The organism is Nocardia sp. NPDC056564 (assembly GCF_042793755.1).
Lineage (GTDB): Bacteria > Actinomycetota > Actinomycetes > Mycobacteriales > Mycobacteriaceae > Nocardia.
The window spans coordinates 201,257-316,599 of sequence record NZ_JBHTUR010000002.1 but is presented as its reverse complement, the minus strand read 5'-3'; the positions used below and the strand labels follow the sequence as shown (position 1 = coordinate 316,599).

Genomic DNA, 115,343 nt, shown 5'->3' with positions numbered 1-115,343 from the left:
CCACCGCCTTCTGCGCCCGCAACGCCTGCGCGAAACCCTCCGGCCCGAGCTGCAACAGCCGCTGGCGCGACCCGTCCGGCGGCGGCACCGTCAGGTCGATGGCAGGCAGCTTGTCATGCGGATATACCGTCGTCGGCCGCTCGCCGTGCGGCTTGTTCACCGTGACGTCGGCCAGATACGTCAGGATCTTGGTCCCGCGGTCCGCCGAGCCACGCTGGTTGAGCAGCTCCGGCCGCTCGTCGATGAACGAGGTGGTGACCCGCCCGGCCCGGAAGTCCGGATCGTCGAGCACGGCGAGCAGGAACGGAATGTTGGTGGTAACTCCGCGAATTCGGAACTCCGCCAGCGCGCGCTGGGCCCGCGACACCGCGGCGGGGAAATCACGCCCGCGGCAGGTGAGCTTCACCAGCATCGAGTCGAAGTAGGCGCCGATCTCCGCGCCGAGGTTGGCCCCGCCGTCCAGGCGGATGCCCGCGCCACCCGGGGTGCGGTAGGCGGTGATCCGGCCGGTATCCGGGCGGAAGCCGTTGTTCGGGTCCTCGGTGGTGATCCGGCACTGCATCGCGGCGCCGCGGATGCTGACCGTGTCCTGGCTGAGGCCGAGCTGTTCGAGGGTCTCCCCCGCCGCGATGCGCAGCTGCGACTGCACCAGGTCGACGTCGGTGATCTCCTCGGTCACCGTGTGCTCGACCTGGATGCGCGGGTTCATCTCGATGAAGACGTGGTTGCCGCGCTCGTCCAGCAGGAACTCGACGGTGCCGGCGCAGCTGTAGCCGATCTCCTTGGCGAAGGCCACCGCGTCGGCGCAGATGCGTTCGCGCAGTTCGGGATCCAGGTTCGGCGCGGGCGCGAGCTCGATCACCTTCTGGTGCCGGCGCTGCACCGAGCAGTCGCGCTCGAACAGGTGCATCACGTTGCCGTGCTGATCGGCCAGGATCTGCACCTCGATGTGGCGCGGGTTCACCACGGCCTGCTCGAGGAAGACGGTCGGATCGCCGAATGCCGACTCGGCCTCGCGCGACGCGGCCTCGATGGACTCGCGCAGGTGCTCGGCGTCGGCGACCCGGCGCATGCCGCGCCCGCCGCCGCCGGCCACCGCCTTGACGAAGATCGGGTAGTCCAGCTCGTGCGACGCGGCGAGCAGTTCGTCCACGTCCGCGGACGGCGCGCTGGAGCGCAGCACCGGCAGCCCGGCGGCCCTGGCCGCCGCGATCGCACGCGCCTTGTTCCCGGCGAGCTCGAGCACCTCGGCGGACGGGCCGATGAACGTGATGCCCTCGCGGGCGCAGGCCGCCGCCAGATCCGGATTCTCGGACAGGAAGCCATATCCCGGGTAGACGGCGTCGGCGCCCGCCGACTTGGCCGCGTCGATGATCGCGTCGATCGACAGGTACGCCCGGACCGGGTGCCCCTCCTCACCGATCTGGTAGGACTCGGCCGCCTTCGTCCGATGGACCGAGTTGCGGTCCTCGTACGGGAAGACGGCCACCGTCCCCACGCCGAGTTCGTAGGCCGCGCGGAAGGCCCGGATGGCGATCTCGCCGCGGTTGGCTACCAAGACTTTCGTGAACATTGGCCTAAGGTACCCGGACCCGGCGCCCGCACAGGCACGGAAGGGGACTTCGCAAGCATCTTCACAACGAGGTCTAGCAGCGTTGCGAAGATCCGTTCATCCGGCCGTCACATCCTCAGAGCCAGTGCATCGTGCGGTGCCGCAGCCCGCCGCGGAACTGGCCGACCGCGAGGCCGATCATCAATCCGCGCTCTTCGGGAGCTAATCCGCGGGCAAAAGGAAGCCGAATCATCCGTAACATCACTTCCGGCAGATGAATCTCGGGTAAACCATTATCGGGAAATTCGGCGTTCAGCCGCGCCAGGCCGATTCCTCTGCTACGGCCCTGCCGATAGCCGGGCCGGAAACCTCGGCGATACCGATAGGCGACGAGCGCCTCGGCGAGATAGCCGAGCCGGTACCCCTCCCGGTGCGCGCGCCAGCCGAATTCCAGATCCTCGTTCGCGGCGTAGCTGACATCTTGTCCGCCGAGCTTGCGATAGACCTCGGCGCGGCACGCCATGCTCGTCCCGACGATCACAGGTGCATAAACGCCGGGTGGCTGGAATTGGTCGGGTGCCGGGATGTTGGCGACGTGCCGCGGGTGCTCCGCGTTGAGCGAATCGCCCTCGATCGCAGAACAGGTGAGGTCGTAGCCCTCGTCCAGGAACTCGAGCATGCGGCTGATCCAATTCGGATGCGCGCGGTCGTCGTGATCACAGAACAGCAACGTCTCGCCGGTGGCGTGCGCGGCTCCGACATTCCGTGCAAATGCGGCACCCGGGGTCCCCGAGGCGTCGACATAGGCGAGCCCGAGCCGATCCCTCGCCGCGTGGCTTTCAATATGAGCCTTTACATTGACAGGCGAGCCGTTGTCGGCTATCAAAACATCGAATTCCCCCATGTAATCTTGACGTGTCAAGGCGTCTAGTTGTACATCCAGCAGATCACGGCCCTCGGCCGTCCCGATGTACGTTGGAATGACGATCGATACCGACCGTTCAGTCACCACAAGCACTCCTGCTATCGATTCCCCACGCTGGAGCCCTCCCCCAAGGGTGACAACTTTAGACACAATTCGGAAATTCGGGCTACACCGGACTTCCGTGGGCTTCCTCACAGACTTGGACAATCGACCAAATCTCGGCGGCCGGGCGATCGGCCTTCGCCGGCTTCTCCGCCCGGCCGCCCCACGCACCCCGGACGCCCCCTATGCTGGTTGGCGCAGCTGGTTCACCGCGCGCGTACGAGATGGAGCCCCGTCGTCGTGTCGCGGAGCCGAGTTCGCCCGCCCCGAAAGGGCGGACGGGCGAGAGGGAACCCGGTGGGAATCCGGGACTGTCCCGCAGCGGTAAGCAGGAACGACCGCCGTCACACGCACTGGGTGTCAGACCCGGGAAGCGACGGCCAGTAGGTCGGCCGAGAGGCCGGTGCCTGTGAGTCCGAAGACCTGCCAGCCGTGTCGGATACGCCGTATCCGACGGCCACCGCCTCGTGGATCTGGGCGCGCGGTTCTACCAGTACGTGATGTGTCGGGGCGCTGTTGTCGGAATCTCCTGGCATATCTCCGGTAGCCCGCGTGCGCCCGTATGGCGAGGGCCTACGACACCAGCACTGGAGAGACAACGTGACTGTTGTAAATCAGACACCGTTCACCGCAACGGTTCTCGGGCTACCTAGGGTCGGACCGCGGCGTGAGCTCAAGCGGGCCACCGAGGCCTACTGGGCGGGCAAGATCGACGCCGAGCAGCTGCATGCGGTCGCGCGCGACCTGCGCCACGCCCAGCTCACCGAATTACTGGCCGCGGGCCTGGATTCGGTCCCGGTCGGCACCTTCTCGTACTACGACCAGGTGCTCGACACCGCCCTGCTGCTCGGCGCGCTGCCGCCGCGGGTGGCCGGGATCGCCGATCCGCTGGACCGGTACTTCGCCGCCGCGCGCGGCAACGAGACGGTCGAACCGCTGGAGATGACCAAGTGGTTCGACACCAACTATCACTACCTGGTCCCGGAAATCGACCAGGACACCGTGTTCGCGCTGAACCCGGAGAAGCTGCTCGGCGAGGTGCGCGAGGCACTGGCGCTCGGCGCACCGGCCCGTCCGGTGGTGATCGGCCCGATCACCTTCCTGAAGCTGGCCAAGGCCACCGGCGGCGCGCCGCTGGACCGGCTCGCCGAGCTGGTTCCGCTCTATCGCGACCTGCTCCGGCAGCTGGCCGAGGCCGGCATCGGCTGGGTGCAGATCGATGAGCCGGTGCTGGTCACCGACCTCACCGACGACGAACTCGCCCTGGTGCGAAGCACTTACACCGAGCTGTCCGCGGCGTCCGAGCGTCCCGCGATCGTGGTGGCGACCTACTTCGGCCACACCGACGCGGCGCTGACCGCATTGGCGGGCACCGACATCGAGGGCATCGCGCTCGATTTCACCGCGGGCACAACCGTTTCCGATGTGGCCGGGGTGCCCGCACTGGCGAGCAAGCTGCTGGTGGCGGGCGTGGTCGACGGGCGCAACGTCTGGCGCGCCGACCTGGACGCCGTGCTGTCCACCCTGGGCACGCTGCTGGGTTCGGCTGCGTCGGTGGCGGTTTCGACCTCCTGCTCGCTGCTGCACGTGCCGTATACGCTGGCCGCGGAGACCAAACTGGACGAGCGGCTGCGCTCGTGGCTGGCGTTCGGCACCGAGAAGGTGACCGAGGTCCGGCTGCTGGCCACCGCGCTGGCCGCGGGCACCGACGCGATCGGCGCCGAATTGGCCGACACCCGTGCGGCATTGGCGACCCGGCACAGCGACCCACGCCTGAACGACGCGCAGGTGCGGGCCAAGCTGGCGGCGCTCGGCCCGGACGCGATCCGGCGCGCGCCCGCCGAGGAGCGCCGGGTGGTGCAGCAGGAGCGGCTCCAGCTGCCGCCGCTGCCGACCACCACCATCGGCTCCTACCCGCAGACCTCGGCCATCCGGCTGGCCAGGGCCGCGTTCACCAAGGGCGAGATCGACGAGGCGGAGTACGTCCGCCGGATGCGCGCCGAGGTCGCCGATGTGATTGCGCTGCAAGAAAAGCTGGGCCTGGACGTGCTGGTGCACGGCGAGCCCGAGCGCAACGACATGGTGCAGTACTTCGCCGAACAGCTCGACGGCTTCGCCGCCACCGAGCTGGGCTGGGTGCAGTCCTACGGTTCGCGCTGCGTGCGGCCGCCGATCCTGTTCGGCGACGTCAAGCGGCCGACGCCGATGACCGTCGACTGGAGCAGCTACGCCCAGTCGCTCACCGACAAGCCGGTCAAGGGCATGCTCACCGGGCCGGTCACCATCCTGGCCTGGTCGTTCGTCCGCGACGATCAGCCGCTCGGCGACTCGGCGCGGCAGGTCGCGCTGGCCATCCGGGACGAGACGGTGGACCTGCAGGCCGCGGGCATCCGGATCATCCAGGTCGACGAACCGGCGCTGCGCGAGCTGCTCCCGTTGCGCAAGGCCGATCAGCAGGCCTACCTCGACTGGTCTGTGCAGTCGTTCCGGCTCGCCACCTCCGGCGTCTCGGATGCCACCCAGGTGCACACCCACCTGTGCTACTCGGAGTTCGGCGAGGTGATCGACGCGATCGCCGGGCTGGACGCCGACGTGACCTCGATCGAGGCCGCGCGTTCACGCATGGAGGTGCTCGACGACCTCAACGCGGCGGGCTTCGATCTCGGCGTCGGGCCAGGTGTCTACGACATCCACTCGCCGCGGGTGCCCAGCGTGGAGGAGATCACCACCTCGCTGCGCGCGGCGCTGAAGGCCGTTCCCGCCGAACGGCTCTGGGTCAACCCGGACTGCGGCCTGAAGACCCGCGGCCAGGCCGAGGTGGAGGCGTCACTGCGCAACATGGTTGCCGCCGCGGCGTCGGTGCGCTGATCGCCCCGACAGTTCGCTGACGTTCGGCCCCCTGCGTCGTCCGCAGGGGGCCGAACCGCACCTCACTCGGCGTCGGGCTCCGGTCGCAAACTCGGTTGCCGCCTGCGCGAGGTGTACCGCGCACACGGCTCGGCGGCCCGTTCGACCGGTGGCCGCCGCGACCTGGAACTCATCCCCCGCCGCCACGCCGTATGACACCCGGGACACCCATCCATCCCAACCCCTCCTCGCACCTGGTGAAACCCGCTCCATGAATCGCCCCTATGCACCTTCGACGCGTGCCGCGGCGGTTCGGTTCCGACCAGTTGCCATGAATTTCCCAGCCGGGAACCGATCAGCCTGCCGGGTTGAAGGCGCTGTTGATGGCGCCCATGTCGAAGTAGTCCCGCCAGGCGACGATGGCGCCGTCGGCCACCTCGAAGACGCCGGTGACCGGCAGCGGAACGGCCCTGCCCGCGGTGCGGAGCGTGTCGGTGCGTTCGTTCATCACCAGGTTGCCGGAGGTGATCTGGTGATGGATGTCGAAGTCGACGCCCTCGAACGTGGTGAGGAACCCCGCGAGAAACTCCCGGATGGCGGCGCGGCCGACCACCGGTTCCATCGGAATGTTGTGGTAGACGGCGTCTTCGGCGAAGAAGGACGCGATGCGGTCCGGGTCCGGGTCGGACCAGCTGCGGCACATATCGCGGACGAGTTCGTCGGGAGTCGGCATGGGCGGGCTCACTTTCTGCTGCCGGGCGGGCGAACCGCGTTGTGCGCAACGCCCTCTCGATTGAACCAAGCAATTGCTCGGTACGGAACCCTTCGGCGGTCGCCGACCCTCCGACCTAGGCTGGCGGCATGAGCGATCGTCCCCTGCGTTACCGCTTGATCACCGGCGTCGACGACGCCTCGTTCTGCGAGCGGATCAGTGGCCTGCTCGACCAGGGCTATCGACTGCACGGCTCGCCCGCGGTGACGTTCAACGGCACCGACGTGATCGCCGCGCAGGCCGTGATCTGGGACGGCGAGTAGCGGCAGGCCCCCTTCGCACGCTACGCAGCCGGGTTCTCCCGCAAAATACCTTGCCGCAGCATATTTCCAGGCAAAAGAAGTGCCGATATTGCGATGATTGCGAATGTCCAGGTCTAGGATCTTTCCGTGCGGAAGATGTATGCGGGCGCGCGCCTTCGGCGGTTGCGCGAGGAACGCAGACTCACCCAGGCGGCGCTGGCCAAGTCGCTTGATCTGTCACCCAGCTATCTCAACCAGCTGGAACGCGATCAGCGCCCGCTCACCATTCCGGTGCTGTTGAAACTCAACTCCACCTTCGACCTCGACGTGCAGTTCTTCGCCGCGGACTCCGACGCCCGCCTCGTGTCCGACCTGCACGAGGTGCTGATCGACGCCGCGGGCGGGCACACCGCGCCGCTGACCGAGGTGGAAGAGCTGGCGACCAGGCAGCCCGACGTGGCCAGGATCGTCGTCGCGATGCATCGCCGGCTGCGCGCCGCCACCGACCAGCTCGACCTGCTCTCCGCCCGGGTGTCCGCGCCGACCGGCGCGCCCGGCATGCCGATGCCGTACGAGGACGTGCGGGACTTCTTCTACGACCATCACAATCACATCCCGCAGCTGGATCTCGCCGCCGAGCAGCTGTTCGAGCAGTCCGGGCTGACCATCGGCTCGCTGGATCGCCAGCTGGCCCGGGTCGCCGAGGAGCGCGCCGGGGTCACCGTGCTGGTCCGCGGCGACGGCGCGGACCCGTCCATCCCGAAACGGCAATACGATCCGGACAGCCGCACGCTGACCCTGGCCCGGCGACTTCGACCGGGGCAGCGCGCCTTTCAGATCGCCACCACGCTGGCCTTCCTGCTGTACGGGACCGAGCTGGACGGGGTGCTCGCCGAAACCCCCTCGCTCACCGGCGAATCCCGCACGCTGGCCAGGGTCGGGCTGGCCAACTACTTCGCCGGCGCGCTGGTGCTGCCGTACGGACGGTTCCTGCGCTCGGCCGAGGAACTGCGCTACGACATCGACCTGCTCGCCCTGCGCTTCGAGGTCGGCTTCGAAACCATCTGCCACCGGCTGAGCACCCTGCAACGGCAGGGGCAGCGCGGGGTGCCGTTCTTCTTCGTCCGCACCGATCGCGCGGGCAACATCTCGAAACGGCAGTCCGCCACCGCCTTTCACTTCTCCAGGGTCGGCGGCAGCTGCCCGCTGTGGGTGGTGCACGAGGCGTTCGCGCATCCGGGCCGGATCCTGCCGCAGATCGCGGAGATGCCGGACGGGCGGCGGTACCTGTGGATCGCGCGCACCGCGATGTCCGCGCCGCACGGATTCGGCACCGCGACGAAGAACTTCGCGATCGGGCTGGGCTGCGACATCGAATACGCGGACCGGCTGGTGTATTCGTCCGGACTCCAGCTCGACGATCCGGCGACGGCGGTGCAGATCGGCGCCGGGTGCAAGGTATGCGAGCGGACCGCCTGCCCGCAGCGCGCGTTTCCGCACATCGGCAGCCCGCTCGCCGTCACCGAGAACACCAGCACCGACCTGCCCTATCCGCGCGTCGGACACTGATCGCCACGCGGGCAACCGCGGCGGGGTGACTCATGCGGACCGTCCGCTCTCGCGGCGAGACCGCAGCGGCTGCGGTCGCCGAATCGGTTGCCGGACAGCCGGTTACGACTTGGCCAAGTACTCCAGGCGTTCGGAGTCGACCGCGGCGTGCATCATGCTCGCCAGGCCGGGATGCTTCCGCAAACCGGGGTCGGCCTCGACCACCTCGCGGGCGAGTTCCTGTGCGGCGGTGATGACTTCGAGGTCGTCGAGCAGCGACAGCAGCTTCAGCGAGCGGGCGGTGCCGGACTGGGCCGCGCCGAGCACATCGCCCTCGCGGCGGGTGCGCAGGTCGAGTACGGCGAGTTCGAAGCCGTCGGTGGTGGCCGCGACCGCGTCCAGCCGGGCCATCGCCGAGCCGCTGGGCGCGGAATCGGTGATGAGCAGGCACAATCCGGGGTGCTTGCCGCGGCCGATGCGGCCGCGCAGCTGGTGCAGCTGGCTGACGCCGAAGCGGTCCGCGTCGACGATCACCATGACGGTCGCGTTCGGCACGTCGACGCCGACCTCGACGACGGTCGTGCAGACCAGCACGTCGACGGAGCCGTCGTTGAAAGCCCGCATCACCTGGTCTTTTTCGTCCGCGGGCAGGCGCCCGTGCAGCAGGCCGACCCGGAGCTCGGACAGCGGACCGGTGCTCAGCATCTCGAAGACGTCGATGGCGGCCTGCGTGGTCGGGCCCTCCTTCTCCGGCTCCGCCGCCTTCGCCTTGCCGGTGCGCGTCTTGCCGGCGCCTTCCTCGTCGTCACCGATCCGGGAGCACACCACGTAGGCCTGCCGACCGGCCTTGACCTCCTCGACGATGCGCTCCCACGCGCGGTCGACCCAGTTCGGATGCTGCTTGCGTGGAACGACTTTGGAGGTGATGGGCGAACGTCCGCGGGGCAGTTCGGTGAGCGTCGAGGTCTCCAGGTCGCCCAGGGTGGTCATGGCGATGGTGCGCGGGATCGGCGTCGCGGTCATCACCAGCAGGTGCGGGCTGGTGCCCGCCTTCGCCTTGGCGCGCAACGCGTCCCGCTGCTCCACGCCGAAGCGGTGCTGCTCGTCCACGACCACCATGCCGAGGTCGAAGAACTCGACATTGTCCTGGATCAGCGCGTGCGTGCCGATGACGATGCCCGCCTCGCCGGTCATCGCCTCCAGCAGCGCCGCCTTCTTGGTCGCCGTCGACATCGAGCCGGTGACCAGCACGACCTTGGTCGCGTGCTCCCCCGCGCCGAGTTCACCGGCGTTGCCGAGATCGCCGAGCATCCCGCGCAGCGACCGATAGTGCTGGGCGGCAAGCACTTCGGTCGGCGCGAGCAGCGCGCACTGCAGGCCGGCGTCGACGATCTGCAACATCGCCTCCAGCGCGACGATCGTCTTGCCCGAGCCGACCTCACCCTGCAGCAACCGGTGCATCGGATGGGTACGGGACATGTCCGCGGAGATCTCCGAAACCACCTGCTTCTGCCCCGCGGTCAGCTCGAAGGGCAGGCGCTTCTCGAACTCGGCCGCGATCCCGTCCGGTCGCGGCGGACACGGGCGCGCGGCCCAGCCGGACACCTCGTGCCGACGCTCGGCGAGCACGAGCTGCAACGCCAGCGCCTCGTCGAAGCGCAACCGCTCCTGCGCCTGTTCGATGTCGGTCTTGCGCTCCGGCAGGTGGATCAGGCGCAGCGCGTCGGAGATCTTCATCAGCGAACGGTCCGCCCGGAGGTCGTCCGGCAGCGGGTCGTCGATCGGATCGAGCTGATCGAGCACCTGGCGCACACACGCGAGCACGTCCCAGCTCTGCACCTTCGCGGTGGCCGGATACACCGGGATGAACTCGCGCTCCATGAACGAGGTGTCCACGCCCTCGGCGCCTTTCGCGCTCTGCGCGAGCCCGCGCAGGTCACCGCCGCCGCGCACGGTCTTCACCGCGCCGACCGACTCGTCGTCGTTCTCCGGCAGGATCAGATAGCCCGGATGGTTCAGGTTCCATTGACCCGGCCGCCAGTAGCTGACCGTGCCCGACATCATCGCCCGAAGACCTTCCCGGACAACATATTTCACCTTGTCCCCGTTGAAGAAGGTGACGTCGACGCCGCGGCCGGTGCCGGATCCGGTGTCCAGCACCACCTTCAGCAGCGAGCCGCGCCGGTTGCGCATCGGCCGCAGCTCGGCCTTGGTGATCCGGCCGATCACGGTGATGTGCGTGCCGTCCTCCGGCTCGTCCTCGGTGAGCGGCTGCCCCTGCGTCGCGTAGCGCAGCGGGTAGTGCCGCAGCAGGTCCTCCACCGTGTGCATGTCGAACGCGTCGACCAGCGAGCCCGCCGCCTTCACGCCGAGAATATGGTCGAGCCGATCACTCAGGGTCGCCATCTACTCCACTCCGATCTGCACCAGATCCCCGTGCTGCCCACCGGAATACACGGTGACCTCCACGCCGGGAAAGCTTTCGCCGATGTGTGCCGCGAGTTCGCCGGCCAGGCCGTCCGGCGCCGCCGCACCCATCAGCAGGGTGACCAGTTCGCCGCCGAAGGCGAGCATCCGGTCCAGCAGGGTCAGGCCGGCCGCGCGCACATCGTGATCGATCACCACCACATCGTGGCCGACCAAGCCGAGGCCGTCGCCCGCCGCGCAGGTTCCGACCATGGTGAGCGCGCGTTCCGGTGCGACGCGCAGCGACCCCCAGCGGGTGGTCGCGGCCGCCTCGGACATGGCGAAGGCGTCGTCGACGGCGATCCGGCCGCGGTCGTGCACGGCCAGCGCGGCCAATCCCTGGACCATGGACGCGCTCGGCAGCAGCAGGACGTCGCGGTGCGCGTCACGGGCGGCGACACCGACCGCGACCAGGTCGTGCGCGGGCAGCGCGCCGTTGGGCAGCACGAGGACCTCGCGGTTCGGCAGCGCACGGATCGCGGCGAGCAGGGCGGCGGCGCTCACCACGCCGTCACCGGCCAGCACCACGGCACCGGCGTCCTCGAACAGCTCGGCGGCGCCGTCGCCGGCGGCCACGGCCAGGACGCCGCGGTCGGCCGGTCCGTCGGTTTCCTGCTCCGAGTCCATCGTGGTGTGCGTGACGAGGTGGCCGGGGGTCATGTCGTGCGGTGCGCCGTGCTCGGCCGGCGCGAAGCTCTCGATGCGGATTCCGCTGAGTTTTCCGGCGGCGAGACCCGCCTCCACCGCCGCGCCCGCGTCCGCGCAGTGCACGTGGGCGGACCAGGAACGGTCGCCGTCGCCGACGACCACCACCGAGTCACCGAGTTCGGCGAGCCGGGTGCGTAGTCGCGCGATCCGTTCCGCATCGGTGTCGGCGAGCAGATACATCACCTCGTAGCGCGGTTCCGCCGAACCGGTTTCGGGATCGCCCTCGGCGGAGCGCACGGCCACCGGCTCCGGCGGGTGGTACTCCGGCCGGACCGGGATCTCGCCGAGCGTGAGCTCGACCAGGCTGTCCAGCAGCACCACGAGGCCGCGCGCGCCCGCGTCCACCACTCCGGCCGCGCGCAGCACACCGAGTTGCGACGGTGTGTCACCGAGCGCCTTGGCGGCGCCGTCGGCCGCGGCCAGGGCCACGTCGGCGAGCGAGGTGTCCGGGCACGCGGCCGCGCTGGCCGCCGCGCAGTCGAGCACCGTGAGGATGGTGCCCTCGATGGGCTCGCTCAACGCCGCACGGACCAGGACCGAGGCCCGGTTCAAGGCATCGCGCAGGGTCGTGGCCGTCAAGGGCTCGTTCCGCACGGCTTCGGCGATGCCGCGTAAGACCTGCGAGAGGATGATCCCGGAGTTGCCGCGCGCGCCGACGGTCGCGCCGCCTGCCATCGCGGCCGCCACATCATGGGTGGTCAGCACGTCCACCGGACCGCGCGCCGCGGCGGCATCCATCGCCGCCCGCATGGTCGCCAGCAGATTCGTGCCGGTATCCGCGTCCGGGATCGGGAAGACATTGAGTGCGTTGATCTCCTCGCGCCGGTTCGCCAGGCCGTCGAGGCAGGCCCGGCCCCAGCGCAGCAACGCCGTGCCGTCCATCACATCCCGCACACCGGGCACCGTCACCCCTCTACTCGTCGCGCCACCAGCACCGCCCGCAAGGTTAGCGGGCGAGACTGACATACTGCCGGTACCCGCCTGGTGTTCCGGCTACGTCCGGAGCGCACCCGGTTTGGTGGATCGGGGGCGGTCCCGCTACCCTTGCAGGGTTGCCTCGCGTGGCCGTTGCCGGTCCGCGCTGGCCGATGTCCATCGGCAGGGGTACGTCAAACATTGTTTCCGGACATGTTGCCCGCGGGCGACGGTCCTCCACATGACATGAAGGAGTTCGCGACTATGGCTGCCGTCTGCGACGTCTGCGCCAAGGGCCCCGGCTTCGGGAAGTCGGTCTCGCACTCGCACCGGCGCACCAACCGTCGCTGGAACCCGAACATCCAGACCGTTCGCGCCCAGGTTGCGCCGGGTAACACCCGTCGCATGAACGTGTGCACCTCCTGCCTCAAGGCGGGCAAGGTCGTCCGCGGCTGATCGCCCCGGCCGACCCGAGTACGAGAATTGACGCACGCCCCGGCACCCATCACGGGTGGTCCGGGGCGTAGTCATTGACGGGGGACCATGACCGGGCCCGACTGGCGCATCGCCCCGCTTGCCGCCGAGCACACCCGCAGTCTCGCCGAGTGCCACATCGCCTGCTGGCGAGAGGCCTACCGCGAGCTCGTGCCCACCCACGTCCTCGACGCCTTCGACGTCGATCGGCGCGCCGAGCAATGGGAGCGCAATCGGGTCAGGTACCCCGGACGCACCTGGGTGGCGCTGGTCGGTACTCGGGTGATCGGCTTCGCCGGCGCGGGCCCGACCCTGGACGACCCACCGGAACCCGCGCGGCAACTGAACGCGCTCTACGTCCGTTCGGACTGGTACGGCACGGGCGTCGCCCGCGACCTGCTGTACGCCGCGGTCGACCCGGCCGCCGAGCACTCGCTGTGGGTCTTCGAGCAGAACCCGCGCGCCCAATCCTTCTATCGCAAGCACGGATTCGCGCTGGACGGCACCAGCCGCGTCGAGGCGTTCTCGCCGTCGATCGAGGTCAGGATGCTGCGCCCGGCCGGCCCCTGGAGCTGACCGCCGGGCATCCCCGCACCCGTCCGGGGCGAGCATTTCCACGCGATAGGGTGCTGATCATGACCTCCACCGAGCAAGCCGGGTACGTCAGCACCGTCGACGGCGTTCTGCAGATCACCATCGCGACCGCCGCCAACGGCACGTCCATGGACTTCGGCGGGATCGTCGCCGGCACCGCCGCGCTGCGCTCGCTCGGTCCCGAGGTCGGCGCGGTCCTGCTCACCGGCACCGGCGCGAACTTCTGCGCGGGCGGCAATGTGCGCGGCTTCGCGGCCGCCACCGATCGGGCCGCCCACATCTACGGTCTGGCCACCGATCTGCACCACTTCGTGCGCGCGCTCGACGCGACCGCGGTCCCGGTGGTCGTCGGCGTGCAGGGCTGGGCGGCGGGCGCGGGCATGAGCCTGGTCTGCGCGGCCGACATCGCGCTCGGCGGGCCGAGCACCAAGCTGCGCCCGGCCTACCCAGGCATCGGCCTCAGCCCCGACGGCGGCATGTCCTGGACGCTGCCGCGCATCGTCGGACTCGGCCGGGCCCGCGAGATCCTGCTCACCGACGCGATTCTGGACGCCGACGCGGCGGTGCGGCTCGGCATCCTCAGCCGGCTGGTCGCCGACGACGAGGTGCAGGCCGAGGCGCTGAGCCTGGCCCGAAGCCTCGCCGCCGGACCGCGTTCCACCTACTCGAGCATCAAAACGCTGTTGGCACTGTCGGCTTCGTCGGCGCTCGGCGATCAGCTCGATCGCGAACGCGACGCGATCGCCGCCGCGGCCAACGGCGCGACCGGCCGTGAGGGTGTCGACGCGTTCGTGGAGAAGCGCAAGCCGAACTACGCGTGATCGTTATGGTGCGGTCTGGACAACGAATTTCGCGACCGCGTCGGTGAAGGCGTCGTTGTCGTCGCTGGCGGCGGTGTGCGCCGCGCCGCCGATCTCGACCAGCTGGGCGTGCGGCACCAACTGCTGAAAGGCCGCTGCCCCTGCGGAACTCACCACATCCGATTGCATGCCGCGGACCAGCAGCACCGGAATCGTCAGCTTGCGCGCGGCCGATTCCATCTGTTCGGTCATGTCCGACGGGTCCTCGACGCGCTGGGCCAGCATGTCCGGATCCCAGTGCCAGTACCAGCGGCCGTCGCGCTGACGCAGATTGCGCAGCAGGCCATCGGTGTTCTTCGGCCGCGGCCGGTGCGGCAGGTATTCGGCGACCGCGTCGGCGACCTGCTCGAGCGAGTCGAAGCCGTCGCGGTGCTTGCCGAGGAAGTCGATCACCCGGGCCACCCCGGCCTGCTCCGGCCTGGTCACGATGTCGACGAGGACCAGCGCGGTGATCGCCTCCCCGCCGGGGACGGCGGTGGCGAGCAGGCCGGTGATGCCGCCCATGCTCGCCCCGACCACGACCGCGGGCGCACCCAGCTGTTCGAGCACGAGCAGCAGGTCGCGCACCATCGTGTCGCGGCGGTAGTCGCCGTCTTCGGACCAGGCGCTGTCGCCGTGCCCGCGCGCGTCCAGCGTGACCACGCGCAGGCCGGCGGCGCCGAGCTTCGCGCCGGTTTGTTTCCACGAGTGCCTGGTCTGCCCGCCGCCGTGCAGAAAGACGACGAGCGGACCGTCCACCGGGCCGAACTGGTCGGCGGCCAGCTCTAGCCCGCCCGAACCGCGCAACCGCAGCGGCGCGGGTTCGAGCAGATTGTTCGCATTACTCACGAACCGAGGATCGCATAGAACCGGTTACGGTTCGCGGGCGAGCCTCCCGAGCGCCGGTTCGGTCAGCAGTCCCACTTGCCGGACGCGCTGAGCGTGCGCTGCAACAGGCACGCGACCTTGGCGTTGACCGAGGAGGAGATGGTGGAGGAGCCATTGGACGTGAATTCCTCGCCGATCTGCGTCGACGGGGTGTTCGCGGGCGCCGAGGCGGTCTCGGTGGCCGGCTCCAGCGGCAGCCCCGCGGCACTCGCGGTCGCGGCGCCACCGGCAAGGGCGGCACAGAGGGCCAGGGTGGCGGTGGTGCCGCGCAAAGCGCCGCGAACAGTGGTGTTGGGCATAGAAAAGCTCCTCACTCGAATCAATCTAGGTAACTCACACACAGACGCCCGCTCACGGCAGGCGCCAGTCGACGGGTTCGGCGCCCAGCTCGTCGAGCAGTTCGTTCACTCGCGAGAACGGGCGGGAACCGAAGAAGCCGCGCGAGGCCGACAGCGGTGACGGATGCGCGGATTCGATGTAGGGGATCTCGGCCTCGGTCAGGGTCGGCTTGAGCGTCGCCGCGTCGCGCCCCCAGAGGATCGCGACCAGCGGCTCGTCCCGCGCGACCAGCGCCCGAATCGCCTGCTCGGTCACGGCCTCCCAGCCCTTGCCGCGATGCGAGGCGGGCTGGCCGGGGGCCACCGTCAGCACCCGGTTCAGCATCAGCACACCCTGATCGGACCAGGGGCTGAGGTCGCCGCAGGACGGCGTCGGGTGGCCGAGGTCCTTGGTGTACTCGGCGAAGATGTTCGCCAGGCTGCGCGGCACCGGCGAAACATTCGGCGCGACAGAGAAACTCAGGCCCATGGCGTGGCCGGGGGTCGGGTAGGGGTCCTGGCCGACGACCAGCACGCGCACCGCGTCGAACGGACGCTGGAAGGCGCGTAGCACGTTCTCACCGGCCGGTAGGTAGCCGCGGCCCGCCGCGTTCTCCTCGCGCAGGAACTCGCCCATGGCGGAAATGCGTTCCGCCACCGGCTCGAGTGCCTTCGCCCATCCCGGATCGATGATTTCCGACAGTGGTTTCGCGCCCATGACCGCACAACTTATCGTGGTTGGCTCGCGCCCGCCGAGTCCGCCCCACCGAACGATTCCCAGCCGGCGCTGCCCGGCCGGGGCGCGCCGTCGACCGTGACGCCGTGACCGGCGCACACGCGTCCGATCCGCACCCAGCCGGCGGGCAGGTCACAGTCCGGTGACCACGTGCCGGCGAAGGCGTGATCCTCGCCGCCGGTCAGAATCCATTGCGCCGCATCGGCATCCATTCGCGCGGCCAGCCGTTCCAGCGCGGGGTCACGCACCGCCGCGGAATCCAGATCTATAGCCACACTGGATGACTGGGCGATATGGCCGAGATCGGCCAGCAGGCCGTCGGATACGTCGGTGAGTGCGTTCAGGCCGGTCACCTCGATCACATCCAGCACCGCCGAGTAGGGCGGCTGCGGGACCCGGTGCGCGGCAAGCGCTTCGGCGAAGTCCTCGGATTCCGCGCCGGCGGTGAGGATCGCGAGCCCCGCGGCGGACCAACCGAGCCGGCCGGCGACGGCGACCGTGTCGCCCACGCGCGCACCGGCTCTCGTGATCGCCGGGCGGCCGCGCAGATCGCCGAACGCGGTGACGGAGATGACGAGGTCGCGGCTGCGCACCAGATCGCCGCCCGCGATGGACGCACCGGCCCTGGCCGCCTCCGCCCACATGCCCTCGGTCAGGCCGTCGATCACGTCCAGGGGGGTATCGGCCGGGCAACCGAGGGCGACCACGAACGCGCTCGGCCACGCGCCCATCGCGACCACGTCGGCCGCGTTCTGTGCGATCGCCTTGCGCCCGATATCCGCGGGACTCGACCAGTCGAGCCGGAAATGCCGATCCTGCACGAGCATGTCGGTGGTCACCGCGAACCGGCCGTCCGGCGCGGCGACCAGCGCGGCGTCGTCGCCCGGACCGAGCAGCACGCTCGCCGCCTGGACCCGGCCGCGGTTGATCCGCTCGATCAGGGCGAACTCGCCCAGTTCGCGCACCGTCCTCGGTCCCGTGTGCTCGCTGATGACCGGTCCTTTCAGACGCACTGCCGGCTGGAAACGACCCGAAGGTACCCTTTTCAGGGCAATCGACTGCTACCGGGCCGGTCACGCCGCCGCGGCGGCGACCACCCGGTCAGCGCGACAGGAAGGATCGGTGAGCATGGCGGCGGAATCGTCGGACCACGATTCGGCGAAGAAGACGGCCGGGCAGGTCACGGAGGCGGACCCGCCTACCGGCACCGAGCAGGCCGGCACCCCGGACACCGACTCGGCCGCGAGCCCGCGCCAATACTCCCCCGCGCTCATCGCCACGGCTGTCGCGTTGCCGGTCGTGCTGGTGGTCACCGTGCTGGTGCTCGCGATCCTCGCCGCCCGCGCCCCCGTCGAACGCGAACCGCTGGTCCTCGGCCCGGTCCCGGCGCCCGCCGCCGGCGGCCCCGCCTGCACCAACCTGCTCCCCGCGCTGCCGACCGAACTCGGCGACTACACCAAATCCACCCTCGTGGAGCCCTCCCCGCCGGCCACCCGCGCCTGGCAGCGCAGCGACGGCGGCGACCCGATCGTGCTGCGCTGCGGCCTCGATCGCCCGCTCGAATTCAACCGCGCCTCGGCCTTGCAGATCGTGAACGGCGTCCAGTGGTTCGAGGCCCGCGACCAGACCGCCAAGGCGAGCACCTGGTTCGCCGTCGACCGCGAGACCTACATCGCGCTGACCGTCCCCGACGGCTCCGGCCCCACCCCCCTGCAAGCGGTCTCCGACACCATCACCGCCACCCTCCCGGCCACCCCCCTCGACCCGGGCCCCCTGCCCAACTGAGGCGTCAGCGCAGTCCGGTTCCGCGCGCGATCGCGGTCTCGATCAGGGTGGACACCAGGTCTCGGTAGTCGATGCCGGTGGCCTCCCACATCCGCGGGTACTGCGAGATCGGGGTGAAGCCGGGCATCGTGTTGATCTCGTTGATCACCGGGCCGTCCGCGGTGATGAAGAAGTCGACGCGGGCCAGTCCCTGACAGTCCAGCGCGCGGAACGCCCGCACCGCGAGTTCGCGGATGCTGTCGGAGACCTCGTCGTCCAGCTTGGCCGGCACGTCGAATTCGCAGACGTCGTCGAGGTACTTGGTCTCGAAGTCGTAGAACTCGGGGTTGGTCGCGGCGGTGGACTCCGCCGGGATCCGGATCTCCGACACCACACTGGCTTCCACCCGGCCATCCGGGAATTCCAGTACGCCGCACTCGACTTCGCGGCCGACGATGCCCGCCTCGATGATCACCTTGGGATCATGGGCGCGCGCCGTGGCGATCGCCGCGTCCAACGCGGCCCAGTCGGTGACCTTTGTGATGCCGATCGAGGAACCGCCGCGCGCGGGTTTCACGAACACCGGCAGTCCCAGCGTCGCCCGGTCCGCCTCGCTCAGCGTGTCGGTGCCGCGCCGCAGCACCACCTGCCTGCCGATCGGCAAGCCTTCGGCGGCAAGGAGTTTCTTGGTGAACTCCTTGTCCATGCCCGCCGCGCTGGCCAGCACGCCCGCACCCACATACGGCACGCCGGCCAGCTCCAGCATGCCCTGCAACGTGCCGTCCTCGCCGAACGGTCCGTGCAGCAGCGGGAACACCACGTCGACCGCGCCGAGCGCGGCACCCGGATCGTCGAGTGCGACAAGCGCACCCGAGTTGCTCGGGCCTGCGGTGAGGGTCAGGGCCGTGCCGGTGCCGTCCACCGACGGCAGCGTGCGATCGTGGAAACCGAGCGCCGCGACGTTCGAATCGGCCAGCACCCAGGCCCCTTCGGTGCTGATGCCGATCGGCACGACGTCGTACTTCGCCGGATCCAGGTTCGGCAGCACGCTGCCCGCCGACACACAGGAGACGGCGTGCTCATTGCTCCGCCCGCCGAAAACCACAGCCACCCGGATCCGGTTATTCATGCCCCGAACCGTACCCGGCGCGGCGCACCGACCACACCGCTGGGACTACTCCGGCTTGATCCGTCGGCCGAGCAAGTTGCCGACCGCTTCGCGCACCGCCATGCCCTCGTGGCAGACCTGGTTCACCGCGGTGGTCAGGGGCATGTCGACGTCGTGTTCGACGGCCAGCGCGCGAATCGAGGTGCACGACTTGACGCCCTCGGCCACCTGGCCGTGGGTCGCCGCCTGCGCGGTCTCCATCGACCCGCCGAGGCCGAGCGCGTGCCCGAACGAGCGGTTGCGCGACAGCGGCGAGGTGCAGGTGGCGACCAGATCGCCGACTCCGGCCAAGCCCGCGAAGGTCGCGGGGTCCGCGCCGAGCGCGACCCCGAGCCGGATGATCTCGGCGAGGCCGCGGGTGATGATGCTGGCGACCGTGTTGTCCCCCAACCCCATTCCGGACGCGATGCCGCAGGCGAGGGCGATCACGTTCTTGCACGCACCACCGATCTCACAGCCGATCACGTCGGTATTGGTGTAGGGCCGGAAGTAGCCGGTGGCGATGGCGTGCTGCAACGCGACCGCCCGGTCCACGTCCGAGCAGGCGATCACGGTGGCCGCGGGCTGGCCGACCGCGATCTCGTGCGCCAGATTCGGTCCGGACAGCACCGCGATCCGGCTCGGATCAGCCCCGGTGACCTCTGCGATGACCTGACTCATCCGCAGCAATGTGCCGTTCTCGATGCCCTTGGCCAGACTGAGTAGCGACGCGTCCGGGGCGATCAGTCCCTTCCACTGTTCGAGATTCGCGCGCAACGACTGCGACGGCACCGCGAGCACCACGATGTCGGCGCCGTCGAGCGCTACGGCCGGGTCGTGCGTGGCTGCCAGCGGGGGCAGCGGAATATCGGTGAGGTAGGACGGATTGCGATGTTGAGTGTGCAGTACCTCGGCGACCTCGGCTCGTCGCGCCCAGATGGTGACGTCGGTTCCCGCGTCCGCCAAGACCTTTGCGAACGCGGTCCCCCAAGATCCCGCGCCCAGTACTGCCGCCCTCGTCATCTGCCCAATATGCCATGGAAGGATTGGACGCATGCGCCCGCACGCCGTGCATGCCGTGATCGCGGTCAAGAGCCTCGATCAGGCCAAGAGTCGACTGGCCGACCGGCTGCGCCCGGAACACCGGGCCCGGCTGGTCCTCGCCATGCTCGCAGACACTCTGGCCGCCACCGCGGCCGTCGCGGAGATCGTCTCGGTCACCGTCGTCACCCCGGATCCCGCCGTCGCCGACCTGGCCCTGTCGATGGGCGCCGCGGTGCATCCCGAGCCACTGATCGGCGAGCACGACCCGCTCAACAGCGCCCTGGCCGACGCTGCGGCCGGACTGCGGCACCGGCACGGACCGGTGGATCTGCTCGCCTTGCAGGCCGATCTGCCCGCGCTGCGCCCGGCGGAACTGGCCGACGTGCTGCGCGTCGCGCCGCGCGGCTCGCGCTCGATCGTGGTCGATCACGCGGGCACCGGCACCGCCGCGCTACTTGTCCGCGACCCGGTCGCCGGCCTGGAACCCCGATTCGGCCCCGGTTCGGCGAGCAAGCACATCGCCGCCGGCGCGGTCGACCTGACCGGCGATTGGCCGGGTTTACGGCTCGATGTCGACACCGCCGACGACCTGGACCTGGCGATTGAGCTCGGCGCGGGGAATGCGACCAGGGTCGCGCTGCACGACATCGGCTGGCCAGATCGCGTTCACCAGCCGGTTCGCCGGGTGTGCTAGGAGATCGCCAGAGCGCGGTGACGCTCACGGCAATCATAGTGTCGGGCTCCACACCACCCGGTTCGTAGGGGATGATCGTTGGCGTGAGTGAGCGAAGCGAGCTATCCATCCGCCAGCGCGCATCGCGCGTGTCGGGGTCGATCCCCAGCGAGGTGACGGCATGAGCGATACCGAGACCGTCAAGCAGCAGTTGCTTCCAACGCCGCCACCCGCGGCGACCCCGGTGCCGACCGATGCGACCATCGAACAGTTGCCACGTGATCGCTACCTCAACCGCGAGTTGAGCTGGCTCGATTTCAACGCCCGCGTTCTCGCCCTCGCCGAGGACGCGTCGCTGTCGCTGCTGGAACGCGCCAAATTCCTGGCCATCTTCGCGTCGAACCTCGACGAGTTCTACATGGTCCGGGTCGCCGGACTCAAGCGCCGCGCCGAGACCGGCCTGCTGGTCCGCTCCGCGGACGGCCGCTCGCCCGGCGAGCAGCTGGAACTCATCGCCGCCCGCGCGCAGGAGATCGCCGTGCGGCACGCGCGGGTCTTCCTGGACGACGTGCTGCCCGCGCTGACCGCCGAGGGCATCGCGATCATCGACTGGACCGACCTGAACGACGATGAGCGCCAACGTCTCTCGGGGCACTTCCAGGATCAGGTGTTCCCGGTGCTCACCCCGCTCGCGGTGGATCCGGCGCACCCGTTCCCGTACATCAGCGGCCTGAGCCTGAATCTCGCGGTGACGGTGAAGGATTCCGCCACCGGCGGCGAGCACTTCGCCCGAGTCAAGGTGCCGGACAACGTCGATCGATTCGTCCGAGTGCGCCGCACCGACGCCGGATCGACCATCGCCGCGTTCCTGCCCATGGAGGAACTGATCGCGGCGCACCTCGATCTGCTCTTCCCCGGCATGGAAGTGGTTGAGCAGCACTCGTTCCGGATCACCCGCAACGCCGACTTCGAGGTCGACGAGGACCGCGACGAGGACCTGTTGCAGGCCCTGGAACGCGAACTCGCGCGCCGCCGCTTCGGATCGCCGGTGCGCCTGGAGGTCTCCGACGACATGACCGAGCACATGCTCGAATTGTTGTTGCGGGAACTCGATGTCGATCCCGGCGACGTCATCCAGGTGCCCGGCCTGCTCGACCTCTCCTGCCTCTGGCAGGTGTACGGGGTGGACCGGCCGAACCTCAAGGACGCGCCCTACGTGCCCGCCACCCCGCCCGCGTTCGGCGAGCGGGAGACCCCGCGCAACGTGTTCGCCGCGCTGCGCGAGGGCGACGTGCTGGTGCACCACCCGTACGACTCGTTCTCCACCAGCGTGCAGCGGTTCATCGAGCAGGCCGCCGCCGACCCGCAGGTGCTCGCGATCAAGCAGACGCTCTATCGCACCTCGGGTGACTCGCCGATCGTCAACGCGCTCATCGACGCGGCCGAGGCGGGCAAGCAGGTCGTCGCGCTGGTCGAGATCAAGGCCCGCTTCGACGAGCAGGCCAACATCAAATGGGCACGCGCGCTGGAACAGGCGGGCGTGCACGTGGTCTACGGCCTCATCGGCCTCAAGACGCACTGCAAGACCTGCCTGGTGGTGCGCCGCGAGGGCGCGACCATCCGCCGCTACTGCCACATCGGCACCGGCAACTACAACCCGAAGACCGCGCGGCTCTACGAGGACGTCGGATTGCTCACCGCCGCACCGGAAATCGGCGCGGACCTGACCGACCTGTTCAATTCGCTGACCGGTTACTCGCGAAAAGAGAACTACCGCAACCTGCTTGTCGCCCCGCACGGCGTGCGGGCCGGCATCATCGAGCGGATCCAGCGCGAGACCGAACTGGCGATCCAGGGCAAGGACGCCCGAATCCGGTTGAAGGCCAACGCGATCGTCGACGAGGAGATCATCGACGCGCTGTACCGGGCCTCGCTGGCCGGCGTGCCGGTGCAGATCGTGGTGCGCGGCATCTGCGGGCTGCGCCCCGGTGTGCCGGGGATGAGCGAGAACATCGAGGTTCGGTCGATCCTCGGCAGGTTCCTCGAGCACTCGCGGGTGATGCACTTCCAGGCCCAGGATCAGTACTGGATCGGCAGCGCCGACATGATGCACCGCAATCTCGACCGGCGGGTGGAAGTCATGGCGCAGGTGAAGGATCCGCGGCTGACCGAGCAGCTGGGCCAGGTTTTCGACTCGGCGCTGCATCCCGACACCCGCTGCTGGGTACTCACCTCGGATGGCAATTGGCTGGCCCGGCCCGAGCACGCGGGCGACGACGACGTCAAAGTGCGTGACCACCAAGAGTTCCTGATGCGCCTGCGGAGGCCCGAACAGCAGTGAGTGGTACTACGGGGTACGAGATGGAAGGGGGCCCCTTCTGGGATCCCCGTATTACCGCCAACATTCACGCCGCGGGTGCGGTGGTGTGGCGGCGGGCGAGCAACGGCGCGCTGGAGATCGCCGTCGTGCATCGGCCCAAATACCAGGATTGGTCGCTGCCCAAGGGCAAGCTCGATCCCGGTGAGACGCCGGTGCTCGCCGCGGTCCGCGAGGTCCGCGAGGAGACCGGCCTGGACTGCACGCTCGGCCGCTACCTCGGCCACGTCACCTATCCCGTTCCGGGACACCGCAAGCTGAAGCGGGTGGACTACTGGGCGGCCGAGGTGGCCGGCGGTGAGTTCACCGCGAATGACGAAGTGGACGTGCTGAATTGGTATCCGCTGGATCGGGTGATGGAGCAGCTGTCCTACCCGATGGACCGTCAGGTGCTGCGCGCGTTCACCCGGCTGCCCGCGAACACCCACACGATGCTGCTGGTCCGGCACGCGAAAGCTGGTCGGCGCGACCGCTTCTCCGGTCCGGACCCGCTACGACCACTGGATCGGTCCGGGCAGGCGCAGGCCCAGGCCCTGGTGCCGAATCTGCTGGCGTTCGGGGCATCTCGGATCCATTCGGCCGATCCGGTGCGCTGCGTGCAGACCGTGACGCCGCTGGCGGAGAAGCTCGCGGTGGAGATCGTCCTCGAACCGCTGCTGTCCGAAACCGGTTATGCCGCAGCGCAGGACGAGGCGCGCAAACGGATCGTCGAACTGGTGCCGACTTCCGGGGTGCCCGTTATCTGTAGTCAGGGCAAGGTGATTCCCGATCTGCTGGACTGGTGGGCCGAGCGCGACGGCATCACGTTGCCGTCCGCGCGCAACCGCAAGGGCAGTGTGTGGGTGCTGTCCTTCGTCGACGGCAGCCTGGTCGCCGCCGACCATCTGGACCGGTCGTTGAACGCGGGCTTCGTGAAGCCCTGATTCGAACGGTCCCCACCGGCAAGGCCCGGACGGGACTACCCCCGAATGATGAGTACGGACAGACGAAACGGCCCCGGAAGCGTGCTTCCGGGGCCGTGTTCGATCGGTACAGCGGATGATTCGGCCGTTCGGCCGGTCATCCGGCGCCAATACCGTACTGGCGCAGTATCTAGCGGCGACCGCGAGCGGGAGCCTTCTTGGCCGCCGTCTTCTTGGCCGGAGCCTTCTTGGCGACCGTCTTCTTGGCGGCGGTGACCTTCTTGGCCGGCGCCTTCTTGGCGGCGGTGACCTTCTTGGCCGGCGCCTTCTTCACGGCCGACTTGGCGGCCGTCTTCTTGGCGGGTGCCTTGGCCGCAGTCGTCTTGCGAGCAGCGGTCTTTGCGGGCGCCTTCTTGGCGGCCTTCTTCGCCGTGGTCTTGGCCGGACCCTTGGTGGGGGTGGCCTTCTTGGCGGCGGTCTTCTTGGCCGCCGTCTTCTTGGCGGCCGCCTTCTTGGCTGCCACCGGGGCATTCACGCCGCGCTTGACGGCGGGACCGCTCTGGGCGAGCTTCTGCTTGCCCGCGATCACGGCCTTGAACTGAGCGCCCGGACGGAACGCAGGCACCGAAGTGGGCTTCACCTTGACGGTTTCGCCGGTGCGCGGGTTCCGGGCCACTCGAGCCGCGCGCTTGCGCTGTTCGAACACACCGAATCCGGTGATTGTGACGCTCTGCCCCTTGTGCACCGCGCGCACGATGGTGTCGACCACATGCTCGACTGCCGCGGTGGCCGTGCGCCTATCAGTACCCAACTTTTCGGTCAGAACGTCGATCAGTTCCGCCTTGTTCATTGAATCCTCCGCAGACTAATGGCCCGTCGTCGGACCGACTAGGTACCACGGTAAACCCACAATGGGCAAGAGTCTATGTGCCACGCCAAAATTCATGTGGTTTAGCACACGTCCAGCTATCGGCCCCGGTGCCATCCAGCTAACCGCCAAGGGTGTTTAGGACTGCGAAATACGTGCTGGGAGGGTAGTGGGTTTCCATGCTGGCCTTGCGTTTTCGAACTCCGCGATGGTGTCGCTGCGGCGCAGCGTGAGCCCGATGTCGTCCAATCCTTCGAGCAGACGCCACCGCGTGTAGTCATCAATATCGAACGGCAACACGGCGGTTCCGGCGGTCACGGTGCGCGCCTCGAGGTCCACAACCAATTCGAGTCCGGGCTGTTCCTCGAGCAACTTCCAGAGCATTTCGACATCGTTCTGTGACATCTGAGCGGCCAACAGGCCGCCCTTACCGGCATTGCCGCGGAAGATGTCGGCGAAGCGGGACGAGATCACCACCCGAAAGCCGTAGTCCGACAGCGCCCATACGGCGTGCTCACGCGAGGATCCCGTGCCGAAATCCGGCCCTGCGACCAGCACACTTCCCCGGTTGTACGGCTCCTTGTTCAGAATGAAGTCCGAATCGTTACGCCACGCGGCGAACAGTCCGTCCTCGAATCCCGTGCGGGTCACCCGCTTCAGGTACACGGCCGGGATGATCTGATCGGTATCGACATTGGAACGGCGGAACGGCACGCCGATCCCCTTGTGCACGGTGAAGGCTTCCATTGATTCTCCTGAGTCGGTTGGGGTATCGCGTCCGGTCAGTCCAGATCCGCAGGTGAGGACAGGGTTCCGCGCACCGCCGTCGCGGCCGCGACGAGCGGCGAAACCAGGTGCGTACGGCCGCCTTTGCCCTGCCGGCCCTCGAAGTTCCGGTTCGACGTCGAGGCGCAGCGCTGGCCGGGGGCGAGCTGATCCGGATTCATTCCCAGGCACATTGAGCAGCCCGCCTGCCGCCATTCGGCGCCCGCTGCGGTGAAAATCTCACCCAGTCCTTCTAATTCGGCCTGGGCGCGCACCCGCATAGAGCCCGGTACAACCAACATTCGCACCGAGTCCGCGACCCGGCGTCCTTTTAAAACCTCGGCCACGGCACGCAAATCTTCGATGCGTCCGTTGGTGCACGAACCGACGAATACCGTGTCGACCGCCACATCACGAAGCGGAGTGCCCGGCTCCAAATCCATGTACCGCAGCGCTTTCGCCGCCGACTCGCGCGCCGTCTCGTCCGCCATCTGGGCGGGGTCCGGCACCGATTCGCCGAGCGGCGCGCCCTGTCCCGGGTTGGTGCCCCAGGTGACGAACGGGGTCAGCTCGGCCGCGTCGATGTGCACTTCCGCGTCGAAAGTCGCGCCCTCGTCGGTCTTCAGCGCTTCCCAGGCGGCCACTGCGGCCGTCCAGTCGGCTCCCTGCGGGGCGTGCGGGCGTCCTTCGAGGAATGCGTAGGTGGTTTCGTCCGGCGCGATCATGCCCGCCCTGGCGCCCGCCTCGATGGACATGTTGCAGATGGTCATTCGCGCTTCCATCGACATGGCGCGGATCGCCTCGCCGCGGTACTCCAGCACATAGCCCTGACCGCCGCCGGTGCCGATTTTCGCGATCACGGCCAGGATCAGGTCCTTGCTCGTCACACCCGGCGCCAGCGTGCCGTCCACGGTGATCGCCATCGTCTTGAACGGGCGCAGCGAGAGTGTCTGGGTGGCAAGGACATGCTCCACCTCCGAGGTGCCGATGCCCATCGCCAGCGCGCCGAACGCGCCGTGCGTCGAGGTGTGGCTGTCCCCGCACACCACCGTCATGCCCGGCTGGGTCAGGCCCAGCTGCGGGCCGACCACGTGCACGATGCCCTGGTCCAGATCGCCCATCGGATGCAGGCGCACACCGAATTCCGCGCAGTTACGGCGCAGGGTGTCCACCTGGGTGCGCGAAATCGGGTCCGCGATCGGCTTGTCGATGTCCGCGGTCGGGACATTGTGGTCCTCGGTCGCGATCGTGAGATCCGGCCTGCGCACCGGCCGTCCCGCCGCGCGCAGCCCGTCGAACGCCTGCGGGCTGGTCACCTCGTGCACGAGATGCAGATCGATGTAGATCAGGTCGGGTTCGCGCCCGACGCCCGCACCGGAACCCCGGGCGACGACGTGCTGCTCCCACACCTTCTCGGCCATGGTGCGTGGCTCTGCCATTTCTGGATCACCTTTCGACGAGCATCCGGTCGCGGTCCGGGCTGGGAGCGCGGCGGCTGCACAAGTTTTTCGGCTATGGGCGAGGTCGGATGCCCCCTGAGAGATTCGTCGCCGCTATCACCACGGCAGTGGATTTCCCAACATCCGAGACGCTAGTATCGTTCTATGAGACAGCATAGCGGCATCGGCGTCCTCGACAAAGCAGTGGCGGTGTTGTACGCCGTCGCCGAGCACCCCTGCGGTCTCAACGAGCTCTGCGCCCGCACCGGCCTGCCCCGCGCCACCGCCCATCGCCTGGCCGTCGGCCTCGAAGTGCACCGGCTGCTCGCCCGCGACAACACCGGAATGTGGCGGCCCGGCCCCGCCCTCGCCGAGCTCGCCGCCGGGGCCACCGATCCGCTCCTGGAGGCCGCGTCGGCCATCCTGCCCCGATTGCGCGAGATCACCGGCGAAAGCGTCCAGCTGTATCGACTGGACGGCAATGCGCGCATCTGTGTCGCGGCCCTGGAGCCGCCCGTCGGGCTGCGCGACACCGTCCCCGTCGGCGCGCGCCTGCCCCTGACCGCGGGTTCCGCCGCCAAGGTCCTGCTCGCCTGGGCCGACGCGGACCTGCAGCGCACCATCCTCGCCGACGCCGTCTTCGGCGAACGCGCCCTCACCGAGGTCCGCAAGCGCGGCTGGGCCCAGAGCGCCGCCGAACGCGCCTCCGGCGTAGCCAGCGTCTCCGCCCCCGTCCGCGACGCCGGCGGCACCGTCATAGCGGCCGTCTCCGTGTCCGGCCCCATCGACCGCATGGGCCGCCGCCCCGGCGCACGCTGGGCCGCCGACCTGGTCGCCGCCGCCGAGGCCCTGCACAAGCGCCTATAACACGTTACAGAAATGACGTTCTAGAGTGAGCCCATGGGAGTCAACCAACGGGCACAGATCGTCATGTCCGACACCGAGATCAGCGAGTTCCTCGAGCGCAGCCGCATCGCCACCCTGGCCACCATCGGCCCCAACGGCACCCCCCACCTGACCGCCATGTGGTACGCCCTGCTCGACGGCGAACTCTGGTTCGAAACCAAAACCAAGTCCCAAAAGGCCGTCAACCTGCGCCGAGATCCCCGCATCACCTGCATGATCGAGGCAGGCCAGACCTACGACCAGTTGCGCGGCGTCGCCATCGAAGGCCACGCGGAGATCGTCGACGACCCCGACAAACTGTTCGCCGTCGGGGTCAGCGTCTGGGAGCGCTACACCGGCCCCTACAGCGAAGACGTCCGCCCCATGGTCGAAACCATGCTGCACAAACGCTCCGCGATCAGAGTGGTGCCCGACCGGATCCGCAGCTGGGACCATCGCAAGTTGGGCCTCCCCCAGCTCCCCCTCGGCGGCACCACCGCACATTCCCTCGACTGACCTGCCTATGCGGTGCGCCACAGCCTTCCCGACGCGGCCCCGATATCGGCCTGACATCCCCCACCTCGACGACTAACGTCAAACCGTTCGACCCATATCGGCCGGCCCCCGCAGCCCCACCACGGCGCGCACCCCCGGCCGCCACCACGAGGAGACGGCGATGACGGAATCAGCTAGTTCCAACGGCTCAGCCACCCCCGAGCCCACCAGCGCCGAAGAAGTGAAGCGCAAGTTCAAAGCGGCCCTCGACCGCAAAAACCAGCACAACGCCCGCACCGCCGACCACCTCGACGGCCGCTCCAAGGGCGCCAACGCCACCCACGGCAACGCCAGCACCAAGCGCGAATTCCGCCGCAAGAGCGGATAGGAGAACGAGGAAAAGGCCCCCCGGTCACCAGACCAGGGGGCCTTCGCTTTACCCACCCCATGATCCGCACTGTCTCTCGGGATCCGCACCGACTACAAGCCCCCAGAGCGGGTGCGGATCCCGAGAGACAGTGCGGATCCGGGACCGGCACGTCCGCCGGGCAGCGAAGCAGCGAAGCGTAAGCAAGCACCCCTAAAAGACCAGCCACCTGCACAAGCCGCAGCAACAAATCCCCCAGGAATACCCATCCCCATGAACGGCGGGGCGAAGCCCCCGCCCCGGGGGTCCGGGGGCGAAGCCCTCCGGGCGGGGCTTGGGGGTCGCACCCCCAAAAGAAATAGCGAAACAGTAAAGGCCCATGCCCTATGGGCATGGACCTTCCAACTGTGTAGCCCCGACGGGATTCGAACCCGCGCTACCGCCTTGAGAGGGCGGCGTCCTAGGCCGCTAGACGACGGGGCCAGGACTGCTTCTCGTTTGCACGAGGAGCACCTTTGGTTGATCTTTCGATCAGGAGGCTCGGCTAGCTTAGCTGGCCGGAGCGTGGCGACCAAATCGCCAGCTGCTGTGTTGATTTCGGCCGCGCACCGATCTCGACAAGCAATCTCTCCGCTGGGGTACCAGGACTCGAACCTAGAATGGCTGAACCAGAATCAGCTGTGTTGCCAATTACACCATACCCCAATGACCAGGCGTTTCAGCCTCGCGTCTGGGTGACTGCGAGGCCTTGTTCCGAGCCGAGAAGAAGAGTACCAAACCGTTACGGGTTAACTACAAATCGCCTGGTCAAAGCCATGTTTTCGGCCGTTTTCGGAGTTTCAGGCCGTGGCCGACCACTCCTGCGCGGAGCGCAGCCGAGCCAAACTGGTGTCGCGGCCGAGCAGTTCGAGCGACTCGTACAGCGGCGGGCTGATGTGCGAGCCGGTGACCGCGACCCGCACCGGCGCGAATGCCTTGCGTGGTTTGAGGCCCAGATCTTCGATCAGCGCGGTTTTCAGCGCCTCTTCGATAGCGGCGGTCGTCCACTGCGTCAGCGGCTCCAGCGCGGCAATAGCGGATTGCAATACCTGATTTGCGTCGGCGCCGAGATTCTTGGCTCCCGCAGTGGGGTCGATCGCAAATTGTTCGGCGGGCGCCAACAGGAAACGCAACAGTTCCCAAGCGTCGGACAAGACGACGATCCGGGTCTGCACCAGTTCGGCCGCCGCGGCGAACATCTTCTCGTCGATTTCGGCGCCGATATGACCCTGCCCGGTCAGGTACTCACGCAGTCGGTTGCTGAAATCACCCGGTTCCAGCAATCGGATGTGCTCCGCGTTGAGCGCGTCCGCCTTCTTCTGATCGAATCGGGCCGGATTCGAATTTACTTTCGATATGTCGAACGCGGCAACCATCTCCGCCATGCTGAACACGTCGTGGTCGTCGGCGATGCTCCAACCGAGTAGTGCCAGGTAATTCAGCAAACCTTCCGGGATGAATCCGCGGTCCCGGTGGACGAACAGATTCGACTCGGGATCGCGCTTGGACAACTTCTTGTTGCCCTGTCCCATGACGAACGGCAGGTGGCCGAACTCCGGGGTGAAGTCGGCGAGACCGATCCGGCGCAGCGCGCCGTAGAGCGCGATCTGGCGCGGCGTGGAGGAGAGCAGATCCTCGCCACGCAGCACGTGGGTGATCTTCATCAACGCGTCGTCGAGCGGGTTGACCAGGGTGTACAGCGGATCACCGGTGCCGCGGGTGAGCGCGAAGTCGGGCACGCTGCCCGCCTTGAAGGTGGTCTCGCCGCGCACCAGATCGTGCCAGGTGATGTCCTCGTCGGGCATCCGGAGCCGAATCACCGCGGGGCGCCCGGCATCTCGGTACGCCTCGATCTGCTGGGCGGTGAGCTCGCGATCGTAGTTGTCGTAGCCGAGCTTCGGGTCACGCCCGGCGGCGCGATGGCGGGCCTCGACTTCCTCAGGCGTGGAGAAGGATTCGTAGGCCGCACCGGCCTCCAGCAGGCGCCGGACCGCATCGAGGTGCAGATCCTTGCGCAGCGACTGGCGGTACGGCTCGTAGGGGCCGCCGACCTCCGGACCCTCGTCCCAGGTCAGGCCGAGCCAGCGCAGCGCGTCCAGCAGCGCGCGGTAGGAGTCCTCGGAATCCCGTGCCGCATCGGTGTCTTCGATCCGGAACACGAACTTTCCACCGTGGTGCCGGGCGTAGGCCCAGTTGAACAGCGCCGTCCGGATCAGGCCGACGTGCGGCGTCCCGGTCGGCGACGGGCAGAAGCGGACCCGTACTTCAGTCATGGCTCTCTTTCGACTAGCGAGGCTTGGCGGCAACAGGATTGATGAGCGTTCCGATGCCCTCCACGGTCACGGACACCTGCTGTCCGGCCTGCACCGGACCGACGCCCTCCGGCGTTCCGGTGAGGATGACATCGCCTGGCAGCAGCGTCATCACGGTGCTGACCCATTCGATGAGCTTCGGAATGTCGTGCAGTAGAAGCGAAGTGCGGCTGCGCTGCCGGACTTCGCCGTCGAGCTCGGTGATGATCTCCAGATCCGAAGGATCCAGGGACGTTTCGATCCACGGACCGAGCGGGCAGAAGGTGTCGTAGCCCTTGCCCCTGGTCCACTGTCCGTCGTGGCGCTGCTGGTCGCGCGCGGTCACATCGTTGGCGACGGTGTAGCCGAGCACCACGTCCAGCGCGCGGGCGGCGGGCACGTCCTTGCACGGGCGGCCGATGACGACGGCGAGTTCGCCCTCGTAGTCGACCTGAGAGGAGCTGGGCGGCAGGATGATCGGGGCGTTCGGCCCGATGATCGCGGTGTTCGGCTTGAGGAAGATCACCGGATCTTCCGGTGCGGGACCGCCCATTTCGGCCGCGTGGGCCGCGTAGTTCTTGCCGATACAGACGACCTTGCTCGCCAGGATGGGCGCGAGCAGGCGCACATCGGCCAGCGGCCAGCTCCGCCCGGTGAACGTCGGCGTACCGAACGGGTGTTCCGCGATTTCCTTCGCGATGCTGTCGCTTCCGTCCCCCTCGATGCTGACGAAGGCGACCCCATCGGGACTGGCTACTCGACCTAGACGCATGCCGGGCAGTCTATCGACCGGCTTCCACCTGCTCGAACGCGCCCAACCGAGCGGTAGGCGGGGCGGCCGAGACCGGGATTGCGGTGGTTGTGAGGAGTCTGACAGCGAACCGCCGGAATCCGCTTGCGCGCGCGGTGTAACGTGAGCCTCACTGCTCAACCAATGGGAACTCGATCCCATATAATGAGATTTCGAGGTGAGGCCGATGGCTACCGTGACGCAGATCAAGGCGACTCGACGGTGGTCCATGCTCGGTCTCGGCGTCTTTGCCCAGGCGGCGAGCGCGGTCTTCGTGAACGGCGTCGCGTTTCTGCTGCCCGCGCTGACCGATCGCGGCATGCGATTGGCCACTGCGGGATTGCTGGTGGCGATGCCGACCCTGGGACTGGTCTGCACCCTGATCGCGTGGGGGTACGTGGTCGACCGGATCGGCGAGCGCAAGGTGCTGATCGGCGGCCCGCTGCTGATGCTGGTCGCCGGCGCCGCCGCGGCCGCCACCCCGAACGACATCGCCTTGGGCGCACTGTTGTTCCTGGGTGGCGTCGGCGCCGCGAGCACCAACGGGGCCAGCGGCCGGCTGATCGTCGGCTGGTTTCCGCCGCACCGGCGCGGTCTGGCAATGGGGATCCGGCAGACCGCGCAGCCGCTCGGCGTCGGCATCGGCGCGCTGGCCGTGCCCGCCGTCGCCGCGACTTACGGTGTGCCCGCGGCGATCCTGGTGCCCGCGGCGATGGCGGGCCTGGCCGCGGTGGGCGGCCTGATCGGCATCATCGATCCGCCGCGCCCCGAACGCTCGGCCGATGTGGCGTTGCGCGCCAATCCCTATCGCGGCGACTCGACGCTGTGGCGCATCCACGGCGTCTCTGTGTTACTGGTCATACCGCAGGGCACGGTGTGGACTTTCGCACTGCTGTGGCTGCACCGCGACGTCGGCTGGTCGCTGGCGGCGGCCGGGGTTCTGGTCACGGTCACCCAAATCCTGGGCGCCGCAGGCCGAATCGGCGCGGGCGCGTGGTCCGACCGGGTCGGCAGCCGGTTGGGTCCGTTGCGCGCCGTCGCCGTCGCGGCGGTGTTGTCCATGGCCGCGCTGGCCGTGTCGGCCTGGACCCACATGTGGTGGGCCGCAATCCCGTTGCTGGTCGTCGCGTCGGTGATCACCGTCTCCGACAACGGACTCGCGTTCACCGCGGTGGCCGAGATCGCGGGTCCGTACTGGAGCGGCCGGGGGCTCGGCATCCAGAACACCGGCCAGAATCTGGCCATGGCCGCGGTGCCGCCGGTGTTCGGCGCGCTCATCGCGACAAGCGGTTTCGCGGCCGCCTACCTGCTGGCGGCGGCGCTGGCGGTGGCCGCGGTTCCGCTGGTGCCGACCGATCGCCGCCCCAATAACCGCCCGGCCCAGGGGGATTGACGCCGGGCCTGCACGCCGGAGCAGGTGTCGACCCGCGAATGTGTCCCGCACGACATGTGAAGTCACACCTGTTCTGATGCGGCGAAGATCACCCCGAAGGCCTGGGAACGACTAGCCCACAACACCTTTGGTACGGCAGCGCCACTCGGCCCGCGGAACACTTTCGGATCTCCCGAGCCACTTCCGCTGCCCCCGAGCACAACCGAACAGAATCACAGCCGTGTCATCCCGCACATCTCCCGTTCTCGACTTTCTCGACACAATGTCGCCAACGGGTACGGTGGAAACATTCCGTCGCCAACCCCGGGAGCGCGATGCCCAAGATCGACGCACCGACCGTCGCCGAACACCGGGCGAACCAGGAACGCGCGCTGCTCGACGCCGCGCGGATGGTGCTGCTGGAGAACGGCCCGCAGGCGGTGTCCCCCGCCACGGTCGGCGCGGCGGCCGGTCTCGCCCGCAGCAGCGTCTACAAATACTTCCGCTCCGGCGACGAGATCCTGTTCCGCATCGTGGCCGACGCGCTGCTGGATTGGGGTGCGCGCGTGCGCGATACGGTCGACCGCGCCGAGACCGCCGAGGGACAGGTCGAGGCCTACGTGCGAACCATCCTGGCCCTGGCGGCTTCCGGCGCGCACCGGATCGCCGTGCTCGGCAGCACCCTCCCCCGCGACGACCCGGCCCGGCGCGATCTCGCCGACGCGCACTACGCGGTGGCCGCCCCGCTGCGCACGGCGCTCACCGCCCTGGACAACCCGAACCCCGAGCTGACCGCCGACCTGATCGACGGCGCGCTCGGCCGGGCCATCGAACGCATCGATGCGGGGCGCGACCCCAACGAGATCGTCCCGGAGACAGTCGCGTTCATCCGCCGCGCGGTCGGCATCCATCCGCGCCCGAATCGCCACCACCACAAGGGATAACCCCCGCCCGGCTCAAACCGCAAGCAGCGCAGCGGGATCGAACGTGACGCGAAACGGCTTGTCGGCATCCACGACCGCATCGAAGACGCTGCCGGAACAGACCACCGGATCGGCGCCATAACCGCCGTCCCCCAACACCATCCGATGCACCTCGACCTCCGGCTGATGCTCGACGATCCAGTACTGCGGGATGCCCACCGCCGCGTACTCGCGCACCTTCCGCACCCGATCGGTGCGCTCGGTCCCGCTCCCCGGCGCGATCACCTCGACCGCGAGCCGCACCTCGGATCCGGGAATCCGCTTGGGCACCTCCGCGACCACGGCGGCCCTGGCAACCTCGCGCGGAATGACGATGATGTCCGGCTTGCGCACCCCGCTGCGCGTGCTGACCTCCCAGCCGCTGCCGACGCACAGGTGCACGGCCGACCCGACCGCGCCGGCGTCGATGAACCGGCCGAGCCGTTGCGTCACGTGATTGTGCCGGGCCCCGCACGCCACCTCGACCAGCCAGCCGTCCTCGAGCTCGAAACCCTTGCCGCCACCTGGGACATCGCGCAGGTCCACCCCGGCATACGGACCGACCTGCGTTCTCCGATTCCCGCGCCGCTCGTTCACCGAACCTCCGTCTCACCGGGCCAGCCCGTCGATGACGACTTACCACCGCACAGCCGGTTCACACCTGCCGAAAGGTCCCGCGCCGGATCCGCTCCGGCACGGGACCTATGGTTCGTCCTTCGCTCAGACGATCGCGGCGATGCGGTCCCCGACCTCGACCGTCGACGCCGCACCCGAGCGCGACGCGAGGTCCTTGGCGACGGCGGACTCGATGCGCGCCGCGGCCTCGGTGTTGCCGAGATGGTTGAGCAGCAACGACACCGACAGGATCGCGGCGGTCGGATCGGCATTGGACTGACCGGCGATATCGGGAGCGCTGCCGTGCACCGGCTCGAACATGCTCGGGTTGGTGCCCGACGCATCGATGTTGCCGCTGGCGGCGAGCCCGATGCCACCGCTGACGGCGGCCGCGAGGTCGGTGATGATGTCGCCGAACAGGTTGTCGGTGACGATCACATCGAACCGGCCCGGATCGTTCACCAGGTGGATGGTCGCGGCGTCGATGTGCTGGTAAGCCGTTGCGACATCCGGGAACTCGGCCGCGACCTCGTCCACCGTGCGCTGCCACAGCGAGCCGGCGAAGGTGAGCACGTTGGTCTTGTGCACCAGGGTGAGATGCTTGCGCCGGGCCTGCGCCTTGGCGAAGGCGTAACGCACCACGCGCTCGATGCCGAACCGGGTGTTGGTGCTGACCTCGGTCGCCACCTCGTGCGGGGTCTCGACCCGAATCGCGCCACCGGTGCCGGTGTACGGACCCTCGGTGCCCTCGCGGACCACCACGAAATCGATGTCGGGGGTGCCGGCCAGCGGGCTGGTCACGCCCGGAAACAGCTTGGACGGCCGCAGGTTCACGTGGTGATCCAGCGCGAACCGGGTGCGCAGCAGCAGCCCGCGCTCGAGCACGCCGCTCGGCACCGACGGATCGCCGATCGCGCCGAGCAGGATCGCGTCGTGCTGCTTCAGCTCCGGCAGCACGGATTCCGGCAGGATCTCACCGGTCGCGTGGTAGCGCTTGGCGCCGAGGTCGTACTCGGTCTTCGCGACGCCGGGCTGGACCACGTCGAGCACCTTCAGCGCCTCGGCGATGACCTCGGGCCCGATGCCGTCGCCGGGAATGACAGCAAGCTTCATTGCAACGCTCCGTTGTTAATCGGGGGCGCGCCCAACCGTGGGCGCGCCCCCGCACGCGATCAGAACAGGTCGACGACGACGACCTTTGCGGCGCCGACGGATTCGGCGATCGCGGCCTCGACCGCGTCGGGCACCTCGCGGTTGACCCGCAGGATCACCGTGGCGCCCTCCTTGTCGACGTCCTGGCTCAGCTGCGCGGCCAGGATGTCGATGCCCGCCTCGCCGAGCTTGGTGCCGATCTTGCCGAGCGCGCCCGGCTTGTCCTCGTAGTTCAGCACGGCCATGTTGATGCCCTCGGCGCGCATGTCGTAGTTGCGGCCGTTGATGGTGACGATCTTCTGCACCTGCTGCGGCTCGGTCAGCGTGCCGGCCACGTTCAGCGTGCGGCCGTCGCCGAACACGGCGCGCAGGTCGACGACGCTGCGGTGGCTCGGGCTGTCCGGCACGGTGTTCACCTGTGCGGTGATGCCGCGGTCCTTGGCCAGGGCGGGCGCGTTGACGAAGGTGACCTGATCCTCGACCAGCGCGGAGAAGATGCCGCGCAGCGCCGAAAGTTCCAGCACCGCAACGTCATGCGCGGCGAGCTCGCCGCGCACCTGCACCTCGACGCTGACCGGCAGTTCGTCCGACAGCGCACCGAGCAGCGCGCCTTGCTTGCGCACGATGTCCAGCCACGGCGCGACGTCGTCGTCGACGCTGCCGCCGGTGACGTTCACCGCGCCGGGCACGAATTCGCCGGCGAGCGCGAGCAATACGGACTTGGCCACGTCGGTGCCCGCCCGGTCCTGCGCCTCGGAGGTGGACGCGCCGAGGTGCGGGGTCACCACGACCTGCGGCAGCTCGAACAGCGGGCTGTCGGTGCACGGCTCGGTCTCGTACACGTCCAGGCCCGCGGCCCGCACGTGCCCGGACTTGATCGCGTCGGCCAGCGCCTGCTCGTCGACCAGGCCACCGCGCGCGGCGTTGACGATGATGACGCCCGGCTTGGTCTTGGCGAGGGCTTCCTTGCCGATGATGCCCTTGGTCTCCGGGGTCTTCGGCAGATGCACCGAGATCAGGTCGGCGCGCTCGAGCAGCTCGTCCAGGCTCAGCAGCTCGATGCCGAGCTGGGCGGCGCGGGCGGGCGAGACGTAGGGGTCGTACGCGACGATCTTGGTCTCGAAGGCGGCGAGGCGGGCGGCGAACAGCTGCCCGATCCGGCCGAGGCCGACCACGCCGACGGTCTTGCCGAAGATCTCGACACCGTTGAACTTGCCGCGCTGCCAGGTGTGCTCGCGCAGCGTGGCATCGGCGGCCGGGATCTGGCGCGCGGCCGCGAGCAGCAGCGTCACCGCGTGCTCGGCGGCGGTGTGGATGTTCGAGGTCGGCGCGTTGACGACCATGACGCCGCGTTCGGTGGCCGCGGGCACGTCGACGTTGTCGAGGCCGACGCCGGCGCGCGCGACGATCTTCAGGTTCTTGCCCGCCTCGAGCACCTCGGCGTCCACCGTGGTCGCGGAGCGCACGAGTAGCGCGTCAGCCTCGGGGACCGCGGCGAGTAGAGCCGGGCGGTCGGGGCCGTCGACCCACCGGACCTCGACTCCGTCACCGAGCGCGTCGACGGTCGACTGGGCAAGCTTGTCGGCGATCAGGACAACAGGACGGCCTGCTTGGCTCACGGTGGAGTACTCCTGGGGAAAGGGGTCGGCAATTACCGCCGATCAGCTTAGTGGGCGTCGTTTCGGCATGTGCTACCCCCTGGTAAGGCGGCCGTCGTCAGTATGACCCATGGGATGACCCGTTGGTCAAAATATGAAGACCGGTCTACAGTTACCGCATGGGCGCCAAAGGGACCGAGACCCGCAGCCGGTTGATCAGCGCGACGCGCGAGCTGGTGGAGAAGCACGGCTACTTCGGGGCGGGCCTCAACCAGATCATCGAGACCAGCGGCGCGCCGCGCGGATCGCTGTACTTCCACTTCCCCGGCGGTAAGGACCAGCTCGTCGCCGAGGCGCTCGCCCAGGCGGGCGGCGAGATCTCGGCGCTCATCGACGCGATCGAGCCCGGCGACACCGCCGCCGCGGCGATCAGCGTGCTCGGCGCGCTCGGCGATCGATTGGCCGCCTCGGACTGGCATCAGGGTTGCCCGGTCGCCACCGTCACCCTTGATGTTTCGGCGGCGAACGACGTGATCCAGGCCGAATGCGCGACCGCGTACGCGGCATGGGAAGAGGCGCTGCGGATCCGGCTGCGGGCCGACGGACGTGCGGACGCCGACGATATGGCCGCCTCGATCCTCGCGATGATCGAGGGCGCCCTGCTCTTGGCGCGCGCCCAGCGCAGCCGCGCGCCGCTGGAGCGGGTGGCGCGCACGATTCGCGCGATGCTGAGCTGAGTCAATAGTGCGGCCAACGGTTTTCGCTTATCCATTGAATATGTAGACCGGTCTATTAAGGAGTAAACATGTCCCACAGCATCGTGCTCGGCGCCGCCGGGTTCATCGGCCGCGCGGTGGTCGCGCAGCTACTCGAACAGGGCCGATCCGTCGTCGCGGCGGTCCGGCCTGGCGGCGAGGACCGGCTCGGCGCGTGGCTGCGCGCGCACGCCGTCGATCAGTCCGGGCTCCGCGTCGTCGCATGCGATATCACCGCGAAGGACCTCGGATTGGCTGCCGACCTGGACGCGACCGACCTGCGCGACGTGTACAACTGCGCGGCCCGCTTCGCCTTCGGCCTCGACAAGGACGACGCGTACGCGGTGAACGTGACCGGCGCGCTGCACGTCCTCGACTGGGCGGCGACGCTGCCCGCCTTGCGCCGCGTCGTCCACATCACCGGCTATCGGATCACCGTCGAGGATTCGGACGAACAGCATTACGACAGAGGGGCTTACGGCGCGTCCAAGTTCGAGTCCGATCCGCTGCTGCGCAGGCACGCGGCCGAGCGCGGGATTCCGCTCACGATCGCGAACCCGAGCAGCGTGCTCGGTCCCGGCCAATACGTCGGTCTGGCCAGCATGGTCGAAGACCTGTGGCACGGCCGGCTCGCGGCGATCCCGGGCGGCCGCGAAACGTTCGTTCCGATAGTCGATCTGGACTACTTCGCGAAGTTCCTGATCAACCTGCCCGATCAGCCGGACACCGCCGGGCGTTCGCTGACCGTGCTCGATCCGCGAACACCGGTGCTGCCGGAACTGATTCGACTGCTTGCCGAGCATCTAGGGGTGCGGGCGCCGCGGTTCACCGTCCCGGTCGGCGTGATCGAGAAGCTGCCCCGGGCGCTGACCGGCGCCGATCCCGAGACGCTGCCGTTCATCGCCGACGACAGGTACGACACCTCGGCGGCGGACGAGATCGCGCGGGCCGCGGGCCTCTCGATGCCGGACGCCGGGTCCGTGCTGCGCACCTGGGCCGATCACCTGGTGTCGAGCCGGTTCGGCGCGGTCGAGGAGGACCCCACCGCCGGATTCGTCGACGGCACTTGGGTTTCCGGAGATCAGGCGAATCCGGACTACATCTTCCTGCACGGGCTGCCCGTCGACAGCGATTCCTGGACCGAGGTACGGGCCGCCCTCGACGCGCCCGGCCTGGCCGCCGACCTGCCCGGGCTGGGGCGCTCCGCGCCCGGTGAGATCGATGACGTCCTACCGCGATTGATGCGAACGGTACGCAGTCGTCCTGTGCTGGTGGGGCATTCACTCGGCTGCGGTCCGGTGCTGAGCTACGCCGCAGCGCACCCGGATCGGGTCTCCGGCGTCGTGCTGGTATCGCCCGCGTTCTTGCAACCACGGGCAGGCCGGTTGCTGCGCTCGCCGCTGGCCGCGGCGGCGCTGCGGCGAATGACGGCCGCCACCTTGGCCGCTCGGCTCGGCCTCCCCGCAGGCCCGGCCGTGGACAGCGCGGCGGCCGCCCTGCGCAGGCCCGGCGTCGCGGGGCGCACGATCGCCGCGCTGCGCCGTGCGAGCGCGCCCGCGCGGCGAGACGAGTTGGCCAACCTGCTCGTGCAGTTGGAAGTACCGGTGCGGATTGTCGTCGGCGCGGACGATCCGCTCGCGATCGCCGCACCGCGCGAACCGGCCGTGATCGAGGGGGCGGGGCACTACCCGCAGCTGACCCATCCCGCACAGGTCGCCGCCGAGATCGCCGGGATCGGCGCGCACGCGTCGGTCGGATAACGCGGAGGGCCCCGCACCACCCGGGTGCGGGGCCCTCTCCGGAATCGCGCTCGATGGGCGCGAGACCCGGTCGATCAATCGACCATCACGCTGCGATCAGCGGCCGAACGAACCGGTCCACAGGGTGTTGACGATTCCGTGCAGAGCGGCACCGAAGGTGTCCAGGAAACCGCCGAGGGCAGCGCTACCGGTGTCGATGATAACGGGGATCATTTATATACCTCTTCATTGAAAGACAATCCAGTCGTACTGGCTGACACACGAGACATCGGCGCCAGGACAAAGACGGTTACGAAATTCTACCAATTAGTGACATAGGTTACAGTCACATCACGAAGATCACCTGGTCAAGCGACCAACAGGGGTGCGCGCCCGGAGAACCATGGTCTTGACCACGTCGTATGCGCGACTTCACCCCTTCCCGAGCCGAACCGGCAGTAAACATAAAGATCTTCTAAGAAATCGATAGCACCCCAATAAGAGGGCTATACACACCACATCGACCCGGACATTTCCGACACCTGAACGAATTCTGTAACAAGCGCACGAATTCGACGATCTCGTCTCCTAGAAGGAGTCGTGTGCGCATTACCGGACTGCATATGCGACACACTCCGGATCGCGCCATATAAACGTGCCGCGCAATATGATTCGCCCGATCCGGCGAACCACTCAGCTCACCTCGGCGACCGCGCGCGAAAACGCCCGCACCCGCGTGGTTTCGCGGTGGCGATGCCAGACCAACCCCAGCCGGGAATGCGGCAGCCCGGTCACCGGCACGAAGCGGACGTCCGGCCGATCGTGGAACACCGCGGTCGGATGGCACAGCAGCATCGCGCCCCGGCCCGCCGCGACCGCTTCGATCCCCTCCTGCAACGTGCCGACGCCGGGCCCGACCGGAACAGGCCGACCGCCCGGCGTCACATCCACCGACTGCGCGCGCCGCCAGTAGTGCGGCGCGGGCCCGCGCACGCCGATCAGCAAGAACTCGGCCAGATCCTCCGGCGACAGGCTGGTGCGCGCCGCGAGCGGATGCGCCCGGTGCACGGCCAGCATCTGCGGCTTCTCCGAAAAGACTTGGCCGAGAACGAGATCGCTCTCCCCCATCGGCAGCAGCACCGCGGCGATATCGATCTCGCCGCGCTGCACCGGGCCGAACGGGTCGGCCAGCGGAATCTCCACCACCTCGGTGACGCAGGCGGGAAAGCGATGCCGGAACAGTTCGATTGCCCCCGTAAGGTATTCGCTGCCCGAGCCCTGAATGCCGATGCGCAGCACACCTTCGGTGCCGCGGGCGCTCGCCCGGACACCGTCGACCGTGGCCCGCAGCGCCGCGTAGGCGGGCTCGAGCTCGGCCAGGAAGTCCGCCCCGAGCGGCGTGAGCGTCACCTTGCGGCTGGTGCGCTCGATCAGTCGTGCGCCGACCCGCTGCTCCAACGCGCGCAGCAACTGACTCACCCGGCTCTGCGAGAGGTAGAGCCGCTCCCCGGCCCGCCCGAAGTGCAGTTCCTCGGCGAGCACGAGAAAGGCCTCCAGCTCGCGTACCTCCAGGCCGGTCATTGGCGTCCTCTCCAGCGTCGATGAGCTCAGCTCATAGAACGATGAGATCTTCGCCGTTGTTTCCACCCCGGCCGATCAGTTGGCTGAAGGCATGACACAGGTTCAAGACAGCGCGAGTCCGGCACCCGCGCCGCAGGATTCGGTCCGGCGCGGCTGGCTCGGCGTCGGCGCCGTGACCGGGGCCACCTTCACGGTCGTCACCTCGGAAATGCTGCCGGTCGGGTTGCTCACCCCGATCAGCGGCGCGTTGCGGGTGTCCGAGGGCGCGGCCGGGCTGTCGCTGACCGCCACCGGCCTGGTCGCCGCCCTGGCCGCGCCGCTGATCACCGGCGCGCTCGGCCGTACCGACCGCAGGCTCGTGCTCTGCGTGCTGCTCGCGGTGCTGACCCTCGGCAATGTGGGCGCGGCCTGGTCGCCGAACTTCGCGGTCATGATCGCGGCCAGGGTGCTGGTCGGCATCGGGATCGGCGGCGTGTGGGCGATCGCGGCGAGCCTGGCGGCGCGGCTGGTGCCGGCCGAGTCGATCGGCGCCGCCACCGCGCTGGTCTACAGCGGCGTCGCGGTGGCCTCGGTGATCGGCGTGCCCGCCGGGACGTACATCGGCGCACTCGCCGGATGGCGCGCGGCCTTCCTCGTCATCGCCGCGCTCGCGGTGGTCGTACTGATCGCAGTGGCCGCACTGCTACCGAGATCGACTGTTGCGCAGACGGTTCCGCTGCGCCAGGCGCTACGGCTGGTCCGCAGGCCGCACCTGCGCACCGCGCTGCTGGTCGTCGCGTTCCTGGTGACCGGCCACTTCGCCGCCTACACCTACATCCGCCCACTGCTGGAGCAGGTAACCGGCATCGGCGCGAGCACCATCGGCACCGTGCTCCTCGTCTACGGAATCGCCGGTGTGATCGGCAATTTCGGCTCCGGCTCCGCCGGGGTCCGCGATCCGCGCCGGATGCTGATAACGATCAGCATTCCGCTGGCCGTGACCGTGCTGCTCATTCCGGCGCTCGGCGGATCGCTGTGGCCGGCCGTCGCGCTGCTGGTGGCATGGGGTCTGTCCTACGGCGGCGTATCGGTCACCACGCAGAACTGGGCCTTCGCCGCGGCGCCCGACGCGCGCGAGGCCGCGTCCTCGTTGAACGCGTGCGTCTTCAACGCCGCCATCGCCCTCGGCGCGCTGGCCGGCGGACGCGTGGCGGACGCGTTCGGCGTCGCGTCCGCGATGTGGCTCGGCGGGGCGCTGGTGTTCACCGCGCTGCTGATCGCCGCCCTCGGCCGCCGACCGGAGCAGGCCTGAACAGCACCGATGGCCGGAAAATAACCTGCGGTCCCGGGTAGCCGGGACATAGCATCGACGGCATGGCCCTACGCGCGATCCCCGCTTCGATGGACCCGACCGTGGTCGGGTCCATCGACTCAGAGCTGGACCGGGTCGAGCGCGAGCACCGCGTCTCGGTCCGGCTCGCATCGAAAGCGGCAGCCGGGCTTGGGGTTTCCCGTCGCCCGACTCCGACTACGACTGCCGGTTCGTCTATGTCGCGAGCCTGGACACCTACCTGTCGCCATGGCGCACCCGCGACGTGATCGAGACACCGCTGGCCGGACTGCTCGACGCGAACGGCTGGGACCTGGCCAAGGCGCTGCGCCTGCTGGTCGCGGGCAACGCCGTGCTCATCGAGTGGCTGATGTCGCCCATCGTGTACCGCGGCGACAGCCGGTTCCGCGACGACCTGCGCGCCCTGGCCGCCGAGGTCACCGACCGCAACCGGGTGGCCAGGCACTACCTGCACCTGGGCGAGAAGCAGTGGGAGTTGTTCGACCGCAACCGATCGCTGAAGAAGGTGTTCTATTCCCTGCGCCCGGCGATGGCCTTGCGCTGGCTGCGCGAGCACCCAGGTGCGGCGGTGGCGCCGATGCACCTGCCGACGCTGATGGACGAGTGCGACCTGGCCGCGGATCTCGTTGCGGCAGTGGCGGAGTTGACCGAGCTCAAGTCCCGCACCCGCGAAATGGGCAGCGGCACAGTGCCGGCCCCGATCGCCGCGTTCATCGAGTCCGAATTCGGGCTGGCCGCCGACGCTTTCCCGAAGACAGTGGACCCGGACCTCGACCGAGCCAGGAAACTCACCGCGGAGTTCTTCCGCGCCGAGGCCGCCGGACCGGCGTAGCGCTCACGCCTCGGCGACGGCCGCCGCGTAGGCCTGCGCCAGCCGGTCCGTCGCGGTCGGCCGGTCCTGGTCGAGGCGCGGAATCCCGAGGTGCGACTCCCGCAGCTCGTCCATGAACTCCGCCCACAGCTCGGGGCCGCCCTGCTCGAGCAGTTCGGCCCGCACCCGCAACTGCCGGGTGGTCGGCCGGTGCCGCAGCCCCCAGGAGCCGAGTTGCGCCATGACCGGCACCAACTGGATGGCCGGCTCGGTCAGCCGGTATTGCGCCTTCTGCCCCGGCCTGCTGTCCTCCCGGCTGAGCAGTCCCGCCGCGACCAGCCGTTTCAGCCGGTCGGACAGGATGTTCGAGGCGATGCCCTCGTCCGACGCGGCGAGCAGTTCGCGGAAGTAGCGCCGGTTGCCGAACATCACGTCGCGCAGCACCAGCAGGGTCCACCGATCCCCGATCACCTCGATCGTCGCGTTGATCGGGCAGCCCGAGCGCCCCTCGTCACGCATCTATCGCTCCTCACTCCGCGAAATCCGTCGAACTTCTGCTTGCAATATACAACCAGTTCGCTCTAGTCTGATCCCAACCGATTGCAAACTGCAAGCACTCAACCGAAAGACAAGACCATGGCGAAGCTCCTCGTACGCAACCTGGCGATCTCTTTGGACGGCTACGTGGCCGGGCCGAACCAGGGCCCGGACAACCCGATCGGCGAGGGCGGCATGCGCCTGCACGAGTGGGTCTTCGCCACCCGGACCGGCAACGAATGGTCCGGCACCGAAGGCGGCGAGACCGGTATCGATGACGACTTCGTCAAGTCCGGCGATCTCGGCATCGGCGCAACCATCATGGGCCGCAACATGTTCGGGCCGATTCGCGGCGAGTGGCAGGACGAGGAGTGGAAGGGCTGGTGGGGCGACAACCCGCCGTACCACCACGACACCTTCGTCATGACCCATCACCCGCGGCAGTCGTTGCCGATGGCGGGCGGGACCACGTTCCACTTCGTCGACGACACTCCGGAGGAGGTGCTCCGGCAGGCGGTCAAGGCCGCCGACGGCAAGGATGTGCGATTGGGTGGTGGCTCCTCGGTCGTGCGCCAGTTCCTGCGGGCAGGCCTGGTCGACGAGATGCATCTGGCCGTCGTGCCGATCCTGCTCGGCGGCGGCGAGCGTCTCTACGACGATCTCGGCACGCTGCCCGGCTATGCGGTCAGCTCGGTCGTCCGCTCGCCGTCGGTCACCCACGTGACGTTCACCAGGGCGTGAGCACACCCCGGAAACGGGGAAAGGCCCCGCACCATGCCGGTGTGGGGCCTTTCGAAAGCTTAGGAGCGATCAGAGAACGCGAACGTCCTGCGCCTGCGGGCCCTTCTGGCCCTGGCCGATCTCGAACTCCACGCGCTGCCCCTCATCGAGGGACCGGAAACCCGCGCCGCTGACGGCCGAGTAATGCACGAAGACGTCGGGGCCTCCGCCGTCTTGCGCGATGAAGCCGAAGCCCTTCTCGCTGTTGAACCACTTCACAATGCCCTGAGCCATTTCATACTTTCTGTAGACGAGCCAGATTCTGCCAAATGGAATGGCCTGGTCTCGAGATCAACGATGCCATGATCCGACGAATTTCTCCACTTCTTCCCCGGTCAACTGTGAGCAAAACAACGCTGACTAGGGGGTTGTTGCGGTCACCTCCCCTGCTCTGACAGGCCAAGATCCGGGAAAACCGCCCGGAGCAGTCGGGCCGGTACCCGGGCCTGCTGCCAGGCGCGTTCGTCGTCCCCCTCCGACGAATCCGTCTGTACCGCGTGCATCGCGTAGTTCGCGGCGTGCACCGCGTGACCCGCCACATGGGCGGTCGCGGCCGCGTGTCCGGCCGACCGCGCGGCGAAGGTGGCCGCCCCGGCGGTCTCGCGGGCGGAGTCATGGGCGGCGAAGGCGGCCTTGCGCGCTTCCGGCATCGTCAGGTCGCCGCGCACCCAGGCGCGGGCGGCCGCGATCGCCGCGGCCGGCCGCGGGTCGTCCGGTCGCGCGCGCTCGAACAGCGGCAGCACGTGTTCGGCGCAATCCGCCGCCCACAGCGCCAACGCGGTGTGGTCGACCCGGTTGAGGGTCACCGGCCCGCTCTGCTCGCCTCGGTCCGCACAGACTTACCCCTTCTCGACGCAACTGGTCACCGACACCCGGTCAGATCCCAGTTATCTTGTGCCGCAAGGGCCATCGCTACCAGCGCCCCGATGCGCCGTTAAGTCATCCTACGACTTTCCGCCGCGTCGTGCAGCACCTTGTTTCACCTCGAGTTCAGGGTTGCAGATAGCGCAACTGGCGTGCCTTTGCCTCGGCGTAGGCGGTGCGCCCGGACAGGTGCTCCGGAACGCCGACCTCCCACCAGGCGCCCGCCTCGGTCCAGGACGACGGCTGAGTGCGGATCACCAGCACGGCCGGGCGGGACTCGCGGACCGCGGTATCCCGCGCCTCGGCGTAGGCGTCGCGGAATTCAGCGAGGTCGGCGGCGGTGAAGACGGCACAGCCCAGGGTTCGGGCATGCCCGGCGAAGTCCACCCGTGGCGGTTCGTCGTGCGCAGTGCGGCAGTCGGCGTAGAAGTTGTTGAACGGGGCGCCGCCCTGTCCTTCTTGCAGCCGGGCGATCACCGCGTAGCCGTCGTTGTCGCAGACGACCGCGACCAGCGGGTGACCGGCGAACGCGGCGGAGAACAGTTCGGAGTTCAGCATCAGGTAGGAGCCGTCGCCGAGCATCGTGGTGACCAGGCCGCCGGTGTGCGCCATTGCCGCGCCCCACGCGCCCGCGAGTTCGTAACCCATGCAGGAGAATCCGTACTCGACGTCCATGGTCGGGGCGCCACCGGTCGCGCGCCAACCGCCGACGAGTTCGCCGGGCATGCCGCCCGAGGCGGTCATCACGTAGTCGTCCGGGCCGCTCAGTTCGTTGACCAGACCGACCACCTGGGCGTAGCTCGGGGTGCCGAGCGTGTGGGCGCGCAGCTTGTCGATATGGGCGTCCCAGGTGCTGCGTTCGGCGGCCGCGCGGGCGGTCCATTCGGCGGCGACCCGCCAGTGCCGGATGCGTTCGACCAGGTCACGGACAGTCGCGTCGGCGTCGCCGACGATCGCGAGGGCGCCATGCTTGACCGCGTCGAAGCGAGCGGCGTTGATCGTGACGAGGCGGACGTCCGGCGCGAAGACAGTCCACGAGGCGGTGGTGAAGTCCTGCAGGCGCGTGCCGACGGCGAGAACGAGGTCGGCCTCGGCGGCCAGTACGTTGGCCGAGGTCGAGCCGGTGACGCCGAGCGGACCGGCGTAGAGGGGATGCGCGTGCGGTACCAGGGTGCGGCCCGCCGTTGTCTCGACGATCGGAATGCCATGGCGCTCAGCGAATTCGAGCGTCGTCCTGCCCGCGCCCGAGTAGCGGACGCCACCGCCGAGGACCAGCAGCGGCCGCGCCGAGTTGCGCAGCGCCGCTTCGGCGTCGCCCAGTGATCGCTCGTCGGCGCGTGGGCGCAGGATGCGGTGCACGACCGGTTCGAACAACGCGTCGGGGAAGTCGTAGGTCTCGGCTTGGACGTCTTGCGGCAGGGCGAGCGTTACCGGACCCGCCTCGGCCGGGTCCGTGAGCACCCGGACCGCCTGGGGCAGCGTGGATATCAGCTGCTCGGGGCGGGTGATCCGGTCGAAGTAGCGGCTCACCGCGCGGAACGCGTCGTTGACCGTGGCGGTGGCGTCGCCGAAATGCTCGACCTGTTGCAGCACCGGGTCGGGTGCGCGGGTGGTGAAGGTGTCGCCCGGAAGCAGCAGCAGCGGAAGGCGATTCGCGTGCGCGACGCCGGCCGCGGTCACCATGTTCAGCGCGCCGGGGCCGATCGACGAGGTGGCGACACCGATCTGGCGACGATGCGTCGCCTTGGCGTAACCGACGGCGGCAAGGGCCATCCCCTGCTCGGTGTGCCCGCGCCAGACCGGGATCTCGTCGCGTCGCTCGTGCAGGGCGGTGCCGAGGCCGAGCACGTTCCCGTGACCGAAGATGCCGAAAACCGCAGGGAACAGCGGCACTTCGCGGCCGTCGAGGGTTTCCGAGCGTTGGGCGACCAGCCAGGCCACCAGCGCCTGCGCCGCGGTCAGTTTCATCGGAGCCGTCCTTCGTGGTTGGTGACCGGGCACCGGGGATCGCGCGGTTCGTCGTCCCAGGTGCCGCGCACCCAGCTGTGCGCCGGGTCGTCGCAGAAAGCCATCGAACGGTGCGGGGCGGGGCCCGCGAGCACGTTGAGGTAGTACATCGGATAGCCGGGGGCGGCGATGCACGGGCCGTGATAGCCGTGCGGGACCAGGAAAACGTCGCCGTCGCGTACCGCGACGTTTTCATCGATGGCACCGTCCGCGGTGTACGTGCGGTGCATTCCGAATCCGTCACGTGACGGCGTGACCCCGTCTCGTCCGGCGATGCGGAAGTAGTAGATCTCCTCGTTGACGACCTCACAGTCGCCCGCCTCGTCGTGCTTGTGCGGCGGGTAGGAGGACCAGTTGCCGTCCGGGGTGATCAGTTCGCAGGCGTTGAGTTTGTCCGCGTGCTCCCAGACGCCGGGAACGCCGAAGTTGGTGACCTGGCGGGTGGACTGCCCCGCGCCGCGGATATCCACCGGGACCTGTTCCGCCGGGCCGTACTTCGGGTCGAGGCGGTTGGTACAGCGGGCCATGGGCAGCGCGAGTTCCAGGTCGGCGACCGCCGTCAGCTCGACCTTCGCATCGCGGGGGACGTACGCGAAATCGGTCACCCGGGTGAAAACCGAGTCGCGGCCCGACAATTCGAATGTCATGCCGTCGACGCGGACGGTGCAGGCCCCGGCGAGCGGCAGGACGAACGCCTCGAACTCGCCGGTCTCGACGTCTCTGGTTTCACCGGCACGGAGGTTCAGGACACGCAAGCCGGTGTAGGTCCACCCGGCGTCTTCCGGGCCGAGGTGGATCGGATCGCCGCCCTCTTGCAGTGTTCCAGCAGGCCGATGCAGCTTCATCGCACGCTCCCGGGCCGGCCGATCGCCCCGGAACCGGCCGCCGCGATACGCACATCCCCTGATCGCAACGCACGACTTCGCGCCACCCGCACGGAACCGTCGGCGAAACTCTGCGCAGCAGAACAGTTCGTACGCCGCAGATCGCGCGACCCGTCGGCATCATGTCCGCGCGCACGCACCGTGCACCTCTCCCTGCCGCAGCCGTGCGGCCCGCAGACCATGGCGCGCGGCGCGCGAAGCCGCCCCGAGCGCAAGTTATCGGTAGCTGTTGCGTACGCGCCGTAATGATCCGTGCGCAGTAAGCGACCACCGCTCACATTCGCCAGGTAACCACGACTCATCGCCCCTCCTTCGGCATCCTCGTCGGCACGACGTCCGTACCTGCGTGCCGTCGCGTTCGAATTCGCCCCGGGCGCCCACCACTGCCAGCGATTCCGTCCACGCCACGATGATTCGTGCGCAGCGGACGTCGCGCGCTACCAGCGAACCGGATTCCGCGCGCCGCCCGCTGCCCCTCGGATCGAGTGCGCGGAGCCTGCGTCATCGTGCGCCGCGCACGAATTCGTCGGAGAGTCCTTCCGCGCGAGAACAATCCGCGCGCGTCGCTCATACGGAACAGCGCACAGTCGAGGAGGCCATTGCTGTTCATCGGGTCTCCTTCAGCATCTTCGCCGCCGCGTCCACCGCCGCGCCGACGTCGCCGTCCTGCGGGTAGAGCAGCGTCCGCCCGACCACCAGACCGCGAACCACGTCGTGGCCGAGAGCGCCGTCCCAGTACGCGATGTCGGCGACCTGGTCGCCGGACGGTGCGCCGCCGAGCACGACGACCGGCAGGGTGGTCGCGTCGAGCACCGAAATGTCCTCCGGGGCAGGGATCTTCAGCCAGGTGTAGGCGGAGGTGACGCCGAGGCCGGAGGCAACGGTGATCGCACGGGACAGTGCGGCCGCGTCCTTGCTCATGATCAGGGCGCCGGATTCGTCGCGGTGGTACGGCAGCGGCTCGACCATCGCCATGAGCCCGTTCGCCGCGAGTTCGGAGACCGCCTGCGCGCACGCCTGCAAGGTCGGCACCGTGCCCGCGTCCGAATCCACCAGACGCAGCAGCATTTTGCCGCCGTCGAGCCGGAAGCGGGCGAGCGAGTCCGCGTCGTATCCGGTGAAGCGGTCGTCGATCTCCCACTCCGCGCCGGCCAGTCCCCCTCGGTTCATCGAGCCGATGACGACCTTGTCGTCCAGCGCGTCCAGCAGCAGCAGCTCCTCGACCACGTCCGGGGAGCCGAGCACGCCGTCGACGTCCGGATGGGCCAGCGCGATCAGCAGCCGCTCCAGCAGCGCGCGCCGGTCCGCCATCGCGGTCAGGTCCGAGCCGACGCCCAGTGCGCCGCGGGCCGGGTGGTCCGCGGCGATCAGGAACAGGGTGTCCTTGTCCGCCAGCAGGTTCGGGCGACGGACCCGCTTCGCATATGCCCGCTCGACCGCCTCCGGGTCCGTCGCGCGGACGCGCAGCAGCTCACGCCAGCGTTCGTCGGTCAAATGCACGGTAGTTCCTCCGATTCCAGATGGGCGCGCCGCGTTCAGCGGCACAGTAGTTCTTCGATCTCCGAGTCCGTCGGCATGGCATCGGCGCACGCCAACCGGGAGGCCACGAGCGCGCCCGCGGCATTGGCGTAGGTGGCGATGCGGTGCGGGTCCCAGTCCGACAGCAGGCCATGGATCAGCGCGCCGCCGAAGCCGTCACCCGCGCCGAGCCCGCAGACCACCTCGACCCGGCAGGGCGGCACCGTCCATCGTTCGTACTCGGTGGCGACCAGCACGCCCTCGGCGCCGCGCTTGATCACCGCGAGCCGGACACCACGGGCCAGCAGCCGGTCGGCCGCCTCGTCGGGATCGGCGGTGCCCACGGCGACCTGGACCTCGGTGCGGTTGCCGACGACCACGTCGACGTGGTCGACCATCCAGCCGATCTCGGCCCGCGCGGTCTCGACATCCGGCCAGAACATCGGCCGGTAGTCGAGATCGAGCACGGTGTGCCCGCGGCGATCACGTCGTTCCAGGATCCGGCGCTGGGTGCCGCGGCCCGGTTCCGCGCTCACCCCGGTCCCGGTAACCCACAGCAGCGGAACCGAATCCACCACCGCCCACGGCACCTCGTCCTCGGTGAGGGTGAGATCCGGCGCGATGGGCGCGCGGTAGAACAGCAGCGGCGGGTCGGCGGGCGGCTTCAACTCGCAAAAGACCACCGGCGTCAGGAGTTCCGGGGCGGTCCCGACATAGTCGGGCGATACGCCGAACTCCGCCAGCGCCGTTCGCACGTAGTCGCCGAAGCCGTCCTTGCCGACCTTGGTCAGCACCGCGCTGCGCCGGCCGAGTCGCGCGGCGGCGACCGCGACGTTGGTCGCGGTGCCGCCGAGGAACTTCGCGAACGACTCCACCTCGGCGAGACCGACACCGCTCTGCTGCGGGTAGAGATCGACGCCGACGCGGCCGATGGTCAACACTTCCAGACCGGTCACGACGACACGACCCGCTGCAACTCGTGCTGTAGCGCGTCCAGTTCGGCGCCGCCCGCCATCTGCCGCGTGAGCTCGGACAGGTCGATCTCGTCCTTCTCGTACGCGCCGAGCACCGTCCCGCGTTTCAGCAGCAGGAATCGGTCGCCGACCGGGAAGGCGTGGTGCGGGTTGTGCGTGATCAGGATGACCCCGAGACCGCGATCCCTGGCCTGGACAACGTATTTCAGCACCACCCCGGCCTGCTTCACCCCGAGCGCCGCGGTCGGCTCGTCCAGGATCAGCACCTTCGCGCCGTAGTGCACGGCCCGCGCGATCGCGACGCACTGCCGCTGCCCGCCGGACAGCGTGCCGACCGGCTGCTCCATATCGCGGATCTCGATGCCCATGTCCGCCAGCCCGTTACGCGCGATCTCCCGTCCCTTGCGGCGGTCAAGCAGGCGGAACGGACCGGAGGTGGGCTCCGAGCCGAGCACGAAGTTGCGCCAGACGCTCATCAGCGGCACCACCGCCAGATCCTGATACACGGTCGCGATGCCGTGGTCCAAAGCCGCACGCGGCGAAGCCAATCGAACCGGCTGCCCGTCGATCCGCAACTCGCCGCGGTCGTGCTGGTGCACGCCGGCGAGGATCTTGATGAGCGTGGACTTACCCGCGCCGTTGTCGCCGAGGATGCAGGTGACCTGGCCCGCGTTCACCACGGTGGACACGTCTTCCAGCGCGACCACACCGCCGTAACTCTTACCGATGCCAACGGCTTCGATCAGTGGAGCACTCATCGGCGTACCCTTTCGGCTCGCTTCTGGAATCTGTTGTTGACCAACACCGCCGCCAGCAGCAGCACGCCGAGGAACAGCATGAACCAGTCACTGTCCCAGCGCGCGAACACGATTCCCTGACGTGCCATGCCGAAGATGAGCGCACCGATCGCGGCGCCGACCGCCGAGCCGAAACCACCGGTGAGCAGGCAGCCACCGACGACCGCCGCGATGATGTAGTGCAATTCCAGCCCCACACCCTGATTCGCCTGCACACTGGCGAACCGCAGGATGCTGCACGAGCCGACCACCCAGCCGGCGAACGCGGTGGTCATGAAGAGCACGATCTTCGTCCGATCCGCCGGGACGCCGACCGCCCGCGCGTTCTGCAACGCGCCGCCGACCGCGAAGATCCAGTTGCCGAACCTGGTGCGCACCAGCACGATCGAGGCGATCACGGTCAGTACGATCCACCAGATGACCGAAGCCTGGATGCGCGCGTCACCGATGTTCAGCGTCGAGGCGAACACCCAGCCTGCCGAGTTGTACCCGTCCGCGCTCCGGATCCCCGACACCTGAACGGTTCCGGTGACCATCCTGGTCACGCCGAGGTTCAGCCCTTGCAGCGCAAGGAAAGTGCCGAGCGTGACGATGAAACTCGGTAGCCCGGTGCGCATCACCAGCCACCCGTTGAACGCGCCGACCAGCAGCGCCAGCACGAGCGAGGCCAGCAGCGCGAACCAGACGTTCCAGCCCGCGTGCACCGCGAGCAGCGCGGTGACCAGCGCCGTGGACGCCGTCATCACGCCGGCCGAGAGATCGAACTCACCGCCGATCATCAACAGCGCCACCGCGACCGCCATGATGCCGAGCGTGGACGAGTCGTCCAGCCAGGTCGCGACGCCCAGTGGGCTCAGGAAACGATCGGTGATGATGGAGAAGAACACGAACACCAGTAGCGCGCCGAGCGCGGCGCCGATCTCCGGCCGGACGACCAGCCGCTGCATCAGCGTCGGTCCCTTCGGCTCGGCGGCCCGCTCGGCCGCGGATGCTTCTGTCGCAACAGTCATTTCATCTACTCCCTGACCTCAGCGCGTGCCCTGTGCCACCAGCGCGGCGACGGCATCGACGTTGTTCTTGTCGACGAAGGCCGGACCCGTCTGCACCGGTGTGCCACCACCGACGGTGTTCAGATTGGTCCGGTAGGCCTGCAACAGCACCACGGACAGGTAGCCCTGCTCGTACTGCTGCTGGTCGACGGCGAACAGCAGCTTGCCCGCGCGGATGGCCTCGACCACATCGGTATTGAGGTCGAACGTCGCGACCGTCGCGGTGGACTGCGCCTCCTTCACCCCGTCCACCGCGCGCGCGGCGACCTGCGAATTGAGCGTCAGCACAGCGTCGATCGACTTGTCCGCCTCCAGCGCGCCCTTGATCCGGGACTGCGCGTCGGTCGGGTTGTTGATGTCCACCTGGAGCGTCGTCCCGTTGCCGAACGCCTTGGTCGCGCCCTCGCAGCGCTGGTTGGCGCCGATATTGCCGGCCTCGTGGATCACGCAGAGCAGCTTGGTCTTCTTGGCGTCGGCGAGGCGCTTGCCCGCCGCCTGCCCCGCCAGCGACTCGCTCTGTCCCACATGGCCGATGGCGCCGTACTTGACACTCTCGCTCTCACCCGAGTTGATCGTCACCACGGGAATGCCCGCGGTGATGGCCTTTTCGATCGAGGGGCGCAGGGCGTCGGGGTTGGCCATGGAGACGACCAGCCCGTCCACGCCCTGTGCGACCGCGTTGTCGATCAGCTTCGCCTGCTGACCGGGGTCGCCCGCTGAGTTGTATTCGACCCGGACGCCGAGGTCCTTGCCCGCCGCCTCCGCGCCGTTCTTGACCACGTTCCAGAACGCGTCGCCGGGGCTACCGTGTGTGACCACCGCGACGGAGTTCAATTTACCTGCGGCGACCGGGGAATTCGTCGGCGCGACCGCGTCCGTGCCCGGCCCGCTACACGCGGCCAGCACCGCGGCCGCGGCCAGCCACGGCACCAGGCGGCGCGATCGGTGCCACCCTCGCTGAACTCGAAGAGACATCGTTGTCATCACTTCCCAACTAGATTCGTGCGATGGAAGTCGCGAGGCCGGCGAGGTGGCGCAGGCTGCGTTCGGTGTCCCGGCTCGGCAGCTCCGCCGAGTCGGTGGGCTGCAGGGCGGCGTCCTGCTCCATCACGTACCAGCCGCGGTAGCCGGCGGCCTGCATGGTCCGCACCAGGGCGGCGATGTCGACATCGCCTTCGCCCAGTGGAACATACAACCCGCGGCGCACCGCTTCGCTGTATTCCAGTGCACCGCCGCGAATCTCGCCGGCCAGCGCGCGGCGGACATCCTTGAGGTGAATGTGCCCGATCCGGTCGGCATGTCGTCGCGCGAGCAGCACCGGGTCGGTGCCGCCGATCAGCAGGTGCCCGGTGTCCAGGCAGAGGTCGAGGTCCGAATCGGCGAGGAAGCGTTCGACTTCGGGTTCGGTCTCCACGTGCGTGCCGACGTGTGGATGCAGCACCGTGCGCAACCCGTGTTCGGCGGCGAGGTCGCGGATCGCGGCGGAAGTCTCGATGAGCGTGCGCCATTCGGCCGCGGTGAGCTGCGGGCGGGCATCGTAGCCGCCCAGCCCGGTCGCGGCGGCCAGGACGAGGACCTCGGCGCCGGTGGCGGCGAACAGCTCGGTGGCCTGCTTCGCCTCGGCGAGCGCGCGCGCAGGCTCCGTATGCAGCACCAGCGCCAGGAAACCGCCGACCGCCGTGATCCCGAACGTCGCCAGCAGCGAACGCAATTCGTCCGGGTCCGGCGGAAGATAGCCCGGCGGGCCCAGTTCGGTCGCGGACAGGCCGAGCGCGGCCATCTCCGCGAGCACGGTCTGCGCGTCGAGCACGTGACCCCAGCCGGGAACTTCGCACACTCCCCAGGAGATGGGGGCGGCCGCGATGCGCAGCGGGTAGAGCGGTTCGGTCATCAGGACTTCTCCGACCTTCGATGTCGAGTTGGAGCGCCCCAAGCGATTGGAGCGCTCCAACTATGTAACGTGGGTCATAGTGTGTCAAGAGGCTGCACGGCACTCAGAATAGCGCTACCACCTGGCGATATCCGTGTTTCCTGGGCAAATGTCGGAAATTGCGAGGCGAAGAAAGTCCGATTAGAGCGCTCTATTGATTCGAGCGCGCCGACCTTGTAACGTCCGACACGGCACGGATCGGCGAACGCGGAACGGAGGCGACATGGCGCGACCCACCATGGAAGATGTCGCCGAGCGCGCAGGCGTCTCCCGCGCCCTGGTCTCGCTCGTCATGCGCAACTCCCCGAAGGTCAGCGAGCACCGTCGCCGCGCCGTACTGGAGGCCGCGAAGGACCTCGGCTACCAGCCGGACATCATGGCGCGCTCGCTGGCCAGCCGGACGTCGAACATCGTCGGCGTCATGGTCTCCGACCTGCACAACGCCTTCTTCGCCGACGTCGTCGAGGGAATGGACACCGCCGCACAGGAATCCGGGCTGGAGCTGATCCTCAACACCGGCCGCCGCAGCGCCGCCCGCGAGCGCGCCGCGCTGGAAAGCCTGCTCGCGTTCCGTCCCGGCGGCATCATCCTGCTCTCCCCCATCCTGCCCGCCGCCGCCATCCGCGATGCGGCACGACAGGCTCCGCTCGTTCTGGTCTCGCGCGGTTCGACCATCGCCGACGTCGACACGGTCAACGACGACGGCGAGGTCGGTGCCGGGCTCGCCGTGGATCACCTTGCCTCCCTTGGCCATCGGCGCATCGTGCACCTCGACGGCGGCACCGCGTTCACCGCGTCCCCACGCCGCAAGGGCTATCAGACCGCGATGGAACGGCACGGCCTCGAGCCGATGGTCATCCCCAGCGAGCACACCGACTCCGCAGGCATCGCCGCGGTGCAGAAGCTGTTGAACCTCTTCACCCGCGACAACTTCCCCACGGCGCTGGTCTGCGGCAACGACTTCAACGCCGTCGGCGCCATGTCCGCTCTGGAGGAGGCCGGGCTGCGAGTCCCGGACGACGTCTCCATCGTCGGCTACGACAACACGTCGCTGGCCGCCCTCCGCCACATCTCCCTGACGACGATCGACCAGCCACGCGTCCAAATGGGCAGGCTCGCCATCGAAGCGCTCGTCGAACGTCTCCGCGCCGACCGCACCGAACCGGTCCGCCGCCGCCTACAGCCGTCCCTCGTCGTCCGCTCGACGACGAGCGCCCCGCTCAGCTGAAACATCCACTGCCCCAGGCAGTTCTCTACCGCGTTGCGATCTCACCAGGAGGAAAGTCGATGACATCCCACCAAGCCGTCACCCTCGGCCTCGCCGGCACCGGACGCATCGGCACCGCCCACGCCGAAACCCTCCAGAACTTCCCCAACGTAGCCAACGTCATCGTCGCCGACGCCGACCCCGAACGAGCCCGCGCCACCGCCACCAAACTCGACCTCGACTTCGCCCCCGACCTCGACGCCCTCTTCGCCGCCGACCTCGACGGCCTAGTCATCACCAGCGCCACCGACTCCCACCCCGAACTCATCCTCCGGGCAGTCGACGCCGGCCTCCCCGTCTTCTGCGAAAAGCCCGTCGCCGCCGACATCGAAGGCACCCTGGCCGTCCTCGACCGCCTCCAAAACACCACCGTCCCAGTACAAATCGGCTTCCAACGCCGCTTCGACGCCGGCTACCGCGCCGCCCGCGCCGCCATCGCCTCCGGCTCCCTCGGCTGGCTGCACACCCTCCGCGCCACCACGCTCGACCCCACACCCCCACCCGCCGCCTACATCCCCCACTCCGGCGGCATCTTCCGCGACTGCGGCGTCCACGACTTCGACATCATCCGCTGGGTAACCGGACGAGAAATCGTCTCCGTCTACGCCACCGGCACCAACCAGGGCGCCCCCATCTTCACCGAATCCGGCGACGTAGACACCGCCGCGGTCTTGTTGCACCTCGACAACGAAACCCTCGCCACCGTCTCCCTCACCCGCTACAACGGCGCAGGCTACGACGTCCGCCTCGAAGCCCTCGGCTCCACCGCAAACGCCATAGTCGGCCTAGACGACCGCTCCCCCCTGACCTCCGTCGAACCCGACTACATCCACTCCACATTCCCCGCCTACCCCGGCTTCATGGACCGCTTCCGCACCGCCTACACCGAAGAACTGGCCGCCTTCATCTCCGTAATCACCGGCAACCTCCAAAACCCCTGCACCCCAACCGACGCCCTAGAAGCCTTCTATGTAGCCGAAGCCTGCGAACTCTCCCGCCGCGAACGAAGGCCAGTCCTGATCTCGGAAGTGCATCACTAATTATTGAACGTCAAAGGATATGCGTGGCTCGCAGTGTTGACCACCCCGCAGCGGGTTCGAGCGGTGCGTTTGGCCCCATCATGCTGTTCTAGGTTCTGTCGCAGCTCTGCCGACGGCCTATGATCCCGCTAGATAGCAGGCTTCACCTCCACCCCAGCGGCCGTCTGCCCGGACTTTTAGGCAGCCTGATGCTATGCACAATCGACGCATTGCTGGCACGGTGTCACCTTCAACAGTACGAGCGCGGCCTATCGAGACCAACGGGGTTCAAGCATTCACGCGCCACACCTATCGCTGTAGGAGATAGCAGCGGCTGTACGGCCTAGGCTCCCACAGGCAGCTCGGCGCTTCTGTATCGGCCACCGTTGCAACGTCCTCCCCTGCAAGACCCGGTTGCGAACCGACCCAACACCCCGGTCATCCGCTCAGCGGCCGGTAGGCACGCACAGTCATCGCTCGGGGCAACCCAAACCGGAGGAGGTACATGTGATTTCATAGGGACTGCCCTTCATGCCAGGCGGGAATCGACAGTAGTGATCTTGACTTGGCAGCATGGGGAGGGAACCATTGGCACAACAGTGCGCGACTGGCGTGAGGATTCTGGGTGGAGGATCAGAAACCGCTCTTGATGCGGCAGTACCAGGCTTGGATCGCTCCTGCCCCGAGTCCGGATGATACCGACCGAGAGGTTTTCTTTATTAAGGCACTCGTTATCCTGGACACGAACGTCCTTCTTGACTTGTATGAATACACGCCGACTGCCCGGAAACAAGTCTTTGCGGCACTCGAAAGAATCTCAGCACAGTTGTGGCTTCCTTACCAAGTGGGACTTGAGTTCGTCCGCAACCGACACAGCAGGGTTCGCTCACACAGCCGAGCGCTCCAGGACGCTCCCGGCCAGATCGAACGCAAGTTCGCAGACGCGGCCAAGGCAATTGTCAACGCCCGGGAACTCATACAGAACATGCTTGAGACGTATACCCGGGATACACAAGCCCAGGACGCACTCGAAGAGAAGATCAACGTGAAGGTTGTCGAGAGCCACCTGGACGGATGGAAGGAGCCGCTGCTCAGTCACGCCAGGGCCTTGAAGGACGAGCAAGACCAAACGGTAGGCAAGCTTTGGTCAGGCGACGACATCCTGGAGGCTGTAGCGGCGTTATTTGAGGATCGGATTGGTGCACCACCGCCCCCCGGTGTAGTGCGGCAACGCGTTGAAGACGCTTACTCGTACCGCTTCCCTAACAACATCCCACCCGGGTTCTCCGATATGGGCAAGGCTACACCGCTGCGGTCAGCCGGAGACTACCTCCTATGGGAGGAGGTGATCGAGAAAGCGGCCGCTATGCAAGAGCCACGGCGCGTCCTTTTAGTCTCAGCTGACGGCAAAGAGGACTGGTACCAGCCTCCCGAGCTCGGCATGAAGTCGAGGCCTTGGCCAATGTTGTTTGACGAGATGCGCCAGCGGGCAGGCGCCGAGTTGCGGATTGAAAAGCCGCAGAGCTTCTTCGACGGCATACGACAGTATTTGCACGTCGATATCGCTGAGGAAACCTCAGAAGAGATCAAACGAGCAGCTGAATCTTCCGAAGAGAGCTTGCTCGCCAAGGCGATCGTGACCGAGACTGAAGCTGCGGTCTCGGCTCCCCCTACAGAGCTCAGCATCGCCGCCTACCAAGCTGCAGGGCTAACCACGAGCGCAGTTCGACGAGCAGTCGAGTCTTCGACTCATCGGCTCTTTCAATGGTGGCTGATAGGCGTAACCGTCGAGTTCGGGCGTCGAAAGGCCAGCGATGGCGAACCCCTCGTGGAGATGCTTGCCGCAATTCGATCCAACTCTCCGCCAGGACCACATTGGGTCCAAGGGACGGTCCTCCGCGAAGGTGAGTGGCCCTATCGGACCTCGACTTGGATTGCGCCCTGGTTCGTCCAAGTTGTAGGGCTAGCTCCGGAAGCTGACCGACTGGTGCTCCAGCGCCTAGCCGTCCGGCAGGCCGACGCGTACGGAGCCACATAGTTCCTCGGAAGACCAACCGTAATTCGACGCTTAGTTCTGAACGCAGACCCAGGCGGTACTACAAAGAAGGGGCGGACGCGAGCGCGATGTCGCACAAGCTTCTGGACATCACACCGACGCCAGAAGTCCTGGTTGCTTTAACCCGGACTCCGATCACAGTGATCGACGCGTTGAGTGAGCTAATAGACAATGCGATCGACTCCTTCTACATGGCACGTATTGCAGGGAATCCCTCAGCCGTGCAGCAGGTCTTGATCGAGATCCCCGGTACTTCGGAGGTAAACCGAGGGGAGGGGCTCATCAGAATTCGAGACACGGGCCCTGGGTTGACCGAGCAGCAAATCGCTGATGGGATGCGGGCCGGATATACTAATAAAACCACATTTGGGACCCTGGGCCTTTTCGGCATGGGTTTCAATATCGCTACCGGCAAGCTCGGCCAGGTTACCCGAATGGTGTCCGCCCAGACCGAGAACGACTATGCTATTGAAGTTACGCTGGACCTGCCGGAACTCCTGCGAGCAAGGAAATTCACGGTGGAAGCCGAGCAGATCGCCAAACCGCCCAACTTGACACATGGCACAATTGTGGAAATTCGAGGCTGGTGGCCCGACGGTGATGCGAATAGCCGGTTTATTCGAAAGCTCGCGCAGATGCCCAAAGACGCAGTACGTGAACACCTCGGGCGCCGATATGCAACACTACTTCGCGGGGACTTTGCGAATCCCGTCCTGATCAGTGTCAATGGTCGTAATTGCCGCGCATTTGAACATTGCGCGTGGCCCGAAACACGTTTCGTAGAGCATCAGAAGTACGGCAAGATCCCGGCGACGATCAAATTTGATGAAGAGATCGATCGGTCGCGCAGATGCCCAAGGGACGGGATCGAATTCGGCAGCAGCGAAGTATGTCCTCAATGCGGAGGACAAGACAGTCAGGAGATTGTCCAGCGCATTCGCGGTTGGGTCGGCGTCCAACGGTTCGACGATGCAAACGACTTTGGCATCGATCTTATCCGCAACGGCAGAGCGATCCGCGCCGCAGACAAAGCGTCATGTTTTGAATATGCCAACGAAATTACCGGAAAGCTTGAACGAGAATATCCGATCGATCAACAGTACGGTCGAATTGTCGGCGAAGTACATCTCGACCACGTCCCCGTGGACTTTCAAAAACAAGATTTTCAGAGAGCCAGTGTTGAATGGCAGGAGGCGATGAACTTTCTGCGCGGAGGATCTCTACATCCGTCGAAATGGAAAGATACAGAAACCAATGAATCACCGGTTTCGCGCATATTCCAGGGATATCGCAAGATTCGCAACTTCGGCCGCGGCGACATGTACATGGGGCAGTATAACAAAGCCAAGGGAAAAGCTGAACGAGTTCCCAGGGAGGTAGAACGGGATTATTATCAAAAATTTCTCGACCGACTCCCTGGATATTACGACGACGCGAAATGGTGGGAGCTCGTCGAATCAGCCAACGAGCCTCCATTAGATGAACTTCTCGGTTGTCCTGAATGCGGATCTCAGAACGTCAATGATGCAGAGTCCTGCATCGGATGCTCGCATATATTTGATGGTAGGCCGTGTCGGAATTCCGAATGTGGATCCATGATAGCCCGCTCGGCAAAAAGCTGCGATAGCTGCGGCACCTCCCAAGTCCTGGAGATATTGCTTCCGTGGACTTGCGCTTTTTGTGAAACGGACAATACGGCCGGCATAGAGAACTGTCACACATGCGGCAGCGTCAAAGACGCACCACACCCGGCAAGCGCGGAGGCCCTCGCGTATGGCGCAGAAATGCGGCCCGAACTCGGCGCTGAGAAACTGGTCATTACTTTAGCCAACGGATCGCCATGCGCACCTTTGGACATCACAGTGTTCAGCGTTCAGCGTCCAATAAATGCTGCCTACGGACGTCCTCCGGTGCCACTGGTTACCAATGCCGTTTCCGACCATCTAACGATCTACGTTGATCTGACGCACCATTTCTTCACAGAAACCAGCTTGCACCCCCAGATATTAATTGCGGCAGAAGCGGCGCAATACTTGTTCAGCCTCCATATGCATCTACGTCGCCGACCTGGCCATAGCGTTGCCGTGCTGACGTCTGACTTGCTGAAAAAAGGTTGGGGAGAAGCAGTTGACGAAAATGCCGATACCGCACGTAACGCAATTAAAGAGCTTTTTGCGGCGATCATCGATCGGATTCAGAACGCACCTAGGGCTGAGGACTTCTACCGCGAGCTTGATGACGCACAGCAAAGAGCCATGGCCGAGGCGATGATTAAGTCTGGAGTGGACTTAGCCGAGCTGGGCCGCATGAAGTCGACAGGAACTTATCTGCGTTACTGCGACCGCGAGACTCTCGCCGCTTTCTTCAACTTTCACCCGCAGGCATGGTTCGACGGCCAAGTCTGGCAGGATGGCTGGCCTCAGGAAAATGACATGGGGCCAGTTGTCACCGAGAAGATGCGCCACGAGTTGCAGGTCAAGTACCTCCGATGCCTTGAGGACGCTGCGTCATATCTTCGATACGAGCAACCAGAGCGGCTCATTGTGGTCAGGGCCCGCGCAGCGGCGGAATTCCTGGCCGACAAGCTGTCGTCATGAGCCAACGCCTAGTCACTGAACTTGGCCTGAGCGGGACCGGCTGGCAGGCGTTCGAGCGGACCGTCCAGCGACTCCTGATAGCACGCGGGTACGAGGGTGTTCAGTTGGCAGGCGCTTCCGGTGACGGAGGAGCGGATGTAATCGGCACGATCGGCGGCCGACGTTGGCTGTTTCAAGTAAAGCGCTGGCGCACCCCAGTCGGCACAGAGGTCGTGGCCGAGGTGATTGCTGCCTGCCACCGCTACGGGGCCGACATACCCGTGATAGTGAGCTTAAGCGGGTTCACTCCCCGAGTCCGGACACAGCAGGTCCAAATCATGGAGGGCGGTATCCCTCTGCAATTGTGGGACCGCCGGATCCTGCTGAAACAGGCAGCTCTTGTTCCGAATGAACCACTCTCACAGCGCATACCGCAGCGCTATGAACTTCGGTCCTATCAAGTTCACGCCGTAGATTCCATCATGCGGGAGTTCCTCAACGGCTCCCGTAGCGCGCTGGTGGTACTTGCAACCGGGTTGGGAAAAACTTTCGTTGCGGCTGAGTTTTACCGGCGCTTCACAAATCTCCAACCGGGGGCTAAGACACTCGTGCTTGCCCACCGGAATGAGCTCGTATATCAGCTTGAACGTGCGTTCTGGCCCCTTCTCCCTGCCTCGGTCGCAGTCGGAGTATGGAATGGATACGAGCGTCCGGATTCCGACACCCTGGCGGACTTGGACATTGTGTTCGCCTGCGTTGACAGCGTTGCCGCATGGATCGGAAGTGGCAGATCACTTCCGGACTTCAGGCTGGTTATTGTAGATGAGTGTCACCATCTTGGCACAGCCAAATATGAAACTGTGCTAGACGAGCTATCCGCTGGTGATGGCGGGGCCTTCTTGGTAGGGATGACTGCCACACCGTGGCGCCCGGACGGCCAACCTCTACACAGCTGGTTCGATTTTCCGATCGTAGATATAGACATGATACGCGGACTCCGCGAAGGCTACCTAGCAAATGTCGACTACAGAATGTATACCGACAATATTGACTGGGGTTTCCTGGCCGCCGGCCTGTCGAAAACAACGAAAGCTCTCACGCCGCGCGGAATTAACCGCACTCTCTTCATCGAAGAATGGGACGACGCCGTTGCAGACCGACTCGCCGAGGTATGGCAACAGCAACCAAACCCACGCGCAATCGTCTTTTGCGGCACTATCGACCATGCAGAGCGGATGGCAGCACGCATCAACGCCCTAGGCTTCACTACCGCGGAAGTAATTGCCTCCAGGACCGCCGATGGCCAGTCTGTTGGCGCTGCAACCAGAAGCCGAATTCTCTGGGACTTCTCCGATGGTCACATCTCCGTTCTTTGCGCGGTCGATGTCTTGAACGAAGGCATAGACGTTCCAGACGTTAACATCGTGGTTTTTCAGCGTGTTACGCACAGTCGTCGCATATTTGTCCAACAGCTCGGCCGGGGCCTCCGCCTTGCACCTGGAAAGGATTGCGTAGTCGTCCTGGACTTTGTGTCCGACATCCGACGTTTCGCAGCAGGACTCGACCTGCAAGACTCTTTCACATCCACCCAGGCAGAGCGGAATCCTCGAGTGCGGATCGGCAACAAAGTGTCGTTCATGCGCGCCAACGGTGAAGATCGCGAAGGAGCACAATTCTTGCGGGAGTGGCTCGGCGACGTACAGGCAGTCCAGGACGCGGGCGAAGACGTCCAAATACTCCGTTATCCGCCGGACAGTGCACTAGAGATAATAAATAACAAATAGGGGAGACTCCAATGACAAAAAAATATAATAACCCAAAGGCAGACTGGAACCGGCTGCGTCCAGACGTAGTTCACGCTGTCGGCGAACTACATAAACTGCTCGATAATGAAGAATCTGCTCAGGATATTCTCGATGCATACCTGTACACGAAGAAACTTCTGGCTGAATCTATGAAGGCTCTTGTCTTATCTCAGCTACCGACTGACTGTCCGGCCTTCCATGAATTGCGCAGTAAGCTGGCCGATGAGATACAGAAGCAATATGGCGGTAAGATTCCAGCAAAGTATCTGACTGTCCCATACGGAAGCCGAACGCATGAAATTCTTTTTGCCATACTCCTACAGCATATAAGGGAACCGGTAAATGCAGAATTTCTTCGCTACTCTACTAAAGATTCCATACACACCGAAAGAAGGATCCGTGAGCTGCGCGGGCTCGGCATCGAGATCGATACAGACAAAGCAAGCGGTGCCAACGTATACACACTTCAGTCACTGGATATAGCTACCTCACTGATTCCGGTGGTCGTCAAGAATAATCTTCGTATAAAGAAGGCTTCCGACCAGGAGAAGGCGGAGCTGCTGGCCGTGCTAGGGCTAGAAGACGACTGATCACCAACCAGGCTTTCCTTGCAGATCAGAGCCGCCTTCAGAGGTTGTCACCCTCTCTCGCTAAGGTTGACCAGACACAGGCCGGGCCAACAGGGCTCGGCTTCCGAGCAGGAGGTACGGCATGACCGCAGCATCGCGGACGCTCACCTCTGTAGAGATCTGCGCCGGCGCGGGAGGCCAAGCACTCGGGCTGGAGAACGCCGGGTTCGTTCATACTGCACTTGTGGAGATTGACCACAATGCATGTGAGACCCTAAGAAAGAATCTGGCTAGCCGGAATCCTGGCGCCGAAATCGTAGAGGGGGATGTTCTCACTTATCGCGACGAGGTCGTCAGCGGGAAGCGTCTCTACGCCGAACTAGACCTTCTCTCCGGAGGAGTGCCCTGTCCTCCGTTCTCCATGGCGGGAAAGCAACTTGGTCACCAAGATGAGCGGGATCTCTTCCCTGCAATGCTCGATTTGATACGTGCACTTCGCCCTAAAGCCGTCATGATTGAGAATGTCCGTGGCCTTTTGCAGCCCAAGTTCCGCAAATATCGGCAATGGATTCTCTGGAGACTTGAGCATTCATTCTGTGAGGGAACCATTCCCGGCCCGGATGATGCACTTATCTGCTCCAACCATGTCTCGAATGGCTACGTGATTCACTCGGAAGACGAGGCCGCAGCCCATCAGAGCTGGCAGCTTCTCAATGCGTGTGACTACGGAGTACCACAGCTTCGCCCCCGCTCGGTGTTAGTGGCGCTTCAAGCCGAATACGATCCGTATTTTTCATGGCCCGAGAAACATCCAGAAAATGCTCCCAGCGTGGGACAAGTGCTAGAGGATTCGATGTCGCGTGGAGGCTGGCCCGGCGCAGCGGACTGGGTACGAAACGCAAGCAAAATCGCCCCCACCTTGGTCGGGGGTTCCAAGAAACATGGAGGCGCAGATCTGGGGCCAACCCGAGCCAAACAAGCATGGGCCGCCATGGGCGTGGATGCCATGGGAGTAGCCAATGAAGACGCCACCCCTGGCCCCGACACTCCGATCGACCACCGGCCCAAGCTGACAGTCCAGCAAACCGCTCTCCTGCAAGGTTTTCCGCCCGACTGGGAGATAACAGGGCGAAAGACTGCGGCGTACCGCCAGGTGGGCAACGCCTTTCCGCCTCCTGTCGCCGAGGCAGTAGGCCGTCAGATCGTGCTGGCGATCAGGTCTGCGGAGAGTGGACAGCCAAAGATTGATCGCGGTACTCAGCGCTTGTTCTAGTGCAGAGCGGGGACCTCGTGCCCCGCTCTGCATCTGGACGCGGTGCCGTACCCGTTCAGGCTACTGATTCGACAGGCTAGCTTAGGTGTGTGGCCAGTAGATACACAACCGATTCCTGGGCGTCGTCGCCAGGCCGACGGCGTAACATGCAAGCGAACCGCTCGCGGGACACTAAACCTGAACTTGCCGTACGCCGCATACTCCACGGAAAGGGTATGCGATATCGAGTTGCCTATGCGCCCGAACCCAGTCTACGCCGAAAAGCAGACATCGTATTCACAAAAGTTCGGGTTGCCGTTTTTATTGATGGATGCTTCTGGCATGGATGCCCCGAACATGGTCGCCGGACGTTCCAGCACAACAATACTTATTGGACCAGTAAGATTGCGACAAATATGACGCGCGACTCTGATACGAATGTAGTGCTCAAATCAATGGGCTGGACAGTGCTGCGCTACTGGGAGCACGAAGATGCTGCTGCTGTTGCCGAGGCGATTACTCGTATCGTACAGACAAGCGCAGATTGATACCTACGAGCATATATCGAGCCCACTATACGTCGATCCAACATAGCACTTTCACGAACTATTTGGCGAAGTTCAGCCAGCTGCTCGCAGATTGGGAGATTCCGTGCTGACTTTGAGTACACCGTCTCAACTGTCGTTGACGTCCATGGGAATAGTGATCCGCAATTAGACGGGTATGAGAGCCCCGATGACCTCGGCGAGCTGTTTGACGTTGCGGCACTCGTGCATGGTGATGTGGTCGGCGTAGGTGTGGGCGGCGGAGTCGCCGGTGGACCAGGAGCGGGAGGGTTCGGGGTTCAGCCAGTAGGCGTGTTTGGCGCGGTCGCACATGGCTTGTAGGGCAGGGAGATTCGGGTCGGTGCGGTTGGTGCGGGCGTCGCCGAGGATCAGGAGGGAGGTTCGGGGGCCTAGGGCGTCTAGGTAGTGGTCGGCGAAGCCCTGTAGGGCCTCGCCGTAGTTGCTGCTGCCGTAGCGGGCGATGTTGGCTTCGCGGGCGATTCGGGCGGCATGGCCGGGGGTGGGTGGTTCGCCGGGGGTGAAGAAGTCGGTGATTTCGTCGCAGGTGTCTATGAAGGCGAAGCTGCGGACCCTGGTGAATTGGTCTTGTAGGGCCTGGATCAGGTGGAGGGTGAATTCGGCGAAGCCGGTTACGGAGCCGGAGAGGTCGGCTAGGACTACCAGGTCGGGGCGGCCGTGTTTGCGGGAGCGGAGGACGGGGGTGATGGGGACGCCGCCGGTGGACATGGAGCGGCGGAGGGTGCGGCGCATGTCGATGTGGCCGCGGACGGACTTGCGGCGGCGGGCGGCGAGGCGGGTGGCGAGTTTGCGAGCCAAAGGGGTTACCAGGCGGCGCATTTCGGCCAGGTCCTGTTCGCGGGCGCCGAGGAAATCGATCTGGTCGGCGCTGGTGTCGACGCCGCGGCGGGCGATGTATTCGGTGCCGCGGAGTTGGGCGGAGCGGAGGCGGGCCTCGGTGTGGAGGGCGGTGCGGAATTGGGTGAGGCGGCGGTTGGCTTCGATGGTGCGGACGGCGGAGTCGAGTTCGGTTGCGCCGCTTGTGTTTGCGGCGACGCGGGCGATGAGGTCGTCGGGGTTCAACGCGCGCAGGGTGAGGTAGGAGGACCAGCCTGCGCCGGAGGCGGTGGTGACGGGGGCGGTTATCTGGCCGGTGCCGGCTCCACCGTAGGCGCCGAGCTGGGTGAGGGCTTGGCGGGCGAGGTCGGCGGCGGCGCCTGGGTCGTCTTCGGTGAGCGCGGCGGCCAGTCGATCGCGAAGCGACTCAATGGATTCCGGCGGCGCTGGCTGCGGGAGTTCGGTGGTGAGGAAGTACAGATCGAAGAGTTGGTCGAAGACGGCGCGCTGGCCGTTGCGGCGGAGCAGGCAGGCGGCCAGGCCCGAGCGCAGCCTGTTCCGGTCCGACAAGCCGAGTGCGAGCATTGCTTCTGCGGCGTCGATGGTTTCGCTGGGGCCGGCGTTGATTCCGTGATCACGGAGTAGCCCGACGAATTCGACGAGACGGTCGGTCATCGTGTCGGACGGTTGCTTCGGAGCAGGTGCCCGACCCGTAGACGTCATTCCGCCGCCCCCGTCCGGACCACCGCGGTCCGCTCGCCGCACCCGAAGCGTCCCGCCACGAGACCCGCTGGACGTCCCGATCCCGACCCACCCGCGGCACCAGTCGGCAACCCGAGCCGAACAGGCACGACGGCCGGTGTGCACCGCCGGACTCCCGTACTGACCGTGGCACGCAGCAGCGCCCCAGACCACTCGGCCGTACCGCCGCCAGGGGTCCGGCCCCTTGCCCGATCCGCGGCAGTCAGGTCATGCGGCATCCACCACAGAACGGCGCTGAAGCTGAGAGCCCCGGCACGATCCCAACCGTTCGTCCGAACCGGCGCCATCGGCGAAGGTGGCATGCACCACCGAGTGGTGTCAGTGCCGACGGCGACCGAGTTGCCCCCTCCTCTCATTCGAACCACACCCGTCGGCGCTGGCAACACCGATCACCTTGTCGCACGGATATCGTCAATCCTTGCGTCGCTGCGGTACTCCGCTCGGACAACGTGGGTTGCTGCGGACCGAAGAAGCCGCCTTCAGCCTTCATCCGAGTCGACACTGGGGGCTCAATGCGCTTGCGCGAGATCGGAAGAACCCTCACTTCGCCGTCCCCTCATCAGCGTCCAAAGCCAGGCGTTCGGCCGCAATGCGGTGGTCCGCTTGGTATTTCAGCAACACTCCGAGCGTCGAGCGAACCACTCCACCGGTCAGCGAGCGGGTGCCGAGGGCGACCAGAGTTCTTGCCCAGTCGATGGTTTCGGCTATGGACGGGGGCTTACGCAGGGAGAGTTCACGCAAGGCGCCGACGACTCGAACGACCGGTTCGCCCAGCGCCTCGTCCAGCTCGGGGACCTTCATCCGGACGATCGCGCGTTCCAATTCGGCTGTGGGGTAGTCGATGTGGAGGTAGAGGCAGCGTCGCTTCAATGCCTCGGACAGGTCGCGGTTGGCGTTGGAGGTGACGATGACGAAGGGCTTGCGGACGGCGGTGACGGTGCCTAGCTCGGGGATGCTGATCTGGTAGTCGCCGAGGACTTCGAGCAGCAGACCTTCCAGCTCCACGTCGGCCTTGTCCAGTTCATCGATCAGCAGGACGGTGGGGTCCGGGTTGCGGATCGCGGCGAGCAAGGGCCGGGCGAGCAGGAATTCCTCGGTGAAGACGTGGTCGCGGGTGCTGTCCCACGCGTCCCGCTCGGAGGTGATGCGCAGCAGCTGCTTGGCGTGGTTCCACTCGTAGAGCGCCTTGGCCTCATCGATTCCTTCGTAGCACTGCAACCGAACGAGGTCGGCGGCGGACGCGGCGGCGACGGCCTTGGCCAGCTCCGTTTTGCCCACGCCGGCGGGCCCCTCGATCAGGAGGGGCTTGCCGAGGTGGTCGGCGAGGAAGACGGCGGTGGCGATGTCGATGGACGGGAGGTACCCGGCATCGGTGAGCCGTCCGGTCACCTCGTCGACGGAACTGAAGAACTTACTCATCAGTAGAGAGTCTAGATCGCCGAGACCCGACCGCCTCGATTCGCGGTCACGGGTCTTGATCTGAACTGCGATTGAGGTTCTAGGGTCGCGATATGAGTTTTACCGACGTGGAACGCGCCTACCTCGCCGGCCAGAAACTGGCCCGCCTCGCCACCGTCACCGCCGAGGGGGCCCCGCAGATCATCGCGCTGGGCTTCCGGCTCAACGACGACGACACCATCGACCTGGGTGGACCGAATCATGTTGCGACCCAGCGCTATCGCAACATCCTGGGCAACCCCAAGGTCAGCCTGCTGATCGATGACATGACGCCGGACGAGCCGGGCGCGGTGAAGCCGGGCTGGGGACGCGGCGTGGAAATCCGCGGCGTGGTGGAGACGCTGACGGTAGACGTCCCGCCGGTCGCGCCCGAGTGGTTCTCCCATGACATCATCCGCATCCATCCCCGCCGCATCCGAAGCTGGCATATCGACCCGGCAAACCCGGACGGCGGCGCCCGCAACGTCGAATAGGCCGCCGCGGTCAGGTCACCCCGCTCAGAGCACCAACGGGACACTGTGGCGCGTTCACTCGCACAACGCCACCACCACGTCCCCTAGGGCACGGGGTGTTGCTTCGAATGGGACTTCGCCGAGCAGTCACCCGCACAACGTCAACACCACGTCCCGTTGATCTTGTTTGATAGCGTCGTCAGCCTCGCCTTTCACTATTCGCGGAGGACACGCATGGAAACGATGCTGGCGGCCCGACTGCATCTCCCCTCGCACACCCTGTCCATGGAGCAGGTGCCCAAGCCGGTGCCGGGAGCGGGCGAGGTCCTGGTCAAGGTCGAGGCCGCGGGCGTCTGCCTGTCGGACGTGCACCTCATCGACGGCGGCCTGCAACCGCAGCTGCTCGACGGCGACACGGTCACCCTCGGCCACGAGGTCGCCGGAACGATCGCGCAGGTGGGGCCGGAGGTCACCGGGCTCGCTGTGGCCGACCGGGTGGCGTTGCAGGCGGGCGAGCTGCGCAAGGGCGTGGTCTACACGCGTGGCGTCGACTACGACGGCGGCTGGGCCGAATACGCGCTCGCGACCGCCGAGTCCGTCATCCGGATACCGGACAGCCTGCCGTTCGAGCAGGCGGCGATCATCCCGGACGCGGTCTCGACGCCGTGGGCCGCGATCACGGCGACCGGCGACGTGCGCCCGGCGCAGGCCGTCGCGGTCTGGGGCATCGGCGGGCTCGGCGCGCACGCGGTTCAGTTGCTGCGGATCGCCGGCGCCTATCCGATCATCGCGGTCGACCCGAACGCCGCCGCCCGGGATCGGGCCGTCGAGTTCGGAGCGGATCTGGCTCTCGACTCGGCCGACCCGGAGCTGGCGAAGAAGATCAAGCAGGCCACCGGCGGCACGGGCATCGATGTCGCGTTCGACTTCGCCGGCGTGGCCGCGGTGCGCGAGCAGGCGCTTCGGGTGCTGGCGCTCCAGGGCCGGCTGGTCCTGGTCGGCATCGTCAACGAGCCGCTGACCATCAAGTACAGCGCGCCGTTTGTAGTTGCCCAGCAACAGATTCGCGGGCACTACGGTTCGGGCCCCACCCACGTGCCGCAGTTGATTCGGCTGACCGCCGGTGGGCGCCTTGACCTTTCGCGTTCGATCAGCGGGGTGTTCCCGCTGGCCGAAGCCCCCGCCGTGGTCGATCGGCTCGTCCGTAAAGAGGGCGATCCGATCCGGCTCATCCTGCGTCCCTGACGGATCGGGAGTCCCATGTTCATCGCGATCGCGGCCACGATGACGGTCATCCTCATCTGGTCCTGCCTGTCCCGCTCGATGGCTCGGTGGAAGGTGACCGCGCCGCTGGCCATGGTGGTGGTCGGCGCGGTGGTGAGCTGGAGCAGCGATCACTGGCTGACCACCGCGGTCAACACCGATTCGGCGCAGCGGGTCGTCGAATTCATCTTGGCGCTGTTCCTTTTCACCGATGCGACGGAGGTGCGCAAGGGGCTGTCCGGCCGTCGGCACACGGGCATCTTCCGGCTGCTGTTCATCGCCTTCCCGCTGAGCCTGGCCGCCGCGTATCTGCTGGGATTCGCTCTGCTGCCGGGTATTTCGTGGACGGTGATCCTGTTGATCGCCTGCATCGTGGTCCCGATCGATCTGGTGCCCGCGCAGGCGATCGTGCGGGATCTGCGGGTGCCGGAACGGGTTCGGCACGCGCTCAATGTGGAGAGCGGGTTCAACGACGGGCTGGTCGCGCCGATCTTCCTGTTCGCGCTGGCCGCCGCGGAGGCGAGCGCGGAGTCGGATCAGGCGCTGCACGCGCTGGGGCAGGCGGTGCCCGCGGTGGTGAAGTCGGTGCTCATCGGCCTGCCGATCGGTGCGGTAGCCGGATATTGCATGTCGGTGGCGGCGCGCAAACGGTGGACGGACGCGCGGGCCGTGCGCATCGGGACCATCGCGATTCCCGTGCTGACCTACAGCGTCGCGGTGTGGCTGGACGGCAACGGCTTCGTGGCGGCCTTCCTCGCGGGCATCGCCTACAGCACGCTGCGCCGCGAATTGCCGGGCGAGCCATTGCAATCGACCGAGGACGTGGCCGAGTTCGCCGGTCTGGCAATGTGGTTCGCGGTCGGCAACGTCGCGGCGGCGACATTCAGCTGGCTCAGCTGGCAGGTCGTCGGGTACGGACTGCTCGCGTTGACGGTGGTGCGCTTGGTCCCGGTCGGGTTGTCGTTGCTCGGCTCGGCCTTCACCCAGCGCGAGCGGCTCATGATCGGCCTGCTGGGTCCGCGCGGCGTCGCGTCGATCGTGTTCGCACTGCTCGCGTTCAACGGTCTGCACGACGACGAGGACGCGTTCCTCGTCATCGGCGTGACGCTGGTGGTGGTCGTCGGCAGCGTCTTCCTGCACGGAATCGGCGCGCCACTGGTCGCCGAGCATCTGGGCAAGCGGCGACGTGACAGCTCGCCGCAGTAGCGGGCCGAACTCCGGCTGATTCCCGGCACCCGCGCGGATGCCTGCAGGCGTGCCCCTGACATCGGTGCCATCGATGCTCGGGGCACGTTGCGCCCCTGGGGGTTAACCCCTAATACCCAAGGTTGAAAGTTTCCGCATACCTGCCAACACCCGTGACCTTTCGATCGAAATGCGCGAGAGTGAGACCGTGCAGTCGGTGCTGCGCCGGGTGGCCCGGGGGCGCCCGCAAAGCGGCGGCGGCACAGTTGATCCCGACCTGCCCGCGGGGTGCGCCAGCGACCGCTGTGCGTCATCGCGGGGGCAGACCGCAGCGGGGGATGGTGAACGAACAGTTCACCGCAGAGTGAAAGGATCCATGTTGTTCTCCACAACCAAGTCCACGAATTCGCGCCGCCTGCTGGCCCGAGTGGCCGTCGCCGGCGCGATCGTCGCGGTTCCGTTGACCGCGTTGGCGATTCCCGCCTCCGCCGACGCCCGGATCGGCGTCCCCGGCGTCACCGAGGCCCGGCATCACCATCCGCGCCACGATCCCAACTGCGACTTCGGTCCGTTCAAGAACTGGCGCTGCAACAACGGCCCGTTCTCCGACCGCGATCAGGACCCGTTCTGGCAGTTCCGGCAGAACCGTCCGCACGGGCTGTTCGGCAGCAGCTAGGCACCCGGCCCGGCCCCGTCGCGGAGCCGGGCCGTTCCCGTCTCGGCGACCGGTTCGGCCGTACCCGGTAACCGCGTCGGTCAGCCACTGAATTCGGTCAGGGACAATACGTTTCCGTCCGGGTCGGTGAACCAGGCGACCTGGTCACCGCCCGGCGTGGTCCAGACGCCGTTGCCGGCCTGGCCCATTCCGTCGTACCGGACGAATTCCACACCGCGGGACACGAGTTCGGCGACCGTGCCGGCGATATCGGCGACCGCCCAGCCCAGCACCGTGAACGGCTGCGGTGCGAGTTGCTCCACGGCGGTGACCCGAATCATGGTGCCGCCATTGCGCACCACGCATGCGAACGGTGTCACCTCGACGATCTCCAGTTTCAGCACCCCGCCGTAGAACCGGCGCGAGCGTTCCAGATCGGTCGACGGCGCGAACGCGATGACATCGGCCGCAGCGAGAGACGTCATGGGTGAAGGCTACCGGCGCCACCCGTTCTGGACGGACAATTTCGGCGCGACATAGGGGGTATTCCCCTCGTCAGCGGCGGGAATGTCCGCGTAGACCGGACCCTGTCCGCACGGCATAGAGCCGGGCCACGCATCGCCGATCCGCAAACAACAGCGGCCCGGCACCATCAGGCGCCGGGCCGCTGTTCGGCTGAGACTCAGGCGGTTTCGGTGATCGGCCGGTCGACCCAGCTCATCAGGCCGCGCAGCTTGGCGCCGGTGACCTCGATCGGGTGCTCGGCGTTGGCCTTGCGCAGACCCTCGAGCTCCTTGTTGCCGCCCTCGACGTTGGCGACGAGGCGCTTGACGAAGGTGCCGTCCTGGATGTCCTTGAGGATGTCCTGCATGCGCTTCTTGGTGTCGGCGTCGATGACCCGCGGGCCGGACAGGTAGCCACCGAACTCGGCGGTGTCGGAGACCGAGTAGTTCATCCGGGCGATGCCACCCTCGTACATCAGGTCGACGATGAGCTTGAGCTCGTGCAGCACCTCGAAGTACGCCATCTCCGGCGCGTAACCGGCCTCGACCATGACCTCGAAGCCGGTCTTGACCAGCTCTTCGGTGCCGCCGCAGAGCACGGCCTGCTCACCGAACAGGTCGGTCTCGGTCTCTTCCTTGAAGGTGGTCTTGATGACGCCGGCGCGGGCGCCACCGATCGCCTTGGCGTAGGACAGCGCCAGCGCCTGGCCCTCGCCCTTCGGGTCCTGATCGACGGCGATCAGGGCGGGCACGCCCTTGCCGTCGACGAACTGACGGCGCACCAGGTGGCCGGGGCCCTTCGGGGCGACCATCGCGACGGTGATGAACTCCGGCGCCTTGATCAGGCCGAAGTGGATGTTGAGGCCGTGGCCGAAGAACAGCGCGTCGCCGTCCTTCAGGTTGGGCTCGATGTCGTTGGTGAAGATCGACGCCTGCGCGGTGTCGGGAGCGAGCACCATGATCACGTCGGCCCACGCCGAGACCTCGGCCGGGGTGCCGACGGTCAGGCCCGCCTCCTCGGCCTTCGGCCGCGACTTCGAACCCTCCGCGAGGCCGACCCGGACCTCGACGCCGGAGTCGCGCAGGCTCAGCGAGTGCGCGTGCCCCTGGCTGCCGTAGCCGATGACCGCGACCTTGCGGCCCTGGATGATCGACAGGTCGGCGTCGTCGTCGTAGAACATCTCGACTGCCACTTGGTTGGTTCCCTTCTGGATACTGTGCTTAGGTCTGAAAGTTGTTTAGTTGGAAGCGATTTAACGTGTCGCGGTGATCGACTTGGGGCCACGGCCCACCGCGACCACACCGGACTGCACGATCTCCCGGATGCCGAACGGTTCCAGCATGCGCAGCAACGCGTCGAGCTTGGACCGGGTTCCGGTCGCCTCGACGGTGAGCGCGTCCGGCGAGACGTCGATCACTTTCGCCCGGAAGAGCGTAACCGCCTCGATCACCTGGGTCCGCACGCTGGCATCGGCGCGGACCTTCACCAGGATCAGTTCGCGGGCCACCGAGGTGTCGGAATCCTGCTCCACGATCTTGATGACGTTGATCAGCTTGTTGAGCTGCTTGGTGACCTGCTCGAGCGGCAGGTCCTCGACGGTGACGACGATGGTCATCCGGGAGATCTCCGGGATCTCGGTGCCGCCGACCGCGAGCGACTCGATATTGAAGCCGCGGCGGGAGAACAGCGCCGCGACTCGCGCCAGCACGCCAGGCTTGTCCTCGACAAGCACACTCAGCGTGTGCGTAGTACTCATGCCTCCACCTCGCTAGCGCTCGGCTCCGGCACGAGCACACTCGTAGCTCTGTCTTTTGTTCGCTCGCTGCGCTCGCTCATGCCTCGCTCACCTTGTTCTTCTCGTGCGACATCGCCTCGTGGATGACGGCGGGCTCGGAGGCCTGCTCGTCGTCGTCGAACAGCGGGCGGATGCCGTGGGCGGCCATGATCTCGTCGTTGCTGGTGCCCGCGGCGACCATCGGCCACACCTGGGCGTCCTTGCCGACGATGAAGTCGATCACCACCGGACGGTCGTTGATGGCCTGCGCCTGGCGGATCGCGTCCTCCACGTCCTCCTCGCGCTCGACCCGGATGCCGACGCAGCCGAGGGCCTCGGCGAGCTTCACGAAGTCGGGGATGCGCAGGGTGTGCGTGCCGAGGTCGGTGTTGGAGTAGCGCTCCTGGTAGAACAGCGTCTGCCACTGGCGGACCATGCCCAGGTTGCCGTTGTTGATCAGCGCGACCTTGATCGGCACGCCCTCGACGGCGCAGGTGGCCAGCTCCTGATTGGTCATCTGGAAGCAGCCGTCACCGTCGACCGCCCACACCTCTTTGTCCGGCATGCCCATCTTGGCGCCCATGGCCGCCGGAACGGCGTAACCCATGGTGCCGAGACCGCCGGAATTCAGCCAGGTGCGCGGCTTTTCGTACTTGATGAACTGCGCGGCCCACATCTGGTGCTGGCCGACGCCCGCACAGTAGATGGCGTCGGGTCCGGCGAGCCGGCCGAGCGCGTCGATGACGTACTCGGGCGAGAGCGAGCCGTCGCTGGGCGCGGTCCAGCCGAGCGGGTAGCTCTTGCGGACGCCCTCCAGGTACTTCCACCATTCGGTGAGGTCCAGCAGCGGAGTGGGCGCGGAGCCTGCGGTGCGACCCGAGGCCGTCTGCGCCGCCGGGTCCGCCTTGAGCGTCTCGATCAGTTCGATGATCACCTCGCGGCAGTCGCCGACGATCGGCACGTCCGCGTGCCGGTTCTTGCCGATCTCGGCCGGGTCGATGTCGGCGTGGATCACCCTGGCGTCCGGCGCGAACGAGTCGAGCTGGCCGGTCACCCGGTCGTCGAACCGGGCGCCGAGGGTGATCAGCAGGTCCGAGCGTTGCAGCGCGGCCACCGCGCCCACGGTGCCGTGCATGCCGGGCATACCCATGTTGAGCTGGTGGCTGTCCGGGAACGCGCCGCGCGCCATCAGCGTGGTGACCACCGGGATGCCGGTCATCTCGGCCAGCTTGAGCAGCTCGGCCGAGGCGTCCGCCTTGATCACGCCGCCACCGACGTAGAGCACCGGCGACTTGGCTTCCAAGATCATCCGCGCGGCCTCGCGCACCTGCTTGCCGTGCGGCTTGGTCACCGGACGGTAGCCGGGCAGGCGCATCTCCGGCGGCCAGCTGAAGGTCGTCTGCATCTGCAGCACGTCCTTCGGGATGTCCACCAGCACCGCGCCCGGGCGACCGCTCGCGGCCAGGTAGAACGCCTCGGCGATGATGCGCGGGATGTCCACGCCCTCGGTGATGAGGAAGTTGTGCTTGGTGATCGGCATGGTGATGCCGGAGATGTCGGCCTCTTGGAAGGCGTCCGTGCCGATCAGGCCGCGGCCGACCTGGCCGGTGAGCGCGACGATCGGCACCGAGTCCATCTGCGCGTCGGCGATCGGCGTGACCAGGTTGGTCGCACCCGGACCCGAGGTCGCCATGCAGACGCCGACCTTGCCGGTGGCCTGGGCATAGCCGGTCGCGGCGTGACCCGCGCCCTGCTCGTGCCGGACCAGCACGTGGCGCACCTTGGTCGAGTCGAACAGCGGGTCGTAGACCGGGAGAATCGCGCCACCGGGAATGCCGAATACGGTGTCGACGCCGAGCTCCTCGAGCGTGCGGACGACCGACTGCGCGCCGGTGACCCGCTCGGGCGGGAGCTGGCGGCGGTTGGCCGACGTCGTCGAACTGCCAGCGGGCGCGCTCGGCTGATTAGCCGAGGGCGCTGGCCTGCGGGCCGAGGGCCCGGGCCGTGCGGTTGGTGCACTCACCGTCTTCGTTCCTAACTGCTTGTCGTTCTGACCCCGGATTTGTGTCTGACATGCGGTGTCTTGCGACTCGCCATGCCGGACAGACTGTCCGAACACAAAAAAGCCCCCGACAGCGCATGGCTGTTCGAGGGTGGCGCGTCGCAACGCGAGCTGACGTATTCGACTCAGATAGTCAGGCTCAACGCTGGACGCGCCGGCCGATTACGAGAAGCTCGTTTCGATTCACGCGCATGACGGTATGTGTGCGTGAGCCGAAGAGTCAAACAGGTCCCATTATGTGGGATAGTGCGGCTGTTTGGTCCTTCACCAGGGATGCGAGGATGGTGGTGTGTCATCACCGCATCAGTCCGTGCCACCGGCTAAATCGTCCCACACCGCCACCGAGGGATCGGATACGGGTGGCGGCTCGGCTGCCACTGTGATCCGCATCCCACGCCTGGCCTTCCTAGGTGTGTTCATCCTGTTCATGTGCGTGTTCTTCATGTTCGTCGGCTGGCCGATCGGGCTGTGGTGGTTGCTGCTGATTCCCGTGGCGGTAACCGTCTGGGTGCTGCGGACGCAGACCACCGTCTCCGAATCCGGCTTGGATCTGCGGACGGTTTTCGGGTCGCGGCACCTCGACTGGTCTCAGCTGAAGGGTGTGCGCATCCCGAAGCGTGGATACGTCCGCGCGGATCTGATCGACGGCACCGAGATGAAGTTGCCCGCGGTGAGTTACGACCGGGTACGCGATCTCGCACTCGCGTCGCAGGGCCGGATCCCGGATCCATACGCGGTACCGCCGACCGCACCGAAGCCGGCGGATGCTGAACCCGCGGCGGAGGACGAAGCCAACGGTTCCGACCACTCCGAGTAGTCCCGCCGCACACCTCCTGATTTCCCGCACAGGCAATCGCATGCGCTTCGGTATGCGGGAAATCACCAGGTGTGCGGGGACGAGCGCCGACGCGGCGATGACACCGCGACGAGCGCGATCAGGAACAATCGCCGGCGGTAGGGTGTTGTCTGCGAAGCGTCGACGATCACCCCTTCGCGGCGACACCAGCACGGACTGACACCGAGAACGGATCGGGACGACGGCCACGAGCCGCCCCGACCGCCAGGTAGGCCGACACCCACGCGGGAGTACCGTGGAACGGCCGCCGAGCCAACTCTGCGCAGTCGCACCCCAGCCCCCGCGACCCAGATCGAGGACCATCAATGCCACCGCTTCGTTCACGCACCACCACCGTCGGCCGCAATGCCGCAGGCGCCCGCGCACTCTGGCGCGCCACCGGCATGACCGACTCCGACTTCGGCAAGCCGATCGTCGCCATCTCGAACTCCTACACCCAGTTCGTGCCGGGCCACGTGCACTTGAAGAACGTCGGCGAGATCGTGGCCGAGGCGGTGCGCGCCGCGGGCGGGGTGCCCAGGGAATTCCACACCATCGCCGTCGACGACGGCATCGCGATGGGCCACGGTGGCATGCTCTACTCGCTGCCGTCGCGCGAAATCATCGCCGACTCGGTCGAATACATGGTGAACGCGCACACCGCCGACGCGCTGGTGTGCATCTCCAACTGCGACAAGATCACCCCCGGCATGCTCAATGCCGCTATGCGGCTGAACATTCCGACCGTGTTCGTCTCCGGCGGGCCGATGGAGGCCGGTAAGGCCGTGGTCGTCGGCGGGGTCGCGCAGGCGCCGACCGACCTGATCACCGCGATCTCCGCGAGCGCGAATCAGGCTGTGTCCGAAGAGGGTTTGAGCGAGGTCGAGCGGTCCGCCTGTCCGACCTGCGGCTCGTGCTCGGGCATGTTCACCGCGAACTCGATGAACTGCCTCACCGAGGCGCTCGGACTCGCGTTGCCGGGCAACGGTTCCACGCTGGCCACCCACGCCGCGCGCCGGTCGCTGTTCGAGCGGGCGGGCACCGTGGTCGTCGACATCGCCAACCGCTGGTACCGCGAGGACGACGCGTCGGTGCTGCCCCGGAATATCGCCAATGCCAAGGCTTTCCGCAACGCGATGGCGCTGGATGTGGCGATGGGCGGCTCGACCAACACCGTGCTGCACACCCTGGCCGCCGCGCAGGAGGGCGAGGTCGACTTCGACCTGCACACCATCGAGGAGACCAGCCGCCGGGTGCCGACCCTGTCCAAGGTGTCGCCGAACTCCGACTATCACATGGAAGACGTGCACCGGGCCGGCGGCATCCCCGCCATCCTCGGCGAACTGCGGCGGGCCGGCCTGCTGGAGACCGACGTGAGCACCGTGCACACGCGCAGCTTCGACGAGTGGCTCGACACCTGGGATATCCGCTCCGGCAAGGCTTCCGCGGAGGCGATCGAACTGTTCCACGCCGCACCGGGCGGCGTGCGCACGGTCGAGCCGTTCTCCACCGAGAACCGGTGGTCCTCGCTCGACACCGACGCGGCCGGCGGCTGCATCCGCGACTACGAGCACGCCTACACCCGCGAGGGTGGGCTGGTCGTGTTGCGCGGCAACATCGCTCCGGACGGGGCCGTGCTGAAGACCGCGGGCATCGATGAAGAGCTGTTCACCTTCCAGGGACCCGCGCTCGTCGTGGAATCCCAGGAGGAGGCGGTGTCGGCCATCCTCGGCAAGAAGATCAAGGCAGGCGACGTGCTCGTCGTCCGCTACGAGGGCCCCGCGGGCGGGCCGGGCATGCAGGAGATGTTGCACCCCACCGCCTTCCTGAAGGGCGCCGGTCTCGGCAAGCAGTGCGCGCTGATCACCGACGGTCGCTTCTCCGGCGGCACCTCCGGCCTGTCCATCGGCCACATCTCCCCCGAGGCGGCCAGCGGCGGCACCATCGGCCTGATCGAAACCGGCGACCAGATCCGCATCGACGTCAGCACCCGCACGCTCGAGGTCCTCGTCGACGACGCCGTGCTCGCCGAGCGCCGCGCGAAAATGGAAGCCGCCGAACGCCCCTGGCAGCCGGTCAACCGCGACCGCACCGTCACCACCGCCCTGCGCGCCTACGCCGCCCTCGCCACCTCCGCCGACAAGGGCGCCGTCCGCCACGTCCCATAACCCCCGCCCCACCCCATCCGGCGCTCCTCCTTCGAGGGGCGCCGGACCCCGTTCTCCCCCAGCCCACCCTCACTCGGCATACCCCCAACCATGCCGACATCAACAACGACCTAACCTCAGCCGAACTCGGCATCAGCTACTTGCTGCTCCACGCCCCGTCAGACGCAGCAGCCCCACAGCCACATGATGGCAACGTGACATGACCGAGCACCTACTCGACAAACACCTCAACCATGTCCCACCCGACCCAACCCACCACGCCGAACGGGACATGACAGAGCGCCCACTCGACAAACACCGCCACCATGTCCCACCCGGCGCAACGCACGGTGGCGAACGGGACATGAGGGCGCTGCTACTCGACCTCCGCCGCCACCAAGTCCCGCTCGATGAGCAGACCCATGCCGACGCCTGGAACATAGGACGGCAGAGGGCTAACTCGATGTGCGCCATCATGTTTCGTACGACAGGCCAGAGCGACGACCCCACCAACTCCGCAACCACCCCTACCCGAGGCAACACATCACCCCGAACGGGACATGCCGTAGCGGCACTTGAGGGGCGCCGGATTGCGTTATCCCCCAACCCCTCCACCCCACAGGACACATCTCTGACTCCCATTCGGCATTCGGCATTCGGCATTCGGCATTCGGCTCAACGATGTCCCGTTGGACAGACCAACCCGCCGCCACGTGCTGGCAATCGGGACGTGACAGTGCATTCATTCGACAAGCGCCGCAACCACATCCCACTCGAAACAACGCACCACCCCGAACGGGACATGACAGCGCGCCCACTCGACAAACACCGCCACCATGTCCCACCCGGCGCAACGCACGGTGACGAACGGGACATGAGGGCGCTGCTACTCGACCTCCGCCGCCACCAAGTCCCGCCCGATGAGCAGACCAAGCCGACGCTTGGCACGCACGACAGCAGCGGTCTAACTCGATGTGCGCCATGATGTTTCGTACGACGGTCAACAGCGACGACTCGACCAGCACCGCAACCACGTCCCATCCGACGCAACGCACGGTGGCGAACGGGACATGAGGGCGCTGCTACTCGACCTCCGCCGCCGCCTAGTCCCGCTCGATGCGCTGACCCGTGCCGACGCTTGGCACGTAGGACGGCAGAGGGTTAACTCGATGTGCGCCATCATGTTTCGTACGACAGGCCACAGCGACGACTCGACCAAATCCGCAACCACGTCCCACCCGACGCAACGCACCACCCCGAATGGGACATGACAGCGCGCCCACTCGACAAACACCTCAACCACGTCCCACTCGAGGCAACGCGTCACGCCGAACGGGACATGACGTGGCGCCCACTGGAGGGGCGCCGGATTGCGTTCTCCCCCCAACACCTCCGCCCAACAGGACATATCCCCGACTCCCATTCGGCATTCGGCATTCGGCATTCGGCATTCGGCACAACGATGTCCCGTTGGACAGACCAACTCGCCGCCATGTGCTGGCAATCGGGACGTGACAGTGCACTCATTCGACCAGCGCCGCAACCACATCCCATTCGAAACAACGCACCACCCCAAACGGGACATGGCAGCGGGCCCACTCGACAAACACCGCAACCATATGTCCCACCCGGCGCAACGCACGGTGACGACCGGGACATGAGCGCGCTGCTACTCGACCTCCGCCTCCGCCTAGTCCCGCTCGATGAACAGACCCACACCAACGCTTGGCACGTAGGACGACAGTGGGCTAACTCGATGTGCGCCATCATGTTTCGTACAACGGCCAACAGCGACAACTCGACCAACACCGCCACCACGTCCCGCCCGACGCAACGCACCACCCCGAACAGGACATGACGTACCGCCCACTCGACAAACACCGCAACCAACGTCCCACCTGATGCAACGCGCGGTGGCGGACGGGACATGAGGGCGCTATTACCCGGAAGGTGCCGCAGCCAGGTCCCACTCGATGCGGTTGCCGACGCCGAGGGGGCTGGGCGGGGCGGGTGGTCGATGTTGGCCGCTGTCAGGTCCCGGTTGGCGGGTAGTTGTGGGCAGGTGGGCGGGGTGGCGGGGTTGATTGGGGGGTGTTGGGGTTGGTGTGGATAGACGAGCGGCGCCCCTCGAAAGTGTGAGGGGCGCCGGGGGTTTGGGGTGGGGCCGGTTAGTCGAAGGGGCCGATGCCGGTGAAGGGGTTGCCGCCGTGCAGGTACCAGTAGGTGGCGACGGCGGCGGCTACGGCGAGCAGCAGGACTACGAACGAGCCGGCGAAGGGGCGGGTGGCCCAGCCGCGGTTGCGATCGAAGGCCCAGCGACCGGGGCCGGTGAGGATGATGACCGCGGCGGTGCCGGCGAGGATGCTCTCGAGTTCGACGCCGGTGGGCACGGCGGCCTTGAACTGGAAGCCGGGGATCATGCCCTGCTTCCAGGCCCAGGCGTCCAGGATGACCGCGAGCACCGCGCCCGCGGCGAACGGGGTGGCCAGGCCGAGCACGAGCAGCGCGCCGCCGCCGACCTCGCCGACGGTGACCAGGATGGCCGCCAGCGTCGGGTGATCCCAGCCGCCGTTCTCCATCATGTCGCGGGTGCCGTCGAGGCCGGGACCGTTGAACCAGCCGGTCAGCTTCTGCAGCCCGTGATAGATGAACACGCCGCCGACGATCAGGCGCAGCAGGAACAGGCCGAAATCCAGTGTGCCGCGGCGGTTGTCGCCGTTGCGGCGGCGCAGCCTGCCGGTGTCGGTGGGCGCGTTCGCGGCGGGCGGGATGCTGGCGTAGGCGTAGGCGGGCGGTGCTTCCGGCGAGGTGCCGCTCGCGTCGACCGACGGGACCTGCGGATCCAAGCCGAGCTCGTCGTCCGTGCGCGGCACGTCCTTGGTCAACTTGGGGAACTGCTCGGTCGGCGAATCGAACGGAGAACTCACGCCTCGACCGGTGGACGACACCGCCGACTGCTCGGCCGTGGACGGCACGGAACGCTGGGCCGCCGAGGGGTCGGATGTGTCTTTCGGCTTCTCGGTCACGGCCAATACCCTATGCTGCGCCGCCGCACAGCGGGCCCCTAACACCACGGCGTGGTGGTCGGCATTTAAAAACATGTGCGCCACATCGGTGGGCCGGAGGGGCGGGGACGGAGGGTTTTCCGTAACGTCTGAGCTATGAGGTTGGTTGTCGTTGGTCGCGTTGCGGCGAGCTTGGCGCTCGGGTCCGTGCTGGTGACCGGATGCGCGCGGTTCGATGACTCGGCGTCGAGCCCGTTCACGCCGGAACCGACGTTGCACGGGGCGAACATCGACCCGAACAAACCGTCGCAGCCGCCGACGTCGACCACCCGGCCCAGCGGGCCGTGCATCGACCCGGACCCGGCGGTGGTGGCCACCTGCCTGGACACCACGGGCGGACTGGTCGCGCTCGGCGACGGCGCACTGGTCGCCGAGCGGCGCACCGGACGCATCCTGAAGGTGGCGCCGGATACGCCGCCGACCGAGTTCGCGCAGGTGGACGTGGACGGCTCCGGCGACGGCGGGCTCAGCGACATCGCGCTCTCCCCGACCTTCCAGGAGGACGGGCTGATCTACGCCTACGTCACCACCCCCAGCGACAACCGGGTGATCCGCATCGCCCGCGGCGGCGGGGCGCCCAAGGCCATCCTGACCGGAATCCCGAAGGGCCCCAGCGGAAACCACGGGGCCATCGACTTCGCCACGCCGACCCAGATGCTGGTGCTCACCGGCGACTCCGGCAATCCCGGCGCCGCGAGCTCGCCGTCCTCGCTGGCGGGCAAGCTGCTGCGGGTGAACTCCCCCGCGCCGGGCGCCACCGCGGAGGTCGCGGTGTCGGGCATCGGCGTCGCGGGTGACGTCTGCCGGGACAGCAAGGACAGCGTCTGGATCACCGACCGCACCGCCGTCGAGGACCGGTTGCAGCGGCTCGGCGCCGACGGCGTGGTGACCACCGCGTGGACCTGGCCGGACCGGCCCGGCGTCGCGGGCTGCGCGGCCGCGACCGACGGCGTCGCCATCTCGCTAACCAAGGCCAAGGCGCTCGCCATCGCGGCGGCCGACGCGACCACGCACGCGGTCACCTCGGCCCCGACGCTCATCGCGCAGGACAAGTACGGCCAGCTCGGCGGGGCCGCGGTCGGCGCGGACGGGGCGATCTGGGTGGGCACGGTGAACAAGACCGACGGCCAGCCGACGCCGAACGACGATCGGGTGGTACGCATTCCGCCGCCGCAGGCCGGTGGCAACGGCCCGGACTAACCCCCGGGTACAGCGAAAGGGCCGACTCCGCGGAGTCGGCCCTTTGCGTTAGCGGTTGCGCGCGAACGGGTTCGGCGAATGCCGGCCCGAACCTGCCTGCCGCAGTGCTGAACTCAGCTGCAAGCGGCCAGCACGAGTTCACGCACGCGGGCCGCATCGGCCTGCCCGCGCGTCGCCTTCATGACGTCGCCGACGATCTTGCCCGCGGCCTGCACCTTGCCCGAGCGAATCTTCTCGGCGATGTCCGGGTTGGCGGCGAGCGCCTTCTCCACCTCGGACTGCAACGCGCTGTCGTCGCTGACCATGCCGAGCCCCTTGGCCTCGACGATCTGCGCGGGCTCGCCCTCGCCGGCCAGCACGAAGTCGACGACCTGCTTGGCGACCTTGTTGTTCACCGTCTTCGCCTCGACCAGGTTGATCACCTCGGCCACCTGGGCCGGGGTGATCGGCAGGTCGTCGAGCGAAACCTCCCGTTCCTTGGCCTTTTCGGTGAGGTAGGCGACCCACCAGGAGCGAGCCTCGTTGACCGGGGCGCCCGCGTCGACGGTCGCGATGATCAGGTCGAGCGCGCCCGCGTTGACCAGGTCGCGCATGACCTCGTCGGACAGGTTCCAGTCGGTCTGGATGCGGGCCCGGCGCAGCCACGGGTACTCGGGAATGGTGCCGCGCAGCTGCTCGACCCAGTCCGCCTCCGGCGCAACGGGTTCCAGGTCCGGCTCGGGGAAGTAGCGGTAGTCCTCCGAGGTTTCCTTGATCCGGCCCGACGAGGTGCTGCCGTCGGTCTCGTGGAAGTGCCTGGTCTCCTGGACGATGGTGCCGCCGGCGGCGAGCACGGCGCCTTGGCGGCGCATCTCATAGCGGACGGCGACCTCGACGCTCTTGAGCGAGTTCACGTTCTTGGTCTCGGTGCGGGTGCCGAATTCCTTGGCGCCGATCGCCATCAGCGACACGTTGGCGTCGCAGCGCAGCGATCCCTGCTCCATCTTGACGTCGGATACGTTGAGCGACTCGAGCACCTCACGCAGCGCGGTCACATACGCGCGGGCCACCTCGGGCGCGCGCTCCCCCGCGCCGGTGATCGGCTTGGTGACGATCTCGACCAGCGGCACGCCGGCCCGGTTGTAGTCGAGCAGCGAGTGGCTGGCCCCGTGGATACGGCCGGTGGCGCCGCCGACGTGGGTCGACTTGCCGGTGTCCTCCTCCATGTGCGCGCGCTCGATCTCCACCCGGAAGGTGCTGCCGTCGTCGAGCAGCACGTCGAGGTACCCGTTGGTGGCGATCGGCTCGTCGTACTGGCTGATCTGGTAGTTCTTCGGCTGGTCCGGGTAGAAGTAGTTCTTCCGGGCGAAGCGTCCCCACGGGGTGATCGAACAGTTCAGCGCCAGGCCGATCCGGATCGCCGACTCCACACCCTTCTCGTTGACCACCGGCAGCGCGCCGGGCAGGCCGAGGCAGACCGGGCACACCTGGGTGTTCGGCTCCGCGCCGAATTCGGTCGGGCAGCCACAGAACATCTTGGTCGCGGTGTTCAGCTCGACGTGGACCTCCAGGCCGAGCACCGGCTCGAAGCGAGCGATGACGTCCGAGTAGTCCATCAAATCGAGTGTGGGTGTGCTCATGCCTGCGCCTCGCTAACGCTCGGCTCCGCCATGACCCCACAAGTGGCTGTGCCTAATTTCCGCTCGCTGCGCTCGCTCATGCGAAACATTCTATGTAAGCCCCAACCCGCAGACACACGGGCTCCTCGGCGTCTACTTCGGCTGGATGCGCTGGGTCAGCCAGCCCGTGACGAAGGTGAGCACGTCCGGCGAGATGGTCGTCTCGATGGTGGCGTACTCGCTGGGCAGGCCGGTCTGGGTGGGTTGCATGAGGTGGTTCAGACCAGGGAAGACATGCACGGTCGCGTCCGGGTCGGCGGCGAGGCCGGCGCGCATCGGCTGTTCGCTCTGCGCGGGCGGCACCTGGAGGTCGTTGCCGCCGTAGAACGCGAGCACGGGAATGCGCAGGGCCGACAGCGCCGGCGCCGGATCGTAGCCGACGAGCGCGGCCAGATACGGCGTGATGCCCGCGGTGACCTCGGACTCCGGGGCCTGCTGGTCGGCGGGCTTGGCCGCGTTCTGCTTGCGCACGAGCTCCTTCGCGCCCGCCACGTCGCCCACCTTCAACAGCGCGGCCAGTTCAGTGGTCTCCCGCACCTGCTTGTCCACCACCTCGGCGGGGGCGCCGTTGGCGGCGGCGATCAACCGGGTCTGCTCGACGAGCACATCGGCGCCAGGCACACCCGGCCCGGCCATCAGGATGGCGAACGCGACACCGCTGTCCGGCCGCGCGGCCACCAGCGGCGCGAGATAGCCGCCCTCGCTGTGGCCGAACAGGCCGACCCGCGCCGGATCGATGTCCGGACGTCCGCGCAGGAACCCGACGCCGGCCGCCGCGTCGTTGGCCAGGTCGGTGTAGTTCGCGTCGTCCAGCTTGCCGCCGGTGCCGCCGATCCCGCGATCGTCGGTGCGCAGGACGGCGTAGCCCGCCCGGGTCAGCGTGTCCGCGACCAGCAGGAAAGGCTTGTGCCCGAACAATTCTTCGTCGCGATCCTGCGGGCCGCTGCCGGTGATCAGCAGGACCGCGGGAAACGGGCCATTGCCTTCAGGTTTGGTGAGCGTGCCCGCGATGGTGATGTCGCCGCTGCGGTAGGTGACGTCCTCGGACCGGTACGGGAACGGCGGCTTCGGTTCCTGCGGGCGGTTCAGCGGGGCGACCTTGCCGCGCTCCAGCGACAGCTTGAAGGTCTTCCCGCTCTGGACGAAGTCACCCGCGATCCGGTCGGCGCCCTGGTCGTAGGCGCCCTGGAACCTCGGGTCGCCGGGGACGTCGGCGATCGCGAAGGACACCCCGTCGCGGCTGGACCGCACGTCCTTCAGCTGCTTGTGCACCACCCCCTGCAGCGGGATGTCGATGGTGGCGGTGTCCTCGCCGGTGAACGTCACCCCGATCGGGATCGGCTGGCCGGGAACCTCGATCACCCCGTGCCAATCACCGGTCGTCGGTTCCGGCGGATTCGAGTCCGACGAGCAACCCGCGACCAGAACACCGACAACGAACAGAACCAACGCGATCAGTCTCCCAGTGCGCATGCCTCAACACTACCGACCGCCGGTGACACCTCCGGTCCGTCCGGCAGGCCAGACCCGGGCCAGTTCCAGCAGCTGCCGCAGTTCGGTGTCGAAGTCCTGGGCGGCCGGAAACGGTTGTGGCACAGCCCCTGAGCTGGGCGGTATGACACCCGCCCGCCTCGACCGGGCGGCTGCGGCCAGGCGGCACGCGTACTCCCGCAACTGGTCCTCGGACCCGTCCGGAGGAGGCGTCGACGACTCGGGGCGGGCGGGCACGGCGGGCAGATAGGGGCCGAGATGCAGGAGCGCGTCCCGGATCTCGACGGTCATCCGGAGCAGGCGGGCGGTCGTATCGCGCCGGCCCGGTCCGGCATCGGGAGACATCACGATCTCCGGGACCGCCGCGGTGACGTCCCGCCACAGCGGTCGCAACCGGCGGCAGACCCGTCCGTCCCGATCCAGTCCGGCATGCTCGAGCAGGTGCCCGATCACCGGCGCCGCGACGAGCGTGGTGGCGAAGAATCCGATACTGGTGCAGGCGATTTCGACCCGCACGAGATGCGGGTAGGGCAGCTGCCAGCCCCAGAGCACCTCGCCCGTGACGAGCACGACGTCGGTGTAGAAGGGCACGATGGACAGCAGCATCAGCACACACAGCGCCCGGATCAGTGGCCGGTGGTGCTGTGCGCGCAGCTCGTGCACACACAACCGGGTGAACACCAGCATGGATGCGACCAGCGGCAGACTGTGCGCGGTCCAGAAGACCAGCCCGCCCCAATTCAGGTTGTGCTCGACCAACCGCCCGGCGCTCCCGGCGGACGGACCGGCGAGCATGATCACCACCGTCGAGACCACGGCGACCGCACAGTAGATCCGCTGCCGCCGCCAGGTCCGTGCCGACTCGGCGCCCGCTTCCCACAGCCGGACCAGGCCGTAGAGATACATGACGATCATCGCGATGCACCCCAGCGCGAGCTGGTTCGGCACGCTGCGCACGCTCGCGACCGGCGTGCACCGGTACAGCACCAGACAGATCAGAAACCACAGCAGCATCCGATTGGCCAGCTGATCGAAGGTCGTCTTGCTGGTGAAGAGCAGCCGACCGATCCCGATCAGCGCGGTGTACCCGATCACCGTCCACTCGACGGCATCGGAGATCGGCGATATCAACGACGCTCCCTGCTGGCCGGCCGGTCCGTGCGCGGCGAGTACCGGCTAACGGTCCGGCGCGGAATCGGTCATTCGCCCCGTGCGTAGCGGACCGACGCCGCGACGGATTCCATATCGAGGTGCAGGCTCGGATCGAGCGCTTGCGCCTCGTGGAATTCGAGCATGACGTCGTCGAAGGTGCTGCGCCGCGCGGAGGTGATCAGGGCCTGGCGGACGTAGTCGCTCAGCGGTTGGCCGGTGGCGTAGGCGCGCCGGCCGAAGACGGCGAGGGCGTCGGCGGGCAGATCGTAGACGTCGAACAGGGCGACGGCGGCCGCACCGATCTCCGGAATCAGTTCGCGGCCTTCGGACTCCAGGAATTCCACGATCGTGTCGTCGGCGCTGCGCCTGCGGGCCAGCGCGATCAGTTCCGCACGCACGTAGCCGAGCAGCGGGAGTCCGGCGGCGCGCGCCCGGCGGCGCAGCACGACGACGTCGGCGTCCGGCAGGTCGTGCACGAGTAAGTCGGCCATGCCCGCCAGCGTAACCCGGCGGCCGTGGCCGCACCGCCGGGGCGGCGCTGATCGGCTGTGGCGCTGACCAATTCGGCGCTCAGCCGAAGAACGCCTCGGCCTCGCGGTAGCGCTCGTCGGGCACCCGCTTGAGCTGCTTGGTGGCCTCGGCCAGCGGGACCAGGTCGATGGCGCTGCCGTGCAACGCGACCATCTGGCCGAACTGCCCGGCATGCACCGCTTCGGCGGCGTGCAGGCCGAACCGGGTGGCCAGAACGCGGTCGTACGGGGTCGGGCTGCCACCGCGCTGCACGTGGCCGAGCACGGTGGTGCGGACCTCCTTGCCGATGCGGCGTTCGATCTCCGCGCCGAGCTGCTGGGCGACGCCGGTGAATCGCTCGTGGCCGAATTCGTCGATCCCGCCCTCGCGCAACGCGAAACCGGATTCCTCCGCCGGATGCGAGCCCTCGGCGACCACGCAGATGAAGTGCTTGTCGCCGCGCTGGAAGCGGCGCTTGATCATCGCGCACACCTCGTCGACGTCGAACGGCACCTCGGGCACCAGGGTCAGGTGCGCGCCGGCCGCCATGCCCGCGTTCACCGCGATCCAGCCCGCGTGCCGCCCCATCACCTCGACCAGCATCACGCGCTGGTGCGATTCCGCGGTGGTGTGCAGCCGGTCGATCGCCTCGCTGGCGATGCTCAACGCGGTGTCGTGGCCGAAAGTGACGTCGGTGCAGTCGATGTCGTTGTCGATGGTCTTCGGCACGCCGACCACCGGCACGCCCTCGTCGGACAGCCAGCTGGCCGCGGTGAGCGTGCCCTCGCCGCCGATCGGGATGAGCGCGTCGATGCCGTTGTCGTCCAGGGTCCGTTTGATCCGGCCGAGCCCGGCGCGCAGCACGTCGGGGTTGGTCCTGGCGGTGCCGAGGATGGTGCCGCCCTTGGTGAGCAGCCGGTCGGTGCGGTCGTCATTGTGGATCTGGATCTTTCGATCCTCCAATAACCCGCGCCAACCGTCCTCGAACCCGACGATCGCGTCGCCGTAGCGGCCGTTCGCGGTGCGAACGACAGCACGGATCACCGCGTTCAGTCCTGGGCAGTCTCCGCCTCCGGTCAGGATTCCGATGCGCATGGCCGCTATCTTGCCCCGCCGGGCCGCGTTCGGCAGGACGACCCCCGCGAAGCCTGGGTAATCGGCCATCAGTAGATGTACACAATCGCGCGCTCGCCGCCGTTACAGGTGACCAGACCGTCCCGGGTAACGCATTCCATGGTGTAGTTCTGCTGGGTCGCCGGGCTGAACGCGACGACCTGCCTGGTGCCGTCGGCGTCGGAGCCCGCGCTGTAGGCCTTGCGGAGTTCCTCGGCGAAGTCGCAGGTGGTGAACACGTTGCCGATCGCCGAGTAGGTGAACCGGCCCGCGGGCGGGTATTTCGTCGCGCATCCCTTGGCGTTGTCCGGCACCGGCGCGAGGGTTGGGGTGACCGGGCCGGGGAAGATCGCGTCCCGCTCGAACCAGCCGATCGCACCAGCGAGCCCGAGCACGACCACAAGCGCACCGGCCACGGTGAGCCATTTGCGCCGGGACGAACGTTTCGCCGGGCCCGGCGCCTTCGGCTCGTCCACTCCGGCTGCTGCCGCCACGGCCGGTTCGGGACCGGTATCCGGGCGACCCGGATTCGGCTCCTGGACTCGGTGCGGTTCGCGTCGAACGACCTCGCCGCGCCTCGGTTCCGGCGGCCGGGAGATCCGGTTCACGCCGGGTCGGCTGGGCGATAGCGGTCGTGGAATCGCGTCGGTGGGCAGCGCGTTCGCGATCACCGGCTGCGGTCCGACATTCGGGAACACTACGGTGGGCGGCGCCTTCGGTCGCACCAATCCCATTCGATCGGTGGGCAATTCGGTCACCGCGACGACCGCGCGGCCGGTCAGCGCCGACTTCGCCGCCGACGCCAGCGCGCCTGCGGTCGAGTAGCGATCCGTCGGCCGCTTGGCCATGCCGCGCGCGACCACCTCGTCCAATGCCGCTGGTATGCCCGGCCGGACGGTGCTCGGCCGCGGCGGCGGCATCGAAAGATGCGAGCGGATCAGCACACTCATCTCGTTCGCCTGGAAAGGCTGTGTGCCGGTGAGGCATTCGAACAGCACGCAGGCGAGCGAGTAGACGTCGGCGGTGCCGGTGATCGGGCCGTTCTCGAAGCGTTCCGGCGCGATGTAGCTGTAGGAGCCGACCGCCGCGGCGCCGGTGCCGGTCATGTCCGGATCCTTGGCGGACCTGGCGATGCCGAAATCGGCCAGATAGGCGAAGTCCGAGGCGGTGACGAGAATGTTGGCGGGCTTGACGTCGCGGTGCACCAGGCCCTCCGCGTGCGCGGCGTCCAGCGCGGCGCCGATCTGCTCGATGATGCCGATCGCGCGGGCGGGCGTCAGCGGTCCCCCGCCGCGCAGCACCGAGCGCAGGTCGTGGCCGCGGACCAGGCGCATGTCGATGTAGAGCACGCCGTCGATCTCGCCCCAGTCGTGGATCGGGATGACGTGCGGTTCGCCGACCCGCGCGGCCGCCTGCGATTCGCGGCGGAATCGCTCCTGGTACATCGGGTCTTTGGCGAGCGCGGTCGGCAGCAGCTTGACCGCGACGACCCGGTCCTTCACCGTGTCGTAGGCCTCGTAGACCTCGCCCATGCCGCCGCGGCCCAGCAGCGAGCGCAGCTCGTAAGGACCGAATCGAGTCCCGATCCTCGTCCGCGGTCCGTCCACCCCGTCACCTCCACTCACGTGCGCGACCCGGCGCACCGCGGGCCTGGCGGCCCACATCCGTACGTCGGGATTCTCAGGGGTACCCGTTACCCGGTCAAGTTCGGCGGATCAGGCGGCGCAGCGCCCTCCGGCCAGCTCGTTCAGGTGCTGGGAAATAACCGTGGAGAGCTTGTCCAGCATGGTCATCCCGTCGGAGAACGCGCCGGAATCCGGCTGTGCGGCGAACGCGACGGCGAGCTGTCCGGTCGGCGTCGAGATCAGCCCGAACTGCCGGACCAGGTACGCGCCCGACGCGTCCGGTCCCCAGCCGCCCTTGAACTCGGCGCCGCTGAACGCGCCGAGACCCCAGCGCTGCGCCGCCTGGATCTGTTCCATCAGATTGATCACCGGCGCGGACTGCGGCAGGCAGGGCAGGCGCGAGGCGAACCGAACCTGGTCCGCCAGTGACCAATCCGCCTGCCCGAAGGCCGAGTTCTCCGGCCTGGACCGGGTGGCGGGCACGGTGGTCTTGGCGTCGCCGCCCTCCCGTAGCACCGACTGAACCGCCTGCGCCGCTTCCTGATTGGTGCCCAGCGATTGCCACAGCGTGTCGGCGGCGGCGTTGTCGGACGCGGTGATCGCGGCCGACGCGGCATAGCTCGGGCTGCCGCCGGTGAGCCGCAGCGCGGCAATGGTCAACGGCACCTTCATGGTCGACCACGCGGGACCGGTGGTCCAATCACCGAAGCTGACCACCTGGTCGCCGCCGACCGGCATGATCGCCAGGCCGAGACGTCCGCGGGTACTCGCCTGCAACTCGGCGACGCCCGCGGCGAGCGTGCCGGGAACCGTGATGGACAGGCCCTTTTGGTCCGCGTGCGACGCGGCCGCGGTAATGCTGGTCTCCGCCGCGTCCGAACCGTTGCCGCCGGATCCGCATCCGGCCACCAGGAATACGGCTAATACCGCGTAGCCCAATGCTTTTCGCACACGAGCCACCCGGGGTCGATCAATATACATACACCACCGCATTTTCGCCGCCACTACACGTGACGAGCTGGCCTTCGCTGAGGCAATTCATCGTGTAGGTCCGGCCGGTGACCGGACTGGTCGCCACGACCGAGCGCGACGACTCCCGCGACGCCGTGCTCGCGGTATTCGATTCGGCGTAGGCGCGCCGCACCTCCTCGGCGAACGCACAGGTCGTCGCCGCGGATCCGGTGGCGGACTTGGTGAACGAGCCCGTGGTCGAGCCGCCCTGGGTGCACGGCTTGGCGCCGGCGGGCAGGGTGACCGTGGTCGGCTTGGCCGGCGTGGACGCGACCGGCGGGGGCGAGGAACTGCCCGGCGCCGGGGGCTGCGCGCTCGCCGTGGGTACCGGCGCGCCCGCCTGCTGGTCGGTGGGTGGCGCGACGTTGCGGGAGGTGAACACCTGCCAGCCGATCGCGCCGACGACGGCGATCACCACGATCACCACCACACCGATCAGGATCGGCAGCACGACGGAGCGGCGCTTGCCGGTCGGGGCGTACGAATCCGCTTCCGGCTCATAGTCGTCGTAGTCGTCCGCGTAACCCGGCTCCGCGTACTCGCGCTGCGCGGCGTAGTTGCTCGGCGGCGGGTAGTCGGGGCGCGCGTGGCCGCCGTGGGCGGAATATCCACCGGCGCCGTAATACTCGTCGGGCTCGGAATACGCCTCCGGCGCGCGGTAGCCGTCCGGAGCCGAATAGGCCTGGGTGGCCGACTGATCGGGCGGGTAGTCGTCGGCGGGCGGCGGGAAACCCTGCGGGTCCGCGAACTTCGTCGTCTCGTACCGCTGGGGATCGGAGTACGCCTGCCCGCCCGCGTAGGGCTCGCTCTGCGAATAGGCCTGCGCGCCGGGATGTTCGATAAACGCCGTCGGCTGATCCGGGTATGGCTGCGCCCCAGGCCGTCCCGCGTACGGCGGTTCGGGTTCATCCGAATACGGCTGCTCACCACGCGAGTCGGGATACGACCCGCCCGGCTGAGCCGAATACGGCTGCCCATTACGCGGATCCGGATACGGTCCGCCCGGCTGATCCGAATACAGCGGTCCCCCGCGTGAGTCCGGATACGGCAACCCACCAGGAGAGTCCGAATACGACGGTCCGCCGGGCTCGTCGGAGTACGGTCGTGCCCCGCGCGGGTCCGGGTACGGCGAGCCGCCGGACTGGGCCGAGAACGGCTTGTCCACCTCCGGATACCGCTGCCCACCAGGCTGATCGGGATACCGCTCGCCGGGCTGATCCGGATACGGCTGACCGCCGCGCCGGTCCGAGTACGGCTGTCCCTTGATCGGGTCCGGATAGGGCTGGCCGACCGGCCGATCCGGGTACGGCTGCGCGCCGGACTGCTCCGAATACGTCTGTCCGCCGGACTCTTCCGAGTACAGATGCGCGTCCGGGAACGGCCGCACCGGCGGCAGCGCCTGCTCTGGCGTCCACCGCGGGGCAGGCCCGAACGGCGCCGCGGGCTCCTGCGGCCCGGACAACGTCGTGAACTGGATCTCGGTCGGCCGCACCACGGTCGGGGCGCCGGGCAGGATCACCGCGGAGATCTCCCCCGTGGACTCCGGCGGCACCGCCCCCGGCGCACGAACCACCAGCATCGGCCCGGTCGGCGGCGGCACAGTGGGCGCGGGCGCGTCCGCGGGAACCTCGGTCGCGGGCATTTCGGCCGTGCCGGTCGGCGGCGGACTCGACAGCGCGGCCCGCGCGGCCAGCGCCAGCGCGGCGGCGGTCGGCCACCGGTCGGCCGGATTCTTGGCCATGCCCCGGCTGATCACCGCGTCCAGCCCGGCCGGGATCCCCGCCTGCTGCGCGCTCGGCCGCGGCGGTGTCTCGGAAAGATGCGACCGGATCAGCACATTCATGCTGGCCGCCGGGAACGGCGAGGCGCCGGTCAGGCACTCGTGCAGCACGCAGGACAGCGAATAGATGTCCGCCCGGCCGGTGACCTGGCCGACGTCGAACCGTTCCGGCGCCATGTAGATGTAGGAGCCGACGGCCATGCCCACCACCGTGACGGCGCTGTCGCCCTCGGTGTGCGCGATGCCGAAGTCGGCGAGGTAGGCGTGGTCCGCGGCCGTGACCAGGATGTTGGCCGGTTTCACGTCGCGATGCACCAGGCCGCCCGCGTGCGCGGCGTCCAGCGCGGAGGCGATCTGCTCGATGATGCCCACCGCGCGAACCGGGCTCAGCGCGCCCTCGGTGCGCAGCAGCGTGCGCAGGTCCACGCCGGGCACCAGCTGCATGTCGATGAACAACACGCCGTCGATGACGCCCCAGTCGTGAATGGGGACGATGTGCGGTTCGGCAACCCGCGCGGCCGCCTGCGATTCGCGCCGGAACCGGACCTGATAGGCGGGGTCGCCAGCGAGTTCCTCGTGCAGCAGCTTGACCGCCACCACCCGGTCTTTCACCGTGTCATAGGCCTCGTAGACCTCGCCCATGCCCCCCTTGCCCAGCAGCGATCGCAATTCGTACGGCCCGAACCGTGTGCCGGTTCTCGGCCCAGGTGCCTCCACCCCGTCAATCCTCCACATCCCGGGCCAGGAGTGCACGCATAACTCTCGCGACGCCTGCCCGTCAAAGAGTGGATTCTCCGGGTGTCACCACCCCGTGGTCAAACGCAAAGACGATCGCGGCGGCCCGATCCCGCAGCTCGAGCTTGCCGAATATGTGTCCGACATGGCTTTTCACCGTGACTTCGGAAATACCGAGTTCGCGGGCGATCTCCGCGTTCACCCGGCCGCGTCCGATCAATTCGAGCACCTCGTACTCGCGCGCGGTCAGGTCCGACAACCGAGCGGTGCTGCGGGTCGGGCTCGGCCGGACGGTCCGATAGGCGGACAGCACGCGTTCGGTCACCGACGGATCGAGCCAGGCGCCGCCGCCCGCGACCATCCGCACCGCGCGGATCAGGTCCTCGGCCGGCGAGTCCTTGAGGATGAAGCCGGCCGCGCCCGCGCGCAAGGCGCCGGAGAGCAGCTGATCGTCGTCGAAGGTGGTCAGCACCAGCACCGGCGGCGCGCCCGCGCGGGCACGCAGGATGCGGGTGGCGTCGATGCCGCCGACCCGCTTCATCCGCAGATCCATCAGCACCACGTCGGGTCGCTCGGCCGCCACCGCGGCGAGCACCTCGTCCCCGTCGGCGCATTCGCTGACCACGAATCCGTCGCGGCGGCGCAGGATGCGGCGCAGTCCGCCGCGGACCAGCTCCTGGTCGTCCACCACCAGCACGGTGACCGCGTCCTCGGCACCCGAGGGCGCCGCCGCCGTCACCGCGTCGCTCCCGGCTCGCCGCGATGTCTCATTGCGCCTCCCGTATCGCCGACGGACCACCGTGCGGCACACCGGCCCAGGACGTGCACATGAACCCGGACCGCACCGGCGCCAGCGGAATGGCCACCCGGACCGACCAGCCGTCGTCGTACGGTCCCGCGATCATTCGCCCGCCGAGCAGTTCGGCCCGCTGCACCATGCCCGACACACCCATTCCCGCGCCCCGCTGGGCGGGCAGCCCGGCGGGCAGCGTGTTGTCCACGGTCAAGATCGCCGCCGTGGCATCCACCGCGACCTGAACCAGCGCGGACGCGCCCGGCGCGTGCTTGACCACATTGGCCAGCGACTCCTGCCCGATCCGGTACAGCGCCAGCCCGACCGCGGGCGAGACCGCGCTCAGATCCTCGGCGCAGAGGTAACGCACGTCGAGCCCGGCCCTGGCGAAGTCGCCGACCAGGCTTTCGATGTCGTCCACGCCCGGTTCCGGCAGATGTTTCGACGGTCGTGCGTCGAGCAGCCCGACCGTGCGCCGGATGTCGGCCATCGCTTGCCGGCCGAGCTGCTCGGCCTCGGTGAGCGAGTCCACCGCCTCGTCGACCTCGCGATCGGTCTGCAACGCGTGCCGCGCCGCGGTGAGATGCAGCAGCGTGATGCTCAGCGAGTGCGCGATCACGTCGTGCACCTCGCGGGCGATCCGGCGGCGCTCCTCGTCGGCCGCCTGCGCCGCGCGAATGTCCTGATACCCGCGTTCCTGGTAGAGGAATCGGCGCTGATATTGCAGCAGCACCCCGGCCATCCAGCCGAACGCGATGCTGACCAGGTAGGACGGCAGGCCCTGAGAAAGGTTGCCGTACATGTCGAACAAGACCAGTTCGACCATCATCGCCACGGTGGTCGGCACGCTGACCCGCATCCCCGCGATGGCCGACACCTCGCCGGCCGCGGCGACCAGCACGAACGGCGCGAGATCCGGCGAGACCGGCTGAACCAGGAACAGCGCCTCGGCCGCCATCGCGAAAAGCCCCAGCGTCGCGGGCCGCGGCACCACGCCGAGGAACGCGTACATCGGACCGAACGCCGAGGTCAGCAGCACCGCCAGAATCGGGAGCGCGGTCGGGAAGTAGCTGTGCCGCTGGACCGCCGACGCGACCGCGACCAGCATCAGCGCCACGTCGACCACGATGATGACCGATGGCGGATAGTCGAACGGCAACTCTTCGACCCGGCGCAGGAACGAGGCCACCGGCTGCCGGGTGAAGTCGGCGATCCGGGCGCCGGTGTGCCGGAGCCCGTCGGCGAACCTCCGGTACGCGCGGGTCATCCGCCTCGGCTCGTGCGCCGGGGCGGAGACGCCGATCACACCCATGGGCTAAGGCTAACCGCCCGGTCGCGGCCCGTACATCGTTCCTGGAGCGGGTCGCTTCTCCTACCGTGGGCGGAGACGAATTCGGGTCCCTGGCACGAAGACAACCGGAGGCACTCGTCCGTAACGTGAGACACAGCGTCACACGGAAAGGCGAGGCTCATGTCCTGGAAAGATCAGCATGCCCGCACCGAAATCGTGCACGCCGTCCTAGCCCGCGCCGCCGTCGATCCGGCCGATCCGCGATTGTTCACCGGGATCCCGGAGCTGGAGCGCCTGTTCGGCGACGCGGACGGGTTGCTGCTCGCGCTGCGTTATCGCTGGAACATCCACCTCGACGCGAAGCTGGATCAGGCTATGGCACAGGGGCAGTCGGCACTCGAGGCCTACCTCGAGCTGGCCGCCGAGCAACCGGTGCTGCGCGCCGTGCTCGATGCCCAGTATCGTCGCCGCCAGCACGCGCCGGAAGTCATGGCGCGGTAGTGCGCGACACGGAACTGCTGACCGACCGAACCGAGGGTGGGGCACCGATGCCGGAGCAGGCGATGCTCGAATTGTCCGGGGTCACCAAGGAATATCGAGTCGGTGGGCAGACGGTGCGCGCGCTCGACGGGATCAGCCTGCGCATCGAACCGGGCGAATTCACCTCGATCATCGGGCCGTCCGGCTCCGGCAAGAGCACGCTGCTGCACCTGCTCGGCGCGCTGGACACCCCGGACGCGGGCTCGATCCGATTTCAGGGGCAGGAGATCGGGTCGCTCGACGACGAACGCCAGTCCGAGTTCCGCAGGCATCGGGTCGGTTTCATCTTCCAGTTCTTCAACCTGCTGCCCACCCTGTCCGCGTGGGAGAACGTGGCGATCCCGAAGTTGCTGGACGGCACCGGGTTACGCCGGGCCAAGCCGCGCGCGCTCGAGCTGCTCGACCTGGTCGGGCTGAGCGAGCGGGCGGGGCACCGGCCCGCCGAGTTGTCCGGCGGTCAGATGCAGCGGGTCGCGGTGGCCAGGGCGATGATCATGGATCCGCCGCTGATCCTGGCCGACGAGCCGACCGGAAACCTGGACTCCAAGACCGGTGCGTCCATCCTCGAATTGCTCGGCGAGATAGCCGGTTCCGGCAATTCGGTGGTGATGGTGACCCACGATATGGGCGCGGTGGCCTACTGCGACCGGGTGATCACGCTGCGCGACGGGCGGATCGGCGCGAACGACCGGGCCGAGCGGTCGGTCAGCGCGTGATCGCTGCGGCCTGGGATCGGTTGCGGCTGTTCACCATCGGCGAACTCTTGGTGCACCGCGGGCGCACCCTGATGTCGCTGGTGGTGCTGGCGGTGTCGGCGGGACTGCTGGTCGCGGTGCTGAGCATCTCCGGTTCGGTCACCGGATCGGTGGACCGGCTCACGCGCAGCCTCGGCGGCCGGGCCGCGCTGGAGGTCACGGGGGTCACCGACGCGGGCTTCGATCAGCAACTGCTGCCACGGATCGCGGCCACGCCGGGGGTCGGCACGGCGGTGCCGATGCTGCGCGCGCAGATCGGCAGCGGGGCCGAGCGGGCGTTGCTGATCGGGGCGGATCAGACCGTCGGCGCGCTGGGCGGTGAGCTGGCCGGTCCGATGACCGCACAGGTCGGCAAGCTGATCGCGGTGCCGAACGGGGTGCTGGTCGGGGCCGGGATGGGGCACGCGGAGGGCGAGCGGTTCCGCCTCGGCTCCGGAACCGTCACGGTGGCGGGCGTGCTCGATCCGGCGACGTCGAAGCGGCTCAACGGCGGCCATCTCGTCGCGGCTCCGCTGGGACTCGCGCAACAGGTCACCGGGCGGGCCGGGCGGCTGGACTCGATTCAGATCATTCCTTCGCCTGGCACCTCGGTGGACACGTTGCGCACCGAACTCACCCGGGTCGTCGACGGTCGCGCGGTGGTCGCCGAGCCGAGCCTGCGCACCGCCCAGGCGGGTGGCGCGGTGCAGCTGGTGCGGTATTCCACCATGATGGCTTCGGCTGCGGCCCTGATCGTTTCGGCGTTCCTCGTCTACAACGCGATGAGCATGGCGATCGCCCAGCGCAGGCCGATGCTGTCGCTCCTGCGCGCGATCGGCAGTAAACGCGGGCCGATGGTGCGCGATCTGCTCGCCGAGGCCGCGCTGCTCGGCGGGCTGGGTGGCGGGGCCGGCGCGGTGCTCGGAATCCTCATGGGGCGCATGGCGATCGGTCAGCTGCCTGCCGCCATCATGTCGTCGGTGGAGGCGCGCACCGAGTATCTGGTGCCCGGCTACGCGATTCCGGCCGCTATCGGCGCGTGCGTGCTGGCCAGCGTGATCGCGGCCGGGCTGGCCGCGCGCCAGGTGTACCGGGTCGAGCCCATCGAGGCGCTGGCGCCGGTCGGCGCCGGTCGCACCGACGCGACCGGTCCGCTGCTGCGGTGGGCGGCGATCGTGGCGGGGCTCGGGCTGGCCGGCGCGGCGGTGGTGATCGCCGAACTGGACCTGGGCCGCTATTCGCTCGGCGCGATCTCGACCGCGTTCGTCGCCGCCATCACGCTCTGTTTCGCCGCGACCGGGCCGCTGGTGCGGGCCGCGGCGGCCACCGCGCGCGCCTTCGGTGCGCCCGGCGCGCTCGGCGCGACCACGCTGGAGCGGGCGCCGCGGCGGGTGTGGGCGACCGCGATGACGGTGCTGATCGGCGTGGCGGCCACGGTCGCCATGAGCGGGGCGTCGCGGAACATGATCGATTCCGCCACCGCGACTTTCGAGGACCTGGCCGCGACCGATCTCTACGTCAGCCCGGCATCGATGGCGCAGTTCCCCACCGGCCCGCTGCTGCCCGCCGGATTGACCGAACAGATCGCCGCGGTCCCCGGTGTCGCCGAGGTCAGCCCTGGACAGATGGCCTTCGCCACGCTCGGCTCCGGACGCGTGCTGCTGCAGGGCTTTCCACCGAACGCGCGCCACACCCAGATGGGCGCGCTGGACGACGCGGCGGCCGCCGGGCTGGCCGCCGGTGCGGGCGTGGCGATCTCGCGTGACGTCGCGAAATCGCTCGGCGTCGGCCCTGGCGCGCGGCTGACCCTGCCGACGCCGACCGGTGCACACACCGTGACTGTGCTGCAGGTGATTCCGTACTTCTCCGCGGTCTCGGGCGTGGTCATGATGGATCTGGATCTGCTGCGCCAGTGGTACGAACGGCCGGGCGAGACGGTCTTGACGGTCGCCTTCGCGCCCGGCGTGGATCGGGCGGCGGTGCAGGCGGCGATCCGGCAGCTGGTCCCGCCGGAGATCCACGTGGACACCGGAGCCAACACGGTCGCCGCGGCCGCGTCCAGCATTCGGCAGGGCTCGGCGATGAGCAACGCCATCCTCTGGATCGTCGTGCTGGTGGCTACGGTGGCCCTGTTGAACACGTTGATGCTGTCGGTGCTCGAACGCCGCCGCGAACTCGGCGTGCTGCGCGCCATGGGCACCAACCGCAGGTTCCTGATGCGCTCGGTGCTCGCCGAGGCGGCCGGGATCGGAGTGGTCGGCGCGGCACTGGGTCTCGCGGTCGGCATCGCCGTGCAGTACCTGGCCACCGTCGCGATGGCGCACGCGCTCACCATCGACATCGCCTACCGGCCGAGCCCGATGCTGCTGGCCTACGGAACGGCGGCGCTCGCGCTCGCGCTGCTCGGTTCGATCCCGCCTGCCCTGCGGGCGGCTCGGATGCCGATCGTGGAGGCGCTGGCGGTCGACTGAATCCCGTTGACTACAGCGGCAAGTCGGCGAACCACCCCTTGAACTTCGACTGGGTCATGCCGAAGCCGGAGTCCGGTTGGCTGTCGGTGAGCGTCACCTTGGCGAAGAACAGGTAGCTCGACCGTGCCGGATCGGATTCGAAGCTCACCACCAGGAACCCATCCGGGAACCCGCCGCCGGACTTCTGCCAGCGGTAGGTGGTGTAGGACTTGCCGCCATTGCGTTCGGTCGATTTGGTGTTCGACGGCAAGTCGCGCACGGCCGCCTTGGCATCGTCCGGTGTCTGGAACGCGACGGTGATGAAGTCGGGTTCGTTGATCGGCACGCCCCAGCAGTTCCAGCCGGTCGCCCACTTCGGGAAGTCGGGCACGTCGTCGTCGCTGGAAATCTTGTCGCCCGCCTTGGCGGTGTCCAGGAAGCAGGTCTTGTCGTGATAGCCCTTGCCGCTGCCGATGCCGAACTGGGTGTCCACGCCCTGCGGGAGGATCTTCGGGAAGGCCTTGGCCACGGTCGTCGGATCCGCGGGGGTGTCCGAGGCCGGTGTCTTGCCGAAGTCGAGCGGGGACGACGAATCCGACTTGTTCAGCTTCGCGAACACGACCCCGGCCACGACCAGCACGACCACGACGATGAGCACGAGCACCACGATCAGGCCGGTGTTGGAGCGGCGGGCGGGCGGCGGATACCCCGGATTCGCCGGGCCGTAGCCCATCGGCGGCGGCGGGAAGCTTTGTACCGCAGCGGAGTTGGGCGGGTAGCCGGTGTTCCCCGGCTGGAACGACTGCCCGGCAACGGAATTCTGCGGCGGCGCGGAATAGGCCGGGAACTGCTGTCCGCCAGTCGGGTTCGACGCGTAGTGCGGCGGCGGGTAGGCCGGGGTCGAGGTGGCGTAGGCGGGCGGCGATGCCGGATACTGCCCCTGACTCGGCGGCTGCGCGAGCACGGTCGGGGCAGGCGGCGGGGTGTACGGCGGTGGCGCGGGCAGCGACGGCGCCGGCAGCGACGGCGCGGTGCCGGAGAGCGCTTGCCGGGCGGCAGCGGCGAAGTCCAGGCAGGTCTCGAACCGCTGATCCGGCCGTTTCGCCATCGCGATCGCGATGACCATGTCCAGTGCGGGCGGCAGACCCGCTCGGCGAGCCGCCGCCGACGGCGGCGGCAACTGTAGGTGACCGCGAATGATGTCGGCCGGTGCGGGCGAGTCGAACGGCGCGATCCCGGTGAGCAACCAGTACAGCGCACAGGCCAGTGAGTACTGGTCGGACCGGTGATCCAGATGCGCCCCGGTCATCTGCTCCGGCGAGGCGTAGGCCAGCGTCGCGGTGAACATGCCGGTCTGGGTCAGGTGCGTGGAATCCTCGCGCAGCCGGGCGATGCCGAAGTCGGTGAGGAACACCCGCTCCTTGTGGCCGCCGCTGGACCTGGCCAGCATGATGTTGGCGGGCTTCACATCCCGGTGCAGCACGCCCATGCCGTGCGCGTAATCCAGTGCCCCGGCGACGCCCTCGATGATCTGCACCGCCCGCTCCGGCGGCAGGTTGTGCGGGTTGACCGTGGCCGCGTCCACCCCGTCGACGTACTGCATGGAGATCCACAGCTGGTCGTCCTCGGTGCCGCGGTCGTAGACCGCGACGATGTTCGGGTGATCGAGCTGCGCGGCCAGGTCGGCCTCCCGCTCGAACCGCGCCCGCACCTCGGTATCGGTGAACAGCTCCCGGTTGAGCAGCTTCAGTGCGGTTTGCCGGGGCAATCGGGGATGCCGGGCCAGATAGACCGAGCCCATGCCACCCTGACCGAGCAGCTTCTCGATGGTGAATCCGGCGAAAACCGCACCGCTGGTCAGCAACACATTCCCTTCAGGTCAACCGCGGCCCCCGGAGGTCACGTCCGAGCGCGTCATACAGAGCTTGGAGCATAGCCGGTAACCCCGTGGCCACGCGGTTTCGAATTCTCGGGGAAAATCGGCGAAACTATGGAAGAGACATGATGGTCACGTCAACGAAGTACGGCGTGTTCATAATGACCTCACGCCCGGTTGCCGATCGGGCCGACCCGATGAGCTAAATTTTGCACCGCCGACTGACAGCGATGACACGCACAATGGTGGTGGGGAGGACGCGTGGTGAAGTCGACGGGAACAGGTTCGGGGTTGCGCGGTGTGCTGCGCGGCACGGCCCTGGTCGCATTGCTCGGCCTGACCTCGTGCGCCCTGCTCCCCGGCGAGCACGACAAGACCGACCGGCCCGCGGTCATCGTGGACACCGCAGGCTCGTTCCGCCCCGGCCTGTCGGTGTCCATCCCCGACTCGCTGGCCGCCGATTTCACCCAGCTGCAACCCAGCCTGGCCGGTCAGGTCGGCCTGGCGATCATGCCGGTCGGCGGCGGCCGGATGACCATCTTCGGCGACTGGACCAGCGGCATCGCCTGGTCCACGATCAAGGTCCCGCTGGCCATCGCCGCGCTGCGGCACGACTCGGACCTGAGCATCTTCGAGGACGCCGAGGCCGCGATCACGGTCTCGGACAACGATGCGGCCGAAGAACTCTGGCAGTCGCTCGGCGACGGCCTGGAGGCCGCGCAGGCGGTGCAGGACGTGCTCGACGAGGGCGGCGACTCCACCACTGGCGTGGCCGGACCGCGAACCAAGTTGGACTACACGGCATTCGGGCAGACCGAATGGACCCTGGCCAACCAGGTGCGCTTCGCCTCCCGGCTGCCTTGCCTGCCACAGACTTTCAAGGTCACCGAGCTGATGTCGGAGATCACGCCCGACCAGTCCTGGGGGCTGGGCACGTTGGCGGGCGCCGCGTTCAAGGGCGGCTGGGGTCCCGACGACGACACCGGCATCTACACCGTCCGTCAGTTCGGCGTGGTGCCGACGCAATCCGGCATGGTCGCCGTCGCCCTTGCGGCGCAGGCCGATTCGGGCACCTACGACGACGCCACCGCCATCCTGACCAGGATGGCGGTGCTGCTCGGCCGGCATCTGGGCGAGTTGCGCGGCGGAACCTGCGCGCACTGACCGCGGTTCAGCCCGGCGTGACCAGCCCGGACTCGTAGGCCAGCACCACCGCCTGCGCGCGATCGCGCAGGTTCAATTTCGAAAAGACCTTGGAGACGTGCGTTTTCACGGTCTGCTCGGCGACGAACAGCGATTCCGCGATCTCGGTGTTGGACATGCCCTTCGCGATCAGCTCCAGCACCTCACGCTCGCGCGGCGTCAGCGTGGCCAGCGCGGGCGCGGGCTTGGCCCTGGCGGCGGAGCGGCGGCGGGTGACGTCGGCGATGAGCCTGCGGGTGACCGTCGGGGCGAGCAGGGCCTGCCCGTCGGCGACCACGCGGACCGCGCGCACCAGCTCCTCGGCGGGCGCGTCCTTGAGCAGGAAGCCGCTGGCGCCCAGGCTCAGCGCCTCGTACACGTAGTCGTCGATGTCGAACGTGGTGAGCATGAGCACCCGCACCGGCGGGTCGAACCCGGCGGCCAGAATCAGCCGCGCCGCGTCGAGCCCGTTCATCTCCGGCATCCGCACGTCCATCAGGACCACGTCCGGACGCAGCCGTTTGGCCTCGGCCACCGCGGCCTTGCCGTCCGGCGCGTCCCCCACCACGCTGATGTCGGGCTGGGCGGCGAGCAGGGCGCCGAAGCCCTGCCGCACCATCGCCTGGTCGTCGGCGATCAACACGGTTATTGCCACGGACCTACCCTAAGGGGGCCTGCGCCCGATCAGCGAGACGGCTCAGTTACCGGCTTGACCGAGCAGCGCCGGGTCGAGGGTCACCGACTGGCTCAGCGGAAGTCGCGCGTGCACCTCGAAGCCGCCGTCGGCGCTCGGGCCCGCGGTCAGCTCGCCGCCGACGGCCAATGCCCTGGCCTGCATGCCCGCGATGCCGTGCCCGCCGTTGCCGACCGGGCGCGCCAGCGTGGCGGTGGCGTCGTTGCGGACGATGAGCTCCACGATCGGCCCGACCCGCAGGTGCACCTGGACCGGCGCCTCCGGCGCGTGCCGGGACGCGTTCGACAGCGACTCCTGGGTGATCCGGAACAGCGCGAGGCCCGCGGCGTCGGGCACGGACTCCAGTTGCCCGTCGATCGTCCACGCGATCCGCACACCGGCGCGCAGCGCACCCTCGAACAGGGTCGGCACGTCGACGGCCTTGGGCTGCGGCGCGTGCTCGGGCGCCTGACCGTCGCTGCGGAGCACGCCGAGCATGCCGCGGATCTCGTTGAGCGCCTCCCTGGCGGTGGCGCCGATGGACTCGAATTCCGCACGGGCGGCCGGGGTTACGCCCTCGACCCGGTAGGGCGCGGTCTGCGCCTGCACCACGACCAGCGACATGTGGTGCGCCACCACGTCGTGCAGGTCACGGGCGATGCGGGCCTTTTCCTCCAGGATCGCCCGGCGGGCCCGCTCGACCTCGGTGACCTCCTCCTGCTGCACCAACTGCTGACGCGACTGCACCAGCCAGCGCACCAGCAGGCCGAACAGCACCACCGCGCCGAGCGCGATCGGCCAGCCCCACACCGAGCCCGCGCCCTCGCTCACCATCGTGGTGCCGAGCAGCAGCGAGGTCGCGGCCCAGGCGACGCCGATGATCGGCACCGTCCCCCGGACCGCCACCGCGAGCAACAGCACGAACAGCGACAGGATGTGCACGACCTGGATCGGCATGTCGTTGTTCGGCTGGTGTGCGATCGCCAGCGAGATGAGCAGGCCCGAACCAGCCGAGATCGCCCAGCCGAGCGCCGGATTGATCCGCACCAGCAGGACCGGGAACGCGGCGAGCGCGGCGATGAACGGCTGCACCGCGCCCGGCACCGCGTGGGTGAGGTGCAGCGTGGGCCACGCCACCGCGAAGAAGATGAGGGCGACCGCCACCGTCAACGCGTCGAACCACATCCGCCCGTTCATCCGCTTTCTCAGGGCACGGCTTCGCTGCTTCATACCTACGACCCTAGAAAGTCCAGCGTGCTGCCACGTCATACCCCTGGGTGATTTACCACCCCGTACCCAGGTGCGAGGCCGTGACCCGGCTCCCCCGGCGGCATGGCCACCGAAACCGGTCCCCGGCGTGAGGCCCGCGAGCGGGGCGGCTTCCTAGCGTCGAGATCATGAGCACACCGACCAACGCAGGACCCGCGACCGCGCGGTCCGCACCGGCCGCCGGCGACCCCGTTTCTCCCTCCGCCGCAACCGGTTCCGGGACGCGGCGGGCCGCCGCACTGACCGCCGCGGCGCTGACCACCATGGCGGCCACCGTCTTCCTGGCGCCCGCGCCGCACGCCGCGGCCGCCAGCGCGCCGGCGCCGGTCGAGAGCGCCATGGCCGGCGCGGCGGTCACCGAGCTGACCTCGGGTGGGCCGGGCTCGCTCACCGCCATCCCGGACGACTTCGCCGCGCGGTTCGGTTACCAGCCGAGCCTCCTCGACGGCCTGGTGGTGAATCCGCAGGGTGACTGCTCGTCACCGGTGACGCTGCCGGCCGAGTTCGAGACCGCGTGCAAGGCGCACGACCTCGGCTACGACCTGCTGCGCTACGCCGAGCAGCGCGGCGAGCCGCTCGGGCCGTGGGCGCGGCAGGCGCTGGACAGCACCCTCGACCGGCACCTGCACGAGTCGTGCGACAGCCGGGTCGACCCGTTCTCCCGGGCCCGGTGCAACGCCATGGCCGCCATCGCGAGCACGTTCGTCGATCTGAACTCGCGGCGACAGGGTTACGGAGCGCCGGTGGTCGAGTCGGGGTTCGGTGTGGCCGAGGTGGATTCACCGGACAGCTGGAAGCTGCTCGGGGTGCTCGGTGCGGGGCTGGCCGGTCTCGGGGCGGTACTGACGGTACGGAGCAAGAAGCGCGAGCCGATCGGTTCGGCGCGGGTGAATTCGACCGGGGCACTGGGGGTTACGCGATGACCAGCACACTGCCGAGGACCGGGCGGCTCGAGGCCGGCGGGTTCGGGTTCGAGGATCTGCGCTCACGAAGCACGTTGCGGGAGAGCAAGACTCGCTGGGGTCACATCAGTGCGGCGATCTCCGCCGGGGCGCGGCGTCTCGCGCGGCCGCGCATCGGGACGACGCTGGCGATCGGGGCAGGCACGCTGGCGTCGTTGTCGCCGGGGCTGCTGCCACGAACCCCTGGGGCGCAGGCGATTCTGACCGGGTTGCTGGTGGCGCTCGCGTTGGGCATCGCGGGGATTGTTCGATTCGTGGTGCGACGCCGGGGTTTCGATATCAATCGGCGGCTGCCTCGGGTTCGCCTGCCGTTGCTGGGCGTGCTGTCGGCGCTGGTCGCCTGCGCGGCCGCGCTGGCCGGGCATTGGCAGAACATTCTGCGGGCGGCGATGAGCACGGCGCCGATCGGGGGCGGCTACTGGCTGCGGTGGCTGATCGAAGCGGTGCTGATCGTCGGTGTGCTGGTGGGGATCACCCGGGCCGGGGGCTGGGCGTTGCGCAAGATCGGTTGGGCGCGTGGGGTATCGCTGGCCGTGGCGGTGTCCGGGTTTCTGTACCTGGTCGCCGCGCCCGCGGTGGTCGGGTGGCGGCAGGCGACCTACGCCGGTGCCAACGCGACGGTGGATCCGGCTCTGGTGCAACCGGTCTCGGCGGCCATGTCGGGTAGTGCGGAATCTGCGGTGAGCTGGTCTTCGCTCGGCGCGGAGGGACGCAAGTTCGTCAGCGGCCCGGGGCCGGCCCGAGTCTACGTCGGCGTGGATTCAGCGCCGGACCTGGAATCCCGTGTCACGCTGGCCGTTCGGGAGCTGGAGCGCTCCGGCGCCTTCGCGCGATCGAACCTCGTGGTGATGGTGCCGACGGGTTCGGGGTGGATCGACAGCAATGCCGTGCGCGGGTTCGATCAGCGTTTCGGTGGTGACGTCGCCCTGGTCGGCTTGCAGTACTCCTATGCGCCGAGCTGGGTGACCTTCGTCTTCGGCCGCGACCAAGCCGTCGACGCCGCCCGCGCGCTGTTCACCGCCGTCGAGAACCGGATTCGCACGCTCGACCACCGGCCCGAGCTCTATCTCTACGGGCAGAGTCTGGGCGCGATCGGCGGCAGCTCGGTCTTCGCCGACGACGCGGACCAGGATCGCCGCACCTGCGCCGCCCTGTGGGCCGGGCCGCCCGCCGGTCAGGTGCATCACGCCGGTGCGACCGTGCTGGCCAACAGCTCCGACCCGGTGGTGCACTGGTCCCCCGCCCTGCTGTGGCGGGCACCCGACCTGACCGGCACGCGGCCGGATGCGCCACGTCCCCCATGGCTTCCGGTGCTCAGCTTCGTGCAGACGACCGCCGACCTGCTCGCCGCGCTCGACGCCCCCGCCGGCCACGGCCACCGCTACGGCACCGACCAGGGCACCGACCTGGGCACGTGCTGAGCGCGGCCCCGCATAGAACATGTTCTAATTGCCCATGGCCTTTGTCATCGACGCCACCGTGGACATCGACGCACCCGCCGACCTGGTCTGGCAGGTGATCACCGACTTCCCCCGCTACGGCGAGTGGAATCCCTTCGTCACCGAATGCCACAGCTCGCTGGTCCCCGGCGAGCCGATCGACATGGTCGTCAACCTCGGCCCGCGCCCCCGCCGCCAGCGCGAATTCATCCGCTCGCACACACCGGGCCACGAACTGAGCTACTCGATGAAGCCGGTCCCCCTCGGCACCCTGCACAGCCTGCGCTCCCACACCCTCACCCCGCTCGGCGACACCCGCACCCGCTACGAGTCCCACTTCGAACTCGACGGCTGGCTGCGCCCCGTAGTCGTCGCCCTGCTCGGCAAACATCTCCAGCGCGGGTTCGCGGGCATGACCGCGGGGGTCAAGAAACAAGCCGAGTCACTGCACGTCAGCTGACCCGGGACCGTCTGACTCGCCACCGCCTGAGCGCGGCTGAGATCGCTCGTCGGCGGTGCTCGTGGATATGGAGCGGGGGCGAGCTGTGCCGAGAACCCGTGTCGCCCTACGGCTTTCGCATCGCACGACCGAGGGGGTGGAGTCGGTCGGCCCGAAACGGCCGGGCGTGGTCAGGGGCGCAGGTGAGCGAGGGCGGCGTCGAGGGCGGCGTCGGCGTAGCCCTCGGTGAGGCCGCCCAGACCCAAGGACCAGCGGGATTGGATGGGGCCGAGCAGCAGGTCGGTGGCGAGTTCGAGGTCCAGGTCGGGGCGGAGTTCGCCGGATCGCACGCCGGCGCCGAGGCGTTCGGCGATGGCGGCGCGTTGCGGGAGCAGGAGGCGTTCGCGGTAGGCGGCGCCGATCTCGGGGTCCTGCTGGATTTCGATGTAGATCGCGCGCAGGAACGATTCGAAGCCGGGATCGGTGAGCGCGGCGACCGAGCCGCGCAGCAGCAGCCGCAGGTCGGCCGCGATGTCGCCGGTGTTCGGCAGCGCGAGACCGTCCGGGCCGGAATCGAGTTCGAGCATCGCGTCGAAGACGACCGCGCCCTTCGACGGCCACCAGCGATAGATGGTCTGCTTGCCGACGCCGGCCCGGGCGGCGATCGCCTCGACGCTCAGCTTTCCGTAGGGCAGTTCGCGGATCAGTTCGGCGGTGGCGGCGAGGATCGCGGCACGGGCGCGTTCGCTGCGGCGGAGGGCGCTGGGGGTGTCTGGCACGTGGCCAGCGTAACACCAACGAGACGAACCGTCTCGTCTTGACAGCGCGCGGCCGGCTTGGCATTCTTTTCGAAACGAGACGGAGCGTCTCGCGACGAAAGGATCTCCCCCATGACCAGAACCTGGTTCATCACCGGCGCCAACCGCGGACTCGGCCGGGCCTTCACGCTGGCCGCGCTCGCCGAGGGTGACCGCGTCGTCGCGACCGCTCGCGACCCGCGTGCCATGGCCGAGCTCACCGACGAGCGACTCACCGTGCTGCCCTTGGACGTTCGCGACCGCGACGGCGTAATCGCCACCGTGGACAAGGCTTTCGCACTGATGGGCACCATCGACGTGATCGTGAACAACGCGGGCTACGGCCTGGTCGGCGCGATCGAGGAACTCACCGAGGCGCAGATCCGCGATCAGATGGACACCAATTTCTATGGTGCGCTGTGGGTTTCCCAGGCGGCCGTGCCGCATCTGCGCGCGCAGGGCTCCGGCCACATCGTGCAGATCTCGACCGTCGGCGCGGTCGGCAGCCTTCCGCTGTTCGGCCTGTACAACGCGAGCAAATGGGCACTGGAAGGCTTCAGCGCCTCGCTCGCCGACGAGCTGCGCCCGTTCGGCATCGCGGTCACCCTCGCGCAGATGGGCGGCTTCGACACCGACTGGGCGAAGACCAGCATGCAGTTCGGCACCGGACTGCCCGCCTACGAGCAGGTGCGCACCGGAATCCTCGGCATGCCGGACTACCCGGAACCGAGCGCGCCGCCGCCGGCGACCGACTACGAATCCGAATGGAAGGAGGCGGCACCCGAGGTCGGCGCGGCCGGCCTGATCGCACTGGTGAACGAGCCGAATCCGCCCGTGCGCAAGATCATCGGCCCCGGTGCGCATCAAATGGTCGCCATGGCGCTGGACCAGCGCCGCCTGGACTACGCCACCGACCCCGAATTCACCTGGCCCGCCTGAACTCTCGGATCCATCGCAGCGAATATCCGCCGCTTCGACAACGACCTCGTAGACCTGCCTCGACCTTCACAGAGCTGTCACCGGGTGAACCGCTATGTGGAGCGTCGAGGAGGTTTGCGAAGCTCGCGATCCTTGGATCGGTCCGACAAGCGTCCGGGTCATCTCCGCGCCGCGGCGCAACCGTGACGGCGGGGCCGCCCATGAGGACGTCCGCAAAGTTCCGCTATGCCACCGATCGATCCGGCAAGCATTCAGCTCATCTCCCACGCCGCGACGCAACCGCGTGGCGACGGGGCCATCGCAGGCAGGTCTGCACAGTTCCGATAGCCCACCAATCGGTCCGATAAGCGTTCGGTCACCTCCGGACCGCGGCGCAACCGCATGAACGGTCCACCCCGGAGGCGGCCTGCGAAGTGCCGCTGGCCCGCCGATCGATCTACTTAGCGTTCGGCCACCCTCGAGCCGCGGCGCAACCGCGTAACGGCGGGGCCACCCATGAGCGGTCTGCCAAGTTCCGCTCTCCCACCGATCGGTCCGATGAGCGGTTTCTTCGAAGTGCCCGCACCGCGTGATAGCTCGCGTCTTCGCATACCCCCCGCCTGGACCCGCACACGAATCAGCTAGCTGATCAGTTCGCGAAAGTCCAAGCGGGGGTGCGGGGTTCGGTGTGTCAGGCGATGGCGCCGCGGGCGGCTTCGTATGCCGCGCCGACGCGGTACAGCCGGTCGTCGGCGAGGGCGGGGGCCATGATCTGGAAGCCGACCGGGAGGCCGTCGTCCTTGCTCAGCCCCGACGGGACCGACATCGCGGGGTGACCCGCGAGGTTGGTGGGCAGGGTGCAGAGGTCGGACAGGTACATGGCCAGCGGGTCGTCGACCTTCTCGCCCAGCTTCCACGGGGTGAACGGGCTCGTCGGCGAGACCAGCACGTCGACCTGCTCGTAGGCCCGGTCGAAGTCGCGCGCGATCAGCGTGCGGACCTTCAGCGCCTGGCCGTAGTACTCGTCGTAGTACCCGGCGGACAGCGCGTAGGTGCCGATCATGATGCGGCGCTTGACTTCCGGGCCGAATCCGGCGGCCCTGGTGGCCGCCATGACCTGCTCGGCGCTGTGCTGCCCGTCGTCGCCGACCCGCAGGCCGTACCGCATCGCGTCGAAGCGCGCGAGGTTCGACGACACCTCGGACGGCATCACCAGGTAGTAGGCCGACAGCGCGTATTCGAAGTGCGGACAGGACACCTCGATCACCTCGGCGCCGAGTTCCTTCAGCACCGCGACCGCGGCGTCGAAGGATTCGAGCACACCCGGCTGGTAGCTGTCGGAGTGAAGTTCCTTCACCACACCGACTTTCACGCCGCTGAGGTCGCCCTTGGCGCCTTCGCGGGCCGCGGCCACGACCGGGGCGACCGGCACGTTGCGCGAGGTGGAGTCGCGCGGGTCGTACCCGGCGATCACCTCGTGCAGCAGCGCCGTGTCCAGCACCGTCCGCCCGCACGGGCCGCCCTGATCCAGCGAGGACGCGCAGGCGACCAGGCCGTAGCGGGAGACCGTGCCGTAGGTCGGCTTGGTGCCGACGGTCGCGGTCACCGCGGCGGGCTGGCGGATCGAGCCGCCGGTGTCGGTGCCGATGGCCAGCGGCGCCTGGTTCGAGGCCAGCGCGGCGGCCGAACCACCGCCGGAACCGCCGGGGATGCGGGTGGTGTCCCACGGGTTGCGGGTCGGGCCGTAGGCCGAGTTCTCGGTGGACGAACCCATGGCGAACTCGTCCATGTTGGTCTTGCCCAGGATCGGAATGCCCGCGGCGCGCAACCGGGTGGTCAGCGTCGCGTCGTAGGGCGAGACCCAACCCTCGAGAATCTTCGATCCACAGGTGGTCGGCATGTCCGTGGTGGTGAAAACGTCCTTGAGCGCCAACGGAACTCCGGCCAGCGGCGACGCGGGCGCGGCGCCGGAGGCGAGCGCGGAATCCACCGCGGCCGCGGCCTCGAGCGCCTGATCCTGCGACACGTGCAGGAACGCGTGGTACTCGCCGTCGACCTCGGCGATCCGATCCAGATGCGCCCGGGTGACCTCGACCGAGGACACCTCGCCGCCGTGGATCTTCTCGGCCAGTTCGGCCGCGGACAGCGCGGTCAGGTCACGCCCACCCGTCGCCCGACCATCGCCCGCCACGGAGTCGCTACGCGATGCTTCACTCATTGGGACTCTCCCAGGATCTGCGGAACCACGAACTTCTGCTCCTCCGCCGCCGGGGCGCCGGACAGCGCCTGTTCCGGGGTCAGGCAGGGCACGACCACGTCGGGCCGGGTCACGTTCGTCGTCGGATTCGGCGACGCGGTGGCCGGGACATCGGCGGCGGCGACCTCGGAAATGGTCCGCACGTGGCTCAGGATCGAATCCAGCTGACCGGCGAACTGATCCAGTTCGGCATCGGACAGCGCGAGCCGGGACAGCCGGGCGAGGTGTGCTACCTCGTCACGGGAGATGGCGGGCACCGCGGGACCCCTTTCGGCTTCGGTTTCAACAGTTCACATCGTGTTCCGGCAACGCGATTGCGCACCGGCCACGCAACCCGTACAGCCTAGCCACCGGCCACCGCGCGACACCGACCGCCCATGCCTCGGACCCGGCGGATCCGTCGCACGGTCGCAAATGCGATCCCGGTGATCCGATTTTCGATCCCGCGCGCGCCGCAGGCGAGCGACAGCGCGAGATCCGCCGCTACGTGGCTGCTCAGCGCGGGCGTACCGCAGGGACACAAAGGAATACCGTCGATCCGGTCGAACATCGCATATCGGGCGCGGGCCGGCCACAACAGCGCGACACCTGCCGCTTGTGTCGGAGGGCGGCGGTAGGCTGAGCGTGCCGCGCAGGGCGCCGATTCGGGTCGATCCGGTTCGACGACACGGTTTTCCCAACTAGCTCGACACGCCGTATTGTCACGAAATCGCCGCGTGGCGTACATCACTGGCCGTACTTCGAGTCGATTACCGGGGCGCGGGGGTGTAAGTATTGCGTGACCCGGGTATCCGTTGAGAGCCTCGGCCGCCCTAGGAAAGGAACGCACGTGTCGTATCTGCTCCGCGTGCAACTTCCGGATCGACCGGGAAGCCTCGGTGCCCTCGCGCTCGCACTCGGCTCCGTCGGCGCCGACATCCTCTCGCTGGACGTGGTGGAACGCGGCGCCGGCTTCGCCGTCGACGACCTCGTCGTCGAGGTCCCGCAGGGCGCGCTGCCCGACACCCTGATCACCGCGGCCGAGTCGATCGGCGATGTGCGCGTCGACTCCATCCGCCCGTACTCCGGCGTGCTGGACACCCACCGCGAACTCGAACTGATCGACCAGGTCGCCAGCGCCAAGGACGACCGATTACAGGTGCTCGTCGACGGCGTGCCCCGCGTGCTGCGCGTCGGTTGGAGCACCATCATCGACATGGGTCCGCAGGGCGCCTACCGCGTGGTCGGCAGCCCGAGTGCGCCGGAGACACAAGCGGGTTCGGCGCCGTGGATGCCGTTGGAAAAGCCCGCCATCCTCGACCCCGAATCCGAATGGGTTCCGGAGATCTGGCGCGACATGGACACCAAGCTCGCCGCCGCCCCGCTCGGCAACACCGGCAAGGTCCTGCTGCTCGGCCGCCCCGGCGGCCCCGACTTCCGCCCCTCCGAAGTCGCCCGCCTCGGCTATCTCGCCGGAATCGTCGCCACCGTCCTCGGCTGACCACCCGCCAAAGGCCCACGCGCAGAACAAGACACACCGGACGCCCGCCCTACGCCCAGCTCCGTCAGCCAACGGGACCTGCCGGCGGAAAAGTGCGAGTAGCTGCACCCTCACGTCCCACCCACCGACAACCCTCGCCATCAGCGGGAGCTAGCAGCCAGAAGGTCAAGCACCCACCCTAGCTGTCCCGTTCGGCAGCAACTCTCACGGCCAATGGGACCTGGCAGCGGGAAAGTACGAGTAGCCGCGCCCTCATGTCCCATTCGGCGGCATCCCTTACCGTCAACGGGACACCAGGGCGCGAAAGTACGAGTAGCCGCACACGCATGTCCCGCTCGGCGGCAATGTTCGCCACGAAAGGGACCTGAGGGCGGGAAGTTGGAATGGCCAGGCCCTGGTGTCCAGTTCGACAACAACTCTCACGGTCGGCAGGACAAGGTCAAGGGAGCGTGAGCGGCGAGACAGCCCTAGCGGCCGCCCCGTGCCCCGCTCACCGACAGCCCATTCGGCCCACAGGACACCACAGCGAGAAACGCGGAGTAACCCCGCCGTCATGTCCCACTCGGCGGCATCCCTTACCGCCAACGGGACACCAGGGCGCGAAAGTACGAGTAGCCGCACACGCATGTCCCGCTCGACGGCAATGTTCGCCACGAAAGGGACCTGAGGGCGGAAAGTTGGAAAGGCCAGGCCCTGATGTCCAGTTCGACAACAACTCTCACGGTCGGCAGGACAAGGTCAAGGGAGCGTGAGCGGCGAGACAGCCCTAGCGGCCGCCCCGTGCCCCGCTCACCGACAGCCCATTCGGCCCACAGGACACCACAGCGAGAAACGCG

98 protein-coding genes, 2 tRNA genes and 1 riboswitch (1 of these 101 cut by a window edge) are annotated in these 115,343 nt (G+C 67.9%); of the genes, 44 read left to right on the top strand and 56 right to left on the bottom strand.

The window, feature by feature from the left end; genetic code table 11:
- A protein-coding gene (locus ACFQ9K_RS05425; RefSeq protein ID WP_378722428.1) for a pyruvate carboxylase crosses the window boundary here: on the bottom strand, nt 1-1,573 show its start. Its footprint begins 1,826 nt before the window's first position; 1,573 of the gene's 3,399 nt are visible here — the first part of the coding sequence; it begins with the start codon at nt 1,571-1,573; its stop codon lies beyond the left edge, outside the window.
- 115 nt (nt 1,574-1,688) lie between these two features.
- Nucleotides 1,689-2,561, bottom strand: coding sequence for a glycosyltransferase (locus ACFQ9K_RS05420; protein WP_378722429.1), 873 nt, complete (start codon nt 2,559-2,561; stop codon nt 1,689-1,691).
- A gap of 258 nt (nt 2,562-2,819) precedes the next feature.
- A riboswitch (cobalamin riboswitch) is annotated at nt 2,820-3,025 on the top strand.
- A gap of 154 nt (nt 3,026-3,179) precedes the next feature.
- On the opposite strand from ACFQ9K_RS05420, the gene metE reads away from it, so the two are divergent.
- On the top strand, nt 3,180-5,447 hold the full coding sequence (gene metE / locus ACFQ9K_RS05415; protein ID WP_378722430.1) for a 5-methyltetrahydropteroyltriglutamate--homocysteine S-methyltransferase: 2,268 nt from the start codon (nt 3,180-3,182) through the stop codon (nt 5,445-5,447).
- Nucleotides 5,448-5,781: 334 nt separating this feature from the next.
- On the opposite strand, the gene ACFQ9K_RS05410 is transcribed toward metE, so the two are convergent.
- A complete protein-coding gene (locus ACFQ9K_RS05410; RefSeq protein ID WP_378723319.1) occupies nt 5,782-6,159 on the bottom strand; it encodes a nuclear transport factor 2 family protein in 378 nt (125 codons plus the stop codon).
- 128 nt (nt 6,160-6,287) lie between these two features.
- On the opposite strand from ACFQ9K_RS05410, the gene ACFQ9K_RS05405 reads away from it, so the two are divergent.
- Nucleotides 6,288-6,461, top strand: coding sequence for a DUF1737 domain-containing protein (locus tag ACFQ9K_RS05405; protein ID WP_378723320.1), 174 nt, complete (start codon nt 6,288-6,290; stop codon nt 6,459-6,461).
- A 126-nt stretch (nt 6,462-6,587) separates the two neighbouring features.
- A complete protein-coding gene (locus ACFQ9K_RS05400) occupies nt 6,588-8,009 on the top strand; it encodes a short-chain fatty acyl-CoA regulator family protein (protein WP_378723321.1) in 1,422 nt (473 codons plus the stop codon).
- 102 nt (nt 8,010-8,111) lie between these two features.
- Here the strand turns inward: ACFQ9K_RS05400 and recG are convergent, their stop codons facing one another.
- Complete coding sequence (gene recG / locus ACFQ9K_RS05395; RefSeq protein ID WP_378723323.1) at nt 8,112-10,394, bottom strand: ATP-dependent DNA helicase RecG; 2,283 nt, start codon at nt 10,392-10,394, stop codon at nt 8,112-8,114.
- Nucleotides 10,395-12,044, bottom strand: a complete 1,650-nt coding sequence (locus ACFQ9K_RS05390) for a DAK2 domain-containing protein (protein WP_378723337.1) — start codon at nt 12,042-12,044, stop codon at nt 10,395-10,397. It abuts the gene before it with no gap.
- A 297-nt stretch (nt 12,045-12,341) separates the two neighbouring features.
- Here ACFQ9K_RS05390 and rpmB point away from each other — a divergent pair, with 297 nt between their 5' ends.
- From rpmB to ACFQ9K_RS05375, 3 genes are all read left to right on the top strand, one after another.
- Entirely contained in the window at nt 12,342-12,533 is a 192-nt protein-coding gene (rpmB, locus tag ACFQ9K_RS05385) for a 50S ribosomal protein L28 (RefSeq protein WP_011210730.1), read from the top strand.
- 87 nt (nt 12,534-12,620) lie between these two features.
- The gene (locus ACFQ9K_RS05380; RefSeq protein ID WP_378723324.1) at nt 12,621-13,127 is read left to right on the top strand and encodes a GNAT family N-acetyltransferase; all 507 of its coding nucleotides are present in this window, start codon (nt 12,621-12,623) and stop codon (nt 13,125-13,127) included.
- Between the two features lie 59 nt (nt 13,128-13,186).
- Nucleotides 13,187-13,966 carry an enoyl-CoA hydratase/isomerase family protein gene (locus ACFQ9K_RS05375; protein ID WP_378723325.1) on the top strand — a complete coding sequence of 260 codons (780 nt, stop codon included), beginning with the start codon at nt 13,187-13,189 and terminating at the stop codon, nt 13,964-13,966.
- 3 nt (nt 13,967-13,969) lie between these two features.
- On the opposite strand, the gene ACFQ9K_RS05370 is transcribed toward ACFQ9K_RS05375, so the two are convergent.
- The 4 genes from ACFQ9K_RS05370 to ACFQ9K_RS05355 all read right to left on the bottom strand — a co-directional run bounded on the left by ACFQ9K_RS05370 (nt 13,970) and on the right by ACFQ9K_RS05355 (nt 16,890).
- On the bottom strand, nt 13,970-14,833 hold the full coding sequence (locus ACFQ9K_RS05370; RefSeq protein WP_378723326.1) for an alpha/beta fold hydrolase: 864 nt from the start codon (nt 14,831-14,833) through the stop codon (nt 13,970-13,972).
- Between the two features lie 62 nt (nt 14,834-14,895).
- On the bottom strand, nt 14,896-15,171 hold the full coding sequence (locus ACFQ9K_RS05365; protein WP_378723327.1) for a hypothetical protein: 276 nt from the start codon (nt 15,169-15,171) through the stop codon (nt 14,896-14,898).
- Between the two features lie 52 nt (nt 15,172-15,223).
- Complete coding sequence (locus ACFQ9K_RS05360) at nt 15,224-15,907, bottom strand: uracil-DNA glycosylase (RefSeq protein ID WP_378723329.1); 684 nt, start codon at nt 15,905-15,907, stop codon at nt 15,224-15,226.
- Nucleotides 15,908-15,918: 11 nt separating this feature from the next.
- Nucleotides 15,919-16,890, bottom strand: coding sequence for a thiamine-phosphate kinase (locus ACFQ9K_RS05355; RefSeq protein WP_378723339.1), 972 nt, complete (start codon nt 16,888-16,890; stop codon nt 15,919-15,921).
- A 163-nt stretch (nt 16,891-17,053) separates the two neighbouring features.
- Here ACFQ9K_RS05355 and ACFQ9K_RS05350 point away from each other — a divergent pair, with 163 nt between their 5' ends.
- Nucleotides 17,054-17,710, top strand: coding sequence for a DUF3515 domain-containing protein (locus tag ACFQ9K_RS05350; RefSeq protein ID WP_378723330.1), 657 nt, complete (start codon nt 17,054-17,056; stop codon nt 17,708-17,710).
- 4 nt (nt 17,711-17,714) lie between these two features.
- On the opposite strand, the gene ACFQ9K_RS05345 is transcribed toward ACFQ9K_RS05350, so the two are convergent.
- Both ACFQ9K_RS05345 and ACFQ9K_RS05340 read right to left on the bottom strand, forming a co-directional pair.
- Nucleotides 17,715-18,818, bottom strand: coding sequence for a D-alanine--D-alanine ligase family protein (locus ACFQ9K_RS05345; RefSeq protein WP_378723331.1), 1,104 nt, complete (start codon nt 18,816-18,818; stop codon nt 17,715-17,717).
- A 45-nt stretch (nt 18,819-18,863) separates the two neighbouring features.
- On the bottom strand, nt 18,864-19,859 hold the full coding sequence (locus ACFQ9K_RS05340; RefSeq protein WP_378723332.1) for an NAD(P)H-dependent glycerol-3-phosphate dehydrogenase: 996 nt from the start codon (nt 19,857-19,859) through the stop codon (nt 18,864-18,866).
- A 31-nt stretch (nt 19,860-19,890) separates the two neighbouring features.
- Here ACFQ9K_RS05340 and cofC point away from each other — a divergent pair, with 31 nt between their 5' ends.
- From cofC to ACFQ9K_RS05325, 3 genes are all read left to right on the top strand, one after another.
- A complete protein-coding gene (cofC, locus tag ACFQ9K_RS05335) occupies nt 19,891-20,574 on the top strand; it encodes a 2-phospho-L-lactate guanylyltransferase (RefSeq protein WP_378723333.1) in 684 nt (227 codons plus the stop codon).
- A gap of 160 nt (nt 20,575-20,734) precedes the next feature.
- Nucleotides 20,735-22,894 (top strand): RNA degradosome polyphosphate kinase, encoded by a 2,160-nt coding sequence (locus ACFQ9K_RS05330; protein ID WP_378723334.1) that lies wholly within the window; start codon nt 20,735-20,737, stop codon nt 22,892-22,894.
- 20 nt (nt 22,895-22,914) lie between these two features.
- Complete coding sequence (locus ACFQ9K_RS05325) at nt 22,915-23,853, top strand: NUDIX domain-containing protein (protein ID WP_378723335.1); 939 nt, start codon at nt 22,915-22,917, stop codon at nt 23,851-23,853.
- A 169-nt stretch (nt 23,854-24,022) separates the two neighbouring features.
- Here ACFQ9K_RS05325 and ACFQ9K_RS05320 read toward each other — a convergent pair whose 3' ends face one another.
- From ACFQ9K_RS05320 to leuC, 3 genes are all read right to left on the bottom strand, one after another.
- On the bottom strand, nt 24,023-24,682 hold the full coding sequence (locus ACFQ9K_RS05320) for an HU family DNA-binding protein (RefSeq protein WP_378982842.1): 660 nt from the start codon (nt 24,680-24,682) through the stop codon (nt 24,023-24,025).
- A gap of 156 nt (nt 24,683-24,838) precedes the next feature.
- Nucleotides 24,839-25,447, bottom strand: a complete 609-nt coding sequence (gene leuD, locus ACFQ9K_RS05315) for a 3-isopropylmalate dehydratase small subunit (RefSeq protein ID WP_378726906.1) — start codon at nt 25,445-25,447, stop codon at nt 24,839-24,841.
- Nucleotides 25,448-25,482: 35 nt separating this feature from the next.
- A complete protein-coding gene (leuC, locus tag ACFQ9K_RS05310) occupies nt 25,483-26,904 on the bottom strand; it encodes a 3-isopropylmalate dehydratase large subunit (protein ID WP_378726904.1) in 1,422 nt (473 codons plus the stop codon).
- A 165-nt stretch (nt 26,905-27,069) separates the two neighbouring features.
- Between leuC and ACFQ9K_RS05305 the strand changes: the two genes are divergently transcribed.
- From ACFQ9K_RS05305 to ACFQ9K_RS05295, 3 genes are all read left to right on the top strand, one after another.
- Nucleotides 27,070-27,771: an IclR family transcriptional regulator gene (locus tag ACFQ9K_RS05305; RefSeq protein WP_375903242.1), complete on the top strand. Its 702-nt coding sequence runs from the start codon at nt 27,070-27,072 to the stop codon at nt 27,769-27,771.
- A 33-nt stretch (nt 27,772-27,804) separates the two neighbouring features.
- A complete protein-coding gene (locus tag ACFQ9K_RS05300; RefSeq protein ID WP_378726901.1) occupies nt 27,805-28,305 on the top strand; it encodes a pyridoxamine 5'-phosphate oxidase family protein in 501 nt (166 codons plus the stop codon).
- A gap of 160 nt (nt 28,306-28,465) precedes the next feature.
- A complete protein-coding gene (locus ACFQ9K_RS05295) occupies nt 28,466-28,672 on the top strand; it encodes a DUF5302 domain-containing protein (protein WP_378726899.1) in 207 nt (68 codons plus the stop codon).
- Between the two features lie 389 nt (nt 28,673-29,061).
- Here the strand turns inward: ACFQ9K_RS05295 and ACFQ9K_RS05290 are convergent.
- The 4 genes from ACFQ9K_RS05290 to ACFQ9K_RS05275 form a co-directional block, all read right to left on the bottom strand.
- Nucleotides 29,062-29,134: transfer RNA gene (locus ACFQ9K_RS05290), tRNA-Glu, on the bottom strand.
- Between the two features lie 150 nt (nt 29,135-29,284).
- Nucleotides 29,285-29,356 (bottom strand) — tRNA-Gln (locus tag ACFQ9K_RS05285).
- Between the two features lie 134 nt (nt 29,357-29,490).
- Nucleotides 29,491-30,963, bottom strand: a complete 1,473-nt coding sequence (gltX, locus tag ACFQ9K_RS05280; protein ID WP_378725492.1) for a glutamate--tRNA ligase — start codon at nt 30,961-30,963, stop codon at nt 29,491-29,493.
- 13 nt (nt 30,964-30,976) lie between these two features.
- The gene (locus ACFQ9K_RS05275) at nt 30,977-31,753 is read right to left on the bottom strand and encodes a fumarylacetoacetate hydrolase family protein (RefSeq protein WP_378725494.1); all 777 of its coding nucleotides are present in this window, start codon (nt 31,751-31,753) and stop codon (nt 30,977-30,979) included.
- Nucleotides 31,754-31,958: 205 nt separating this feature from the next.
- Between ACFQ9K_RS05275 and ACFQ9K_RS05270 the strand changes: the two genes are divergently transcribed.
- Together ACFQ9K_RS05270 and ACFQ9K_RS05265 are read left to right on the top strand one after the other, a co-directional pair.
- Complete coding sequence (locus ACFQ9K_RS05270) at nt 31,959-33,164, top strand: MFS transporter (protein ID WP_378725496.1); 1,206 nt, start codon at nt 31,959-31,961, stop codon at nt 33,162-33,164.
- 314 nt (nt 33,165-33,478) lie between these two features.
- Nucleotides 33,479-34,087, top strand: coding sequence for a TetR/AcrR family transcriptional regulator (locus ACFQ9K_RS05265; protein ID WP_378725498.1), 609 nt, complete (start codon nt 33,479-33,481; stop codon nt 34,085-34,087).
- Between the two features lie 12 nt (nt 34,088-34,099).
- Here the strand turns inward: ACFQ9K_RS05265 and ACFQ9K_RS05260 are convergent, their stop codons facing one another.
- From ACFQ9K_RS05260 to serA, 3 genes are all read right to left on the bottom strand, one after another.
- On the bottom strand, nt 34,100-34,702 hold the full coding sequence (locus tag ACFQ9K_RS05260; RefSeq protein ID WP_378725500.1) for a Uma2 family endonuclease: 603 nt from the start codon (nt 34,700-34,702) through the stop codon (nt 34,100-34,102).
- A 123-nt stretch (nt 34,703-34,825) separates the two neighbouring features.
- Nucleotides 34,826-35,833 (bottom strand): 3-isopropylmalate dehydrogenase, encoded by a 1,008-nt coding sequence (locus ACFQ9K_RS05255; RefSeq protein WP_378725502.1) that lies wholly within the window; start codon nt 35,831-35,833, stop codon nt 34,826-34,828.
- 59 nt (nt 35,834-35,892) lie between these two features.
- Nucleotides 35,893-37,491: a phosphoglycerate dehydrogenase gene (serA, locus tag ACFQ9K_RS05250; protein ID WP_378725504.1), complete on the bottom strand. Its 1,599-nt coding sequence runs from the start codon at nt 37,489-37,491 to the stop codon at nt 35,893-35,895.
- Nucleotides 37,492-37,649: 158 nt separating this feature from the next.
- Between serA and ACFQ9K_RS05245 the strand changes: the two genes are divergently transcribed.
- Nucleotides 37,650-38,207, top strand: a complete 558-nt coding sequence (locus ACFQ9K_RS05245; protein ID WP_378725506.1) for a TetR/AcrR family transcriptional regulator — start codon at nt 37,650-37,652, stop codon at nt 38,205-38,207.
- Nucleotides 38,208-38,275: 68 nt separating this feature from the next.
- Nucleotides 38,276-39,985 (top strand): alpha/beta fold hydrolase, encoded by a 1,710-nt coding sequence (locus ACFQ9K_RS05240; RefSeq protein ID WP_378725508.1) that lies wholly within the window; start codon nt 38,276-38,278, stop codon nt 39,983-39,985.
- Nucleotides 39,986-40,657: 672 nt separating this feature from the next.
- Here the strand turns inward: ACFQ9K_RS05240 and ACFQ9K_RS05235 are convergent.
- Nucleotides 40,658-41,545: a LysR family transcriptional regulator gene (locus ACFQ9K_RS05235; protein ID WP_378721141.1), complete on the bottom strand. Its 888-nt coding sequence runs from the start codon at nt 41,543-41,545 to the stop codon at nt 40,658-40,660.
- Between the two features lie 91 nt (nt 41,546-41,636).
- Between ACFQ9K_RS05235 and ACFQ9K_RS05230 the strand changes: the two genes are divergently transcribed.
- Both ACFQ9K_RS05230 and ACFQ9K_RS05225 read left to right on the top strand, forming a co-directional pair.
- A complete protein-coding gene (locus ACFQ9K_RS05230) occupies nt 41,637-42,836 on the top strand; it encodes an MFS transporter (RefSeq protein ID WP_378721140.1) in 1,200 nt (399 codons plus the stop codon).
- Between the two features lie 169 nt (nt 42,837-43,005).
- Nucleotides 43,006-43,707, top strand: a complete 702-nt coding sequence (locus tag ACFQ9K_RS05225) for a DNA polymerase beta superfamily protein (RefSeq protein WP_378721142.1) — start codon at nt 43,006-43,008, stop codon at nt 43,705-43,707.
- Between the two features lie 3 nt (nt 43,708-43,710).
- Here the strand turns inward: ACFQ9K_RS05225 and ACFQ9K_RS05220 are convergent, their stop codons facing one another.
- The gene (locus ACFQ9K_RS05220; protein ID WP_378721139.1) at nt 43,711-44,205 is read right to left on the bottom strand and encodes a winged helix-turn-helix transcriptional regulator; all 495 of its coding nucleotides are present in this window, start codon (nt 44,203-44,205) and stop codon (nt 43,711-43,713) included.
- A gap of 117 nt (nt 44,206-44,322) precedes the next feature.
- Here ACFQ9K_RS05220 and ACFQ9K_RS05215 point away from each other — a divergent pair, with 117 nt between their 5' ends.
- Nucleotides 44,323-44,964, top strand: a complete 642-nt coding sequence (locus tag ACFQ9K_RS05215) for a dihydrofolate reductase family protein (protein WP_378721138.1) — start codon at nt 44,323-44,325, stop codon at nt 44,962-44,964.
- A 69-nt stretch (nt 44,965-45,033) separates the two neighbouring features.
- On the opposite strand, the gene ACFQ9K_RS05210 is transcribed toward ACFQ9K_RS05215, so the two are convergent.
- The 10 genes from ACFQ9K_RS05210 to ACFQ9K_RS05165 all read right to left on the bottom strand — a co-directional run bounded on the left by ACFQ9K_RS05210 (nt 45,034) and on the right by ACFQ9K_RS05165 (nt 54,987).
- Nucleotides 45,034-45,237 carry a cold-shock protein gene (locus ACFQ9K_RS05210; protein ID WP_054814460.1) on the bottom strand — a complete coding sequence of 68 codons (204 nt, stop codon included), beginning with the start codon at nt 45,235-45,237 and terminating at the stop codon, nt 45,034-45,036.
- Nucleotides 45,238-45,380: 143 nt separating this feature from the next.
- Entirely contained in the window at nt 45,381-45,809 is a 429-nt protein-coding gene (locus ACFQ9K_RS05205) for a putative immunity protein (protein WP_378721137.1), read from the bottom strand.
- A 184-nt stretch (nt 45,810-45,993) separates the two neighbouring features.
- Nucleotides 45,994-47,835 carry a 3D-(3,5/4)-trihydroxycyclohexane-1,2-dione acylhydrolase (decyclizing) gene (iolD, locus tag ACFQ9K_RS05200; protein ID WP_378721136.1) on the bottom strand — a complete coding sequence of 614 codons (1,842 nt, stop codon included), beginning with the start codon at nt 47,833-47,835 and terminating at the stop codon, nt 45,994-45,996.
- Nucleotides 47,832-48,719, bottom strand: coding sequence for a 5-deoxy-glucuronate isomerase (gene iolB, locus ACFQ9K_RS05195; RefSeq protein ID WP_378721135.1), 888 nt, complete (start codon nt 48,717-48,719; stop codon nt 47,832-47,834). The genes iolD and iolB overlap by 4 nt, the downstream gene beginning before the upstream one ends.
- Before the next feature lie 645 nt (nt 48,720-49,364).
- Nucleotides 49,365-50,258: an aldolase gene (locus ACFQ9K_RS05190; RefSeq protein WP_378721134.1), complete on the bottom strand. Its 894-nt coding sequence runs from the start codon at nt 50,256-50,258 to the stop codon at nt 49,365-49,367.
- A 35-nt stretch (nt 50,259-50,293) separates the two neighbouring features.
- On the bottom strand, nt 50,294-51,232 hold the full coding sequence (gene iolC / locus ACFQ9K_RS05185) for a 5-dehydro-2-deoxygluconokinase (protein WP_378982837.1): 939 nt from the start codon (nt 51,230-51,232) through the stop codon (nt 50,294-50,296).
- Nucleotides 51,229-52,008: an ATP-binding cassette domain-containing protein gene (locus ACFQ9K_RS05180; protein ID WP_378721131.1), complete on the bottom strand. Its 780-nt coding sequence runs from the start codon at nt 52,006-52,008 to the stop codon at nt 51,229-51,231. Before ACFQ9K_RS05180 ends, iolC begins: the two co-directional genes overlap by 4 nt.
- A complete protein-coding gene (locus ACFQ9K_RS05175) occupies nt 52,005-53,057 on the bottom strand; it encodes an ABC transporter permease (protein WP_378721130.1) in 1,053 nt (350 codons plus the stop codon). Before ACFQ9K_RS05175 ends, ACFQ9K_RS05180 begins: the two co-directional genes overlap by 4 nt.
- An 18-nt stretch (nt 53,058-53,075) precedes the next feature.
- Entirely contained in the window at nt 53,076-54,071 is a 996-nt protein-coding gene (locus tag ACFQ9K_RS05170) for a sugar ABC transporter substrate-binding protein (RefSeq protein WP_378721129.1), read from the bottom strand.
- Between the two features lie 19 nt (nt 54,072-54,090).
- Nucleotides 54,091-54,987: a TIM barrel protein gene (locus tag ACFQ9K_RS05165; protein WP_378721128.1), complete on the bottom strand. Its 897-nt coding sequence runs from the start codon at nt 54,985-54,987 to the stop codon at nt 54,091-54,093.
- A 262-nt stretch (nt 54,988-55,249) separates the two neighbouring features.
- Here ACFQ9K_RS05165 and ACFQ9K_RS05160 point away from each other — a divergent pair, with 262 nt between their 5' ends.
- The 8 genes from ACFQ9K_RS05160 (at nt 55,250) to ACFQ9K_RS05125 (ending at nt 66,118) form a co-directional block, all read left to right on the top strand.
- Nucleotides 55,250-56,254 carry a LacI family DNA-binding transcriptional regulator gene (locus tag ACFQ9K_RS05160; RefSeq protein WP_378721127.1) on the top strand — a complete coding sequence of 335 codons (1,005 nt, stop codon included), beginning with the start codon at nt 55,250-55,252 and terminating at the stop codon, nt 56,252-56,254.
- A gap of 59 nt (nt 56,255-56,313) precedes the next feature.
- A complete protein-coding gene (locus ACFQ9K_RS05155; protein WP_378721125.1) occupies nt 56,314-57,333 on the top strand; it encodes a Gfo/Idh/MocA family oxidoreductase in 1,020 nt (339 codons plus the stop codon).
- Nucleotides 57,334-57,937: 604 nt separating this feature from the next.
- Nucleotides 57,938-59,350, top strand: coding sequence for a PIN-like domain-containing protein (locus ACFQ9K_RS05150; protein WP_378721124.1), 1,413 nt, complete (start codon nt 57,938-57,940; stop codon nt 59,348-59,350).
- Nucleotides 59,351-59,436: 86 nt separating this feature from the next.
- A complete protein-coding gene (locus tag ACFQ9K_RS05145; RefSeq protein WP_378721123.1) occupies nt 59,437-61,965 on the top strand; it encodes an ATP-binding protein in 2,529 nt (842 codons plus the stop codon).
- Complete coding sequence (locus ACFQ9K_RS05140) at nt 61,962-63,728, top strand: DEAD/DEAH box helicase family protein (protein WP_378721122.1); 1,767 nt, start codon at nt 61,962-61,964, stop codon at nt 63,726-63,728. Before ACFQ9K_RS05145 ends, ACFQ9K_RS05140 begins: the two co-directional genes overlap by 4 nt.
- A gap of 11 nt (nt 63,729-63,739) precedes the next feature.
- Entirely contained in the window at nt 63,740-64,339 is a 600-nt protein-coding gene (locus ACFQ9K_RS05135) for a hypothetical protein (RefSeq protein WP_378982834.1), read from the top strand.
- 121 nt (nt 64,340-64,460) lie between these two features.
- A complete protein-coding gene (locus ACFQ9K_RS05130; protein WP_378721120.1) occupies nt 64,461-65,591 on the top strand; it encodes a DNA cytosine methyltransferase in 1,131 nt (376 codons plus the stop codon).
- Between the two features lie 89 nt (nt 65,592-65,680).
- Nucleotides 65,681-66,118, top strand: a complete 438-nt coding sequence (locus tag ACFQ9K_RS05125; RefSeq protein ID WP_378721119.1) for a very short patch repair endonuclease — start codon at nt 65,681-65,683, stop codon at nt 66,116-66,118.
- Nucleotides 66,119-66,283: 165 nt separating this feature from the next.
- On the opposite strand, the gene ACFQ9K_RS05120 is transcribed toward ACFQ9K_RS05125, so the two are convergent.
- Entirely contained in the window at nt 66,284-67,645 is a 1,362-nt protein-coding gene (locus ACFQ9K_RS05120) for a VWA domain-containing protein (protein WP_378721118.1), read from the bottom strand.
- A gap of 627 nt (nt 67,646-68,272) precedes the next feature.
- Nucleotides 68,273-69,151, bottom strand: coding sequence for an AAA family ATPase (locus ACFQ9K_RS05115; RefSeq protein ID WP_378721117.1), 879 nt, complete (start codon nt 69,149-69,151; stop codon nt 68,273-68,275).
- Between the two features lie 92 nt (nt 69,152-69,243).
- On the opposite strand from ACFQ9K_RS05115, the gene ACFQ9K_RS05110 reads away from it, so the two are divergent.
- The 4 genes from ACFQ9K_RS05110 (at nt 69,244) to ACFQ9K_RS05095 (ending at nt 72,766) form a co-directional block, all read left to right on the top strand.
- Nucleotides 69,244-69,663 (top strand): PPOX class F420-dependent oxidoreductase, encoded by a 420-nt coding sequence (locus ACFQ9K_RS05110; RefSeq protein ID WP_378721116.1) that lies wholly within the window; start codon nt 69,244-69,246, stop codon nt 69,661-69,663.
- A 213-nt stretch (nt 69,664-69,876) separates the two neighbouring features.
- On the top strand, nt 69,877-70,887 hold the full coding sequence (locus ACFQ9K_RS05105; protein WP_378721115.1) for a zinc-binding dehydrogenase: 1,011 nt from the start codon (nt 69,877-69,879) through the stop codon (nt 70,885-70,887).
- 15 nt (nt 70,888-70,902) lie between these two features.
- Entirely contained in the window at nt 70,903-72,111 is a 1,209-nt protein-coding gene (locus tag ACFQ9K_RS05100) for a cation:proton antiporter (protein ID WP_378721114.1), read from the top strand.
- 355 nt (nt 72,112-72,466) lie between these two features.
- The gene (locus ACFQ9K_RS05095; RefSeq protein WP_378721113.1) at nt 72,467-72,766 is read left to right on the top strand and encodes a hypothetical protein; all 300 of its coding nucleotides are present in this window, start codon (nt 72,467-72,469) and stop codon (nt 72,764-72,766) included.
- A gap of 80 nt (nt 72,767-72,846) precedes the next feature.
- Here the strand turns inward: ACFQ9K_RS05095 and ACFQ9K_RS05090 are convergent, their stop codons facing one another.
- From ACFQ9K_RS05090 to ACFQ9K_RS05075, 4 genes are all read right to left on the bottom strand, one after another.
- Complete coding sequence (locus ACFQ9K_RS05090; RefSeq protein WP_378721112.1) at nt 72,847-73,230, bottom strand: VOC family protein; 384 nt, start codon at nt 73,228-73,230, stop codon at nt 72,847-72,849.
- Between the two features lie 197 nt (nt 73,231-73,427).
- Nucleotides 73,428-74,429: a ketol-acid reductoisomerase gene (gene ilvC / locus ACFQ9K_RS05085; RefSeq protein WP_378719792.1), complete on the bottom strand. Its 1,002-nt coding sequence runs from the start codon at nt 74,427-74,429 to the stop codon at nt 73,428-73,430.
- Between the two features lie 72 nt (nt 74,430-74,501).
- The gene (gene ilvN, locus ACFQ9K_RS05080) at nt 74,502-75,005 is read right to left on the bottom strand and encodes an acetolactate synthase small subunit (RefSeq protein WP_150405443.1); all 504 of its coding nucleotides are present in this window, start codon (nt 75,003-75,005) and stop codon (nt 74,502-74,504) included.
- Between the two features lie 76 nt (nt 75,006-75,081).
- Nucleotides 75,082-77,046, bottom strand: a complete 1,965-nt coding sequence (locus ACFQ9K_RS05075) for an acetolactate synthase large subunit (RefSeq protein ID WP_378719749.1) — start codon at nt 77,044-77,046, stop codon at nt 75,082-75,084.
- A 418-nt stretch (nt 77,047-77,464) separates the two neighbouring features.
- Here ACFQ9K_RS05075 and ACFQ9K_RS05070 point away from each other — a divergent pair, with 418 nt between their 5' ends.
- On the top strand, nt 77,465-77,902 hold the full coding sequence (locus ACFQ9K_RS05070) for a PH domain-containing protein (protein ID WP_378719751.1): 438 nt from the start codon (nt 77,465-77,467) through the stop codon (nt 77,900-77,902).
- A gap of 344 nt (nt 77,903-78,246) precedes the next feature.
- Nucleotides 78,247-80,088: a dihydroxy-acid dehydratase gene (gene ilvD / locus ACFQ9K_RS05065; RefSeq protein WP_378719753.1), complete on the top strand. Its 1,842-nt coding sequence runs from the start codon at nt 78,247-78,249 to the stop codon at nt 80,086-80,088.
- A gap of 2,147 nt (nt 80,089-82,235) precedes the next feature.
- Here ilvD and ACFQ9K_RS05060 read toward each other — a convergent pair.
- Complete coding sequence (locus ACFQ9K_RS05060) at nt 82,236-83,093, bottom strand: DoxX family protein (RefSeq protein ID WP_378719754.1); 858 nt, start codon at nt 83,091-83,093, stop codon at nt 82,236-82,238.
- A 135-nt stretch (nt 83,094-83,228) separates the two neighbouring features.
- Here ACFQ9K_RS05060 and ACFQ9K_RS05055 point away from each other — a divergent pair, with 135 nt between their 5' ends.
- Nucleotides 83,229-84,332, top strand: coding sequence for a PQQ-dependent sugar dehydrogenase (locus tag ACFQ9K_RS05055; RefSeq protein ID WP_378719756.1), 1,104 nt, complete (start codon nt 83,229-83,231; stop codon nt 84,330-84,332).
- A gap of 113 nt (nt 84,333-84,445) precedes the next feature.
- Here ACFQ9K_RS05055 and gatB read toward each other — a convergent pair whose 3' ends face one another.
- The 10 genes from gatB to ACFQ9K_RS05005 all read right to left on the bottom strand — a co-directional run bounded on the left by gatB (nt 84,446) and on the right by ACFQ9K_RS05005 (nt 97,512).
- Complete coding sequence (gene gatB / locus ACFQ9K_RS05050; RefSeq protein ID WP_378719759.1) at nt 84,446-85,951, bottom strand: Asp-tRNA(Asn)/Glu-tRNA(Gln) amidotransferase subunit GatB; 1,506 nt, start codon at nt 85,949-85,951, stop codon at nt 84,446-84,448.
- Nucleotides 85,952-86,083: 132 nt separating this feature from the next.
- Nucleotides 86,084-87,463, bottom strand: a complete 1,380-nt coding sequence (locus tag ACFQ9K_RS05045) for an alpha/beta hydrolase family protein (RefSeq protein ID WP_378719760.1) — start codon at nt 87,461-87,463, stop codon at nt 86,084-86,086.
- 9 nt (nt 87,464-87,472) lie between these two features.
- Nucleotides 87,473-88,612, bottom strand: coding sequence for an MAB_1171c family putative transporter (locus tag ACFQ9K_RS05040; RefSeq protein ID WP_378719761.1), 1,140 nt, complete (start codon nt 88,610-88,612; stop codon nt 87,473-87,475).
- Nucleotides 88,613-88,680: 68 nt separating this feature from the next.
- Entirely contained in the window at nt 88,681-89,124 is a 444-nt protein-coding gene (locus ACFQ9K_RS05035; protein WP_378719763.1) for a hypothetical protein, read from the bottom strand.
- A gap of 79 nt (nt 89,125-89,203) precedes the next feature.
- Nucleotides 89,204-90,238: an ATP-dependent 6-phosphofructokinase gene (locus ACFQ9K_RS05030; protein WP_378719794.1), complete on the bottom strand. Its 1,035-nt coding sequence runs from the start codon at nt 90,236-90,238 to the stop codon at nt 89,204-89,206.
- Nucleotides 90,239-90,306: 68 nt separating this feature from the next.
- Nucleotides 90,307-91,863: a protein kinase gene (locus ACFQ9K_RS05025; RefSeq protein WP_378719764.1), complete on the bottom strand. Its 1,557-nt coding sequence runs from the start codon at nt 91,861-91,863 to the stop codon at nt 90,307-90,309.
- A gap of 108 nt (nt 91,864-91,971) precedes the next feature.
- The gene (locus ACFQ9K_RS05020) at nt 91,972-92,832 is read right to left on the bottom strand and encodes a hypothetical protein (RefSeq protein WP_378719766.1); all 861 of its coding nucleotides are present in this window, start codon (nt 92,830-92,832) and stop codon (nt 91,972-91,974) included.
- A 19-nt stretch (nt 92,833-92,851) separates the two neighbouring features.
- Entirely contained in the window at nt 92,852-95,389 is a 2,538-nt protein-coding gene (locus ACFQ9K_RS05015; protein ID WP_378719768.1) for a protein kinase, read from the bottom strand.
- A 61-nt stretch (nt 95,390-95,450) separates the two neighbouring features.
- The gene (locus ACFQ9K_RS05010) at nt 95,451-96,146 is read right to left on the bottom strand and encodes a response regulator (RefSeq protein ID WP_378719770.1); all 696 of its coding nucleotides are present in this window, start codon (nt 96,144-96,146) and stop codon (nt 95,451-95,453) included.
- A gap of 28 nt (nt 96,147-96,174) precedes the next feature.
- Nucleotides 96,175-97,512 (bottom strand): sensor histidine kinase, encoded by a 1,338-nt coding sequence (locus ACFQ9K_RS05005; protein ID WP_378719772.1) that lies wholly within the window; start codon nt 97,510-97,512, stop codon nt 96,175-96,177.
- A gap of 159 nt (nt 97,513-97,671) precedes the next feature.
- Between ACFQ9K_RS05005 and ACFQ9K_RS05000 the strand changes: the two genes are divergently transcribed.
- Genes ACFQ9K_RS05000 through ACFQ9K_RS04990 form a run of 3 tightly spaced genes read left to right on the top strand, consistent with a single transcriptional unit; the run spans nt 97,672 to nt 101,236 of the window.
- Nucleotides 97,672-97,992, top strand: coding sequence for a hypothetical protein (locus ACFQ9K_RS05000; RefSeq protein ID WP_378719773.1), 321 nt, complete (start codon nt 97,672-97,674; stop codon nt 97,990-97,992).
- A 47-nt stretch (nt 97,993-98,039) separates the two neighbouring features.
- On the top strand, nt 98,040-98,747 hold the full coding sequence (locus tag ACFQ9K_RS04995; protein WP_378719795.1) for an ABC transporter ATP-binding protein: 708 nt from the start codon (nt 98,040-98,042) through the stop codon (nt 98,745-98,747).
- Nucleotides 98,744-101,236: an FtsX-like permease family protein gene (locus ACFQ9K_RS04990; RefSeq protein ID WP_378719775.1), complete on the top strand. Its 2,493-nt coding sequence runs from the start codon at nt 98,744-98,746 to the stop codon at nt 101,234-101,236. The genes ACFQ9K_RS04995 and ACFQ9K_RS04990 overlap by 4 nt, the downstream gene beginning before the upstream one ends.
- Before the next feature lie 10 nt (nt 101,237-101,246).
- On the opposite strand, the gene ACFQ9K_RS04985 is transcribed toward ACFQ9K_RS04990, so the two are convergent.
- A complete protein-coding gene (locus ACFQ9K_RS04985) occupies nt 101,247-103,079 on the bottom strand; it encodes a protein kinase (RefSeq protein WP_378719776.1) in 1,833 nt (610 codons plus the stop codon).
- 273 nt (nt 103,080-103,352) lie between these two features.
- Between ACFQ9K_RS04985 and ACFQ9K_RS04980 the strand changes: the two genes are divergently transcribed.
- Nucleotides 103,353-104,255, top strand: a complete 903-nt coding sequence (locus ACFQ9K_RS04980) for a hypothetical protein (protein WP_378719777.1) — start codon at nt 103,353-103,355, stop codon at nt 104,253-104,255.
- A gap of 7 nt (nt 104,256-104,262) precedes the next feature.
- Here ACFQ9K_RS04980 and ACFQ9K_RS04975 read toward each other — a convergent pair whose 3' ends face one another.
- Nucleotides 104,263-104,928, bottom strand: coding sequence for a response regulator transcription factor (locus ACFQ9K_RS04975; protein WP_150405426.1), 666 nt, complete (start codon nt 104,926-104,928; stop codon nt 104,263-104,265).
- Nucleotides 104,929-104,970: 42 nt separating this feature from the next.
- Complete coding sequence (locus ACFQ9K_RS04970) at nt 104,971-106,176, bottom strand: sensor histidine kinase (protein WP_378719779.1); 1,206 nt, start codon at nt 106,174-106,176, stop codon at nt 104,971-104,973.
- 167 nt (nt 106,177-106,343) lie between these two features.
- On the opposite strand from ACFQ9K_RS04970, the gene ACFQ9K_RS04965 reads away from it, so the two are divergent.
- Genes ACFQ9K_RS04965 through ACFQ9K_RS04955 form a run of 3 tightly spaced genes read left to right on the top strand, consistent with a single transcriptional unit; the run spans nt 106,344 to nt 109,076 of the window.
- Nucleotides 106,344-107,138 (top strand): hypothetical protein, encoded by a 795-nt coding sequence (locus ACFQ9K_RS04965; protein ID WP_378719781.1) that lies wholly within the window; start codon nt 106,344-106,346, stop codon nt 107,136-107,138.
- Nucleotides 107,135-108,598, top strand: coding sequence for an alpha/beta-hydrolase family protein (locus tag ACFQ9K_RS04960; protein WP_378719783.1), 1,464 nt, complete (start codon nt 107,135-107,137; stop codon nt 108,596-108,598). The genes ACFQ9K_RS04965 and ACFQ9K_RS04960 overlap by 4 nt, the downstream gene beginning before the upstream one ends.
- A 34-nt stretch (nt 108,599-108,632) precedes the next feature.
- Nucleotides 108,633-109,076 carry an SRPBCC family protein gene (locus ACFQ9K_RS04955; RefSeq protein WP_378719785.1) on the top strand — a complete coding sequence of 148 codons (444 nt, stop codon included), beginning with the start codon at nt 108,633-108,635 and terminating at the stop codon, nt 109,074-109,076.
- Nucleotides 109,077-109,246: 170 nt separating this feature from the next.
- On the opposite strand, the gene ACFQ9K_RS04950 is transcribed toward ACFQ9K_RS04955, so the two are convergent.
- Nucleotides 109,247-109,834, bottom strand: a complete 588-nt coding sequence (locus tag ACFQ9K_RS04950; protein ID WP_378719786.1) for a TetR/AcrR family transcriptional regulator — start codon at nt 109,832-109,834, stop codon at nt 109,247-109,249.
- A 111-nt stretch (nt 109,835-109,945) separates the two neighbouring features.
- On the opposite strand from ACFQ9K_RS04950, the gene ACFQ9K_RS04945 reads away from it, so the two are divergent.
- The gene (locus ACFQ9K_RS04945) at nt 109,946-110,791 is read left to right on the top strand and encodes an SDR family NAD(P)-dependent oxidoreductase (protein WP_378719788.1); all 846 of its coding nucleotides are present in this window, start codon (nt 109,946-109,948) and stop codon (nt 110,789-110,791) included.
- 670 nt (nt 110,792-111,461) lie between these two features.
- Here the strand turns inward: ACFQ9K_RS04945 and gatA are convergent.
- Nucleotides 111,462-112,988: an Asp-tRNA(Asn)/Glu-tRNA(Gln) amidotransferase subunit GatA gene (gene gatA, locus ACFQ9K_RS04940; RefSeq protein WP_378719789.1), complete on the bottom strand. Its 1,527-nt coding sequence runs from the start codon at nt 112,986-112,988 to the stop codon at nt 111,462-111,464.
- Nucleotides 112,985-113,284 (bottom strand): Asp-tRNA(Asn)/Glu-tRNA(Gln) amidotransferase subunit GatC, encoded by a 300-nt coding sequence (gene gatC / locus ACFQ9K_RS04935; protein WP_378719791.1) that lies wholly within the window; start codon nt 113,282-113,284, stop codon nt 112,985-112,987. The genes gatA and gatC overlap by 4 nt, the downstream gene beginning before the upstream one ends.
- A 572-nt stretch (nt 113,285-113,856) precedes the next feature.
- Between gatC and ACFQ9K_RS04930 the strand changes: the two genes are divergently transcribed.
- Nucleotides 113,857-114,507, top strand: coding sequence for an amino acid-binding protein (locus ACFQ9K_RS04930; RefSeq protein ID WP_014987212.1), 651 nt, complete (start codon nt 113,857-113,859; stop codon nt 114,505-114,507).
- The last annotated feature ends 836 nt before the right edge of the window (nt 114,508-115,343 follow it).

Bases quoted from the DNA above. Each gene is read 5' to 3' on its own strand.
- ACFQ9K_RS05235 (WP_378721141.1), bottom strand. From the start codon at position 41,545: ATGACCGGCCTGGAGGTACGCGAGCTGGAGGCCTTTCTCGTGCTCGCC.
- ACFQ9K_RS05045 (WP_378719760.1), bottom strand. From the start codon at position 87,463: ATGCGCACTGGGAGACTGATCGCGTTGGTTCTGTTCGTTGTCGGTGTT.
- ACFQ9K_RS05340 (WP_378723332.1), bottom strand. From the start codon at position 19,859: ATGACGAGGGCGGCAGTACTGGGCGCGGGATCTTGGGGGACCGCGTTC.
- gatB (WP_378719759.1), bottom strand. From the start codon at position 85,951: ATGAGCACACCCACACTCGATTTGATGGACTACTCGGACGTCATCGCT.
- ACFQ9K_RS05115 (WP_378721117.1), bottom strand. From the start codon at position 69,151: ATGAGTAAGTTCTTCAGTTCCGTCGACGAGGTGACCGGACGGCTCACC.
- ACFQ9K_RS05210 (WP_054814460.1), bottom strand. From the start codon at position 45,237: ATGGCTCAGGGCATTGTGAAGTGGTTCAACAGCGAGAAGGGCTTCGGC.
- ACFQ9K_RS05175 (WP_378721130.1), bottom strand. From the start codon at position 53,057: ATGACTGTTGCGACAGAAGCATCCGCGGCCGAGCGGGCCGCCGAGCCG.
- ACFQ9K_RS05105 (WP_378721115.1), top strand. From the start codon at position 69,877: ATGGAAACGATGCTGGCGGCCCGACTGCATCTCCCCTCGCACACCCTG.
- ACFQ9K_RS05220 (WP_378721139.1), bottom strand. From the start codon at position 44,205: ATGCGTGACGAGGGGCGCTCGGGCTGCCCGATCAACGCGACGATCGAG.
- ACFQ9K_RS05110 (WP_378721116.1), top strand. From the start codon at position 69,244: ATGAGTTTTACCGACGTGGAACGCGCCTACCTCGCCGGCCAGAAACTG.
- ACFQ9K_RS05160 (WP_378721127.1), top strand. From the start codon at position 55,250: ATGGCGCGACCCACCATGGAAGATGTCGCCGAGCGCGCAGGCGTCTCC.
- ACFQ9K_RS05145 (WP_378721123.1), top strand. From the start codon at position 59,437: ATGTCGCACAAGCTTCTGGACATCACACCGACGCCAGAAGTCCTGGTT.
- ACFQ9K_RS05095 (WP_378721113.1), top strand. From the start codon at position 72,467: ATGTTGTTCTCCACAACCAAGTCCACGAATTCGCGCCGCCTGCTGGCC.
- ACFQ9K_RS05165 (WP_378721128.1), bottom strand. From the start codon at position 54,987: ATGACCGAACCGCTCTACCCGCTGCGCATCGCGGCCGCCCCCATCTCC.
- ACFQ9K_RS05090 (WP_378721112.1), bottom strand. From the start codon at position 73,230: ATGACGTCTCTCGCTGCGGCCGATGTCATCGCGTTCGCGCCGTCGACC.
- ACFQ9K_RS05320 (WP_378982842.1), bottom strand. From the start codon at position 24,682: ATGAACAAGGCGGAACTGATCGACGTTCTGACCGAAAAGTTGGGTACT.
- ACFQ9K_RS05180 (WP_378721131.1), bottom strand. From the start codon at position 52,008: ATGAGTGCTCCACTGATCGAAGCCGTTGGCATCGGTAAGAGTTACGGC.
- ACFQ9K_RS05255 (WP_378725502.1), bottom strand. From the start codon at position 35,833: ATGAAGCTTGCTGTCATTCCCGGCGACGGCATCGGGCCCGAGGTCATC.
- ACFQ9K_RS05405 (WP_378723320.1), top strand. From the start codon at position 6,288: ATGAGCGATCGTCCCCTGCGTTACCGCTTGATCACCGGCGTCGACGAC.
- ACFQ9K_RS05215 (WP_378721138.1), top strand. From the start codon at position 44,323: ATGGCGAAGCTCCTCGTACGCAACCTGGCGATCTCTTTGGACGGCTAC.
- ACFQ9K_RS05365 (WP_378723327.1), bottom strand. From the start codon at position 15,171: ATGCCCAACACCACTGTTCGCGGCGCTTTGCGCGGCACCACCGCCACC.
- gatA (WP_378719789.1), bottom strand. From the start codon at position 112,988: ATGAGTGAAGCATCGCGTAGCGACTCCGTGGCGGGCGATGGTCGGGCG.
- leuC (WP_378726904.1), bottom strand. From the start codon at position 26,904: ATGGCAGAGCCACGCACCATGGCCGAGAAGGTGTGGGAGCAGCACGTC.
- ACFQ9K_RS05360 (WP_378723329.1), bottom strand. From the start codon at position 15,907: ATGGGCGCGAAACCACTGTCGGAAATCATCGATCCGGGATGGGCGAAG.
- ACFQ9K_RS05270 (WP_378725496.1), top strand. From the start codon at position 31,959: ATGGCTACCGTGACGCAGATCAAGGCGACTCGACGGTGGTCCATGCTC.
- ACFQ9K_RS05230 (WP_378721140.1), top strand. From the start codon at position 41,637: ATGACACAGGTTCAAGACAGCGCGAGTCCGGCACCCGCGCCGCAGGAT.
- ACFQ9K_RS05350 (WP_378723330.1), top strand. From the start codon at position 17,054: ATGGCGGCGGAATCGTCGGACCACGATTCGGCGAAGAAGACGGCCGGG.
- ACFQ9K_RS05330 (WP_378723334.1), top strand. From the start codon at position 20,735: ATGAGCGATACCGAGACCGTCAAGCAGCAGTTGCTTCCAACGCCGCCA.
- cofC (WP_378723333.1), top strand. From the start codon at position 19,891: ATGCGCCCGCACGCCGTGCATGCCGTGATCGCGGTCAAGAGCCTCGAT.
- ACFQ9K_RS05410 (WP_378723319.1), bottom strand. From the start codon at position 6,159: ATGCCGACTCCCGACGAACTCGTCCGCGATATGTGCCGCAGCTGGTCC.
- gltX (WP_378725492.1), bottom strand. From the start codon at position 30,963: ATGACTGAAGTACGGGTCCGCTTCTGCCCGTCGCCGACCGGGACGCCG.
- ACFQ9K_RS05345 (WP_378723331.1), bottom strand. From the start codon at position 18,818: ATGAATAACCGGATCCGGGTGGCTGTGGTTTTCGGCGGGCGGAGCAAT.
- ACFQ9K_RS04970 (WP_378719779.1), bottom strand. From the start codon at position 106,176: ATGAAGCAGCGAAGCCGTGCCCTGAGAAAGCGGATGAACGGGCGGATG.
- ACFQ9K_RS04945 (WP_378719788.1), top strand. From the start codon at position 109,946: ATGACCAGAACCTGGTTCATCACCGGCGCCAACCGCGGACTCGGCCGG.
- ACFQ9K_RS05120 (WP_378721118.1), bottom strand. From the start codon at position 67,645: ATGACCGACCGTCTCGTCGAATTCGTCGGGCTACTCCGTGATCACGGA.
- ACFQ9K_RS05100 (WP_378721114.1), top strand. From the start codon at position 70,903: ATGTTCATCGCGATCGCGGCCACGATGACGGTCATCCTCATCTGGTCC.
- ACFQ9K_RS05035 (WP_378719763.1), bottom strand. From the start codon at position 89,124: ATGGCCGACTTACTCGTGCACGACCTGCCGGACGCCGACGTCGTCGTG.
- ACFQ9K_RS05390 (WP_378723337.1), bottom strand. From the start codon at position 12,044: ATGGACGGCACGGCGTTGCTGCGCTGGGGCCGGGCCTGCCTCGACGGC.
- ACFQ9K_RS05030 (WP_378719794.1), bottom strand. From the start codon at position 90,238: ATGCGCATCGGAATCCTGACCGGAGGCGGAGACTGCCCAGGACTGAAC.
- ACFQ9K_RS05375 (WP_378723325.1), top strand. From the start codon at position 13,187: ATGACCTCCACCGAGCAAGCCGGGTACGTCAGCACCGTCGACGGCGTT.
- ACFQ9K_RS05380 (WP_378723324.1), top strand. From the start codon at position 12,621: ATGACCGGGCCCGACTGGCGCATCGCCCCGCTTGCCGCCGAGCACACC.
- ACFQ9K_RS05275 (WP_378725494.1), bottom strand. From the start codon at position 31,753: ATGCGTCTAGGTCGAGTAGCCAGTCCCGATGGGGTCGCCTTCGTCAGC.
- ACFQ9K_RS05130 (WP_378721120.1), top strand. From the start codon at position 64,461: ATGACCGCAGCATCGCGGACGCTCACCTCTGTAGAGATCTGCGCCGGC.
- ACFQ9K_RS04960 (WP_378719783.1), top strand. From the start codon at position 107,135: ATGACCAGCACACTGCCGAGGACCGGGCGGCTCGAGGCCGGCGGGTTC.
- ACFQ9K_RS05240 (WP_378725508.1), top strand. From the start codon at position 38,276: ATGTCCCACAGCATCGTGCTCGGCGCCGCCGGGTTCATCGGCCGCGCG.
- ilvC (WP_378719792.1), bottom strand. From the start codon at position 74,429: ATGTTCTACGACGACGACGCCGACCTGTCGATCATCCAGGGCCGCAAG.
- ACFQ9K_RS05155 (WP_378721125.1), top strand. From the start codon at position 56,314: ATGACATCCCACCAAGCCGTCACCCTCGGCCTCGCCGGCACCGGACGC.
- ilvN (WP_150405443.1), bottom strand. From the start codon at position 75,005: ATGAGTACTACGCACACGCTGAGTGTGCTTGTCGAGGACAAGCCTGGC.
- ACFQ9K_RS04965 (WP_378719781.1), top strand. From the start codon at position 106,344: ATGAGCACACCGACCAACGCAGGACCCGCGACCGCGCGGTCCGCACCG.
- ACFQ9K_RS05170 (WP_378721129.1), bottom strand. From the start codon at position 54,071: ATGTCTCTTCGAGTTCAGCGAGGGTGGCACCGATCGCGCCGCCTGGTG.
- ACFQ9K_RS05265 (WP_378725498.1), top strand. From the start codon at position 33,479: ATGCCCAAGATCGACGCACCGACCGTCGCCGAACACCGGGCGAACCAG.
- leuD (WP_378726906.1), bottom strand. From the start codon at position 25,447: ATGGAAGCCTTCACCGTGCACAAGGGGATCGGCGTGCCGTTCCGCCGT.
- ACFQ9K_RS05325 (WP_378723335.1), top strand. From the start codon at position 22,915: ATGGAAGGGGGCCCCTTCTGGGATCCCCGTATTACCGCCAACATTCAC.
- iolD (WP_378721136.1), bottom strand. From the start codon at position 47,835: ATGAAACTGACCGCGGCGCAGGCGCTGGTGGCCTGGCTGGTCGCCCAA.
- ACFQ9K_RS05000 (WP_378719773.1), top strand. From the start codon at position 97,672: ATGTCCTGGAAAGATCAGCATGCCCGCACCGAAATCGTGCACGCCGTC.
- ACFQ9K_RS05055 (WP_378719756.1), top strand. From the start codon at position 83,229: ATGAGGTTGGTTGTCGTTGGTCGCGTTGCGGCGAGCTTGGCGCTCGGG.
- ACFQ9K_RS04955 (WP_378719785.1), top strand. From the start codon at position 108,633: ATGGCCTTTGTCATCGACGCCACCGTGGACATCGACGCACCCGCCGAC.
- ACFQ9K_RS05300 (WP_378726901.1), top strand. From the start codon at position 27,805: ATGGGAGTCAACCAACGGGCACAGATCGTCATGTCCGACACCGAGATC.
- rpmB (WP_011210730.1), top strand. From the start codon at position 12,342: ATGGCTGCCGTCTGCGACGTCTGCGCCAAGGGCCCCGGCTTCGGGAAG.
- iolB (WP_378721135.1), bottom strand. From the start codon at position 48,719: ATGAAGCTGCATCGGCCTGCTGGAACACTGCAAGAGGGCGGCGATCCG.
- ACFQ9K_RS05140 (WP_378721122.1), top strand. From the start codon at position 61,962: ATGAGCCAACGCCTAGTCACTGAACTTGGCCTGAGCGGGACCGGCTGG.
- ACFQ9K_RS05305 (WP_375903242.1), top strand. From the start codon at position 27,070: ATGAGACAGCATAGCGGCATCGGCGTCCTCGACAAAGCAGTGGCGGTG.
- recG (WP_378723323.1), bottom strand. From the start codon at position 10,394: ATGGCGACCCTGAGTGATCGGCTCGACCATATTCTCGGCGTGAAGGCG.
- ilvD (WP_378719753.1), top strand. From the start codon at position 78,247: ATGCCACCGCTTCGTTCACGCACCACCACCGTCGGCCGCAATGCCGCA.
- ACFQ9K_RS04995 (WP_378719795.1), top strand. From the start codon at position 98,040: ATGCCGGAGCAGGCGATGCTCGAATTGTCCGGGGTCACCAAGGAATAT.
- ACFQ9K_RS05295 (WP_378726899.1), top strand. From the start codon at position 28,466: ATGACGGAATCAGCTAGTTCCAACGGCTCAGCCACCCCCGAGCCCACC.
- ACFQ9K_RS05245 (WP_378725506.1), top strand. From the start codon at position 37,650: ATGGGCGCCAAAGGGACCGAGACCCGCAGCCGGTTGATCAGCGCGACG.
- ACFQ9K_RS05005 (WP_378719772.1), bottom strand. From the start codon at position 97,512: ATGGGTGTGATCGGCGTCTCCGCCCCGGCGCACGAGCCGAGGCGGATG.
- ACFQ9K_RS05135 (WP_378982834.1), top strand. From the start codon at position 63,740: ATGACAAAAAAATATAATAACCCAAAGGCAGACTGGAACCGGCTGCGT.